75 protein-coding genes, 1 tRNA gene and 2 pseudogenes (1 of these 78 running past the window's edge) are annotated in these 115,343 nt (G+C 41.0%); 52 read left to right on the forward strand and 26 right to left on the reverse strand.

Going from position 1 to position 115,343, the window contains the following annotated elements; translation table 11 throughout:
* Positions 1-140: 140 nt before the first annotated feature.
* From N5O98_RS06365 to N5O98_RS06390, 6 genes and pseudogenes are all read right to left on the reverse strand, one after another.
* Positions 141-1,160: a DUF4973 domain-containing protein gene (locus N5O98_RS06365; RefSeq protein ID WP_004310847.1), complete on the reverse strand. Its 1,020-nt coding sequence runs from the start codon at positions 1,158-1,160 to the stop codon at positions 141-143.
* A gap of 20 nt (positions 1,161-1,180) precedes the next feature.
* Positions 1,181-3,229, reverse strand: coding sequence for a RagB/SusD family nutrient uptake outer membrane protein (locus N5O98_RS06370; RefSeq protein ID WP_004310848.1), 2,049 nt, complete (start codon positions 3,227-3,229; stop codon positions 1,181-1,183).
* 15 nt (positions 3,230-3,244) lie between these two features.
* Positions 3,245-6,334: a SusC/RagA family TonB-linked outer membrane protein gene (locus N5O98_RS06375; RefSeq protein ID WP_004310849.1), complete on the reverse strand. Its 3,090-nt coding sequence runs from the start codon at positions 6,332-6,334 to the stop codon at positions 3,245-3,247.
* Positions 6,335-6,346: 12 nt separating this feature from the next.
* On the reverse strand, positions 6,347-7,846 hold the full coding sequence (locus N5O98_RS06380) for an IPT/TIG domain-containing protein (RefSeq protein WP_022200102.1): 1,500 nt from the start codon (positions 7,844-7,846) through the stop codon (positions 6,347-6,349).
* Between the two features lie 17 nt (positions 7,847-7,863).
* Positions 7,864-8,472 (reverse strand): annotated as a pseudogene (locus N5O98_RS06385) (glutaminase domain-containing protein); the annotation flags it as partial.
* Positions 8,473-9,186: 714 nt separating this feature from the next.
* The gene (locus N5O98_RS06390; RefSeq protein WP_022200104.1) at positions 9,187-10,533 is read right to left on the reverse strand and encodes a site-specific integrase; all 1,347 of its coding nucleotides are present in this window, start codon (positions 10,531-10,533) and stop codon (positions 9,187-9,189) included.
* Between the two features lie 472 nt (positions 10,534-11,005).
* Between N5O98_RS06390 and N5O98_RS06395 the strand changes: the two genes are divergently transcribed.
* The 16 genes and pseudogenes from N5O98_RS06395 to N5O98_RS06470 all read left to right on the forward strand — a co-directional run bounded on the left by N5O98_RS06395 (position 11,006) and on the right by N5O98_RS06470 (position 40,986).
* Complete coding sequence (locus N5O98_RS06395) at positions 11,006-13,528, forward strand: glutaminase family protein (RefSeq protein WP_022200105.1); 2,523 nt, start codon at positions 11,006-11,008, stop codon at positions 13,526-13,528.
* A gap of 67 nt (positions 13,529-13,595) precedes the next feature.
* A complete protein-coding gene (locus N5O98_RS06400) occupies positions 13,596-15,398 on the forward strand; it encodes a family 43 glycosylhydrolase (protein ID WP_224262801.1) in 1,803 nt (600 codons plus the stop codon).
* A gap of 72 nt (positions 15,399-15,470) precedes the next feature.
* On the forward strand, positions 15,471-17,006 hold the full coding sequence (locus N5O98_RS06405; RefSeq protein ID WP_022200106.1) for an IPT/TIG domain-containing protein: 1,536 nt from the start codon (positions 15,471-15,473) through the stop codon (positions 17,004-17,006).
* Between the two features lie 13 nt (positions 17,007-17,019).
* Positions 17,020-20,145 (forward strand): SusC/RagA family TonB-linked outer membrane protein, encoded by a 3,126-nt coding sequence (locus N5O98_RS06410; protein ID WP_022200107.1) that lies wholly within the window; start codon positions 17,020-17,022, stop codon positions 20,143-20,145.
* Positions 20,146-20,157: 12 nt separating this feature from the next.
* A complete protein-coding gene (locus N5O98_RS06415; protein ID WP_022200108.1) occupies positions 20,158-22,209 on the forward strand; it encodes a RagB/SusD family nutrient uptake outer membrane protein in 2,052 nt (683 codons plus the stop codon).
* A 17-nt stretch (positions 22,210-22,226) separates the two neighbouring features.
* Positions 22,227-23,252 carry a DUF4973 domain-containing protein gene (locus tag N5O98_RS06420; RefSeq protein ID WP_004312319.1) on the forward strand — a complete coding sequence of 342 codons (1,026 nt, stop codon included), beginning with the start codon at positions 22,227-22,229 and terminating at the stop codon, positions 23,250-23,252.
* A 29-nt stretch (positions 23,253-23,281) separates the two neighbouring features.
* Entirely contained in the window at positions 23,282-24,823 is a 1,542-nt protein-coding gene (locus N5O98_RS06425) for a glycoside hydrolase family 76 protein (protein WP_004312318.1), read from the forward strand.
* Positions 24,824-25,175: 352 nt separating this feature from the next.
* Positions 25,176-26,333: an ATP-binding protein gene (locus N5O98_RS06430; protein WP_004312317.1), complete on the forward strand. Its 1,158-nt coding sequence runs from the start codon at positions 25,176-25,178 to the stop codon at positions 26,331-26,333.
* A gap of 274 nt (positions 26,334-26,607) precedes the next feature.
* Positions 26,608-27,216: pseudogene (locus N5O98_RS06435) on the forward strand (glutaminase domain-containing protein); the annotation flags it as partial.
* Between the two features lie 33 nt (positions 27,217-27,249).
* Complete coding sequence (locus tag N5O98_RS06440) at positions 27,250-30,057, forward strand: SusC/RagA family TonB-linked outer membrane protein (protein ID WP_004309537.1); 2,808 nt, start codon at positions 27,250-27,252, stop codon at positions 30,055-30,057.
* Between the two features lie 4 nt (positions 30,058-30,061).
* On the forward strand, positions 30,062-31,816 hold the full coding sequence (locus tag N5O98_RS06445; RefSeq protein WP_032855919.1) for a RagB/SusD family nutrient uptake outer membrane protein: 1,755 nt from the start codon (positions 30,062-30,064) through the stop codon (positions 31,814-31,816).
* 32 nt (positions 31,817-31,848) lie between these two features.
* Positions 31,849-34,965, forward strand: coding sequence for a SusC/RagA family TonB-linked outer membrane protein (locus N5O98_RS06450; RefSeq protein ID WP_118161304.1), 3,117 nt, complete (start codon positions 31,849-31,851; stop codon positions 34,963-34,965).
* Positions 34,966-34,984: 19 nt separating this feature from the next.
* Positions 34,985-36,694: a RagB/SusD family nutrient uptake outer membrane protein gene (locus tag N5O98_RS06455; protein ID WP_004309533.1), complete on the forward strand. Its 1,710-nt coding sequence runs from the start codon at positions 34,985-34,987 to the stop codon at positions 36,692-36,694.
* 34 nt (positions 36,695-36,728) lie between these two features.
* Entirely contained in the window at positions 36,729-37,670 is a 942-nt protein-coding gene (locus N5O98_RS06460; protein WP_004309532.1) for a hypothetical protein, read from the forward strand.
* Positions 37,671-37,910: 240 nt separating this feature from the next.
* Positions 37,911-39,263, forward strand: coding sequence for a sulfatase-like hydrolase/transferase (locus tag N5O98_RS06465; protein WP_004309531.1), 1,353 nt, complete (start codon positions 37,911-37,913; stop codon positions 39,261-39,263).
* Between the two features lie 37 nt (positions 39,264-39,300).
* Positions 39,301-40,986, forward strand: coding sequence for an arylsulfatase (locus tag N5O98_RS06470; RefSeq protein ID WP_118161305.1), 1,686 nt, complete (start codon positions 39,301-39,303; stop codon positions 40,984-40,986).
* Positions 40,987-41,107: 121 nt separating this feature from the next.
* On the opposite strand, the gene N5O98_RS06475 is transcribed toward N5O98_RS06470, so the two are convergent.
* The 12 genes from N5O98_RS06475 to N5O98_RS06530 form a co-directional block, all read right to left on the reverse strand.
* Positions 41,108-45,124: a hybrid sensor histidine kinase/response regulator transcription factor gene (locus N5O98_RS06475; protein WP_004309529.1), complete on the reverse strand. Its 4,017-nt coding sequence runs from the start codon at positions 45,122-45,124 to the stop codon at positions 41,108-41,110.
* A gap of 20 nt (positions 45,125-45,144) precedes the next feature.
* On the reverse strand, positions 45,145-46,446 hold the full coding sequence (locus N5O98_RS06480) for a murein hydrolase activator EnvC family protein (protein ID WP_004309528.1): 1,302 nt from the start codon (positions 46,444-46,446) through the stop codon (positions 45,145-45,147).
* Positions 46,443-47,021: a DUF4292 domain-containing protein gene (locus tag N5O98_RS06485; RefSeq protein ID WP_008776033.1), complete on the reverse strand. Its 579-nt coding sequence runs from the start codon at positions 47,019-47,021 to the stop codon at positions 46,443-46,445. The genes N5O98_RS06480 and N5O98_RS06485 overlap by 4 nt, the downstream gene beginning before the upstream one ends.
* Positions 47,018-48,790: a tetratricopeptide repeat protein gene (locus tag N5O98_RS06490; RefSeq protein ID WP_118161306.1), complete on the reverse strand. Its 1,773-nt coding sequence runs from the start codon at positions 48,788-48,790 to the stop codon at positions 47,018-47,020. The genes N5O98_RS06485 and N5O98_RS06490 overlap by 4 nt, the downstream gene beginning before the upstream one ends.
* Positions 48,791-48,814: 24 nt before the next feature.
* Positions 48,815-49,246 (reverse strand): dUTP diphosphatase, encoded by a 432-nt coding sequence (gene dut / locus N5O98_RS06495; protein ID WP_004309527.1) that lies wholly within the window; start codon positions 49,244-49,246, stop codon positions 48,815-48,817.
* A gap of 294 nt (positions 49,247-49,540) precedes the next feature.
* Complete coding sequence (bglX, locus tag N5O98_RS06500) at positions 49,541-51,820, reverse strand: beta-glucosidase BglX (RefSeq protein WP_004309526.1); 2,280 nt, start codon at positions 51,818-51,820, stop codon at positions 49,541-49,543.
* A 45-nt stretch (positions 51,821-51,865) separates the two neighbouring features.
* On the reverse strand, positions 51,866-53,434 hold the full coding sequence (locus N5O98_RS06505) for a hypothetical protein (RefSeq protein WP_004309525.1): 1,569 nt from the start codon (positions 53,432-53,434) through the stop codon (positions 51,866-51,868).
* Positions 53,435-53,453: 19 nt separating this feature from the next.
* Positions 53,454-55,376, reverse strand: a complete 1,923-nt coding sequence (locus N5O98_RS06510) for a sialate O-acetylesterase (RefSeq protein ID WP_118161307.1) — start codon at positions 55,374-55,376, stop codon at positions 53,454-53,456.
* A gap of 21 nt (positions 55,377-55,397) precedes the next feature.
* Positions 55,398-56,384: a DUF4973 domain-containing protein gene (locus N5O98_RS06515; RefSeq protein WP_032855924.1), complete on the reverse strand. Its 987-nt coding sequence runs from the start codon at positions 56,382-56,384 to the stop codon at positions 55,398-55,400.
* 19 nt (positions 56,385-56,403) lie between these two features.
* Positions 56,404-58,509: a RagB/SusD family nutrient uptake outer membrane protein gene (locus N5O98_RS06520; protein WP_004309521.1), complete on the reverse strand. Its 2,106-nt coding sequence runs from the start codon at positions 58,507-58,509 to the stop codon at positions 56,404-56,406.
* A 13-nt stretch (positions 58,510-58,522) separates the two neighbouring features.
* Positions 58,523-61,690, reverse strand: coding sequence for a SusC/RagA family TonB-linked outer membrane protein (locus N5O98_RS06525; protein ID WP_004309520.1), 3,168 nt, complete (start codon positions 61,688-61,690; stop codon positions 58,523-58,525).
* 18 nt (positions 61,691-61,708) lie between these two features.
* Entirely contained in the window at positions 61,709-63,103 is a 1,395-nt protein-coding gene (locus N5O98_RS06530; RefSeq protein ID WP_118161308.1) for an IPT/TIG domain-containing protein, read from the reverse strand.
* A gap of 187 nt (positions 63,104-63,290) precedes the next feature.
* Here N5O98_RS06530 and N5O98_RS06535 point away from each other — a divergent pair, with 187 nt between their 5' ends.
* Positions 63,291-64,394 (forward strand): glycoside hydrolase family 43 protein, encoded by a 1,104-nt coding sequence (locus tag N5O98_RS06535; RefSeq protein WP_061448377.1) that lies wholly within the window; start codon positions 63,291-63,293, stop codon positions 64,392-64,394.
* A gap of 3 nt (positions 64,395-64,397) precedes the next feature.
* Here the strand turns inward: N5O98_RS06535 and N5O98_RS06540 are convergent, their stop codons facing one another.
* Positions 64,398-68,381 carry a hybrid sensor histidine kinase/response regulator transcription factor gene (locus N5O98_RS06540; RefSeq protein ID WP_118161309.1) on the reverse strand — a complete coding sequence of 1,328 codons (3,984 nt, stop codon included), beginning with the start codon at positions 68,379-68,381 and terminating at the stop codon, positions 64,398-64,400.
* A gap of 259 nt (positions 68,382-68,640) precedes the next feature.
* Here N5O98_RS06540 and N5O98_RS06545 point away from each other — a divergent pair, with 259 nt between their 5' ends.
* Positions 68,641-69,987 carry a deoxyguanosinetriphosphate triphosphohydrolase gene (locus N5O98_RS06545; protein ID WP_032846546.1) on the forward strand — a complete coding sequence of 449 codons (1,347 nt, stop codon included), beginning with the start codon at positions 68,641-68,643 and terminating at the stop codon, positions 69,985-69,987.
* Here N5O98_RS06545 and N5O98_RS06550 read toward each other — a convergent pair.
* Positions 69,959-70,975 (reverse strand): GNAT family N-acetyltransferase, encoded by a 1,017-nt coding sequence (locus N5O98_RS06550; protein WP_004309515.1) that lies wholly within the window; start codon positions 70,973-70,975, stop codon positions 69,959-69,961. The two genes, N5O98_RS06545 and N5O98_RS06550, sit on opposite strands and share 29 nt — an antisense overlap.
* Before the next feature lie 26 nt (positions 70,976-71,001).
* The gene (locus N5O98_RS06555; protein WP_004324396.1) at positions 71,002-71,820 is read right to left on the reverse strand and encodes a 1-acyl-sn-glycerol-3-phosphate acyltransferase; all 819 of its coding nucleotides are present in this window, start codon (positions 71,818-71,820) and stop codon (positions 71,002-71,004) included.
* Between the two features lie 253 nt (positions 71,821-72,073).
* Between N5O98_RS06555 and N5O98_RS06560 the strand changes: the two genes are divergently transcribed.
* From N5O98_RS06560 to N5O98_RS06655, 20 genes are all read left to right on the forward strand, one after another.
* The gene (locus N5O98_RS06560; protein WP_004298201.1) at positions 72,074-72,577 is read left to right on the forward strand and encodes an RNA polymerase sigma factor; all 504 of its coding nucleotides are present in this window, start codon (positions 72,074-72,076) and stop codon (positions 72,575-72,577) included.
* A 510-nt stretch (positions 72,578-73,087) separates the two neighbouring features.
* The gene (gene mraZ, locus N5O98_RS06565; RefSeq protein WP_004307337.1) at positions 73,088-73,558 is read left to right on the forward strand and encodes a division/cell wall cluster transcriptional repressor MraZ; all 471 of its coding nucleotides are present in this window, start codon (positions 73,088-73,090) and stop codon (positions 73,556-73,558) included.
* Positions 73,545-74,459 carry a 16S rRNA (cytosine(1402)-N(4))-methyltransferase RsmH gene (rsmH, locus tag N5O98_RS06570; RefSeq protein WP_004309512.1) on the forward strand — a complete coding sequence of 305 codons (915 nt, stop codon included), beginning with the start codon at positions 73,545-73,547 and terminating at the stop codon, positions 74,457-74,459. Before mraZ ends, rsmH begins: the two co-directional genes overlap by 14 nt.
* A gap of 6 nt (positions 74,460-74,465) precedes the next feature.
* The gene (locus tag N5O98_RS06575; RefSeq protein WP_004298204.1) at positions 74,466-74,822 is read left to right on the forward strand and encodes an FtsL-like putative cell division protein; all 357 of its coding nucleotides are present in this window, start codon (positions 74,466-74,468) and stop codon (positions 74,820-74,822) included.
* Positions 74,823-74,898: 76 nt separating this feature from the next.
* Positions 74,899-77,025 (forward strand): penicillin-binding protein, encoded by a 2,127-nt coding sequence (locus N5O98_RS06580; protein ID WP_118161310.1) that lies wholly within the window; start codon positions 74,899-74,901, stop codon positions 77,023-77,025.
* Positions 77,026-77,054: 29 nt separating this feature from the next.
* The gene (locus N5O98_RS06585) at positions 77,055-78,503 is read left to right on the forward strand and encodes a UDP-N-acetylmuramoyl-L-alanyl-D-glutamate--2,6-diaminopimelate ligase (RefSeq protein WP_004309511.1); all 1,449 of its coding nucleotides are present in this window, start codon (positions 77,055-77,057) and stop codon (positions 78,501-78,503) included.
* A gap of 90 nt (positions 78,504-78,593) precedes the next feature.
* The gene (locus N5O98_RS06590) at positions 78,594-79,862 is read left to right on the forward strand and encodes a phospho-N-acetylmuramoyl-pentapeptide-transferase (RefSeq protein ID WP_118161311.1); all 1,269 of its coding nucleotides are present in this window, start codon (positions 78,594-78,596) and stop codon (positions 79,860-79,862) included.
* 141 nt (positions 79,863-80,003) lie between these two features.
* Positions 80,004-81,338 (forward strand): UDP-N-acetylmuramoyl-L-alanine--D-glutamate ligase, encoded by a 1,335-nt coding sequence (gene murD, locus N5O98_RS06595; RefSeq protein ID WP_118161312.1) that lies wholly within the window; start codon positions 80,004-80,006, stop codon positions 81,336-81,338.
* Between the two features lie 32 nt (positions 81,339-81,370).
* Complete coding sequence (locus N5O98_RS06600; RefSeq protein WP_022200124.1) at positions 81,371-82,699, forward strand: FtsW/RodA/SpoVE family cell cycle protein; 1,329 nt, start codon at positions 81,371-81,373, stop codon at positions 82,697-82,699.
* A gap of 31 nt (positions 82,700-82,730) precedes the next feature.
* Positions 82,731-83,861 carry an undecaprenyldiphospho-muramoylpentapeptide beta-N-acetylglucosaminyltransferase gene (murG, locus tag N5O98_RS06605; RefSeq protein ID WP_118161323.1) on the forward strand — a complete coding sequence of 377 codons (1,131 nt, stop codon included), beginning with the start codon at positions 82,731-82,733 and terminating at the stop codon, positions 83,859-83,861.
* Between the two features lie 31 nt (positions 83,862-83,892).
* A complete protein-coding gene (locus N5O98_RS06610) occupies positions 83,893-84,279 on the forward strand; it encodes a GxxExxY protein (protein ID WP_022200127.1) in 387 nt (128 codons plus the stop codon).
* 30 nt (positions 84,280-84,309) lie between these two features.
* Positions 84,310-85,686: a UDP-N-acetylmuramate--L-alanine ligase gene (gene murC, locus N5O98_RS06615; protein ID WP_118161313.1), complete on the forward strand. Its 1,377-nt coding sequence runs from the start codon at positions 84,310-84,312 to the stop codon at positions 85,684-85,686.
* 70 nt (positions 85,687-85,756) lie between these two features.
* Complete coding sequence (locus N5O98_RS06620) at positions 85,757-86,494, forward strand: cell division protein FtsQ/DivIB (protein WP_022200129.1); 738 nt, start codon at positions 85,757-85,759, stop codon at positions 86,492-86,494.
* An 80-nt stretch (positions 86,495-86,574) separates the two neighbouring features.
* A complete protein-coding gene (ftsA, locus tag N5O98_RS06625) occupies positions 86,575-88,026 on the forward strand; it encodes a cell division protein FtsA (RefSeq protein WP_118161314.1) in 1,452 nt (483 codons plus the stop codon).
* A gap of 57 nt (positions 88,027-88,083) precedes the next feature.
* Complete coding sequence (gene ftsZ / locus N5O98_RS06630; protein WP_004307359.1) at positions 88,084-89,394, forward strand: cell division protein FtsZ; 1,311 nt, start codon at positions 88,084-88,086, stop codon at positions 89,392-89,394.
* 85 nt (positions 89,395-89,479) lie between these two features.
* Positions 89,480-89,929 (forward strand): GatB/YqeY domain-containing protein, encoded by a 450-nt coding sequence (locus tag N5O98_RS06635; RefSeq protein ID WP_022200130.1) that lies wholly within the window; start codon positions 89,480-89,482, stop codon positions 89,927-89,929.
* Between the two features lie 750 nt (positions 89,930-90,679).
* On the forward strand, positions 90,680-92,377 hold the full coding sequence (locus N5O98_RS06640; RefSeq protein WP_004307361.1) for a tetratricopeptide repeat protein: 1,698 nt from the start codon (positions 90,680-90,682) through the stop codon (positions 92,375-92,377).
* Between the two features lie 376 nt (positions 92,378-92,753).
* The gene (locus tag N5O98_RS06645; RefSeq protein WP_004307363.1) at positions 92,754-93,341 is read left to right on the forward strand and encodes a hypothetical protein; all 588 of its coding nucleotides are present in this window, start codon (positions 92,754-92,756) and stop codon (positions 93,339-93,341) included.
* A gap of 30 nt (positions 93,342-93,371) precedes the next feature.
* Entirely contained in the window at positions 93,372-94,097 is a 726-nt protein-coding gene (locus tag N5O98_RS06650) for a DUF5036 family protein (RefSeq protein WP_022200131.1), read from the forward strand.
* Between the two features lie 80 nt (positions 94,098-94,177).
* A complete protein-coding gene (locus tag N5O98_RS06655; protein WP_022200132.1) occupies positions 94,178-94,933 on the forward strand; it encodes a hypothetical protein in 756 nt (251 codons plus the stop codon).
* Positions 94,934-94,977: 44 nt separating this feature from the next.
* Here N5O98_RS06655 and N5O98_RS06660 read toward each other — a convergent pair whose 3' ends face one another.
* The 3 genes from N5O98_RS06660 to recO form a co-directional block, all read right to left on the reverse strand.
* On the reverse strand, positions 94,978-96,204 hold the full coding sequence (locus N5O98_RS06660; RefSeq protein ID WP_117513765.1) for an acyloxyacyl hydrolase: 1,227 nt from the start codon (positions 96,202-96,204) through the stop codon (positions 94,978-94,980).
* 7 nt (positions 96,205-96,211) lie between these two features.
* Positions 96,212-97,165, reverse strand: a complete 954-nt coding sequence (locus tag N5O98_RS06665) for a hypothetical protein (protein WP_118161324.1) — start codon at positions 97,163-97,165, stop codon at positions 96,212-96,214.
* 269 nt (positions 97,166-97,434) lie between these two features.
* A complete protein-coding gene (gene recO / locus N5O98_RS06670; protein WP_022200135.1) occupies positions 97,435-98,163 on the reverse strand; it encodes a DNA repair protein RecO in 729 nt (242 codons plus the stop codon).
* Between the two features lie 141 nt (positions 98,164-98,304).
* Here recO and N5O98_RS06675 point away from each other — a divergent pair, with 141 nt between their 5' ends.
* The 12 genes from N5O98_RS06675 to N5O98_RS06730 all read left to right on the forward strand — a co-directional run bounded on the left by N5O98_RS06675 (position 98,305) and on the right by N5O98_RS06730 (position 109,590).
* Positions 98,305-99,264: a tyrosine-type DNA invertase cluster 3b gene (locus tag N5O98_RS06675; protein ID WP_118161315.1), complete on the forward strand. Its 960-nt coding sequence runs from the start codon at positions 98,305-98,307 to the stop codon at positions 99,262-99,264.
* Positions 99,265-99,614: 350 nt separating this feature from the next.
* On the forward strand, positions 99,615-100,286 hold the full coding sequence (locus N5O98_RS06680) for a DUF3575 domain-containing protein (RefSeq protein ID WP_004298228.1): 672 nt from the start codon (positions 99,615-99,617) through the stop codon (positions 100,284-100,286).
* 25 nt (positions 100,287-100,311) lie between these two features.
* Positions 100,312-101,343, forward strand: coding sequence for a DUF3868 domain-containing protein (locus tag N5O98_RS06685; protein ID WP_004298229.1), 1,032 nt, complete (start codon positions 100,312-100,314; stop codon positions 101,341-101,343).
* Positions 101,344-101,355: 12 nt separating this feature from the next.
* On the forward strand, positions 101,356-101,925 hold the full coding sequence (locus N5O98_RS06690; RefSeq protein ID WP_022200138.1) for a DUF3575 domain-containing protein: 570 nt from the start codon (positions 101,356-101,358) through the stop codon (positions 101,923-101,925).
* Between the two features lie 11 nt (positions 101,926-101,936).
* The gene (locus tag N5O98_RS06695; protein WP_074726671.1) at positions 101,937-102,128 is read left to right on the forward strand and encodes a hypothetical protein; all 192 of its coding nucleotides are present in this window, start codon (positions 101,937-101,939) and stop codon (positions 102,126-102,128) included.
* Between the two features lie 48 nt (positions 102,129-102,176).
* On the forward strand, positions 102,177-103,592 hold the full coding sequence (locus tag N5O98_RS06700) for a DUF3868 domain-containing protein (RefSeq protein ID WP_004322478.1): 1,416 nt from the start codon (positions 102,177-102,179) through the stop codon (positions 103,590-103,592).
* A gap of 24 nt (positions 103,593-103,616) precedes the next feature.
* The gene (locus N5O98_RS06705; RefSeq protein WP_061448383.1) at positions 103,617-105,110 is read left to right on the forward strand and encodes an Mfa1 family fimbria major subunit; all 1,494 of its coding nucleotides are present in this window, start codon (positions 103,617-103,619) and stop codon (positions 105,108-105,110) included.
* A 31-nt stretch (positions 105,111-105,141) separates the two neighbouring features.
* Positions 105,142-106,116: a FimB/Mfa2 family fimbrial subunit gene (locus N5O98_RS06710; RefSeq protein WP_004298233.1), complete on the forward strand. Its 975-nt coding sequence runs from the start codon at positions 105,142-105,144 to the stop codon at positions 106,114-106,116.
* 527 nt (positions 106,117-106,643) lie between these two features.
* Positions 106,644-106,715: transfer RNA gene (locus N5O98_RS06715), tRNA-Glu, on the forward strand.
* A gap of 42 nt (positions 106,716-106,757) precedes the next feature.
* A complete protein-coding gene (rpsT, locus tag N5O98_RS06720; RefSeq protein ID WP_004298235.1) occupies positions 106,758-107,012 on the forward strand; it encodes a 30S ribosomal protein S20 in 255 nt (84 codons plus the stop codon).
* 198 nt (positions 107,013-107,210) lie between these two features.
* Entirely contained in the window at positions 107,211-109,169 is a 1,959-nt protein-coding gene (gene gyrB / locus N5O98_RS06725) for a DNA topoisomerase (ATP-hydrolyzing) subunit B (RefSeq protein WP_004298236.1), read from the forward strand.
* Between the two features lie 211 nt (positions 109,170-109,380).
* Positions 109,381-109,590, forward strand: a complete 210-nt coding sequence (locus N5O98_RS06730; protein WP_061448385.1) for a hypothetical protein — start codon at positions 109,381-109,383, stop codon at positions 109,588-109,590.
* On the opposite strand, the gene N5O98_RS06735 is transcribed toward N5O98_RS06730, so the two are convergent.
* Positions 109,587-110,168, reverse strand: coding sequence for a DUF3109 family protein (locus tag N5O98_RS06735; protein ID WP_004298239.1), 582 nt, complete (start codon positions 110,166-110,168; stop codon positions 109,587-109,589). The genes N5O98_RS06730 and N5O98_RS06735 overlap by 4 nt on opposite strands.
* A gap of 66 nt (positions 110,169-110,234) precedes the next feature.
* Positions 110,235-111,749 carry a 2,3-bisphosphoglycerate-independent phosphoglycerate mutase gene (gpmI, locus tag N5O98_RS06740; RefSeq protein WP_032842877.1) on the reverse strand — a complete coding sequence of 505 codons (1,515 nt, stop codon included), beginning with the start codon at positions 111,747-111,749 and terminating at the stop codon, positions 110,235-110,237.
* Between the two features lie 172 nt (positions 111,750-111,921).
* Between gpmI and N5O98_RS06745 the strand changes: the two genes are divergently transcribed.
* Together N5O98_RS06745 and N5O98_RS06750 are read left to right on the forward strand one after the other, a co-directional pair.
* Positions 111,922-114,372, forward strand: coding sequence for a TlpA family protein disulfide reductase (locus tag N5O98_RS06745; protein WP_008776057.1), 2,451 nt, complete (start codon positions 111,922-111,924; stop codon positions 114,370-114,372).
* Between the two features lie 230 nt (positions 114,373-114,602).
* Positions 114,603-115,343: the 5' portion of a magnesium transporter CorA family protein gene (locus tag N5O98_RS06750; protein WP_008776058.1), read on the forward strand. It continues 189 nt past the right edge of the window; 741 of the gene's 930 nt are visible here — the first part of the coding sequence; it begins with the start codon at positions 114,603-114,605; its stop codon lies off the right edge, out of view.

Below are 115,343 nucleotides of genomic sequence, written 5' to 3' on the forward strand. Positions count from 1 at the left end.
ATAACGAAAAACTTTATACCTAAAGATACGAAAACTTTGGGTAATAACAAAGCCCGGGCTTGAGAAAGTCTGGGCTTTGCGCATAAAAAAAGGCTGTGTCAGCGTTTTGACACAACCTCTATCTCCACTCATTTATAAGATTACCATTCTATTTGCTGGTCTTCGTCCGGAATCTGTGTATTGATATTCCGTTGTAGCGTCATGCTTCCTTCCACTCTATATTTGATAGGGATAACTTCCGTATCACTTCCACCATAGGTAAAATCCTGGAAATCATATTCAAACATGATTTGAACATAACGACGTTCCAAATAAGGGCGTGTAGCATCCATAATCGATGTACTACTATAGATAGGTGTTCCTATTAATTCAAATTCCATTTCATTATTGGGATCGTCCGGCTTCATATCCAATGTTCCATCTTCTCTGAAGTGTACATTGATTTTGTACTTCTTACGTATGTCTTTATCCATATCCTCATTAATCAGACCGGCATAAAAGAATACGGAATTGTTATCTATCACATATCCTGTACGCTTGTTCGTCGTTCTTGCATTCGTATCAGGCTTACCATTTATATAAGTGTACACTTTCATGGAAGAAGCCGTGTACGAACCGGAATAATCATTAAAAGGTACTACCTTCAACAAAGCTTTTGCATAGTTCTTACGTGGATGACTTTGATAATCATAGGCTCCATCATCAACAATAGTTAACGGTAAAACCCATTTCTCCAACATATCAATGCCTTGTAGATTAAAATCAATATTTAATTGTTCTACGCACGAACCGGCAGGAATATGTACCGTTTCGGGAAATTCATATTTATCTTCCTCCATTTCCGTATACCACAATTCCGGACGATAAAGACTAAAGCGCTCGATATTCAACGTTTTCAATGTGTCCTTATCCACTGCTATATGTATATCTCGGTCTTGTCCATTCACTGTAGAGCCACTGATAATGACAGGCAGCTGATAAGTCACTTTTCCATTATCCTTATATCTGACGTAGATGGTAGTAACACCATCGCCTCCTGAAGCGATAGGTGCTTTGAAAGATACGTATTGTTCATACTGCTCATCTTCCCACTCATTATTACAAGCGGTTCCCAAGACGATGACAGCCAATAAACTTAAATAAATATATATATTCTTCATATCATATTCTTATTAGGAGATTAATCATTGTATGTCCATCCCGGGTTCTGCGTCAACCGTTTATTACGTTTCAGCTCATCGTGGCTGATAGGCCAGAAATAGAGCTTACGCGAGAAGGCAGTAGGTAAGTCTGCAATTTCAATCGGAGTATAGAATTGTTCTCTCTGCTCCTCCGTATCCGACATATAGAAATTACATCCGTAGTTTTTCTTGGACTCTTCCACTTCTGCATCTTTCCATCTACGTAAATCAAAATAACGCTGCCCTTCGGCCATGAGTTCAATTTGACGTTCACGTTTCAGCTTCTTGCGGAATACATCCCGATCTTGGTACTCCGACATGGTATAATCGGGTACACCCGCACGGCGACGTATCTGTCTGATACCTTTTTTCATTTCATCAATATCACGTTTGACGGAATAACTGGTAGAACCATCCCATGATGCTATGTCATATGAAGATCCATCCTCCAACTCATTCAAGGCTTCGGCATAGATCAATAAAATTTCGGCAAAACGAATGGCAGGTTCTGCTTTTGCTTTTATTTCCTTACGATTCGTATCATCCGGGTGTACATACTTCATGATACCGATGCCAGATCGTAAATAAACACCAGTACCGGAGAAACCGTCCGTATTGATACCGTAATAATAGTTGACTTGTTTCTCAACGTCATTCTTATAGTCCGTTGTCTCTGCATTTTTCAGTAAAGCCCACACACAGCCATTATAAGAAACCGAAGCATAAAAACGTGGTTCTCGGTTGGCATATTCCTTATACACCCCTTCTTTTAGTTGAGGGTATGTACCTGCCTCAACCTCCTCTTTAGTGACAAAACGTGTGCCGTAAGGGTACTCTTCTTTAAAATGTTCTCTGCTAAATTCGTCTCCATTTGCCATATAATAAGCGTCACACATCTTCTGTGTCATGCCATACGCATTACTTCCTCCACCCAAAGTTTTCGGCATTTGAAGTTTCACCATTTCAGCAATACTATTGGCTCCCTGATTACGCCCACGGCTGAAAATCAACTCCGGATTTTGGTACATCGCTAATGAACCATTAAAAACAGCACGATAAGACTCATAAGGGTCTATATCACTATATCCACCTTCATTCCATGTCTTTGTTGAAAAGTCCTTATCCTGATAAGGAGCAATGGTAGCAGGATATCCGGGTTCAGCAATATTAGTTGCTTTCTTATGGTAAAGTTCATAACGACGCCCGTTATTTTCTCCGGGAAGTTCCATCACATCTCTTGCCGCAGCTGCAGCTCTAGCCCATTTGTATTCATTATATTCCTGAGACATCAGACATCTTCCTTCATAATCTACCAAATCCGAAAATTTATCAGGATCTCCCGGACGTGGATTATTGATAGGGCTTGCCGAATATACCAATGCTCTGGCACGAGCTGCCAATGCTGCTCCTCGCGTGGGACGTGCCACCTGATTAATGGCCCGGGCCAGAGGCAGGTCTTTGGCTGCCAGGCACATCTCCGATTCGATGTATTCCACACATTCATCATACGAATTACGCTGAATTTCCAAATCATCATAATCGGCAGTATAGTCAAGTCCATCATCTGGCAATAAGGGTACAGGACCGTATTTACGTAGTAATAACCAATAATAATACGCACGCACGAAACGGGCTTGCGCTTTCAGATCGGCTCTCTCTTCTTCCGTATATTTCGTATTCATGTCAATATTCTGAATGAAGATAGACGCTTGACGAATACCTTTATAACTATCCCCCCACGAATGCCGGTAACCTTCATCATAAGTACCAGTCTTGAATGTCTTGTACGCATCAAGACTATTCCCACCGAAATAAATATCATCGGCGAAATTAGTGATTGTATTAAGCATGTTAGATACTTCCAGATTGTATCCACCTAAATAGGAATAGGCATTCGCCAACCATTCTTCCGTAGATTCCTTGTCAGTAAAAACATCCTCCAAAGACCGGCGGTCTTTGAAATATTTGTCAGAGTCGAGTTTATCCGAACAAGCGACGGCAATCGCACTCAACATAATACCAATATACAGTTTATATATCTTTCTCATTTTTCATGCATTTAATTAGATATTCACAGTTAATCCCAAAGTAAACGTCTTAGCAAGCGGATATTTCTCACCGTTAGAGACTCCCATTTCCGGATCCCATTCTTTAAATTTAGCAAACGTCAAGATATTGGTACCAATGAAAAATACACGTATCTTGTTAAACCGCATCTTGTTCACAATTGATTTCGGCAATGTATAACCTACTTCCAATGTTTTCAAGCGTAAATAAGATCCATCTCTGAGCCAATAGGTAGAAGCTCTATAATTATTATCATTCCCTCCATAACTAAGCCGAGGATACGAAGCATTAGGATTCTCATTAGCCGGAATACCCAATGTGGCAGCTGTCTCCGCATCGACATAGCGATCTTTCACTAAATTCGTCAGAATATTTCCCCACTGACTATCCTTAAAGGCATATACAGTAGAACCATTAATGAAGAATGAAGACTTGCCTGCTCCCTGGAAGTGAGCATTAAAATCAAAACCTTTCCACTGTGCAGAAATACCAAAACCATATATCAAGTTAGGCTTTGTTGTCGCACCAATGGCCACTTCATCACTAGCATTAATGATTCCATCCCCATTGACGTCTTTATATTTGATGTCACCCGGTTGTACCTTTCCCCAATTAGTCTGCTGCGGACTATTTCGTATATCATCGTAATCCTTAAACAATCCTAAAGCTATTAATCCCTTTGCCTGATTAACCCTGTAGCCAGCCTCTTTTTGATAAGGATAAACTGCGTTCATCTCATCTTTTTCCAGAATTTCATTTTTGCTGTAAGTAAAATTACCACGAACAGTCAAATTGACTTTTCCTATCTTCTGCTTGTAGGCAAAATTGCCGTCGAAACCTTTCGACCGGACACTTCCCACATTCGCTTTTGGATTACTATTCACCCCCACAATACCTGGTAGATATTTACGTTCCATATAGATGCCATCACGCTGTTCATGAAAATAATCTACAGTAGCCGTAAACTTATCATTGAATAAAGATAAGTCTACACCCGCATCATGCTTGGTTGCAATTTCCCAGGTGACATTGTTAGAGGCCAACTGTGTATACTGCATTCCTGTATATACATTATCCGTAGAACCATAATCACTCCAAGTCCAACCACTTCCATCATCCTTGATAGTATACAAATAAGGGAAACGTACATCCATCTTATCATTACCAACCTTACCATAAGAGTAACGTAACTTGAACATATTCATCCATTTCAGATGTTTTTTAACAAATTTCTCTTCTGCTATATTCCAAGCTAAAGAAAAGGCTGGAAAAAAACCGAAACGATGCCCGTCAGCAAAATTCTCCGAACCATTATAACCAAAATTAAAATCGGCAAAGTAGCGATAATTCCAGTTATAACTGGCACGCCCCGCCAATCCCATGTGACGTTTGGCAATACCATTTTTTACATCTGTTCCAATATCTACTGTGGTCCGATAAGCATCCTGGCTATATTTTAAAGTACCACCTACGTGATGTGCTTTGAATGCACGATTATATTGCAAATAGGCCTCTAAAAATTCACGGCGCTCACCAGTGGAAGAACTCGTCTGTTCCATTGGTTTCTCGGCACTTTGTTGCTTGAAAATCAGGTTCCCGTCATCGTCACGTTCTCTTTGGGCGCGCCATGTCTCCGGCATTCTTATCCGGTTTATTTCACTCTGATTATTCGTATCAAATCCGAAACGGCCTTCAAAGCGTAAGCCTTTGGTAATGAAGTCCAGCTTTTGCTCCAGAGAAATATTTGTCTGAATCTTATTATTCCAGATTTCTTTATATCCAGTCTGTGTAGCAAGTACCCAAGGATTTTTGCGATTATCTTCTACTCCATGTGCAGGAATGTAACCATTAGAGTACATAACAGGAATACTGACCGGATTCTGCCCCATTAATGAAGTCCAGACATTAGAGCCCTGTCCCGGTGCATTACGCTTCTTTAGCGAACCGGATACACCAACTTTTACAAGAGTAGTCTTTGTTACATCAATATCCGTATTCAAACGGTAATTCCAACGCTGACTGCTAGGATTGGTATTGTAATCCTTACGCATGGACTCGTCTGTTTTGTACATTCCCTCTTCATTCACATAACTAAGCGATACAAAATAACGTGCCGTACTACCACCACCACTCATATTCAGATTGGCACGATAGGTCATGGCTCCATCTTTTAACAACACATCCATCCAGTCAACATTCGGATATAAATCCGGATCAAGCCCCAATCGCAGAATTTCCATTTCATCCTCTTGATAAATTCTCTCTTGGTTACGAGTAATTCGCGCTTCATTCATCAACATGGCATAACTGTAACCATCCGCAAATTCCGGAGTAATAGTGCGGGCATTATAAGAAGTCTCTACTTTGGCATTAATCTTGATCTTGCCTTCCTTACCATGTTTAGTGGTGATCAGTACTACACCATTTGCACCACGAGGACCATAAATCGCCGTCGTAGAAGCATCTTTCAATACAGAAAAGGATTCGATATCTTCAATATTGATCTCATCCAAATCGCGTTCAAAACCATCAACCAGCACTAATGCAGAGCTATTGGCTCCAAAAGTGGAAATACCTCGAATCCAGAATTCAGAAGTATTTACACCCGGTTGTCCGGAAGTCTGCATGGCAAGAACACCTGACACATTTCCAGCCAATGCATTAGAAAGATTTGCTGAAGGATTTGACTTTAATACTTCTACATCTACATTCGTCACCGCACCAGTCACTGTTAATTTCTTCTGTGCTCCTGTACCAGTGATTACAACTTCATCAATTTCCCTAGCATCCGATTCTTTCATCGATACATTAACCAAACTCTGACGTTTCACTAATATCTCTTGCGTATCAAAACCAATATATGAAAATACCAAACGAGAAAATTCCTCAATATTTATTTTGTAACGTCCGTTGATATCCGTTATCGCTCCTAAACCAGGTTTATCCTTCACTGTCACATTGACACCAACCAATGGTTCTTTATTCGTGTCCGTCACGACTCCTGTTACCTCAATTGTCTTCTCTTGAGCAAAAAGGGAAACAGAGACTAATAACAGACAAATCGTAATAAATTCTTTTATTCTCATGTGTTCTTCTTTTTATTGATTTTCTTGGTTTTGATTGTCATTGGATTCTTCTCCGCCTAAATCATCAGGGGCCTGTTCTTTGGCAATCTTCCGAATCTTATAATTTCCCGAATCACCTACATAGAAAGTCTTTGTTGCCTCATTGTAAGCCAAAGCCACCGGTTGATTAAAGCGTGCTCTCTCACGTACTTCTCCATTTTGCTTACCCCATTTATAGCTACTTGCAGAAGCAGAACCGCGTCCGGCAAACGTAGAAACCACCCCATCCGGAGTCAAGATTCGAATACAATGATTTTCTTTATCTGCAAAATAGAAGTCATACCAATCATCTTTGTTGGCTGCCTTATACTCTTCATTGAGCACAAAGACACCTTGGCCAGGCTTATTGATACGCGCATTGATACCTACAAGATCCTTATAATCTGCCTGGCCGGATTGCCCACATACAATATACGGAGTTACCAACTTTTTAGTTTCTTCATCGTAATTGGAACGAAGTATATAATGCGATTCATGCATGATGATATAAACATATTTACCTGTTGGATGAGGAACCATACTAAAGTCAACCGTCTGATTAGGTACACTAAATGCCAAAAGTTCATTCAACCCTGCTCCACCAGGAACTTCCGGATTGTTATTATAGCCGTTTTCTTCAAAATTATATCTGTACACATTGCCTGTTGCACGATGATTGAAGTAAAGCTCTCCCGTTTGTGGAAGTACCATAGACCCATTGCAAGCATTACCACGCGCCAAAGCTACCCAACTGGACTCTTTGAAATCCTGCCCGTCTGTACTGCTTTCACGCTTTAAAATAATATTGTTTCTATTCTTAGCACCACCATTTTGGGGAGCCGCCAATATCATATCATCATCATTAGTCCATGTAATAGTAGTTGCGCGGTTAATATTATCTAGCTTCTTGGTATAGATCATTTCTTGTTCCAGATCCAGCACCCTCAAAAGCCCATTATTTTGAGACAAATAAAGGATATTAGAATGTTGAGGATCGAAAGAAAACCAAAAAGGATAATCTATCTTTCCACAATCGTCAAACGGACCTGTTTCTACAATATTTCCCTCACCCAATTCATCTACATCACCGCATAAGTCTGTTACTACCATTTGCGGTTCGTACTGATATTTTTCAGATGCTATCACAGTTTGCTCACCCACTTTTACTTCAATAGTTCCTTCGAAACAGCTTTCCGGCGTAGAACAGTAAATACTAGTACCTTTAGCACTAATAACAATAGCTTCTTTTCCACCTACCTTAACGGAAACAAGAGAAGGATCTGTGCCAAAATTACTGCCATAGATAATCATCTTCTTCTTTCCACCTCCCGACTTGGGTGTGAAATCAGTTACCTCTACTGGCTGATTCGGATCATAAGGTGCTGATGTCTCGTCTTTGCTATCTTTGCAGCCAGTAAAACAGACTGCAAAAACGAATGCCAACATCATACACTGTAACCCTATGCTCCCATGTTTCATAGTTTTACATTTCATAATACACTAGATTTAAATTATTGATTATTCTGAACTTTATCCATTAATACCTTCATCCAGTATCCTCCAATCACCGAACGAGCTCTAAAGCCAACCCATCGTCCGCTGTCTGTATGGTGCCAGTCACTGATAGGTACACGAGATACTGTTTCATTGATATATTTATAGACTGGATCAGAGAATCGTTGGAAAGTATCCTTATCCGGGGACATAGCCGCTGTCCACATGATCCAGTCAGATTTTGTGTATTCTTTACGCGAATCCAGAGGAAGTCCATAAGGATTCTGTTTGGTCAAATAATAGTTTATTTCTTTTCCGATTACATTGTTAGGAAATAAATTCAGGTTCCATAACTTATCCCAAACCATGTTATATTTTTGACTCCAGGTATCTTTACGGTCAAAAGCCAGACGGTAATGATCACCCTCATTCGCCATTTCTTCCCATTTCACCGCCATTTTCTTGGCTATAGCCGCATATTTGTCTGCTACATCATTTAATCCGAGCATCCGAGCCATTTCGCTGTATCCGGCCACTCCCATGATCGCTTTCACGGAAAGATTGGCATTATGAGCCCAATGTCCGGCGAAGTCATCCGTGCAAAGTTGGTTTTCCGGGTCCTGTCCAGACTAAATTGTTATTTGTTAACTAATTGAAATACAATAGAATACATTCATGCTGTATTGTCTTTGTGTTGTTGTGGCTATTAAATGAAATACAAAATTCTAATTTATGAGCAGACTTTTAATAAATAAAAAGTTAATGGATAAATGTAGTGGTAGTCTAAGATGAGAAATGGACTAATCTGAAAAAATGAATATTTTTCCTCTCTCTCTTTCCATTTATCTATGTAATTTCTTTTATGACATAAAAACTAGCAGCATTTTAAGATATTAAGAATCAAATAGATTGAATAATTACTCTTGTTGAATGAATTCGACGTAAATAAAGCTTTCTGGAATGATTTATCTATCTTTTTATGCTATTTTGCAGAGAAATGTTATTGTGTGATAGCTTAAGGTAATAAGGAAAGTAGATGTTAGAACCCCATTCAGGAGTCCATAGTGTGGTTTATTTTAAACCAATAAGTAGTTTCTTTTAAAGGTAAGAGATGTTCCTTTTAAACCAACGACTTGTTTCATTATATCAAAACATCTTTTCGATAGTAGGAAAAAGTACATATTTATAAAGAATTATGCTATATATTCAATAAAAAGAATATATATGATGTAAATGTGACTTTCTTTTTTCTATTTAGCAACTCAATAGAATCTTAATTCTTCTGCATATATGAAAAATAGAACATAATTTGAAATAACTAAGATGAAATATTTCAATCTTTACCTGGCAAGTTTAGCTCGAAGTTCTTTTAGTCTTTTTGCAGCCTGTAGATTATCCACCTTTATATATCTCATGAATGCAGATGGACTTTTATGCCCGGATATGCGCATAAGTTCTCCGGCAGGAAAGCCGGATAAATACATATTTGTGCAAAACGATCGTCGGCAAGTATGAGAAGAGATCATCTCCCATTTTTCATAGACTCTCTTTTCCCGTTCCTTTCCTTTTTTGCGAACAACTTCAATTTTTTGTTTTAATTTTGCTCTTCGCCCCAATTCTTTAACTCTTTCGTTGAATATATATCTAGGGATTTTAGGTAAATCATAGTTGTATTTCTTGAGTATTTCCGGTACATAATCAATCATAGGGATTATGACAGCTTTATGCACTTTTCTCTGTTTAAGATTTATAATCTCATTATCTAAGTCAATATGTTCGGGACTTAATGTTGAGAGATCACTATATCGTAGTCCTGTAAAACACCCAGTAATAAAAACATCTCTAATCTCTTCCAATTGCTTATCATCTGACAAGTCTAACTCGTGTATTGTTGAAAGCTCCTTTTCACTTAAATAAATAGCATCAGTTTCTTCTTCTACGACCTTAAAATGCTTCAAGTCAATTGGAGGAATAACTCCTTTATCTATTTGATAATTAACAAATCCCTTTAACAAACGTATAATTTTTCCTGCAGAATTAGTGAGCAAGCCAACACTCCCATCGGGCTTTATAACCTTATAAAATAAATAATCCATGAATTCATTATAAAATATAAGATTCAGGTTATGAAAAGTAATTGGTTGCGATGAATGTTCTTTGAAAGCGATCAGATGTTTACGAAGTGTTCGGTAGTCTTTTATTTGATCTGCAGAAACAACTGGAGCTTTTTCTGTAATATATCTTTCTAATGCGTCAAATATATCTACCCGATTAGGACGTAATTCATATTCTCTATTTTTTTTTAATTCAAGTAAAACAAAATCTACGGTTGGACTTATTCCGTTTATCTTAGCATATGTAAGAATTTCTCCAAGCTTGGACGTTATTCTAATCAGGCAGGCATCAATTTCATCATAGTTTGGACAAGCGCGCTTAATCCATCTCTTTTTAGAATCCCAGTGTTCCGGTTTAATACTGTATCCAGTAGAGATGAGCGTACGCTTAGTTCGATTGTAGTTATATCGAACATAGAGGACAGTAGTCCCCTCTCGAGTGACGTACTTTGGTTTAATATATGGAGTATATTTTGCGATAGTAAATCTGTATTGCTTTCGTATTGCAAAATTACAAAAGCTATTCGATATGAGCAATATCTCATCGTTAAAAGCTAGAACCTCCAAAAACATTGTACTATCTTAATAAAAGTGGATAAATATTGCTCAAAAAGGAAAAAAACTACTCAAAGCACACTGTAAGAGACTTATTTTGCACTTTAAAAACACTCAAAATTTGAAAAAAGAATAGATTTTGTCCTTTCTTGAACACAGATTTTCCTAATATTTAGCATTAATTCCATTATTTTGTAGCGTTACAAATAAAATGCTATGGAAAAACAAATGGATTTGTATGACTCCTGGGTCCTACCTGAAACACACAATTCTATATAAACTTTTCCTCTAGCATTTATAAATATTCGACAGTACTGATTTTAATATATTATTTAGGTATAGCGATAAGAAAGGTAAGATTGCATTTAAAAGGTAATAGTAAGAAGGTAAAAAGAGAAATAAAAGAAAACGTAGGGTTTGTTTTTCTTTTATAGGTAAACAAGATTGTAGATGGGTAACCTTAAAATTGTAGATTAATTAGAAAATATTTATGAAGAAACTACTAACAGTAATGGCCTTTTCGGTCGGTTTATTCGCAAATGCTCAAACCGGCAACTTATTTAAACCAGTAAAAGAGGTAGCGTTACGTACTCCATCGGTACCTATCGTTGTTTCAGATCCTCACTTCTCTATCTGGTCTCCCTATGATAAATTAATGGAAGGAAGTACAGAACACTGGACTACAGCTAAGAAACCATTAGTAGGGGCTTTACGCGTAGATGGTAAAGTGTATCGTTTCCTGGGTAAAGATCAAGTAGCTTTAATACCTATTGCTCCCATGACAAATGTGGAACGTTGGGAGGCTGCATATACTAATAGTCAACCAGCAAATGGATGGCAAGAATTCCAGTTTGATGATAGTAGTTGGAAAAAAGGTAAAGCAGCTTTCGGTAGCCGTGATATGCCACGTGTTCGCACAGAATGGAAAGGAGATAATACAGATATTTATATCCGCCGTACATTTGAAATAAATGATTTGGATTTAACAGAGAATATTTTTCTTATTTATTCTCATGACGATGTATTCGAATTATATTTAAATGGAGAAAAACTGGTTGCTACAGATCTCGTATGGAAGAATAATGTAAACCTAAAACTTTCAGATGAAGCCAAGAAAAAACTTCGTAATGGCAAAAATGTGATTGCAGCGCATTGTCATAACACAACTGGAGGATCTTATGTGGATTTTGGTTTATATCGTGAAAAGAAAAATGCAGTAACATTTGAAAATGAGGCTGTACAGAAATCGGTAGATGTACTAGCCACTTCCAGTTACTATACATTCACCTGCGGACCTGTCGAATTAGATGTTGTATTTACAGCGCCTCAATTGATAGATGACTTGGATTTGTTGTCAACTCCGATTAACTACATCTCCTATCGCGTGTGTCCTCTTGATAAAAAAGAGCATGATGTACAATTCTATATAGAAACGACTCCGGTATTAGCAGTGAATGAGACTACTCAGCCTACTATTGCACGTACATTATCGAAAAATGGCATTAGTTATGTAGAAGCTGGCACCATCAACCAGCCGATATGTGATCGTAAAGGTGATTTGATTTGTGCTGACTGGGGATATGTATATCTTGGTAGTGTAAATGGAGCAGGAAAATCTATAAGTTTGGGTGACTATAGCGGAATGAAGGAAGCTTTTGTTAAAAATGGGACTTTAGCTTCAAGTAAGACCAAATGGATTACTCGTCGGGAAGAAAATACTCCTGCAATGGCTTATGTACATAATTTTGGAACTGTTACCAAAGATGGTAAAGATGGTTTCTTGATGATCGGTTATGATGACATTTATTCCATTGAATATATGTATGAGAAACGTATGGGATATTGGAAGCATGATGGTAAAGTAACGATTTTTGAAGCTTTCGAAAAACTAAGAGATAACTATCAATCCATCATGGAGCGTTGTCGTGCACTTGATGAGCTTATTTATAACGATGCAGAAAAAGCAGGTGGTAAAAAATATGCAGAAATATGCTCTGCAGCCTATCGTCAAGTTATTTCTGCTCACAAACTATTTACAGACAAAGAAGGCAATCTGATGTGGTTCTCTAAAGAGAATAACAGTAATGGTTGTATCAATACAGTCGACCTGACCTATCCGTCTGCTCCCCTGTTTTTGGTCTATAATCCTGATTTACAAAAGGCAATGATGACTAGTATCTTTGAATATAGTGCTAGCGGTCGCTGGGATAAACCTTTCGCAGCACATGACCTTGGCACTTATCCAATAGCTAATGGACAAGTTTATGGTGGTGACATGCCGATTGAAGAAAGTGGTAATATGGTGATTCTAACTGCAGCTATTTCGAAAATTGAAGGTAATGCAGATTATGCTAAGAAATATTGGGACATTCTAACGACATGGACCAATTATTTAGTAGAGTATGGACAGGACCCGGAAAACCAACTTTGCACGGATGACTTCGCCGGACATTGGGCTCATAATGCCAATCTTTCCGTGAAAGCGATCATGGGAGTGGCCGGATACAGCGAAATGGCTCGTATGCTCGGATTGAATGATGTAGCAGACAAATATGCTTTAATAGCCCAAGAAATGGCGATGAAATGGGAAAAAATGGCAAACGAAGGCGATCACTACCGTTTGGCTTTTGAACGTAAGAACACTTGGAGCCAAAAGTATAATATGGTGTGGGATAAGTTGTGGAATTTGAACCTATTCCCTAACAATGTAATCGAAAAAGAGCTCAATTATTACCTGACTAAACAGAATCTTTACGGACTTCCTTTGGATTCCCGCAAAGAATACACCAAATCCGATTGGATCATGTGGACGGCAGCTATGTCATCAGACAAGGAAACTTTCCAGAAATTCTCTGATCCTGTTTATAAATATATTAACGAGACAGTATCTCGTGTACCTATCAGTGACTGGCATCATACTGATAGTGGTAAGTGGGTTGGCTTCAGAGCACGTTCCGTGATTGGAGGATACTGGATGCAAGTGTTAATGAATAAATTGAGTGGTAGCAAGTAATTTTCTATTAGGGAGTGATATTATGTGTAACTTATCTACTGTATCAATTCTTCGATGGAATCTAGTAATGCTATTGAGCACACTATTCTGGTTTTCCTGTTCGACAAGCGATAATAATGAAGAGTCGAATGGAAAAGAAGGAGATGAGACTAATGTATCTGTGTATTTACAACAGAATGGATTCCAGAATTTGAATCTAGTGCCCGACCAGAATTTCGTTTCATACAATGTGCTTGTTTGCAAGAGTACCCTTTTGAATGGAGAGATATCTGTTCGATTGAAAACTTGGAGTGACAGTGAATTGAAAGCTTATAATTCTAACAATGGAACAAACTTTCAACTGCTTCCAGAAGATCTTTATCAGCTAGAGGAAATGTTAACACTGAAAGCGAATGAGAAACAAAAAAGTATAGAAATTCAATTTCATTCCTCTGAAATCTTCTCAAGATGGAAGAGGGAAAAAACTAATTATGTACTCCCTCTTCGGTTAGAAAGTGCATCGGTTAGCGCTCAAGAAAACAAAAGAAATTTACTTCTTACGATAGATGTCCAAGCAGCTATTGTCAAGTTGGAGAGTATTAGCGGAGAAATACTATTAAACCAAGAAAAAGTAGAAGTAGACATTAAATCTTATTATGATTTTAGTGGCACAAACCAGAGTACATTTCATTGTACGTTAAGTGTTGCACCAGAGGCTGTACAGTTGGTAAATGATTATAATGCAGCTCATGGAACATCTTATGAGTTGCTACCTGATGACTCGTATACTCTTGGTGGGTTGACTTATTCTGCAGGGAATAATCAAGCTTCTACGAAATTAACTATTCAATCAACTAAACTACATCCTACGTACTATCTACTTCCTCTGTGTCTAACGAATGCCGATAGCGAAACAGTGTTAATAGATAAGTCTGTCCGGATATTGACATTAGTGCGTGGTTATTGCAATCCGATTATTGCTTTTAGCGCACCAGATCCTACAGTAATTCGTGCCCAAGATGGTTATTTCTATCTCTATGGAACAGAGAATACTCGAAATGTTCCTATTTATCGTTCCAAAAATTTGGTGAATTGGGAGTATAAGGGTACAGCTTTCACGGATGCTACTCGCCCCACTTGGGGTGGCGACCACAATATTTGGGCACCAGAGATACGTTATTTCAATAATCATTATGTGCTTTATTATTCATGGGCTATATGGGGAGATGAGTGGAGAAGTAATGTAGGAGTTGCTGTGTCAGACTCCCCTCTAGGACCATTTATAGACAAAGGGTGTTTGATCGACTCGAAAGTGATTGGGGTACAAAATTCCATTGACCAGTTCTTTTATGAAGACAATGGCAAAAAATATATGTTTTGGGGAAGTTTTCGGGGTATCTATGCTACAGAACTCACGGATAATGGTCTGGAAATAAAGAAAAACACGGATGGAACCCCAGTCCTGAAGAAGCGTATTTGTGGAAATCGTTTTGAAGGGACCAACATATACAAACGTGGAGAATATTATTACTTGTTTGCTTCCATAGGAACTTGTTGTAATGGAGCAACCAGTACATATCAAACTGTGGTAGGGCGTTCAAAGAATGTGCTTGGACCTTATTTAGATAAGACAGGAAGGGATATGTTGTATGATTATTGTGAAATCATTATGAGTGGCAATGAAACTTGGGCAGGACCTGGACATAACTCCATTCTGATTCAGGATGATGTAGGAACTGACTGGATCATCTACCACGGTTACAAGAAGAAAGAAGCCGAAAACGGAAGATATGTTTTAATGGATAAACTGATTTGGAGTAACGATGGATGGCCTTCCGTCAAGAGTAACGCACCTTCCATCTTGGAAGTGGCGCCCTACTTTCAGAAATAAATATCCTATACAGAAAAACAAGTAATACTTATTGCTTATGCGATTTTATTAACATATTTAATCTAATTTATTATGAAACAAAAAGTAATGAAAGCCTGTTTGGGCATTTTATGGGGAATGTTTACATTGACCACTTTTCTATTACAGAGTTGCGATAATGGAAAAGAAGTCACTCCGGCTCAAGGAAGTGGTGGCAGTCCCTTTAATCCGCAGCTTCCTATTAGTGTCAAGGAAATCAGTCCGACTAATGGTGCTGCAGGTCAGAAGGTTCTTATTTATGGAGAAAACTTCGGCAATGACCCGTCTCTGATAGAAGTCACTATCGGCGGACAGAAGGCGCCTGTGGTCAACGTACAATCAACTGTCATATATTGTATTGTACCAACGAAGGCTTATTCGGGTGAAATCCAGGTAACTATCAAACAAGGAGAAGAAATCTATTCAGCCGAGGTAGCCGAAGTTAAGTTTGAATATCAACGCCAAGTGGTGGTAAGTTCCTTGTGTGGTGCAACTAGTGAGCAAGGTTCCAATTCAGCAAAAGATGGTCCGTTTAATGATTGTGGCTCCATTACGAATCCCTGTTTTATGACTTGGGACCCGGAGGACCATAATTTGCTATATGATGCAGAAGACGCAGGAGACGCTGAAGGTGTAGGACAAGGTATTCGTTGTTTTGACTTCACAAACAAGCAGGTCTATACAATGATTCCCAAGAACTCATTTGTAGGCTCACAGCGTTGCCGAACCATTGATTTCTATAAAGATGACAATGGAAAATATCACATGATTGTAGGATTAGCGCAAGGAAATGTTAATAGTACGGCTGTTATGATGTTCGATCGAATTGAAGGAGGAACGAAGCCGTGTGGGTTCACGTGGGGCAATGGAAGGGTGATCGTACAGAACCAAGGATGCCAAGCTGCTGCAATACATCCTACTACTGGCGACCTCTACTTCTCCAATTACCAGAACAGTCTGCTTTATCGGGTAAAGAAATATGTTATAGAGGAATTTGCAACAGGAAAGAGAACAACCCCTGTCAGACCTGGTACAGCAGATGATGCCGCTCAGACAATATTAAAAGTGCAAGACAAAGAATGGGAGTTCAATATTATGATTCATCCAACTGGTAAATATGCTTATTTCATGGTCATCAATCGCAATTATATTCTTCGCTCAGATTTCAATGGGGAAACCTTTACCGCTCCCTATGTCATTGCAGGTGTTAATAGTAACAAAGACACTTATATTTATCAGGATGGGGTCGGTAATCAGGCTCGATTCGGTAATCCCTACTCTGGTGTATTTGTAAAGAACCCGGAATATGCCGGAAATTCGGATGAATATGACTTCTATTTGACAGACAGACATAATCATGCCATTCGTATCTTGTCTCCTTTGGGTCAAGTGACTACCTATGCCGGACGTGGTAGCGCTAGTTTGAATTCAAACCCATGGGGGTATGCAAATGGCCGCTTACGAGAAGATGCACGTTTTAATCGGCCTAAAGGAATTGCGTGGGATGAGCGTGATAATACGATATATGTGGGAGACGCCAACAACTATCGAATCAGAAAGATTGGCCTTGAAGAAGATATTAATGAATAAACACCGTATAAAAATGAAAAAAATAACAATTTTATGTATACTGTTGCTATGTGTAGTAACCGGCACAATGGCTCAGAAAACTGTTACTGTATCGGGTATTGTTTCTGACAGTAATAAGGAACCGCTTATTGGTGTGAATATTATCGTCAAGGATGTTCCCGGATTAGGAGCCATTACTGATATCAACGGGAAATATACCATTAAAGTAGAACCTTATAACCGACTGGTCTTCTCATATATTGGATATAAGACACAAGAAGTATTGATTAAGGAACAGCGTTCGGTCAATATAAAAATGGAAGAAGATGTAGCTACTACTATTGATGAGGTTGTAATCACAGGTACCGGTGCACAACGTAAATTGGTACAAACCGGTGCCATCACTACAGTAGACATGGAACATCTGATGGCTAATCCGTCGTCTAGTGTTGTTAATGCTTTGGCAGGTAACGTTGCAGGTGTATTAGCCCGCCAGACTTCCGGTCAACCAGGACAAAATGTTTCAGAATTCTGGATTCGCGGTATTTCCACATTTGGGGCTGGAACCGGTGCTTATATTTTGGTAGATGGATTCGAACGTAGCATGGATGAAATCAACATTGAGGATATTCAAGACTTTTCTATCTTGAAAGATGCTTCCGCTACTGCAATATACGGTTCTAAAGGAGCTAATGGCGTTGTATTGATTAACACTAAGCATGGTAAATCCGGAAAAATCAAGATTGACATAAAGGCACAAACCACCTACAACATGCGCACTATTACACCTGAATTTGAAGACGGGATTTCGTATGCAAACTTATTGAATGAGTCACGAATTACACGCAATTATGAACCTGTATATCAACCGGAGGAACTGGAGATTCTAAAAAACGGATTAGACCCAGATCTCTATCCGAATGTGGATTGGATGGATTTATTGTTGAGGAAAGGCTCATGGCAACACCGCGTTAACCTGAATTTAAGCGGTGGTGGTTCTACTGCACGGTATTACGCCTCTATTAGTTACCTTGATGAAGAAGGCATGTACAACACTGATAAAGCGTTGAAAGACGATTACAACACTAATGCAAACTATCGTCGTTACAACTATCGTCTGAATACAGATATTGATATCACGAAAACTACACTATTAAAGTTAGGTGTATCCGGTTGGTTATCTAAGAGAAACAGTCCGGGACTGGGTGATGCAGATGTATGGGGTGAACTTTTTGGCTATACCGCCATTCGTACTCCTTTACTTTATTCCAACGGTCGTGTTCCGGCAGTAGGTACAGGCAACAAAACAAACCCATGGGTAGCAGCTACACAGACTGGATTCAATGAAAACTGGGAAAATGTGATTCAGACAAATATTACGTTGGAACAGAATTTGAAGTTTATTACCAAAGGTCTGAAATTTGTTGGACGCTTCGGCTATGATACCTATAATAACAATCACATCAATCGTCGTAAATGGCCTGAGCAATGGAGTGCCGAACGTTCACGCGATGAAAATGGAAATTTGGTATTCAAGAAAATTTCGGATAGTAGCAATATGCATCAAGAAAGTGGTTCTAGCGGTAACCGTCGTGAATTTTTAGATATGATGCTTAATTGGGAACGCGGTTTTAAGGCACATCATCTCAATGCTACGTTGAAATACACACAGGACTCGTACATCAAAACACAAGACTTAGGTGATGATCTGAAAAATGGTGTCAACAGACGTAATCAAGGATTGGCAGGGCGAATTGCGTATAACTGGAACTATCGATATTTCGTAGATTTCAACTTCGGCTATAATGGTTCGGAGAATTTCGCAAAAGGGCATCGCTTCGGTTTCTTCCCGGCATACTCTTTAGCATGGAACATTGCAGAAGAATCATTTATCAAAAAGAATTGGAAATGGATGGGTATGTTCAAAGTGCGTTTCTCTTATGGTAAAGTAGGTAATGATAAGATTCGTCATAACAATGCAGATGTACGTTTCCCTTATCTGTACGCAATTGGCGAGGGCAATAGTTATGATTGGGCAAACTACGGTAGTTCTTATGGATTCACAGGATTAACTTACACAGGACTAGCTTCCGACCAAGTTACTTGGGAGGTGGCAACGAAGAAAGATTTGGGAGTAGATTTGGCTTTGTTTGATGACAAATTCAAATTGACAGTTGATTACTTTGATGAAAGCCGTAGCGGAATTTTCATGCAACGCCAGTATTTGCCAGGTATGATTGGTCTGCAAGGAAAGAGTCCTTTTGCAAATGTCGGTAAAGTAAATTCCAAGGGATTCGATGGCAATTTCTCTTTCAAACAGAAGTTCAATCAGGTAAGTTTGACAGTACGTGGTAATATGACTTACAGCAAAAATGAGATTATTGAAAGAGACGAAGCTAACAATGTATATCCCTATCAAATGCAAAAGGGCTATCGAGTGAACCAGAATAAAGGATTGATTGCATTAGGACTGTTCAAGGATTACGATGATATTCGCAATAGTCCTACTCAAAAGTATGGTCCTGTAATGCCCGGTGATATTAAATACAAAGATGTAAATGGTGATGGTGTAGTGGATGACAACGATATTGTAGCAGTAGGAGCTACTAATCGTCCGAATCTGATTTATGGTCTTGGGCTTTCTGTTAAATGGAAAGGACTTGATGTCAATTTGCATTTTCAAGGCGCGGGCAAGTCGCAGTTTTTCTTGTCCGGGAAATGTATCAGAGCTTTCAGCGAAGGGCAATGGGGTAATATTATTAAAGGAACTTTGGATAATCGCTGGGTAGATGCGGATACTGCCGAGAAATTAGGTATTGCAGCCAACGAGGATCCCAATGCTACTTTCCCCCGCCTAAGTTACACGGACCAAGGAAATGGAAATACAACGATTTATGCTTATACTAATAACTACCGCAACTCTACTTACTGGTTGCGTGACGGTTCCTACGTACGTCTGAAAACGGTTGATATCGGCTACACACTTCCCAAAGCACTGGTTAACAAAATACATTTTAATAATGTACGTATTTTCTTGACTGGAACCAATTTACTTACATGGTCTAGTTTCAAACTCTGGGACCCGGAAATGGGTAGCAATAATGGAGAGAAATATCCATTGTCCAAATCCGTAACGTTAGGTTTGAGCGTTAACTTATAAATGATTAATGATATGAAAAAAATATATATACTATTAATCGCAATTTTTGCGATCAGTTCCACTTCTTGTTCCGATTATTTGGATTCTGATTACATTTTTGAGGATAGAGAAACAATTGATAAAGTTTTTACCGACTATAAAAAAACAGAACAATGGTTGGCACAGGCGTATACCTATTTGTTGGGACAATGTTGTGATGTTGCAAGTAAACGTAATACACCTTTTGTGTTTGATGATTGCATGTATTATGGCGATGATGATGTTACAGTGGATGCAACCAAAGGCGGTGCTTTATCTTATAATAAATTCCGTGAAGGAGCATACGATGAAAACACTTTCCAAGATACTTGGAACCGTTGTTATAATGGTATTCGACAGGCTTCTATTTTCATCCAGTATGCAGATATGAGCATTGAGCATAGTGCGGAGGAAATCATTGACCTCAAAGCACAAGCCCGCTTTGTTCGTGCCTATTACTATTGGTTGTTACTCCGGAAGTATGGTCCTATTCCACTGGTTCCGGATGAGGGTTTTGATTACAATCAGTCATACGAAGATTTGGAACTTCCCCGCAATACATACGATGAATGTGTAGATTATATCGCTAAAGAGATGGTCTTGGCAGCACAGGGTTTACCTTTGAAAAGAGACCAGCTTTCCATTACCCGTCCTACTCGCGGTGCTGCCTTAGCTACCCGTGCTTTGGCAATGCTTTATGCTGCGAGTCCGCTAATGAATGGCAACGATGATGCGTATGCACAGCAAATGGCCAACCGTGACGGGAAACGTTTATTAAATCCTGTATACGACAACAGTAAATGGGCTAAAGCAGCAGCTGCTTGCAAAGATGTAATGGGACTAGGCGTTTACCATATTTATACAGCCGATTTCCGGTCGACTCATTCTATTGCTTTTCCTGCTACCATCGCTCCTCCGATTCACCCGGAATATAGTTATAAACATTTTCCCGAAGGTTGGCAGAATATTGATCCGTTCGAATCTTATCGTTCTCTATTCAACGGACAGGTAACTGCTATGGACAATCCGGAATTGATTTTTACTCGTGGAAAGAATATTTCCGGTGAACGCATCAAAGATATGGTCATTCATCAATTGCCTACTGTAGCTAAAGGATGGAATACGCACGGTGCCACCATGAAACAGGTAGATGCCTATTATATGAGCGATGGTACTGACTGTCCGGGAATGAACTCTGAATATGCAGGCACTCCAGCTTATCAAGGACGCATAGATACTCGCCCTCGCACAACTGGTTATACAACAAATAATACAGATCACAAACCGCTTCCAAATGGAGTATCTTTGCAATATGCTGAACGTGAACCACGTTTCTATGCGTCCATTGCTTATAACGGTATGTACTGGCATCTAGGTAATGAACCAGAAGTTCAGAATCAAGATCAACAAGTATTCTATTATCGCGGAGATGGAAATGGTTATGCAAATAGTATGTTCTGGTTGCGCACCGGCATTGGGGTAGCTAAGTATGTGCATCCTGATGACACCTATTATAATAGCGATGCAGCCAAGGTAAAAGATAAAGATGAACCAGCTATTCGATATGCTGATATCCTGCTGATGTATGCAGAAGCTTTGAATGAATTGACTACTAGTTATGAAGTTCCTTCTTGGGATGGCTCCATCACTTACACAATCAGCCGCAACGTAGAAGATATGCGTACAGGTATAAAACCAATACGCATGCGTGCCGGGGTCCCCGATTATGATGCAGATACATATAGTAACCCGATTAAATTTCGCATCAAACTAAAACGCGAACGTCAGATTGAGCTCTTTGCTGAAGGAAAACGCTACTATGATCTTCGACGCTGGAAAGATGCGGAAGTAGAGGAAGCAATGCCGGTTTACGGTTGTTATACATTTATGAGTAATGCCAATAAAGACCTGTTCCACACACCGGTTCCTATATCAAATCTTTCTGCTACTTTCTCACCGAAAATGTATTTTTGGCCCATCAAACACAGTGAACTGAAACGAAATAAACTTCTGACCCAAAACCCGGGATGGACCTACAATGATTAATCTAAAAAAACTAGAATATGAAACTGAAAAATATCTTATTATATCTGTTACCCATAGCCGGCTTATGTAGTTCGTGCAATGATGAATGGGAAAATGAACAGTTTACACATTATATATCATTTAAAGCTCCCATTAACAGTGATGGTGTATCTCGAATCAATGTACGCTATAGATCTGGTGATGAAAAGACGACATTTCAGTTACCAGTCATTGTGAGCGGATCTACTACCAATGAACGTAACATTACAGTACATGTTGGTTTGGATACGGATACCTTGGAAGTACTGAACCAAGAACGCTTCAATAATCGTACCGATTTATACTATCAAGTATTGCCAAAGAAATTCTACTCTCATTCAGAAACGGTGCAGATCAATGCCGGGCAAGATGTAGCATTAATGCCTATCGACTTTTCAATGGAGGGCATTGACTTATCAGACAAATGGGTATTACCATTGACTATCGAAGAATCACCTGATGGAAACTATACCCCAAACTATCGAAAGCACTATCGGAAGGCATTGCTTCGTGTGATGCCATTCAATGATTATTCAGGAAACTATAGTGCTGTAAATTACAAAACATATTTGAATGGTTCAGAAACAGATGCACCATACGTGAAGAATTATGTTATGATGTATGTAGTTGACGATGAAACGTTATTCTTCTATGCAGGTTTATTTGATGAAACTCGTCAAGACAGGAAAGGATATCGGATTAAAGCAAAATTCAACAATAATGGAATGGTTACGCTTTCTCCGGCAGACCCCAATAATAAAATGCAGTTTGCGCTCGGTAAAGATGATTTTAATAATGAGATCACTGCTTCTTACAGTATCACTGAGTCAATGGATGCTATCCGTCCTTACTTAATGCATCGAACCATTATTATCAATAATATCAACTATACGTTCAAAGACTATACAACGATTCCCGGTGTAGAAACTGAATTTCATGTAATGGGTTCGTTGACATTAGAACGTCAAATCAATACTCAAATTCCGGATGAGGACCAAGCTATCGAATGGGAAGAAGGAAACTAAAGGTTGACCGAAAAATAAATAAACTATAAATGGGGATTGTAAATGCTGTGGATATTTGTAAATATCCACAGCATTTCAATCGTTTATTACTAATCGCAATGAATAAATATGTATTGTTTTTAATTTTTATATTTTCATGTATTGGCTGTGGAGAAACAAATGAACAGGATGCCAATACAATAGAAGGTAACACCGATACTTCGCAAATAACAATTGCACCAGTGACGAATTTGAAGGCTAAGATTACACAAAATCCCAATGAACTTTATCTAACATGGACGAATCCGATTACTGTGACCAATATGCTAGGGGTAGAAATCTATTATAAACAGAAAGGTTCCAATGACGAAAAAAGAGTGAATACGATCCAGAAAGGAGAAGGGTATGTACTCCGGTTGACATCCGCAGAGCCTTATTTCATATCTGTTGTTGTGGTGGATAACTACGGAAGAAAATCAGAAAGAGTCACCATTACTGCTATTCCATCGAATAAGGGAGTGCCTTTGGCAAATAGTTGTACGTATGTGCTTATTGAACAGTTTATGGATAAAACGAAAGGAACGTTTTGGGTATCACCCCAAAATATATCTGGAAATTCGGCTAATACTTATATTTATTGGCAACAGGCTCATGCTATTGATGTGGTATTGTATTCTTATGAACGTATCAAAGATAATAATCCTATATTGGCTGCGACATATAAAGAATATTTTGAAAGATGGTTTCAAAATCATGGAAATAATTATCATCACGACAACAACGATCCTACAGGCTTTTCAAACCCATATACTGATGATATGTGTTGGATTGGTCTGACTTTGTTACGAATGTCAGAAGTGTTAGACGATAATAAGTTTGCCGATACAGCCAAGAGGTTGTATGACACTTACATTATTACACGAAAATGGACAGATGATAAAGGAACTGGACTTCCTTGGAATAATGAAAATAATTCTAATGGGCGAAGCCGGAATATATGTACCAATGCTCCCGGTGCTTTGATGGCTGCCAAATTGTATAAAAAATACAATGAAGATAAGTATTTATCAGATGCTAAAATACTTCATAAATTTGCCTACGACAATAATTACTTAACATTGGGAGATGGTAGAATAGAGGAACCTCCTTTAACCTATACGCAAGGTACGTATGGAGAAGCAAGTAGGCAATTGTATCATATTACAAATGAAAAATATTATCTGACATGTGCAGAAAAAGTAATTAGCTATGTCACAACCAGTGATAGGTGCTTAACTAATGGCATTTTGCGTAATGAAGGTCAGTCTATGGACCAAAGCATCTTTAAAGCTGTTTTGATTCCTTATATAGTCAATTTGGCATTGGATGAAGCTGCTAATAGTACACTTAGGCAGAATCTGATTCTTTTCCTGCGAAAAAATGCAGAAACATTGAGCGCAAACTTGATTCGTGGAACTTATCCGGAAATGTATTGTAACTATTATTGGGGATCCATATTTACTGGAAATATTGCTTCTATGGGCGCACAAGCAAGTGGAGCTTCTCTTTTGGAAGGTGTTCTCCGACTGAATACAGCACTAGGAAATAATTAGTCATAAGCATCACTGTTTAAAATGAAGCAATGCAACCTTAATTATTCATGCGAATCAGTTGTTGAATGTAAGTTCTTGTTTTTAAGAAATTCTTTGATGCTAAAATAGCTTTGATACGCTCCGTAGAACAGATAGAAGGTATATTATTGAATATAAGATAAATAATAAGCAGCTTGCCATTGTTTAAATCCAGCTCAATGACAGGCTGCTTAAATTATAATTACTTATAGTATGCTGCAGATATGATTATAAAAGATCTAATATAAATAGAGAACTTTAAATTAAAAAACAGAGTAGTTTTGCAAATTCACTTTTAAAGATTAAATTTGCAAATAATAAAATAAAAGCAGCAATGATAGAACGAATATTGAAATCCAAGCTAATTGAAATGGCAAATAAATATCCGATTGTCACATTGACAGGACCTAGACAATCTGGAAAATCAACATTATTGAGGAATTCCTTTCAGGACTATGAGTATGTATCTTTGGAAGATCCTGATATGAGATTATTTGCTACAGATGATCCGAGAGGATTTCTTTCCACCTATCCGGATAAAACAATTATCGACGAAGTTCAAAGAGTTCCGTCACTTTTCTCTTATATTCAAACGCATACCGATAAAGAGAATAAAGAAGGTATGTATATGCTGGCTGGATCTCATAACTTCTTATTAATGGAAAGTGTGAATCAATCATTAGCTGGACGTACGGCAGTACTCAAGCTACTACCGTTTTCGCATTATGAAATGGAAAAAGGAGAAATATTGCCATCCAGTGTAAATGAAGAAGTTTTTAAGGGAGCTTATCCACGTATTTATGATAAAGCTATAAATCCGAATGATTATTATCCTTTCTATATACAAACATATGTAGAGAGAGATGTGAGATTATTACGTAATATTGGGGATCTAAGTAAATTTATTAAATACCTCAAATTATGTGCAGGTCGCATAGGGCAATTATTAAATCTTTCATCATTAGCAAATGAATGTGGAATTTCTGTCACAGCAGCTACTAACTGGTTATCTATATTAGAAGCAAGTTATATCTGTTATTTACTGAAACCTGATTATAACAATTATGCCAAACGATTGGTAAAAACTCCTAAGTTATATTTTTATGATACAGGGCTAGCCTGTTCTTTACTTGACATACAAAATGCAGAACAAATAACTACTCATTTTTTACGTGGAGGATTGTTTGAAAATCTTGTCATCAATGAATTTGTAAAAGAATCCTATAATAGAGGTGTTGAACCGGGATTATCATTTTGGCGTGATAGTACTGGCAATGAGGTTGACTTATTAAGAATGGTTGGCGGGAAACAGTATGCCTATGAAATCAAATCAGGAGCAACTTATTCACCGGATTTCTTTAAAGGTATTTCAAAATGGGCTAAACTATCTAATACTCCAACGGAACAATGTTTCGCGATTTATAATGGAGATAAGGATATAAAAACATCTGTCGGTCAAGTGAATGGATGGAATCATTTTAGTCTGTTTTAAACTGCCACTAATATATCATGTCTTTATTCCATCTTATTTGATCCCTGAAACTACATTTGGGGATATATTATTTCTTTATCATGCATGAACTGTTGATATTTTATTCTAGAATTAGAATTTGTTGAAACAATCTGGGATACCCCAAATCCTAGAAATAAATCATTTTTATAGACTACAAAAACACTCGAAAAACCAACTAATTACAACACAGAAACAAGACATGTTAGCTATACATATCTGATAATAAACTAAATAACTAAAAAAAACTTAGTCTGGACAGGACCCGGAAAACCAACTTTGCACGGATGACTTCGCCGGACATTGGGCACACAATGCCAATCTTTCTGTAAAAGCTATCATGGGAGTGGCCGGATACAGCGAAATGGCTCGGATGCTCGGATTGAATGATGTAGCTGAAAAATATGCTGTTATAGCTAAGAAAATGGCAGTGAAATGGGAAGAAATGGCGAATGAGGGAGATCATTACCGTCTGGCTTTTGACCGTAAAGATACCTGGAGTCAAAAATATAACATGGTTTGGGATAAGTTGTGGAACCTGAATTTATTCCCTAATAATGTTATCAGAAAAGAGATTAACTATTACTTGACAAAGCAGAATCCTTACGGGCTTCCTCTGGACTCTCGTAAAGAATACACAAAATCCGACTGGATCATGTGGACGGCGGCTATGTCTTCAGATAAGGAAACCTTCCAGAAATTCTCTGATCCTGTCTATAAATATATCAATGAAACAGTATCACGTGTACCTATCAGCGACTGGCACCATACAGACAGCGGACGATGGGTTGGCTTTAGAGCTCGTTCGGTGATCGGAGGATACTGGATGAAGGTATTAATAGACAAAATTCAAAATAATCAATAAAATTACTATGACGTTAACTTAAAAATTGTACATATGAAGTTCTTAAAAAAAATGTTGTTGGTTGGGCTACTTCCTGGCTATTTGATATGCCAGGCACAAAATGTCCAAAACAAAGAAGATGTACCCTTGGATTTAGGATATCGTGTACTCCCTATGGGAGATTATAACGGTTCAGCCTACACAATCTCGGGTAAACAGTTACGCAATCTACCTGTTACAAATCTTTCGGCAGTATTAGCCGGACTGGTACCTGGTTATTTTGCCCGACAAGTGCAAGGTGGTGGATTAGTGAATGAACAGAATTCATTCTGGATAAGAGGGCAAAGGAGTAATTCGCCCGATGTATTAGTATTGGTTGATGGACAGGAACGGGATTTTGCTGTTTTGTCATCACACGAAGTAGAATCAATTACCGTATTGAAAGATGCTGCAGCAACAGCCTTATATGGAATGCGTGCAGGCAGTGGAGCTATTCTGGTTACAACTCGTAAGGGAGCAAAGGGAAAACCACAGGTTGAATTGACAGCTCAAATTATAGCTCAACAACCACTTAAAGAATTAAAGTCATTAAACGCAGCCGATTATGCAAGACAGCACAACATAGCCCGCCATAATGACAATCTGGATCCCTTGTATTCGAACTATGATATAATGAATTATGCTAAGAATGATCCTAATTCCATTTTATATCCCAATGTAGATTGGGCTGATAAATATTTAAAGGATATCCGATGGAGCCAACGCTATAATCTTAATATCCAAGGAGGAACAGAAAAAAGTACATATTTCGTGAATGCAATGTATACTCGTAACAATGGCTACTTCAATACAGATGATTCACATGATTATAATACCAATCACTCTGCCGAACGGTTTAATATCCGTTCCAATATCGATTTTGCCGTAACTCGCACTACCCAACTGGATGTAAATCTGTATGGCTGGTATCAAAGTCAGAATGGCCCTGGCAGCGGAGCCGAAAATATCTATAAAAATCTAGTCACATTACCGCAAGGAATCTTCCCAGAATGGTACAATGACCAAGGATATACAGATCAATACGGCAATGTTATCAATGCAGAAGATGGGAAAATTGTAGCAGGAAATGCATTCCGTGAAAATCCATGGGCAATGCTAAATCGCTCCGGCTACTTCCAGGACAAACAATTGTATGGTTCTTTCCGCACAAAACTCTCACAGGATCTTTCCTTCATAACAGAGGGATTAAAAGCTTCTGTTGCTCTATCCATGGATTCACGCACAATTTCTTCTATCAGACGTACAATAACTTTCGCATATTACGAAAAGGATGCGACGAATGAGAATGTTCTCCGCCGGACCCGCGAAGATGACTCGATGATAAACAAGGTAGATAATACCAGTTCTTTCCGCCGGACCGGTATCGTGGCTCAATTAGATTATAACCGTACCTTTGGAAAACATGGAGTTTCGGCTTTAGCTTTCTATGAACAATATGAAAGCAATGATGAAATGGTATTGCCAACCCGATTCCAAAGCGCAAATGGTTGGTTCGGCTATAATTATGATAAAAGATATGGCATCGATGTTATCGGAGCTTATCAGGGATCTCACAAATTTGGTCCAGGACACAAATTCGGTTTCTTCCCTACAGTATCTGCCGGATGGACTGTTTCTAACGAATCTTTCTGGAAAGATGCAAAAAAAATAGTGCCCTACCTGAAGCTAAAAGCATCTTATGGACAAGTCGGCAACTCATCCGGCGTAGACGCCTTTTATTACAGGGGACGTATGTGGCCGCAAAACGAAGTCTATATCACAGGGGTAAACATGGGAACAAAGCTTGGAGGATACATTCAGGATATACTTCCAAATCCCGGATTGACTTGGGAGAAAGCTAGAATTCTGAATATCGGAATAGATACCCGACTATTTTCAGACCGGTTATCTGTTACGGCAGAATTTTTTAAAGACAACCGTCATGATATGTATGTAGTAAATAACAAAATCAGTTCTCTTGTCGGCAATGTAAAGGAATTTAAGCAGAATATAGGCAAAATCAATAGTCATGGAGTAGACTTATCTGCCATGTGGAATTCAAATATTGCAGACTGGAGCTATTTCATAGGTGGTACATTCTCTTATTCTACGAATGAACTGATTGCAAACGGTGAAGTAGATCAGCCATACGAATGGTTGAAGAATCAGGGACGGCCTTTAGGAGAAAATCGAGGATACATTGCAAAAGGCTTTTTCAATTCTTGGGAAGAAATAGCAGCCTCCCCTGTACAAACATTCTCTGATGTCCAACCAGGTGATGTACGTTATGAAGATATAAACAAAGACGGACAGATTGATGTAAACGATATGGTACCTATCGGTTACGGAGACATTCCCAGAATCATGTATGGTATTAACTTAGGAGTCGGCTACAAAGGATTTTCGATCACCGCATTATTTCAGGGAGCCGCAAAAGTCTCTCGTCAATATTCGGACATTGTGATGAATCCTTTCACAGATAACGGAACCATATTTGAGCATCAACTTGATTACTGGACACCCGAACACCAGAATGCAACATTCCCACGTTTAACAACACTGGACAATGCCAATCTTAATAACAGGCAGATAAGTACATTAAATGTGAAAGATGCTGATTTCTTAAGATTAAAAACACTGGAAGTTGCCTATGACTTTCCTACAAAAATGATACAGAAAATCCATCTTAAGGGATTGAGGCTTTTCCTTAGCGGAACGAATCTGATTACCTGGACAAAATATAAATGGGTTGATCCTGAAGCTCCTTCACTGGCAGCTCCTTTGACGAGAAACATGAGTATAGGTTGTTCCTTAAAATTCTGATAGCATGAAAAAATCGATAATTTATTTGGCAATAAGCGCAACACTAACATTTTCCGGTTGTGATTATCTGGATGATATGCCCTATGACTGGGCCCAGCCTGATGATATTTTTACGAATGAACAGAACTATCTGAAACCGATTAATCAGGTGTATGCATATATTCCCGAAGGCTTCAACCACGTAGGAAATGCCTTTTTAGATGCAGCCACCAATGATGGAATAAGTACAATCATAGATTCGGATATTCATAAGTTGTCTCGTGGGTATGTCACTTCTTCAAATCCGATTGAAGAATGTTGGAATAAGTCATACAAGGGAATTCAACAAGCCATTTTTGCCCGCAAGTATTTGCGTGAGGCTGACTTGGTGTTACAAAATAAGACAGAAGAAGACATCCAGGCATTTAAAGATACCTATTGTGCGGAAACTGAATGTTTACAAGCCTTATTTGAGTTTAACCTGTTAAGACACTACGGAGGCTTTCCTATTGTCGATCGTATTTACAAAGTCGACGATCCTGAACTGCAGACAAAGGCAAGAGACTCTTTCAAAGACTGCGTCAATCACATCGTACAGTTATGTGAGAGTGCTGCCGCTGTATTGAAAGTTGATCCGGAAGGTGGAAATGGTTCTTATGGCCGTATGACTAGAGGAATGGCACTTGCTATTAAAGCCAAGACATTACTCTATGCTGCAAGCCCACTCTACAACAGAACAGATAATAACGATCCACTACTAGGCTATACTGACGGCTCGGATGTGACGGAACGTTGGAAACTTGCAGCCAAAGCTTGTGCAGATGTAATCAATCTAAATGCAGACGGAACAATATCTCCGAATGGAAATAAAAAATATAATCTGATAGCTCTTACTGCTGCTAAAACGTACGACAAGATCTTTATCAATGCCAATCCTAATCCGGAATATATCCTATTCTATACAGCTGCTAAGGACAATGGTCTGGAAAACAGACATTATCCCCCTACAATCTCAAAAGATCAGGGAGGAGGTACAGTACCTTCACAGCAATTGATCGATGCATTTACCATGAAAGATGGAAGCGATTATACCCATTCTTCTGACGGTGCAAGCATGTATACTAACAGAGACCCGCGTTTGGCAGCAATTATCGGATATGACGGTTCGGTTTATGGAAAGAATACCATTTATACGCGAATTAGTGATAACACAACCATAGACGGACTCAACCAAGTGAAGAACCGTTCGACCAATACGGGATATTACTTAGCTAAATTCCTGGACAAAACACTGAACTTCGGACAGGCCAATGTGGGTACCGTTTTCCACTTATTCCCGATGATTCGCTTATCTGATATCCTACTTTCCTACGCAGAAGCCATGCACCACGCTTACGGTATGAGTGCGGATCCAGAAGGCTATGGTTTGACAGCAATAGAAGCCGTACAAAAAATACGTACCAGAGCCGGATTCGGAACAAATGATAAATTTCTTAATGGGGTGACAGATAACAACTTTATGGAAAAAGTGAAGCAAGAACGCCGTATCGAACTCTGTTTTGAAGAACATCGTTACTTCGATTTGCGACGTTGGATGGATGGCAATCAACTTAAAGAACCTATTATCGGAATGAAAGTAGAAGAAAATGCTTCCGGGCTTCATTATACACGCATTACAGTAGATGAAGCACGCAATTTTAAAGATTACATGTATTATCATCCTATTCCTCTGAAAGTAATCAAGGAAAGCCCTTCCATCCAACAGAATCCAGGTTGGTAACGGGCATCAAAACTATTTAATAGATAGAAAACATGAAAAAGATAATAATATTATTCATATGCTTAACCAGCTCCATCTGGCATGTCTGTGCACAAACCAAAGTTAGCGGAATTGTTAAAGATGCCCAAGGAATGGAGATGATTGGCGCTACTGTCCTTCAGAAAGGGACTAATAATGGAATAGTGACTGGTTTGGATGGCAAATTTACTCTTACATTGTCCAACGAAGCAGAGCAAACACTTCTTATCTCAATGATCGGCTTTATAGAACAATCTATTGCCATAAAAAAGAATCATCCTTTTATCAATGTCACCTTGGAAGAAGACATTGCACAATTAGATGAAGTTGTTGTGGTGGGATATGGAACACAGAAAAAAGTATCTCTGACCGGTTCAATTTCTAATGTCGGAACTGAAGACTTGAAAAGCATGCCTGTATCAAGTGTCACAAACGCTTTAGGTGGCCGCATCCCGGGACTAGTAACCCGACAAGAGAGCGGACGTCCCGGCGGTGATCAGGCTACGATGTTTGTTCGTGGTCGTGCTTCATTGAACGACTCTAGCCCCTTAGTACTGATTGACGGGGTAGAACGACCTATGGCGCAAATCGACCCTGATGATATTGAAACTATCTCCGTGTTAAAGGATGCTTCTGCAACAGCCGTATACGGTGTACGAGGAGCCAATGGTGTGATATTGGTAACTACCCGGAGAGGTCGTGAAGGAGAAACTCAAATTTCTTTCTCATCTGAATTTGGTGTTACTTCCTTCAATCGCATATCCCAAACCCTAAATTCAGAATCCGTTTCAAGATTCATGCGTGAGGGTGCTATCAATGATGGCTTTGACCCTTCCGATACCGGTAATACTCGCGGCCTTTTCCTGTCAGAATATGACAACTATCTATATCGTACCCAGAAAAGTCCGTTTACACACCCGGACAATGACTTTGTAGATATGTTTACGAAAAATGGTCTCCAACAGAAATACAATGTAAACCTATCGGGCGGAAATAAAACAGTACGTTACTTCGTCTCTGTGGGATACTTCACTCAAACCGGTATGTTTGAGACAGACGTAGACAAAATTAAAGAGCATGAGACAATACAAACTCTTTTAGCAGCCTCGCCCGATGTAGCAAAAGGCTTATACAAAGAAGGTTATAATTCGGAATATAAGTACAGTAGGCTCACCACTCGTTCGAATATCGATATCAACCTAACTGAAGATTTCAAGGTATCCGTGAATCTTGCTTATCGTTTCGGAAGTCAGAACCGCCCCTATGGCTATGATGCTGACGGACAGGAAGCACTGCGTCTGTTCGGCATGTTCTACCGCAATTCTCCTCAAGCATTCCCAATCTTAAATGCGAATGGAACTTATGCCGCCGCCGATGGTATATGGAGACAGAATCCACTCGTGACATTATGCTATTCAGGATTTTTTCTTAATTTCAATAACAAACTTGAGACAGATTTTGCTTTTAAATATAACCTAAGAAAACTGTTAAAAGGATTAAGTATAGACGGAAAATTCTCTTACGATGCAGGCTGGAGCAATAACCGAAGCATACAGCAGCGTCCCAATATCTATCAATATAATCCTGTAAACGGGACTTATAAACAAGGACTTGAAATGGTGTTGCCAACAAAAGCCACCAATAAAACGGCAGCTACACATCGGAAGTATGCTGAAGCGGCAGTTCGTTATAAGCAATCCTTCTCCGGACATAATATATCTGGACTGGTACTTTATAATATGAGTTACACTTCCACTCCCGGTGGACGCTATTCTTATGTACCTCATATCTATCAGGCTTTAGTAGGACGTGTTAACTATGATTATGAGAATCGCTATCTATTCGAAGTTAACGCAGGCTATAACGGCTCAAACCGTTTTGCGGAAGGACACCGTTATCAGCTCTTTCCTGCAGCATCAGTGGGATGGGTACTGACTAACGAACCTTTCTTTAAAGAAAACCCTATCTTAAGTTTTACTAAACTACGCTTCTCTTATGGTGAAGTTGGTAATGACAAGCTGGGAGGTTTCTCTTACTATTATCGTTCAGGATACGATGAAGGACTAGGCTACACTTTTGGAGAGACACATAATCCTGCGATTAAAGGTCTGATTCAAGGAAAAAGTGCCAATGAGAATATCACATGGGAAGTTGCACGGAAATATAACTTAGGACTTGAGACCAAATGGTTGAAAGATAAAATATCTGCCAGTATCGACTTTTTTAAAGAACGTCGTAGTAATATCCTATGTGAACCGGAAAGATATTCTCAAGCAGCCGGTTCAAACGGATTGGCTCCCATAAACTATGGTGTCGTAACAAATCAGGGATACGATCTGGAAATAGGCTATCAAGATCAAAAAGGAGATTTCGGATATTCCATAAAAGGGATTTATGGGTATGCACACAATGAAATTGTAGAGAAAAGTGAATCTGTAAAGCCCTATGCTTATATGTCACAAACGGGAAATCCTATCGGACAGTTTATCGGCTATATTTCCGACGGTTTCTTTAGCTCTTATGAAGATGTAGCAAGTTCTCCCGTTCAATTCGGACAAGTAAGCCGACCTGGAGATATTAAATATAAAGACTTGAATCATGATGGAGTGATCGATTCTAACGACCAAGCTCCTATCGGCTATAATCCGGTCCCTGAAATGACTTTCTCTCTTGCTGCCGGTTTGAACTGGAAAGGAATTGATTTTAGTATATTGCTTCAGGGAGCTGCCCGTTCATCCATCTATCTGCAACAGGATATTGCATGGGATAATTTCTGGGGTAATTATTACGAAGAGCATATCGGAAGATGGACACCGGAAACAGCAGCAACAGCAACGTACCCACGTTTCACTAAGGCAGCTACTGCCGCGCATCCTAATTATTATAAATCTGACTATTGGTTGAAAGACTCCAAATACTTGCGTCTGAAAAACATTCAGTTAGGTTACACTATACCTCGCAAACTATTGAAAAAATTCGGAGTACGTTCACTTAGAGTATATGCGAATGCCTACAATCTCTTTACATGGGATAACGTAAAGAAGGTAGATCCTGAATCATCGAACAATAGTAATGGACAATTCTATCCACAACAAAAAGTAATAAATTTTGGTATCAACCTGAATTTCTAATGTTTGAAATGAATAATTTATGAGAAAACTATTTATATCCTTTGTAACGGCTGTTCTGCTTGCCAGTTGTAGTGCAGATAGCCTGATGAAAGAAACCGAACTGGATCTTACGGATACAGAGAAAGTTTATTCGGACATCACATTGACCCGCAAAGTTGCATACGACTTGTATGCACGTATGCGCATGGGAAGAGACCGCCTTGGCAGTTTTGGTTTTTTGGCAAACATTGGTGGTTCACCTTGCATGCTTGACAACGCAACAGACGATGGAGCCGGAAATACAACCCGTGCCGGAGGGGCAGTTATTCCCGAACTCGAGAAATTTATCAAAGGGGGAATTGATGCTTCCAAAGGTTTGATTGGCGGTGACCATCCATGGACATTTTACTATAAAGCCATCCGTTCTGCAAACACATTCCTGAACAACGTAGATCGTTCACCATTGGAGGATGCAGAGAAGATTTCCCTGAAAAACCAAGTACGCTTTCTGCGTGCATTGTATCACCACGAACTGTTTCGTTTCTACGGAGCATTAGTAATCGGAGACAAAGAACTCGATCCGTTACTTTATGACGAAATCAAACGTGAATCGTTAGAAACCACAGTCCGTTGGATTGCTAATGAATTCAAAGAACTTGCAGAGCCGGGAGTATTGCCCGACAAATACGATGCAGCAGATTACGGAAGAGCTACCCGGGGAGCAGCCCTAGGCTATCTGGCACGCACATTACTTTATGCAGCAAGTCCCTTACACAATGCGTCCGGAGTAACTTGGAGAGAAGCGGCTGATGCTGCCTACGATATGATTGAATATGCTGACAATGGAGATTTCTATCGTTTATATGAAGATCCGACCACTCCCGAAAAGAGCTACACACGATTATTCAATACCCGTGCCAATGGTGAGGTAATCATGGGATTTCTCCGTGCACCGGCAAATGACCTTTACGGAATGATGCCTGCCTTTGACCCCTGGAACGTAAATAAAGAACTACTGACTTGTCCGAACCAATGGCTGGTAGACTGTTATGATATGCTCGACGGCTCACAGCCCATTCTCGGTTATGAATCAAATACGAAAGCCATCATCAACCCAAACTCCGGTTACAATGTAAATTCTCCTTATGCTAACAGGGATCCTCGTTTGGCGCAGAGTATTCTATGTGATGGTGCTACCTGGCCTTTAGTCAACGGTAAGCCAGCTGCAATAGACCTGTCAAAATCATATAGATGGGGAAGCGGATACTTCCTGACAAAGTTCCTGGATGACCGTATCGATCATCGAAAAGGTGGTACCACTTACATGGACTTTCCAATGATGAGATATGCAGAAATCCTGCTCGATTATGCAGAAGCCGAGAATGAGGCTGAAGATACGAATACAGCCAGAGAAAAAGCAATAGCCCAGCTTAACAGGATACGTCGTCGTGCCGGTATCACGACAGACTTACTGGCCGCAGATTATAATCAGGCAACCCTTCGGGAACGCATACGTAAAGAACGCCGTGTAGAACTTTGTTTTGAAGATCATCGATTCTTTGATATAAGAAGATGGCTGATAGCAAAAAATGTAATGAGATTACCGGCTGTCGGAATAAAGAAAATTAACGGTGAATATCAACGGGTAACTTTAGATACACGAAACTATAACGAGCGCATGAACTTGGCTCCAATACCACAGGATGAAGTTAATAACTGCCCGAATATCTACCAGAATCCAGGATACTAATCTAAATAGAATGTTTACTTAAAAAAATAAAGTCATGAAAACAAATAGTATAATTGCATTAATTCTGTCAATCAGTTTATTTGGATTATTCGGTTGTGCAGATAAATATGAAGTTGATTATGAAGCACCTGTCAAAATCGAATTTGCGGGTGTCGATCAGAATAATAGAGTATCACTAACGAAAGGGATTGCTGAATACACGGCAACCGTCAAAGTACAGGGAGAAATCATGAGTTTTGAAATTTATCAGGCAGACTCCAAAACCGGAATGCAGGGAAGTCTGATAGAAGAAACTGCCCAGTCATTTGCAGACGGAACGACTAATTACGAAACAACTTACAAGTTTACTTCTTTAAAAGAGAATGCCTGTATTACAGTAGTCGTTTTAGGTACCGACGGCCATACGTACCAACGTAACTTATTGGTAGAGATTACTCCTTCTGTTTTATTCTCCGATCCGGATTACGGAAAAGATGGAGAAATAGTAGAGACAGCTTCAGCTTATTATGGTTGTTATTATGCAACATGGCTTCTTGGACGCACCTATATGGCTGCTGATGCCATGAAATATACAAACGAAGTCGATTTCTCACTCGGAGATATTATCTTGCCTTCAGGAAGCGAAGCTGTACCAGCTCTTGTTTCACCTGCTAAAAGAAGTGATTATGGCTTGATGACAATTACTGGTTTACAACACACATTATTTGCTGAAACCTCTTTATCACAAGCAGAATTTAATGCAATCTCCCAGGTAGATGCAACTCCGATAGAAAATCTGGCAGATCCAACCTCCGAAGTCTTAGCTATTCAGGCAGATAAAGTTTACCTGTTCAAAACTGCCAATGGAAAGAAAGGATTGATTTGCATACAAAAAATAACAGCAAAAACTGGTACTATCGAAGTCTCACCGGATAATTGGGTAGAAAACACTAAATACTCATGGGTACAATTACTGACTAAAACCGTGGCGAAGTAAAGCTCCCATGCAAGATACTTTCTCCAATGATCGTATCATAGAATAATTAGAAGAATAGAGAAGTTTTCGGTTTCTACGAGCTTCTCTATTCCTGTTTTCCCAATAGAAGAAAGAAGAAATCTATCATTCTACCATTTTTTTTCCTTTATTGATTAGTATTTTTCCTTCCTTCTCTGATATCTTCCCTACTTTTGCGAAAAGTCATCATGAAAAACTGAAGTTAATTAAATCACAATAATTATGAATCTGAAAAAACATCTACCCTGGCTGGGAGCCCTGCTCCCCATTGCTAACACACAAGCAGAAACAAAACCTAATGTAGTAATTATTTATATCGATGATATGGGTATCGGTGACATAGGTTGTTATGGAGGTAAATTCGTTCCTACTCCCAATATTGACAAGTTGGCACAAGACGGACTATTATTCAACCAATATTACTCTTCTGCGCCGGTTAGCTCTCCATCCCGCTGTGGATTAACCACAGGTCTCTTTCCTCTTGAAGTGGGAATCAACACTTTCCTGAACGACAAAGCTGCTAATAAGAGATGCGAACAACGTAATTTCCTGGATGATAAGTTGCCTTCCATGGCGCGTGCCTTCCAAAATGCAGGTTACTCAACAGGACACATCGGAAAATGGCACATGGGAGGCGGACGTGACGTACATAACGCTCCTTCTATTAAGAATTACGGTTTTGACGAATACATATCAACCTACGAAAGTCCGGATCCGGATCCAACAATCACTGCAACCAAGTGGATATGGTCGGATAAAGACAGTGTAAAACGTTGGAGACGTACCGAATACTTTGTAGATAAAAGTATTGAGTTTGTAAAAAAGCATAAAGGCGAACCTTTCTTCCTAAACCTATGGCCGGATGATATGCATACCCCTTGGGTACCGGAATTCAAACAAAAGGAAAGAAAAAGCTGGGAAACACAAGAAGCATTTGCTCCTGTACTTGCAGAAATGGACAAACAACTCGGACGTTTCATCAAAACCCTGGATGAGTTGGGAGTCGGAGAAAATACAATCATTATTTTCACTAGCGACAATGGTCCTGCACCCAGCTTTAAATCTGTACGTTCCGCTTATTTGAGAGGTACTAAAAATAGTCTTTATGAAGGGGGAATCCGTATGCCGTTCATCGTTAGATATCCAAAGAAAATTAAAGCCGGACAGGTAAATAACGAGTCTGTATTATGCGCAGTAGATTTATATCCGACTTTGTGTTCTATAGCCGGAATCAAAACAGAAAAAGGTTACAAAGGCGATGGACAGAACTATTCAAAAGTTCTTCTCGGTAAATCGGAAGCCAAACGCAAGACCGATTTAATGTGGGATTTCGGACGAAACAAACATTTTGGCTTTCCAGGAAACCCTTATGACAGAAGCCCCCATTTAGCTATACGCAGTGGAAAGTGGAAATTATTAGTGAACGGTGACGGAAGCGATGCGCAACTATATGATATGGAAAAGGATAAGTTCGAAAAGAATAATATCGCAAATGAGCATCCTGATTTGGTTGCCAAGTTGAGCAAGAAAGTATGTAAATGGTTTGAGGAAAACAAAAACAAAGGAAAAGAGTAATACAGTGAAAAACAAATTATAAACCAACATTAAACTTATGAATTCTAAATTTTTACTATTACCAACCGCTTTGATGGTTGCTGGACATTCTGCAGCAGAGGCCAAAGGAAAAAAGTCCGATCAAAGACCCAATATCCTGATAATTCTTGCAGATGACCTAGGCTATTCCGACCTGGGATGCTACGGTAGTGAAATCCACACACCTAATCTGGACAAACTGGCAAAACAAGGAGTACGTTTCAATCATTTCTATAACACCAGCCGTAGTTGTCCGACGCGTGCTTCCCTGTTGACAGGACTTTATCAACATCAGGCGGGAATCGGACGTATGACCTTCGATGACCACCTGCCGGGATACCGGGGGACACTCTCACGCAATGCCGTTACTATCGCCGAAGTATTGAAAGAATCAGGATATGCTACCAGCATGGTAGGTAAATGGCACATCGCAGAAACTCCACTACGCAAAGACCAACGCGAATGGCTCGCACATCACGTATACCACGAAACCTATTCTGATCTTTGTCATTATCCGGTGAATCGCGGATTTGATACCCACTATGGTACTATCTACGGAGTAGTAGACTATTTTGACCCATTCAGTCTGGTAGAAGGTGAAGTACCCGTGAAAGAAGTACCCGACGGATATTACATCACACAGGCGCTTTCAGACCGTGCAGTGAAAGAAGTGAAAGAGTATGCCAAAGACGATAAACCATTCTTTATGTACCTGGCTTACACAGCACCACACTGGCCATTGCATGCACTGCCGGAAGATATTGAAAAATATAAGGATACCTATAAAGTAGGCTGGGAAGCTATCCGTAACGCCCGTTACGAACGTCAGAAACAGCTTGGTATATTCCCTAACATGGATAATTTCCTGTCTGATAGACAGTTCAAAGATAAATGGGAAGATAACCCACATGCTGAATGGGATGCTCGTGCCATGGCTGTTCATGCTGCCATGATCGACCGTATGGACCAGGGAATAGGACAAGTTATCGACGCCCTGGAAAAGACAGGACAACTTGAAAATACGCTGATTCTATTTCTTTCCGATAACGGATGCAGCAATGAAGATTGCCAGAACTACTCTCCAGGAGAAAATGACCGTCCTGATATGACACGTAAAGGAGAGAAAATGGTTTACCCTCATAACAAAGAAGTACTGCCTGGACCGGAAACAACTTATGCTTCATTGGGAGCACGCTGGGCAAACGTAGCCAACACACCGTTCCGTTTTTGGAAAGCCAAATCTTATGAAGGAGGTATCTGTACTCCGATGATTGCTCATTGGCCGAAAGGTATCAAGAAGAATGTCGGCAAGATGACCCCTGAAATCGGACATGTGATGGACATCATGGCTACTTGTATCGATATGGCAGGCGCCACTTATCCTACCAAATATAAAGGAAATGACATCATTCCATTGGAAGGCAAGAGTCTGGTTCCTATCTTCAAGACCGGACATCGTGAAGGACATAACTACCTTGGATTCGAACATTATAATGAACGTGCATTCCTCTCTAATGACGGTTGGAAACTGGTTCGTCCGGGAGAAAACGCTAAATGGGAATTATACAACCTGAATGAAGACCGGAGCGAAATGCATAATCTGGCAGCACAATACCCTGAAAAAGTAGCTGAAATGACAAAGGCTTATGAAGCATGGGCTAAACGTTGCATGGTAGAGCCTTACCCGGGACAAAAAAAGAAATAAAGCCTACTCAATTAATTAGAAAGAGTACTCGATTAATTATTTTATATTTGACTCCTGTCGGAAAATATCCAATGATATTGCACGACAGGAGTTTTTTTTATATGCTTTTATCCATTCTTTATCAGGCCTCACCTGAAATCGGAGGCTGACCTGTATACTCCTTAGGCAGTACACCATATTGCGCTTTAAAACATTTCGCAAAATAAGAGGAAGAGGTAAACCCTACCTGCGCTGCCACTTCAGAAATCCGGGTACCGCTCATTATCAGTTCAGCAGCTCTATTCATACGAAGTGTCTTCAAATAATCATTAGGAGACATTCCGGACAAAGCCTTTATCTTCCGATAGAAATTAGAACGGCTCATATTCATCTGTTCAGACAGGGTATCTATCGAGAAGTTCTCATCCGCCAACTGTTCGGCTATTACTCCCTGTATCTTCGCTATAAATTCACAGTCTTTTTGAGACATCGCAAAATCCGTTGTCGAAACAGCAACCGTATCTCCTGCCAAGCTCACCATCAATTTATGGAAAGACTGTCTCAACTTCAACAGATTCTCGATCTGCATATGGAGCTGTTTAACAGAGAATGGTTTCTCAACATATACATCCGCCCCACATTCAAATCCTTCGACTTTAGACTCCAAAGTGGTTTTCGCAGTCAACAATATGACCGGAATATGTGAATAAGAGATTTCAGACTTCACCTTGCTGCAAAGTTCCAGCCCATCCATCTCCGGCATCATAACGTCACTCACTATTACATCCACGTTTTCCTGCGCAAGCACTTCAAGCGCTTCACGACCGTTGGAAGCCCTCAACACACGGAACCACTCTGCCAATGACTCACGAGTCAGATTCAGCAAATCAACATTATCCTCAACCAACAGAACTGTAAACTTCTTCCCTGAATACTCCGAAGAAATCGTTTCAGAAGCATCCGCATGCTCCGGGGATATTTCTACAATATCACTCGTTTTTTCCGTCTCCCACTCTTTGACCGGAAGAGACAGTATAAACGAAGAACCACCTCCAATATTATCTTCCAGACGCAAATCTCCCTGATGAGCTTCTGCCAAAGATTTCGCAAAAGCCAATCCGATGCCAGTGCCTACTGCTGTGGCCACCTTATCGTCAGGCAGTTGATAGAAAGCCTCAAATATCTTTTGTTTCTGTTCATTTGGTATTCCGGGACCATCATCGTTCACTTGTATCTCATATCCCCCATCAGTAACAAGCAGCCTCAAGTCAATATGCGCATGCGCATATTTGATGGCATTTCCCATCAGATTGACAAGAATCTTACTTAATTTGTCCCTATCCACCGTAGACACCAGCTCTTGTTCAGGCACAGTCAGTTGCAAATCAATTCCTTTTAATTCAGCAGGACTTGTAAACTGATTATAAACGTCACTGACAAGCTCTTTAATATCACTCTTTTTCAGATTCAGATGCAGCGTACCACTCTCCATTTTCTGAAAATCAAGCAATTCATTAGTAATCCCCAGCAGATAATTTACATTCTTATCTATCACTGACAAATACTTGAGATCTTTTCCTTCACGTTCTTTCTCCAATAATTTTTCCAAAGGAAGCCGTATCAAACTAAGCGGAGTACGTATTTCATGCACCAAATTGATGAAGAAGCTAATTTTCGACTTGTAAACTTCCTGTTCCTTGGCAATCTGATATTTTTCCATCCGCCGCTTATATTTGCGTTTAACACGGAGATTCCATCGCCAAGCCATCCAACCGATCCATCCCAACAGCATGAGGACATAAACGAAGTAAGCAAAGGTACTACGCCACCAGGGAGGAGTAATCACCACCTTTAAAGTGGTAGTATTCTCATTCCACTGGCGATCATTATTAGAGCCTCTGACTTCGAACAAATACTCACCGGGAGGCAAATTGGTGTAAGAAGCCATATTGTTATCGGTATTCAGAATCCATTCCTTGTCCACTCCCCGAAGTATGTAAGAATACCGGTTCTTCCCCGGATCTTCAAAACTAAGAGCGACAAAACGAATAGAGAAGCTATTGTTTTCGTAAGATAAAGTCACCTTATCAGCCATATAAAGCGGCTTATCCAACTGAAGCAGTTTCTTCACCTCCTGCTCATCGGTTTGATAAGGCAACCGGATATCGGTCACATAAACCGGAGGAATATATTTGTTATCTACAAACTGTTCCGGCTGGAATACATTAAAGCCATTGATCCCACCAAAATACAATTTTCCTTCGGATGATTTCAATGAAGATCGAGCTATAAACTGATTTCCTTGCAAGCCGTCATTAATCGTAAACTGGCGGAAATGATCTTTGGTAACAGGATTAATCTTAAAAATTCCGGCATTGCTGGATACCCAGAAATCACCTCCCTGATCTTGCTCAATCGCATAAATAACCTTGTTAGGTAATAAAGTATTATGCGGGTCAAATTCAATGAATCTTTTCTCCTTAGCATCAAAAGAACACAGTCCTCCCCCATTCGTTCCAAACCACATGGTTCCTTTCACATCTTCAAATAAAGTAATGATCGAATTACTGGTGATCGTAGTTGAGTCTTCCCGTTCGTGCTGATAATTTTTATAATGACCATTTATCGTGTTGTAAGTGAACACGCCACTACTGGAAGTAGCGATCCAGAGATGATTGTACATATCTTCATGCATATCGGTAATAGAGATCATAGAACCAATATTTATGATGGGCATAAAGTTATCTTTAGCGGCATCATAACGACATAAACCCCAGCTCGTTCCTACGTAAATTTCTCCGTTCCTCCCTCTATAAAAGCATAATACGTCGTTACTACAAATCGTATAGGGAATCCCGCGAGAATGAGTATAAACTTTCACAGCTCCGGTACGCAAATTGACAACCCGTATCCCTTTCGCATAAGTACCGATCCATAAATGGTCTCCATCCAACAATAAGGAACGAATGTCATACTTTTGATTATCATGTCCTCCGATTGGATAAGGAGAAAGTTCGCGGGTAGCAGCATGGAAGAAATATAAACCGCTTTGAGTTCCAATCCAGATATTCCCATCTTTATTCTCACAGAAAGGAGCAACAACCTTTCCCGCTCCGGACACTCCGGCCAGATAGGCAGGCGAATAATAATCAAAATGTTTGGTCTGCTTGGACATATAGTTGACTCCCCCCAAATTGGTCAACACCCAGAGAGCTCCTTCTGCATCCCACATCATGCCATTGATAGTCTGATCGCTCAAGCTTCTCGGATCGGTCGGATTATCCGTCCGCTGGAATGTATTTGTATTTTGATTGAACAGATAAAGCCCGTTATCCGTACCTACCAACAGCTCTTTATCCGTATACTTCAGCAAACAATGAACAGCTCCGAAATTAAACGCCGAACCACTGTAATTATCCATAGCATCGGTTCGTTCGTCCAAACGACTCAGCAGATTGTTTCCCGCACCAATCCAAATATCTCCATCGATATTCTGAATACAGTTTACTTTATAACTATCAGAAGCATTTATATCTAATGAAATTTCATACGTCCGGAGAAACTTGCCGTTTTCGTCAAAGCACAAAAGTCCTTCCTGTAAGGAAGATATATAGACCCTCTTCCGATCAGCACTCTGACAGAGGTCCCATACAAAAGATGTCTGAACACTATTTTGAGTCAGCACCTCTGTTTTCGGATCATAAATAAAAAATCCCTGTCCCAAAGTCGCAATCCAGATAAGACCATTTTCCGTCTTAATAATCTTTTTTATCTCACTGCTGATATACACATTATACTGCGTCGTTTTATCAAAGCAAGAGAAACGATCGGTATCCCGGTCATAAATATAAAGTCCGGAGTTTGTTCCAACCCAAATATTCTTGTCCACCTCTATCAAGGCTTCTACGAAATTATTTTCTAATGAAAATTTGTCGTTGAGAACATTCCGGTACACTTTATTGCCCCGCCCGTCATAACGGTTCAATCCGTCACTCGTACCCAGCCAGATAAAACCATAACTATCTTGAAGGGCGCACCACACGGTATTATGAGACAATCCATCTTCTACCTGATATTTCTTGAACGAAAAATAAGGAGACGCGGATAGTGTTCCGGTCCAGAAGATCAGCAAGCATATTAGTATTTTAGTTAACTTCATTCTACGTGTTTTTTATTCAATTATCGGTTCAGCCAAGGTTCAGGATTCAACTTTTCTTTCTCCCTACGCAACTGGAAGTGCAATACCGTCCGTCCATTATCCGTGCCGTCAGAAAAAACCTGACCGATAGATTGCTTCGTCTTCACCGTATCACCGGCTTTGACGGATGCAGAAGAAAGATTGCAATAAACAGAAATATAATTGCCATGACGAATGAGGACATTAAATAATCCGTTCAATTGGAACACAGCCGCCACCTTCCCATCAAAAATGGCACGCGCCTGTGCACCCGGTTTTCCCTGAATATCAATACCCTTGTTATCCAGTTTCACGTTGCGCAACCCCTCTACGGCATATTGTCCGTAACGGCTGGTGATAATATAAGCACCGGATATAGGCATTGGCAATTTCCCGCGATTCGCGGCAAAGTTACCTGATAATTCCCGATCCGCCTTACTCATGGTATAAGCCTCAAGAGGTTTCGATTTAGCGGCCGTTTCCGTTGCAGCAGATTTTCCCTCCTTGCTTTCCTCTTTCTTACGGGCAGCCGCTTCACGACGAGCTTCTTCCTGCGCACGCTTACGGGCACGCTCTATTTCTTCCGCAATTAATTTATCGATGCGGGCATTCAGCAGATTGGCTTCCCTGCGTTTTTTATTTATCTCATTCTGCAATCCTTTCTGCTTCTTTTGCAGATTAGTCACTAACGTACGTTTCTCTTTTTCCTGCTCTTCCAACTTCACCTTTTCGCTCTCACGTTCTTGCAGCAGGTTCTCTTTGGCGGCTTTCACTTGCTGACGTTCCGCTTTCTTCTTGCGTATCTGCTCCTGTTTCTTTAGGATTTCTTCCCCTTGCAGACGTTGATAAGTGGCATATTCACGAACATATCGCATACGCCGATAAGTCTGCCCCAGATTTTTTGCCGAAAAAATAAACATGAGCTTCTCCTCTATCGACTTATTCTTATACAAGTACTGGACAGAAGCTTCATATTTCTTCTTTTTATCTTTCAAATCCTTCTCCAGCCCGTGCAACTGGCGCTCCAATGAAGCCAACTCACGCTGGATAGCCTCCACATCATTGTTGATAGCCATGATATAGCGTTTCCGCTCTTCAATCTGTCCGGTCAACACAGCCAGACTATTCAACTGGCTTCCCACATCTTTCTTTGTATCCTTCAATATAGATTCCGATTCGGCAATCTGCTTTTGCAGCGCACCGCGTTTACTTTCCAGCTCACGAATCAACTTGTTCGATTGAGCGAAAAGAGGAACTGCCAACCAAAGGCAACTGATTAGAATAACAAAGAAACGTTTCATCATAATAAAGCTACCAGCATTTTTACTAATTCTTCCAAGGGAATCTGGTTGTATTTGGACGTCAGTTCCGTCGGAGTCATCGAAAACTCTTGTGTGGAGAACTCATAAAGTTGGACTTTAGCCTTTTCTAATGAAGGAATTCCTATATCTTTTCCTGTCAGTTCTGTCTTTCCACCAGGAAGAGAGGCATCCATCAATATCTTTTCCAAACGGGAAAACTCCACATTCTTCGACAATACATTTTTCAATTCAGCTTTAGTGGCACGAACAAAGCGTTTATTCATCCTGTCTACCAATAAAACTTCGTCGGGAGTAACTTCTATACGCGCCACTTCCGTACGCAGAATAGGCATCAATAAGGAGATTTGTACCCGCTCATGAGTTTTCATCTTCATGGTTCCCCCTACAGACATGCTTCCCTTCTTGCCGGGAATAGTCAACTGAAGCTTGGAAGCCAGGTAACTGGATGTCGGAGCCTTTGTTGAAGTCTTAGTTTCCGAAGTTGCCAAGTGTTTCGAACTCTTACAACCGGCCAACACCACTACCACCAACAACAGTAGATAAACGATTCTTTTCATTCCGCAATATATTTCTTCTTCTCTATTTTCTGTTTCAACGTTTTCGACTCGCTACCCATTTCCAGTGCCTTCTTCCAATATTTCAACGCACTTTCCACATCGCCGGTCATAAAATAAATATCTCCGCAATGCTCCACAATCACATCGCTCTTCTCGCCGTCGTTCTTCATTGCATTATCAATATAGATACGGGCTTCGGCATAGTTTCCCTTTTCAAAAAGAATCCATGCATAAGTATCGAGATAGGTAGAATTATTAGGTTCGGCTTTCACCGTTTTATAACTCATCTCCTCCGCCTTGTCCAAATCACGACGTTCCACAGACAGATAATAAGCATAATTGTTCAATGCGCCAATATTGGAAGGATTGTACACCAAAGACGAATCGTAAGCAGCGTATGCCTCCGCCATCTGTTTCTTGGTATGATAAATGTCTCCCATGATTGAATAGAAATCCGAAATGACTTCTTTTCTGGTATCGGCAGTTATATGTTCCAATGCTCTATTACAAACACTCAATACACTATCTCCCTGTTCTGCCTGATGATAAGCGATAGCCAGATAATAATAAAGTTCCAACGCATCCGGAGTAGCTTCAATGCCCGGTTCGCAGACCTTGATAATTTGCTTGTAATCTTCCTTTTTCACCGCCGCGCTAACCAGCATCAGACGGGCAGCCTTATTGGTAGGATCCAGATCAACCACCTGCTCCAATACCGGCACAGCCTCCTGTTCCATATTCTTCGACAACAGGTATTGAGAATAAAGCATCGGTATCTGCGGATCATCCATATCCTGCTTCATCATCCGGTCAAATAAGGCAATCACCTGAGTGCTATCTTTAGCGGACGACTGTTCATTTTCCGCAATCACCTGTCTCATGACACTGATTTTAGTATCAGAAGTCACCTTTTTGTTCAATAACAACGTATCCAGTTGCTGTTGATACAATTCTTTCTGCCCGGTCTGTTCATAGTAAGAAGCCATCGAGAAGAGAGCCATCGGATTATCAGGCTCTACAGCCAGTACCTTCTGGTATGCATCATAAGCTTCCTGCTTTTTCCCGTTCTGAAGATATACATCTCCCAGTATCACCTGATAACGCATATCCATCGGATATTCCTGTACCAGACTTTCTATTTCCTGAAATGCCTTCTTATCATCTTTCATCTGAAGATAAATCCGGAATTTCTCCATAGACAGCTGCTCATTCTTACCCAAACGTTTCTCTAAACGATTCAATGTAGAAATGACATCATTATACTTCTCCTGGCGACTGTAAATATCAAGAAGGCTGAACAAAGGGTCCTGTTTCGACGGGAAACGGGTCACCATCTTCTCAAGCAAAGCCGCAGCCTTATCCAATTCATTTTGTTGCTGGTACAAACTGACCAATCCCTGACTATACCAATAGTTATCAGGCGCAAAAGCCACTGCCTGCTCCAAAGCAACCTGACCTTGCGGCACCTGGCGAAGGAACATATAATATTGCGATATTTCATAAAGCGCAGAAGAAGCAGTGGGGTTGATATCCAGACAATGCTGTAGCAATCCAAATGCCGCATCATACTCATTCTTTCCTTTCATCCGCATGGCTTCTAAAAAGAAGTAGTCATATTTACGCTGTTGTTCAGCAGAAAGCAATGTTTCCTTCATCAAAGAAGCTCCATCTGCTTTCGCTGTTGTTTTTGCTGTACGCACAGACCGGATTCCCCCACATGAAGTGAGCATCAATACCGTCACGAACAGCCATCCTATTTTTATCTTCATTCTATTTTCTCCATTAAGCATTCATCATACTCCGGTATGTCCGAAACCACCGGCTCCCCGTTCTGTTTCATCCAGCACCTCCACTTCCTGCCATACAGGCTGTTCGTGCTTTGCTATCACCATCTGCGCGATACGTTCGCCATCTTCAATAACAAAAGCCTCGGACGAGAGATTAACCAAAATGACACAAACTTCTCCACGATAATCCGCATCAATCGTACCCGGAGAATTAAGTACCGTGATACCTTTCTTTATCGCCAGCCCGCTACGTGGACGAACTTGCGCCTCAAATCCCTTCGGCAGAGCGATATACAATCCTGTCGGCACCAGACAACGTTGCAACGGTTCCAATGTGATAGGTTCAGAAAGATTAGCACGGATATCCATTCCTGCGGACAATTCGGTGGCATAAGCCGGAAGCGGATGCTTCGATTTATTGATAACTTGAATATTCATAAATGCATGTTTACTATTTAACGGGCGAAAATACACATTTTGAACTGAAAAATAGTTAAGTTTGCAGTTAAATAATGTACCTGCAACCAAATTGCGAATGGTAAACAACTAAATCCTAAATAAAAAGATAAGTCAAGCATCTTTAAGTTCAAATGATAAACGGAACTTCCAATCACAACGTTGCCGCCTTTAGCTACAACCGAAAGTTTCTGTTTTGTAGTCCAAAGCGGCAACCATAATTTAGTTATAATCAAAAGAATATTTACATCTTAGAAAAAGAAAGTTTATATACGATCAATCTGCCCTAAAACGTTCAGTCTGCACATCACGAGAGTTTGCTCCTACCATGACATCAAATTCTCCCGGTTCATAAACGTATTGTAATCCTGAATTATAAAATCTCAAATCGTCTTCCGTGATAACAAACTTAACTTCACGACTCTCTCCTTTTTTCAAGAAGATACGTTCAAAGCCTTTCAGCTCTTTCACTGGACGAGATATTTCAGCGTAAATATCATGCAGATACATTTGTACGATCTCATATCCGTCAAAATCTCCGTCATTGGTTACAGTCACAGACACTGTCAACTCCCCATTTCTGGACAGTACATCCGAACTAAGTTGTAAATTCCCATAAGAGAAATTTGTATAACTCAAACCGTACCCAAAAGGATAAAGAGGTTCGTTACTCATATCCAGATAGTTACTGGAGTAACGGTTAAAAGAATGACTGTCAGGATCGGGACGACCTGTATTCAAATGATTATAGTACAGAGGAAGCTGTCCCACTGAACGGGGAAAAGTCGTAGTCAGCTTGCCGCCCGGAGTCACTTTACCGAACAATACATCAGCAATAGCATCGCCTGTTTCACTTCCACCGAACCAGACATTCAAGATAGAATGAACATTGGCATCCTCCCAGTTCAGAACTAACGGACGCCCTGTAAAAAGAAGCAACACTACGGGTTTACCCGTCTTTACCAGCGCCTTCAACAAATCCTGTTGAGCATCAGGAATCCCTAGTTCCGTACGTGAAGCCGATTCACCACTCATTTCAGCACATTCTCCCAAAGCCGCAACAATCACATCTGCACGGGCAGCCGTATGCAAAGCTTCATCCAACAATTGCAGTTCATTGCCGCGTTCTAACGGACGGATACCAGCTCCTCCTTTTTCAAGTTCCGCATCATGATATATATTACTACCTCTCGCATACAGTATTTCAGCCTTATCACCTGCTGCCGAACGAATTCCCTCCAATAATGTCCCGTGACAGGAAGGAGTACACGTCATACTCCACATCCCACACATATTATTACGGGCATCAGCCATAGGACCAATTAAAGCAATCTTACCTTTCCGTTCGAGCGGAAGCAGATGATCCTCATTCTTCAACAGAACAAATGTTTCAGCTGCGATTTCACGCGCCACCGCGCGATGAGCAGTCGTATAAAGTTCTTTTTCCACACGCAGGGTATCACAGTATTTATACGGGTCAGAGAACAAGCCCAATTTATATTTTGCTTCCAATACACGGCGACAAGCGGCATTAATCTGTTCTTCCGTAACTTTCCCTTCTTTCAGAGATTCTTCCAATGTATTCAGAAAACCGCAAGAAACCATATCCATATCCGTACCCGCCTGTAAAGCACGTACAGAAGCCTCTTTCAAAGGAGCAACCCCATGTGAGGACATTTCGGCGATAGAATTATAATCCGTCACTAACAACCCACAAAAGCCCCATTCATTCCGGAGCAAATCGGTCAGTAACCATTTATTAGCCGTAGCCGGAATGCCGTCCACCAAATTGAAAGAACTCATCACACTACCCACACCTGCCTCAACAGCTGCCTTGTATGGGGCAAGATATTCATTATACATACGTTGGCGACTCATATCAACCACATTATAGTCCTTCCCTGATTCGGATGCGCCATATAATGCAAAGTGTTTTACACAGGAAAGAATTTCGTTTTTTCCCTGCATATTATTTCCCTGATAACCGCGTACATAGGCTTTTGCTAACAGGGAACCCAAATAAGGGTCTTCACCACTACCTTCTGCAATACGCCCCCAACGACTGTCACGACAAATGTCAACCATCGGGCTGAATGTCCAGCAAATACCATCCGCACTGGCTTCTACAGCAGAAATGCGTGCCATACGTTCAACAGCTAGTGTGTCCCAGCTACAAGAAAGCGCTAAAGGAATCGGGAAAATGGTTTCATAACCGTGGATAACATCAGCTCCTACCAGCAAAGGAATTCCCAAACGGGTAGAATCAATGGCTATACGCTGCAAATCAACAATTTTTCTTATTCCTTTCACATTAAAAAAACCTCCAATCTCCTGGTTACGAACCATTTTCGTAAGTTCGGCACTATTTACATTACCAGTAACCAAATCACCCCCGGAAGGAAGATTCAATTGGCCCAACTTCTCGTGCAGTGTCATCTTTCCCATCAGATTGGCAATATATCGATCCATCTCTTTATCTCCTTCTTCAGCCGACAATGAACAGGAAGACAATAACAACCCATATAGAACGCCTAATAACAAGTATTGATATTTCATGTTTATTACTTATTATATAATCACTTCATTATTTAGATACTTACATTAATGAGATAAAATCTTAATATCCGAATCACTTAACCCATAATCAACAAGTGTATATTTTTTGCCTTTATACGGAGTCGGCATAAACCGCCCGGAACCTAATGTATCGTAAATGATCGGATTGAAAGAAGCATTCCTTTTTGCCCTGAACAGCAACACACAGAACTGACCGGAAACAGCATATCCAAATTCAATATCCTCTACTCCCTCTCCCAGCACTTCATAACCTTGCAAGAGAGGTTCAACACCTTTAAACATAAAATTAAGTTTTACAGTCAAATTATCGGCTAAATCTATCTCAAGGGTATTCCGCATTGGAGAAGAAATGACAGCCCCTAATACATTCCAATTCATATCATAATTAGCTAAAGTTGTCCATATTATCCCGTCAGAACTTACCCCTCTAAGCTTCTGCATCAAAGTCGTTTCGTAAGGATACAAACGCTGTGAATTAGCAACTGCACAATTCAGGAAAGAAAACTTATCCGCAATATCCCATCCCACCAAATCAACAGGACAATCTAGAATCTTAAAATTATCATTTAATACAGTAAAAGTAGAATTGGACAACTTCACTTTCAAATTGGGGTTATTCCCTTCTGCCTGAATAAAGCTGGTTCCAAAATTATTCAAATATGAAAAAGAAATCTGTTGGTCCAGCATCAAATCCGGACTATAACCCTCATTCACGACGATTCCTCTATCAATCGTATCATAATAGACTTGATTGAAAACAAAAAATCCGCCACTAGCTATACGTATTCCGACTGTTGAACGGTAATTCTTACCATCCTCAAGATGGGTCCCTCCGGTAGTATCCCAAGAAAGAATATGTACATTGTTCAATATATGACCGGCAGATTTCGTAACTAAAGCTTCCTTTGTACAATAAATAAAAGTGTCAGATATCTTACAATCACAACAAGATTCATCTATATAGATACCGTATACATTATCATTCGAAGAGATGCCTTGAATTGTTACATTATCTATCTTTGTATCCGAGCTACCCGTTCCACCAGTTCCAATACCTTCAGGAACGTGTATGCGGATATGTGTATTACGTCCTCGCACCAGACTCATCGTACGTATCTGCACCAACTGCTTCCTTCCGTTTACTAGAATTCCATTATCTGCATTATAACAGTCTAGTATTCCTCCTTCGATATAAGAGAATCGCCGATGTGAAACATCGGTAAAATAGGTTTCTGAATAACCTACTTTAATCAATGCTTCCAAATGGACATCACTTTTAACCGTTGCATTCTTATCAAAAATAAGGTTTACATTTTTGGTATATTCCAATGGCAGAACGATAGGCTCCGTCAAGTTATAAGTTCCGGCAGGAAAATAAAGCGTTTTCCCATAAGACTGACCGACCAAATTATTAAGTTGAGAACCAATCAGTGTTCCATCATTCTTAATATCATAATCAATGACTGATACAATATCTTCATTATGCCCTTCCTTGACTTCAACAACAGCCTCCGGTAATGAATCATCATCGTTACATCCCCAGATTGGCATAAAAGATAATAAGCCTAAAAATAAAAAGTTAAGTTTCTTCATTTTTCTTGTTTTTTTAAGTTTAACGTAAAGTTTGAAATGAAGAGGCCGGTAATCCTGCACCGTTAATTAAGTTACATGTAGGATTATCTCCCCATCCATAGCGAACAGTCAAAGGATGTTTTACCATTTCCGATGATACAATGATTTCATTTCCACAGATTTCAGCTTCCGCCCAATGATATTTTCCGTCTATCCCTGCTATGGCAAACCCTGTCATTTTTTTTCCATCAGACGTTTTTAATCCTCCGTCTGCACACTCAAAAGAGAGAATAACCCTGTCTCCTTTCACACGGTAAGTCTGATAAACCGGACCACTACAAACAATCCGCTCACCATAGGTATCGGCACGTGCTAATAAGGCAAGTCTACGCCCTACTTCCTGTTTGTTTTTGGGATGAATATCATTCATATCGCCGATGTCTATGGTAACGGCCATACCCACATTGTCATAATACAAAGCTGTCTGGCGCTGCGCTTCTCGTAATTCAGCCCACTGTGAGTCTCCCGGTTCATCTGCTCTCTCTAAATAATTAGCCAATTGCACAAGGTAGAAAGGAAAATCATTCCCCCATTCCTCACGCCAGCTCTGAATAAGTAATGGAAGCAATATCCTATATTGTGTAGCACGCCCTACATTATTCTCTCCCTGATACCAAATAACCCCACGAAATTTGTAAGGTGCCAATGGATGAATCATCCCATTATAAAGCACAGTTTGCACATTCGGATTCATCTCAAACACTGGGTCAATATGAGATTGAGCGGCAACTTTACACTTCCATTCACCAGATATAAGAATCCAGTCTCCGACATCTTTGCTTAACTTCATTTCACCTCCGATGCCACACCCTCCTCCAGTATCCACGATACGAACAGTAATTACAGCTTTGCCCGCTTTTACTAAATTACCCGGTATTTCATAAGTACGGGAACGAGTATATCCTTTCGTGCTCCCTATCTCGATTCCGTTAAAATAAGTAATATCCTCGTCATCCACATACCCCATGTGTAAACTCAACGTTTTTCCCTCCCATTGTTCTGGAATATCCACCGTCTTTCGCCCCCAAACAATACCATCAAAATCAGGAAAAGTCTTTTCGATATTTCCGGGGAAAGAATGAGATATCCATCCTTCATCATTATAAGAAAGAGTATTCCAAAAAGGCTTTCCATTTCTCATTCCTTTATCTAACGACAAAATCTTTGCCTGCCTTTGTTCTTCCTCCGCCTGTAAATCACAATCCTTGTTTCCCAACCTTCGGATAAGCTTCAATTGCTCAACAAAATCGGGAACTTCGCCCAATGCTTGAGCACTTATCCACGGCTCTATATTAGTACCGCCCCAATGAGCACAGATAAGTCCTACCGGTACCTGCTGCGTGCGTGCTATTTCCCTACCGAAAAAATAGGCTGTTGCTGAAAACTCCCGGATAGTAACCGATGAACACACTTGCCATCCTCCTCCGACAGCAGTAAACTCCTGCGACGGACTTAGACTAATAGTATTACTCACAGTCATCAAGCGTATATCCGGGTAATTGGCCTGTGCCACCTCTTGTTGATAGTTTTTCACTTTGCCCCATCCTTCTACTGGCATTTGCATATTCGACTGACCGGAACAAAGCCATACTTCACCAATCATTACATTCTCCAATCTTACTTTTTCTCCATCCGTTATTTCTAAATGATAAGGTCCCCCGGCTTTTGGGGTTTTGATGTTTACTTTCCAATTACCCGTCCTGTCAGCTATATTCTCATATTTCTCCCCACTCCATGAAGGAATCACTATAACTCGCATTTCTGGAGATGCTTTTCCCCAAACAGGTACTTCAGCCTCTTGCTGAAGTACCATATTATCGGAAAATAAAGGAGACAACTTAACTTTGGCACAAGCGGTCAGTGACGCAAATAATCCCGACATTAATATAATCCATTTATACATATCACTCCGACTTACAAATTATTACCATTCGATTGCTTGATCTTCATCCGGAATCTGAATATTAATTTTACGTTCCATATTCACAGTCCCTTCAACTACATATCTTATAGGAGTACCAGGAACAGATGTGACATCATCAAATTCATATTTAAATCCTTCTATAGTAATCGTTTTATGTTTTAGATATGGCAACGAAACGTCCATTTTTTCCGCCAATTTCCAAGTTGGATTTTTTATCGGATTGAAATGAATGTCCGGATCAGGTGCAGAAAGCGTAACCGTCCCGTCATCGTTAAACCTGAAGATTATCTTATACTTTCCACGTTCCAGTTCTTCTTCATTCATCAAGCCTGCATAGAAGAAAACAGAATGTTCGTCCACTACAAATGCCGTACGCGTATTAGTAGTCATTTTAGTCCCCGAATCAGTAAAACCGACTTCCATTGTGGTTGTTGAATAAATACCGGAATAATCATTAAAAGGAACAACACGCAACAATGCTTTCTTGTAGTTCTTTCTAGGATGAGGAGTATAACTGCCGATAGGACTTTCTCTAATCGTAAGCGGCAATACCCACTTATCTACCAAGTCTATCCCACCTAATTTAAAATTGACATTCAACAATCCCACACAATCATCTGCCGGAATTACCACATTCATGTTCTCCACCTCATAATAATCGGAGGTAAGCTCCTTATAATATAGATCTGTCCGATTGTGAAAATACTCCCAATTGATACTTTTCAACGTGTCCGAGTCTATCGCTATCTGCACTTCTGTATCGTGCCCGGGCAATGTAGAGCCACTCATAATAACCGGCAGTTGATAAGTCACCGCACCATTCAGCTTGTATTTCACATAAATATCAGTTACACCTCTCGCATAATCCATCGGTGCCTTAAACGAAACATAATGCTCATATTGTTCATCGGTCCATTCTTCATTACAAGCCGTGCAAAACAAAGCCATCAACACGGCAAATAACAGATAATATATTTTTTCTTTCATATTCATTGTCATATAAAGATTAATCATAATAAGTCCATCCCGGGTTTTGCGTCAGACGCTTGTTACGTTGCAACTGTTCATGACTAAATGGCCAGAAATAGCTTTTCTCCACAAAGCGAACAGGCAATGACATAATAGCCACAGGTGTATGGAATAGAGCTTTATGACCGTCATCCATCAGCATATTACATCCGTAAATCAACGTTTCTTCCTCTAAAGGAGCGTCTATCTTCCAGCGTCTCAAATCATAATAACGATGATTCTCGCCCATCAACTCAATCTGACGTTCGCGTTTCAGCTTCTTTCGGAAAACATCCTGATTCTGATATTCTGTAGGTGAATAATCAGGAACACCGGCCCGAATACGAACAGGCTGAATACCTTTCTTCATCTCTTCCACATCACGTCTAACTGTATAGGTGATACTTCCATCCCAAGAAGGGATGTCGTAGCTTGCTCCCTCTCCCAATTCATTCAACGCTTCGGCATAAATCAATAAAATTTCTGCATAACGAATAGCCGGTTCTGCTTTTTGTCTGTACAAAAGCTCATTCTGATATTTGGCATCATAAGGATTCACATATTTCTTGATGCCGATACCTGTAAATATACGATTACCACCATTATATCCTTCTGAAGTCCCTCGATAGTACCAAACTTGCTGATTAGGCTGGGTAGCTCCTTGCTTGTTACCTAATGAAGTCATATTCCATACACTGCCATTAAAACCAACTGACGCATAGAAACGAGGCTCACGGTTAGCATATTGCAAAGACACACCTGCACGCAGCGGTTTGTAACGACCGGCATCCACATCATCAGAAGTCACGTAACCGGTTAGCCGGCTGCTTCCATCTCCTCTTCCAATCTCTTTATCCTTACCCGGACAATCCGTACCATCATTCATATAATACGCGTCACACTGCTTTTGAGTCATTCCGTGAACACCCCAACCTCCGGCCAGTGTAGGCAATTGGTGAAGCACCATATTTGCAATAGCATCCGGTGAAGTGATTCCTCCTGATGAATTATCAACAGTTATATTATCCACACGCGAAAAAATCAACTCCGGATTTTCATAAGCAGAGAGTTCGCCATTGAAGACGGAACGATATGACTCAAACGGATCAATGTCCGCATATCCGTATGGCCAGTTGTTTTCCGAGAAATTTCTATCCTTAAACGGTTCTATTGTTTCCGGATAATCTTCGGTTCCGCTTGTAATGCGGCTCTTTACATACAATTGGTAGCGATGACCATCATTATTTCCCGGTAATTCCATTACGTCTCGGGCGGCAGCGGCAGCTTTAGCCCATTTCGATTCATCGTATTCAGCAGCAAGAAGTCTGTTACCTTTGTCGTCTACCATTTGCTGCGCATAAGAGTCAGTATTGCCATTCATTAGCGGACTGGCGGCATACAAGAGGACTTTAGCACGAGCAGCCAAAGCAGCGCCCCGGGTGGGACGTGCGATGTTGTTGGTTCCACGTTCCAACGGAAGATCTTGTGCCGCTTTCACCAATTCGGAAGTGATGTATTCCACACACTCATCGTAGGTGTTGCGCGGACGAGCCAAGCCATCATAGTCCTGCATATAGTCTTCACCTTCATCAGGAATCAAAGGGATTGGACCGTATTTGCGTAACAGCAACCAATAGTAATAAGCGCGGACAAAACGTGCCTGTGCCGCATAATCAGCCCGTTCTTCGTCTGTGAGTTGTTGGTTCATGTGGATATTATTCAAGAAAACACAGGCCTTGTTGATTCCTAAATAACTCGCTTTATAAGAATCCTGATACCAATTTTCATTGTATTCCACATTTCTGAAAAAAGAATAATAACTACCATTGGTATATTTACCATTTCCCTCATTATTCCAATCCGCCCAATAAATGTCATCGGCAAAATTCGTAGGCACGCTCTCTTTTCCACCCACATCTTGATTTTGGCCTCGCAGATAAGAATAAGTATTGGAAAGCCACGCATCCGTATAATCCTTATCAGTAAATACTTTTTCAATTGTCAAGCGGTCTTTGAAATTGGAATCTACCTCCAAATAATCACTACATGCCGTCAAACAGCCAGCAGCAAAAAACGTGATAACCATATTATATAACCATTTCATATCTTTCATTTTGTTATAAGTTAACATTTAATCCCACAGTGACAGACTTGGCCAACGGATAGGTTGCACCATTACTGCTGTTCATTTCCGGATCCCACATCTTGAACTTCGACCACGTAATCAGGTTGGTGCCAATCATGTAGATACGAATGTTGTTGAAGTGGATTCTATTTACGATCTTTTTGGGCAGTGTGTAGCCCACTTCCAGCGTTTTCAAACGCAGATAAGACCCATTGCGCAACCAGTAAGATGAGTTGCGGTTGTTGTTGTCGTTGTAGCCATAGCTCAAGCGAGGATATTTGGCATGCGGATTTTCCGTAGCTATTGTGCCCGATTCTTCTTTTGAAATCCAACGTCCGTCTATTACTTCCTGATAGAAATTACCCCGGTTGCCACTAGCAAAAGGACGCACCCCCTCTCCATCAATAAAGAAAGAAGACTTCCCGGCTCCTTGGAAATGGACATTCACATCCAAACCTTTCCACTGTGCGGAGACACCTATACCATATACCAAGTTGGGTACGGTAGTAGCCCCCACAGCCACTTGATCTTGGTCGTCGATGATACCATCGCCATTGACATCCTTATACTTGATGTCGCCCGGCATATAATTGCCAAAAGTCTGTTTGGGGCTATTACGGATGTCATCGTAATCCTTGAACAAGCCCAATGCAATAAGTCCCTTAGCCTGGTTGACACGGTAGCCACGCTCCATCCTATAAGGATAAATGTTCTCTTGTTCATCTTTTTCCTTCACTTCGTTCTTTGAGAGCGTGGCATTAGCACGTGCAGTCAAAAGCACTTTGCCAATCTGTTGCTTGTAGGTCATGTTACCGTCGACACCTTTAGAGAATACTGCGCCCACATTAGCTCTCGGATTGGTCATCCCGCCCTCAATACCGGCGGTAGCAGGCAAGAAATTACGATACATAAAGATGCCTTTACGCTTTTCCTGGAAATAATCCACAGTCAGCATGAATTTGTCATCAAAGATGCTCATGTCCAAACCTACATCATGTTTGGTGGCGATCTCCCAAGTCACACCCGGGTTAGCATACGATGTATAGCGCAAACCTTGAAAAAGAGTAGTACCAAGACTTCCATAGCCATAATCCGCCCAGTTATATCCTCCAAACGCAGAATAATATCCGTTATTATCTCCCCAAATATTAGCAGGGGCACCGCCATAACCTATTGTGTAGAGATAAGGGAAACGTATCTGTACACCATTGGGCTCATACATTTTATCGTTGCCTACTTTACCCCACGAATAGCGCACTTTAAACATATTCATCCACTTCAGGTTCTTCTTGACAAAGGGTTCTTCGGCGATGTTCCAGGCAGTCGAATAGGCGGGAAAGAAACCAAACTGATGACCAGAAGCAAAGTTTTCTGAACCAGTATAGCCAAAGTTAAAGTTCAAGAAATAACGATAGTTCCAGTTGTAGGCAATACGACCGGCCAACCCTTGATGACGGAAAGGAAGCGAATTGACGATTTCTTTACCGATTTCCTGTGTTCTCACTTTGGAGTCTTGCGAGTATTTCAATGTTCCGTTCAGCATATGTCCCTTGAAATTGCGGGCATACTGAAGTTCCGCTTCAAAATATTCTTTGCGCTCTCCACTATTGCCTGAAGTCTGATCCATCACCTGCTCTTTCTTTTGGCGGGTGAAGTTGATGGAACCGTCATCCTTTCTATAACGGTCAGCACTCCATAACTCAGGACATTTGAAACGGCGGATATAATTGTAGTTATCTGTATCAAAGCCGAAACGTCCCACAAAATTCAATCCTTTGGTGATGAAGTCCAATTTTTGATTCAAAGTGACGTTGGTCTGAATATTGTTCCACCACTGTTCGTTGTATCCACATTGAGTAGATGCCACCCAAGGATTAAGGTTACCATCCGCATCAGTTGGCACGTAACCGTTGGAATACATTTTGGGCATACTAGTGGGAGTCTGAAACAACAGACTGGTCCAAATTTGATCCGAAGTCAAGCCCGATTCGTTCATCTTCTTCAACGCACCACCGATACCCACCTGCAAAAGGGTAGTCTTGGTAATATTGATATCCGCATTCATACGATAGTTCCAACGTTTGGCGTTACTGTTGGTGTTATAGTCTTTCAAAGACTTGTCCACCTTATACATACCGCCTTCATCGAGATAACTGGCAGAAACGAAATAGCGTGCATTCTCTCCACCACCACTCAAATTCAACGAGGCACGATAACTCATAGCACCTTTCTTCAGCAATTCGTCCATCCAGTCTACATTGGGTAGCAAGTCGGGGTCGAGACCCTGTTTCAAGATTTTCAGCTCGTTGCCGGTGTAGATAGGATCGAGATTGCGCGTACGGCGTGCCTCGTTCGCCATATAGGCGTAGGTAATGCCATCCACAAAGTCAGGCGTAAAAGTACGGGTGTTGTACATGGTCTCTACCTTGGCATCAATGGTAATCTTGTCTACCTTACCACGGCGAGTGGTAATCAATACCACACCGTTAGCACCGCGCGAACCGTAAATGGCAGTTTCGGAAGCATCTTTCAACACGGTGAACGATTCAATATCTTCGTAGTTCAGTTCATTCATGTCACGTTCAAATCCGTCCACCAAAACTAATGCACCTGCCCCGGCCCCAAAGGTAGAGATACCGCGAATCCAAAATTCAGAAACATTCTTTCCCGGCTGGCCAGTAGTCTGACGGGCTATCACACCCGCTACGTTTCCTGCCAGTGAGTTGGAAATGCTACCCGAAGGTGACGCCTTCAACCGGTCTACATTGACGGTAGTAACTGCACCCGTCACTGTCAACTTCTTCTGCGCACCGGTAGCAGTGATGACTACCTCATCCAAGGCTGTCTCCTTATTCTCTTTCATCACCACATTGACAGTATGTTCCTCTTTCACTAAAATCTCTTGAGTCTCATAACCGATGTAGGAGAACACCAAGCGGTTGTAGGGTTGCATCTTAATGGTATATTTTCCATCAATATTAGTGATAGCACCTAATCCCGGCACATTCTTCACCGTCACATTAGCACCAATCAACGGTTCATTATTGGCATCGGTCACTACACCGGACACCACAATTTGTTTTTGGTTATTCTGCTGGGCAGTTATTCCTAACATAAAACAATATAGAAAAGCTATGATAGCCCATAGTTTTTGTTTCATAATTTACAGGATATTTTATTATTCAACAATAATCTGACGAATACGGTGGTTATACTGATCACCTATATAAAAGATTTTATTTTCTTCATCGAATGCAATACTGTGCGGACCATTGAACCGAACTTCCTTAAGCAAATCACCGTCCACATAGCCCCAATGGTTACCATCCATGGCCGTGCTTCCACGACCGGCATAGCGGATAACTTCAGCTGTAGGAGTGACCCGCCATATCAAATCACCCGGATGTGTGCCCCATAACTCTCCGTCAGCTACATAAAAGTCATATATGTCCTCCTTATGTTGATTCGCATATTCCTCATTTTTCACAAAAGCTCCTTGCCACAAAACTCCCATATTAGCATTGGTTCCTACCCCTTCTCTATGCCCCCAATTCCAGTTTCCCGCAAAAACAGAGGGAGCTTCCAACTGATTGGTTTCTTTATCAAACTTAGATTTAAAAATAGTACCTTCACGCGGCCGAAGGATATAGGCAAAGTCGCCCGACGGATGAAAATAAGGATATACCCATATCCAAGATCCTCCTATCGTAAACATTTGTTCCACCTCTCCCGTTGATATACTATACTGATAAACGCCACCACCAGATTCTTGAGTAAAGTATATATCACCAGTTTTTGGATGGGTAATTGCCGCAATAATATGATTACGACCAGAAAGAAGTACATGTGGCTTCTTAAATTCTTCTTTTCTCAAAAGCATAACAATAGAAATCGGAGCTGCTTCCCAATCTGCCCAGTTATTCACAAATAGAGTATCACCGGTCAGACTCCAACTCAAAGTACGCGGACTCGTTATATTCATCTGCCCCACCGTTATAACAGTAGACATTTTTTTCGCTTCCACATCTATCAAACGGATACTATTCGCCTCTTCAATCATATAAATATGGTTCGGATTTTGAGGATCAATACTTAACCAAGCCGGGCAATTCAAGCCACATTCGTCGAACGAACCGTCTTTTACTTCATAACGTCCAGTCTCGTCTACATAGCCACACAATGTAGTAACCTGTGTATTCGAGATATAAGTAAATCGATCGTTAGCCATAGCGGTCTGATCACCAATAGAAATCTCGATAGTTCCCTTATTCGAATTACGAGGAACCATACAATATAGACATTCATTGTTACAACCCACCACTTTTGTATCCACACCTCCTAATTTCAAGTGAATCAAAGAGGGGTCATCTCCGAAATTTTTTCCATAGATAAGGAGTTGCGTGCGCGAAGTAACTTCTTGAGGTTCAAAACCCACAATTTCAATAGGCAAATCGTTATTAAAAGATTGCTCTTTCTTCTTTTCATCGTCTTTACAGCCAATGAAGCACCCAAGCAAAGTAAATAAACAAAATGCCTTAACAACATTCATTCTTTTTCCTTTCCTGTTCATCATAATAATAAATTTAGTTAATATAAGATTTAATAGCCAATGGATCCAAAGGTTTATTAATTGCAAATATAGAAAGGAGGGTATTAATTATAGGCTAATTCCTAACTAACAAACAATAAAAACTAATCAAACAGCTCCAGAATTAAATAATTTGTGCTTTCTTTGCAAGTATCTTAGCAAAGAAAGCACTATGAAATTTCAAAATTGCTTATTTTTAATATTGCTTATCGTTTGTCTATCATGCCAAAGCAAAAAGACTGATAAACAAACAGGCATTGACTCTACACTTTTCTACACAAATCCTGTCATAGGTGGAGGATCCGAGCCATGGGCCATCTTTCATGAAGGAAAATATTACTATACTCAAAGTTTAGCAGACTGTATCATATTATGGGAAACTGACGATATTACACAACTGGCAGAAGCAGCAAAAAAAAACGTATATTCGCCCCAAAATGCCTCGGGTATATCTCATCTTTGGGGACCAGAGATACACTATATGGACAATAAATGGTATATCTATTGCGCTGCTGATGATGGTAATATAGACAATCGTCAGATATATGTGCTAGAAAATGAATCTCCCGATCCCATGAAAGGAGAGTTTGTCATGAAAGGAAGAATATCGACCGATAAAAATAATAACTTGGCTATTCATGCTAATCCTTTCGAGCATAATGGCAAACGTTATCTAATCTGGTGCGGATGGGAAACCAGAAGAATTTATCAAGAAACCCAATGTATCTATATCGCTGAAATGAAAAATCCATGGACACTAGCCTCAGACCGTATATTAATATCCAAACCTGAATACGAATGGGAATGTCAATGGATCAGTGTAGATGGCAATAAAACCGGTTATCCTATTCATGTGAATGAAGCTCCACAATTTTTCCGTTCCAAAAACAAAGACAAATTATTAATATATTACTCTGCAAGCGGTAACTGGACACCTTATTATTGTGTAGGGTTATTAACAGCTGATGCTAACAGCGATCTTCTCAACCCGAATTCATGGAAGAAATCTCTGGAACCTGTATTCAAACAAGCACCAGAGAATCATGTGTATGGCCCCGGTAGCCTGTGTTTCATACCTTCACCCGACAAGAAAGAATGGTATATACTTTACCACGCTCGAAATGCCCTTCGTGACATGTTCGTTTTGGACGGTCGGACAACACGCATACAAAAGATAGAATGGGATGAAAATGGAATTCCCATTTTAGGAATCCCCCAAAAGGAAAGCACCCTGCTTCAAAAGCCGTCTGGCACCCCCACGAGTGATAGGAACTAGCTGTTATCCTTTATAATCTTTCGGTAATACCCCAAACTTTTCTTTAAAACACTTTGCAAAATACGAAGAAGTAGTAAACCCTAACTGTTCGGCAACTTCAGCTATTCGTATACCACTCATGATTAGTTCAGTCGACTTATTCAACCGAAAGTTCTTTATATAATCATGAGGCGGCATACCAGACAGAGCCTTTATCTTCCGGGAAAAATTAGAACGACTCATATTCATCTGCTCTGCTAACAAATCTATCGAGCAACTCTCATCAGCAAGCAGTTCCGACAAAATCGTATTTACCCTCTCTATAAATTCTACATCTTTTTGTGAAAGAGCAAAATCCGCCAATGAAGAAGTCGGACTTCCAGAAAGATTAATCATCAACTTATGGAAGTCCAGTCGCAGTTTTAATAAGTTTTCGATTTGTTTATGGAGCTGCTTAATAGAGAATGGTTTCTCAATATATGCATCAGCACCATTTTCAAAACCTTCCGCTTTTGAGTCTAACGTTGTCTTCGCTGTCAACAAGATAACGGGAATATGAGAGTAAACTAGATCTGATTTTATATAGTTGCATAGTTCAAGACCATTCATTTCGGGCATCATAATATCACTTACAATGACATCAATACTCTCACGTGAAAGTATTTCCAGTGCTTCTTTTCCATTGCAGGCAGAAAAAACTTTAAACCAATCACTTAGAAATTCTCTGGTCAAATTTAATAACTCGACATTATCTTCCACCAATAAAACAATGAATCTCTTATTTCCAAACTCCGAATCCGGCATTTTTTTTCCTTCCACATCTATCATCTGCATTTCAGCAAATTCATTCGGAATACTTTCCATTACTACTGTTTCCAACGGCAAAGACAATATAAATGAGGAACCACCTTCCATCCTATTTTCTAATGATAAAGTTCCATGATGAGCTTCTGCCAAAGATTTGGCAAATACCAAACCAATCCCTGTACCTGTAGACGTTGCCACCGGATCATCCGGCAATTGATAGAAAGCCTGAAATATCTTATTTTGCTGACCTTCAGGGACTCCGGGGCCATCATCACTCACTATTATATTTACCCTATCGCCCAATAATATTAGCCGCATCTCGACTTGAGATTTTGCATATTTAATAGCATTTCCTACCAAGTTTACCAAAATTTTACTAACTTTCTCCGAATCAATCATCACACTAATTTCTTCAGGAGGTAAACTAAGACAGATTGTTAACCCTTGCAAATCTACAGAACCATTGAACAGATTGAATATATCACTCACCAACGCATTAATACTACACTCCTTCATGCTAAGTTGCAATGCTCCACTCTCCATCTTCTGAAAATCAAGTAACTGATTCGTTATTCCCAACAGATAATTTACATTCTTATCCATCACCGAAAGGTATTTTTCTTTTCTTTCTTCTTTTTCCTCTTCCCTCAACTTTTCCAGAGGGAGCCGAATCAGACTAAGAGGAGTACGTATTTCATGTACCAGATTGATAAAAAAATTGATTTTCGATTTATACACCTCTTTTTCCTTGGCAACCTGATAATCCTCCATACGACGTTTATATTTACGCTTGACATAGAGATTCCAACGCCAACCAATATAGCAAGCTGTACACAGAAATAATAGTATATACATAAAATAAGCGACACTAGTCCGCCACCAGGGCGGAGTTATCACAATCCATAAGGAAGCCGCTTTCTCATTCCAGTGATGGTCATTGTTAGAGCCACAAACTAAAAACTCATATTCCCCAGCTGGAAGATTAGTGTATGAGGCCGTATTATTAGATGAATGTATCCACTCCTTATCAATACCTTTCAACATATAAGTATAACGATTTCTGTGTGGATCTTCATAACTAAGTGCTACAAAACGTACTGTAAAACTATTATTTGTATAGGGTAATTGGATCTTATCCGCTTTATAGAAGGGCTTATCTAAACGAAGCAGCCGTTTCACTTCTTGTTCATCTGCCAAATAAGGGAAACTAATATCAGTAACATAAACAGGGGGAAGATAGGTATTATCCGTAAACTGCCCCGGTTCAAATACATTGAAACCATTGATTCCTCCAAAATAGAACTTCCCTGTGGACGATCTCAATGAAGACTGTGCAGTAAACTGATTACCTTGCAAACCATCATTTACGGTAAATAAATGAAAGTTCTTTTGAGACACGGGATTAATGCGGCATAATCCGGCATTACAGGAAATCCAAAAATCACCGGTCCGATCCTGTTCTATAGAGAAAATTACCTTATTAGGCAACAATGTATTTTCCGGGTCGAAGTCAATGAAAGTCTCCGTATCTTTGGAGAATGAGCATAATCCTCCTCCATTGGTTCCAAACCACATTGTTCCTTTCATATCTTCAAACAATGTAATCACAGAATTACTGGTAATAGTTGTTGTATCTTCACGTATATGTTCAAAATGTTCCCAACGATCGTTCACTGTATTATAACGAAAGACACCACTATTTGAGGTCGCAACCCAAAGATTATTGTACATATCCTCATAAATATCAGTTACAGAAGCCATAGAGCCGACATGAATGATTGTCACAAAATTATCCAATTGCGAATTGTAACGACATAAGCCCCAACTTGTTCCTACAAAAACATCTCCTTTTCGGTCTTTAAAGAGACTCAAGACATCATTACTACAAATTGTATAGGGAATATCGCGAGAATGGACATAACTCTTTACTGCTCCAGTTTTCAGGTTTAGCACATGCAACCCTTCCGCATAGGTTCCTATCCAAAGGCGGTCGCCATCTAGCAGCAAGCTACGAATGTTATATCTCGCATCCACATTCTTTAAAGTATACTCCGAAAGTGAATGAATTTGTGTATTGAAAAAACATAACCCGTTCCGGGTTCCCACCCAGATATTTCCATTCTGGTCTTCACAAAGAGGGCCGATCTCCCTGCCAAGCTCTAATGTACCTGATAATGAGATAAGGGAATAGTAATCAAAACGCTTCAATTGCTTAGTCATGTAACTCACTCCGCCGGAGTTAGTCATCACCCAAAGTGTACCTTCGGCATCCCACATCATTGCATTAACAGTTGGATCGCCCAATGCCCGCAAGCCAAAGGGAGAATCGCCTCTACGAAATGTTTTAAGGTCGCGATTGAACAGATACAGTCCATTATCCGTACCAACTAACAATTCTTTTTCGTTATAATCCAGCAAACAGAGAATAGCACCGAAATTCTGTGCAGACGCATCATAAATTTTCAAATCCGGGCTTCCTTCCTGATAACAACCTAATAAATTAGTACCTACGCCAAACCATATTTCATTCTTAATACTATAGAGACAATTGATTCTCTGACTGCCTATGTTTGAATCTGACAGAACCGGATAATTTTGCAGAAAGGTTCCCTTCTCATCAAAACAAAATAGTCCTTCCTGCATTGAAGAAACATAAATACGGGAATCTGCACTCTGACAGATATCCCAAACAAAAGAAGTATGAATACTATTCTGTGTCAGCACACCTGTCACTGGTTCATAAATAAACACACCTTGCCCCAACGTAGCAATCCAAATCAAACCGCTTTGAGTTTTTATGATTTTCTTCACCTCACTACTGACAAATACGCCATACCGTGTTGTTTCATTAAAATAAGAAAAGCGGTCAGTAGAACGGTCATAGATATAAAGTCCCGAATTTGTTCCTACCCAGATATTTTCCCCTTCTTCCAAAAGGGAACTGACGAAATTATTACCCAAAGAATATTTATTATTCAAAGCATTCCGATACACCCTGTTGCCACAACCATCATAACAATTCATTCCATCACTTGTGCCAATCCACAAAAAGCCATAGCTATCTTGAATCGAACACCAAGTCGTATTGTGCGAAAGTCCGTCTTCCACCTGATACCTTTTAAAAGAGAAATCAGTAGAAGCGAATATGGCTTCAAAATTGAAAACGATTATACAGATAAAGGCTGTAACCTGTTTTTTCATATAAATAAGAAGTAAAAAGATTAATCCAGATCAAGTCTACCGCCGATTCAGTCAAAACCCCGAACCTATTTTATCTTTAACGACAAATATCTCGGACAGCAGATTTAACAAGCGAAAATACACATTTTGAACTGAAAAATAGTTAAGTTTGCAGTTAAATAATAAATAATGTGCTAATAAGGCGAGGTGCTAATGTACCAACTGTCAATTGACACATTCATCAATCATCAAATCGCAAATCGTTAAATCGTAAATAAAAATGATGAATTGGAAACAACTAATATCAGCGAAACGTTTCGGGATGGAAGAATTCCATGAAGAACGACAGGAAAACCGATCCGAATTCCAGCGGGACTATGACCGTCTCATTTTTTCGGCTCCTTTCCGCAGATTACAGAACAAGACGCAAGTATTCCCTCTTCCGGGCAGCGTTTTTGTACACAACCGACTTACGCACAGTCTCGAAGTAGCCAGCGTTGGCCGTTCACTCGGGGACGATGTTGCCAAAGCACTTCTGGAACGTCATCCGGAACTTCAAGATTCTTTTCTGCCGGAGATTGGTTCTATCGTCTCGGCCGCTTGCCTGGCACACGATTTGGGTAATCCGCCCTTCGGTCATTCAGGTGAAAAGGCTATTTCTACCTTTTTCTCTGAAGGAAAAGGAGTTCGTCTGAAAGAAAAGCAGCCGAACGGCGAGCAACTGTCTCCGATGGAATGGGAAGATTTGACACATTTTGAAGGAAATGCAAATGCGTTCCGAATACTGACACATCAGTTTGAAGGACGTCGCAAAGGCGGATTCGTCCTGACATACACCACTCTGGCTTCTATCGTAAAATATCCCTTTTCATCGAGCCTTGCAAGAACCAAATCGAAGTTTGGATTCTTCGTCAGCGAAGAAGAAAGTTTCCAAAAAATAGCAACTGAATTAGGACTGACCTTGCTCAACGAGCATCCTTTGAAGTATGCACGCCACCCACTAGTCTATTTAGTGGAAGCGGCAGACGATATTTGCTATCAGATGATGGATATTGAGGATGCATATAAACTGAAGATTCTCACCACTGAAGAAACCAAAGAACTATTAATGACCTATTTCAGCGAAGAGCGACAAGAACATCTCCGGAAAACATTCCTGATTGTCAATGATGTCAACGAGCAAATCGCCTACCTGCGTTCTTCCGTCATCGGTTTATTGATCCGGGAGTGTACCCGTGTCTTTTTAGATCATGAACAAGAAATACTGTCCGGCACGTTCGAAGGATCACTAATCAAGCGCATAGCCGAGCGTCCGGCAGCAGCCTATAAACACAGCGTCGAAGTATCTATCAATAAAATCTACCGTTCACGGGACGTACTGGATGTTGAACTGGCGGGATTCCGCATCATCAGCACCCTGCTCGAATTGATGATAGATGCCGTAACCTCACCCGAAAAGACTTATTCCAAACTCCTGATCGACCGGGTTTCCAGTCAATACAATATAAAAGCGCCCGTACTCTATGAAAGAATACAGGCGGTACTTGACTATATATCGGGAATGACCGACGTCTTTGCTCTTGATCTTTATCGTAAAATTAACGGGAACAGTCTGCCTGCGGTGTAACCACTTTAGGAGTAAACACTTCTTCCCCTTCACAAGAAGACAATCTCAACGCATCCGGATGGCTTTCAATAAACGTCTGGATGTGTCGAATTCGTTTATCTTCAAGAATTTCGTCTACAGCAATCAGGATACCGGTTTCTTCCACATCACCGAACTCGTAATTGACAGCTGTTCCGAACATACGCATCGTAGGGCTTAAGCTCATATACGCATTTACCAACGGAGGAATATTATAGCCCAACTTACGGATTTCACAATTCAATATCTTATAGTCCTCTTTAAAAGTATTCTTGCAGAACAATGCGTTCAACTCTTCTTCGGAAGTCTCAAGTTGCAGAGGTTCAATCGGAGTAACAAGCTTCTCTTGGTCATAAAAATGTTTCTTGAGGAAATGAAGAATCATATCACGGCCACGACGATGGTAGCTAGGATACATGGTCACCTTGCCAAAGAAATACTTCACATTCGGCATAACCACGGTCAACGCTCCCAACCCATCCCACAGATTATCCAAAGCGAACAATCCTTTGCTTCCGGCACGGGTAGACTGATATTCAAGCGTAACAAACGAACGCCCCAGCTCAATTGTCTGCGGCAGGTATTCTTTAATAAAAGCATCAGAAAAATGAAACATGTGGGAAGTAGCCAGAATTGGCGCGCCTTTTTCATCAAAACGCACGTCCGTACCAAGCAGATACCGGTAACCGCCCAGAATTTCTTCCGCTTCCGGATTCCATACGATCAACTGCTTGTAGGGGTGTTCCATTGTGTCGTATTCATCAATATCCATTGACAGACCTGTACCTCCACCAGCAGCACGGAAAGCTATTTCACGCAAACGACCAATCTCTCTCATTACATTAGGAGCATTCTGATGAGTAATAATATAAATCTGATTATTACTCTTATTCGTCATTCGTAAGCGTCTGTCTTCCGTCAATTCTGCCTTTAGCAGTTCTTTGCTTACCGGTTTAATAATCTCTTCCATATTCCTTGTTATAGTTGTTCTATCAGTTACAGTTTATAAACAATATCCTTTACGTATTCAGCCCACTGCGCAGGAGTTTTCGATTTATCAAAAGTCTGCCAGGGTATAGGTTTGCCAAAAGTGACAGTAAAAGTTTTGTGGCGATTCTTAAACATTTCATCCGCAAGATACAACATAGCAATGTTAAACTTAATGCCCAGTGCCTTGCAAACATTTGCCAGATTGTAAAAGAAGTCAGAATTCCTGCCCCCAAAATGCACGGGTATTACATCACGTTTTGCTTGTATGCTCTTTACTACAAATGTCTTTTTCCATTCCAGGTCGCGAATCACTCCATTCTGACGGCGCGAGCACAGTCCGGCAGGAAACATAATCAGCTGATCGTCGGACTGAAATCCGGCTTCCACCATCTTCGGGAAGTCCTTTGCCTGCTTGCCGGTTTTATTAATAGGTATGCAAAGGGGAGCCAACCCGCGTAGATTCATCAATAAATCATTCACCAGGTATTTCACCTTCCCCTCATAGTGCTTACCTAACACATAACCAAGCGCAACACCATCCTGTCCACCTAACGGATGATTGGACACAAAAGTATACAATCCATCCTTAGGCAAATTCTCAATGCCTTTTATGTCCACTTTCGCATCCAAAAAGCCCATACATGCCTCCAGAAAGTCCACACCCAATCTATCCTTCGACTCATTCAGGAATACATTAATTTCATCCTGATGAACAATTTTCTTCAGATAAGAAACCACGAATTTAGGGATGTACTTATAATGCTTCGGAGCCTTTGTCCGAAGTATCTTATCGACATCAATCAAAAATAAAGAGTCATCAGTCATTCTTTTCAAATAAAAATGATGGCACAAAATTAACGGTTCTTTTTTATTAATCGCAATAATTTGGTAGAAAATGCAGGATTTAAGTTCAGAACATAAAAAAACACCACCCAAAAACTATCAAAAATGACCTAAAAACTATCCGCGGATAGTTTTCGGGTAAAAAAACGTCAGTTTTTCCCCTACCGGGTTTCAAAAATTCATGTAAACTTGCAACAATAACAAACGAATATTCACCTTTAAAAAGCAACACATTATGAAAAGTTTAAGCTTCAGAAAAGACTTAGTAGGAGTACAAGATGAATTACTACGCTTCGCTTATAAACTGACAACTGACCGTGAAGAAGCAAACGATTTGTTGCAGGAGACATCATTAAAAGCATTAGATAATGAAGATAAATATACCCCTGATACAAATTTCAAAGGATGGATGTATACCATCATGCGCAATATATTCATAAACAACTACCGCAAGGTAGTCCGCGACCAGACATTCATCGACCAGACTGATAATCTTTATCATCTGAATTTGCCACAGGATGGAAGTTCTGAAAATACAGAAAGAGCATACGACCTGAAAGAGATGCACCGTGTAGTTAACAAACTCCCCAAAGAATACAGAGTTCCGTTTGCGATGCACGTTTCAGGATTCAAATACCGTGAAATTGCGGAAAAACTGAACCTCCCGTTGGGTACAGTGAAAAGCCGTATTTTCTTCACGCGCCAGAAATTACAGGAAGAGTTGAAAGACTTCCGCTAAACCTTAACTATATAAAACTTAGTGATTTTGAATCACATATTTCTTTAATGCAGATTTTTAGTTTTGATAATGATTAAAAGGCAGAAATACTCCGGTATATTCTGCCTTTTCTTTTATTGCGAAGATTAGTTGTCCGACACCCGGGTGTCAGCACATACAACACCCGGGTCTCAACCTATCTGACACCCGGGTGTCGGGTGCACTGAGACCCGGGTCTCAACCTATCTGACACCCGGGTGTCGGGTGCACTGAGACCCGGGTGTCAGATAAACCTCTATTGCATGAAAAAGAATCTCTCCCACCACATTATTTAAATTTTACCTATACAGACATTTTTTCCGTTCTACGCCCACGGGCTCCCCACCAGTAAAGCATTCTCGAAGGCATATCATTTTCAAGCAAATAGACATTTAACATTCTGTTGAAAACTTCTCTGAAAGTTTTTTATGGAAAGTTGTGGGGAATTGTGGGGAATTTCATACTTTTACGGTCGCTTATTATAATAAGGTAATGATACGTTTTTTAGGAAATATTGAAGCCAGGGCGGACGCCAAAGGAAGGGTGTTCATACCCGCCACCTTCAGGAAGCAATTACAAGCCGCTTCCGAAGAGAGGCTTATTATGCGTAAAGACGTATTTCAAGACTGTTTAACCCTATACCCCGAGAGCGTGTGGAACGAGGAGTTGAACGAGCTACGTAGTAGACTTAACAAATGGAATAGCAAACACCAACTTATTTTCAGGCAATTCGTGAGCGACGTTGAAATAGTGACACCTGATAGCAACGGGCGCATATTAATTCCGAAACGGTATTTACAGATTTGCAGTATCCATGGGGATATTCGCTTTATCGGCATCGATAACAAGATAGAGATCTGGGCGAAAGAACGGGCAGAACAGCCTTTCATGTCACCCGAAGAGTTCGGTGCAGCATTAGAAGAAATTATGAACGATGATAATAGACAAGATGGAGAAAGATGAATTGACATATCACGTACCTGTATTGCTGAAAGAAAGCGTTGACGGTATGAATATCCAACCGGATGGAACGTATGTAGACGTTACATTCGGAGGAGCGGGACATTCGCGCGAGATCCTTTCACGGCTCGGAGAAGGCGGACGTTTGCTAGGATTCGACCAGGACGAGGACGCTGAACGGAACATTGTCAACGATACTCATTTCATCTTCGTGCGCAGTAACTTCCGCTATCTGCACAACTTCCTGCGTTATCACGACATCGAACAGGTAGACGCGATCCTGGCCGACCTCGGCGTATCTTCCCATCATTTCGATGATAGCGAACGTGGCTTCTCCTTCCGTTTTGACGGGGCACTGGATATGCGTATGAACAAGCGTGCCGGTATGACAGCAGCAGATATCGTGAATACTTATGATGAAGAACGTCTTGCAAACATCCTCTACCTGTACGGGGAACTAAAGAATAGCCGCAAACTGGCTTCTGTCATCGTTAAAGCCAGAAGCGGACAGAATATCCGGACCATCGGTGAGTTTTTGGAAATCATCAAACCGCTTTTCGGTCGTGAACGCGAAAAGAAAGAGCTGGCAAAGGTGTTCCAGGCACTACGAATTGAAGTAAACCAAGAGATGGAGGCGTTGAAGGAGATGTTGCTGGCTGCTACGGAGGCATTAAAGCCGGGCGGCAGACTGGTAGTTATCACCTATCATTCGCTGGAAGACCGAATGGTGAAAAACATCATGAAGACAGGCAATGTAGAAGGAAAAGCGGAAACCGACTTCTTCGGCAATCTGCAAACGCCTTTCCGCCTTGTCAACAATAAGGTAATCGTTCCCGACGAGGCAGAAATAGAACGAAACCCGCGGTCGAGAAGCGCCAAATTACGAATTGCAGAAAAGAAATAAAAAGATATGGAAGAAGAAGTAGTAAACAAGAAAGCAGAAGAGGACAAGAAGAAAAAACGCACCTCTCTGAAGAGTATTCTGGGTGGAGACATTCTGGCTACCGATTTTTTCCGCCGTCAAACGAAGTTGCTGGTACTTATCATGGTATTCATCATCTTCTACATTCACAATCGTTATGCCAGTCAACAGCAACAGATCGAAATAGACCGGCTGAAAAAGGAATTGACAGACATTAAATACGATGCACTGACTCGCAGCTCAGAGCTGATGGAAAAGAGCCGCCAGTCACGCATTGAAGATTATATATCGAGTAAGGAAAGCGATTTGCAAACATCAACCAATCCTCCTTACCTTATTAAATAGATGATAGTGGATAGTTGATAAATGATAGTTAAGCGTTTAAAAGACAAATACTGTGGCAGTTAATAAAAAGAACATAATGACCCGTTACTTCTTCGTCATCCTATTGATGGCGTTGATAGGAGTAGCTATTGTTGTAAAAGCAGGCATCACCATGTTTGCCGAACGACAATACTGGCAGGATGTGGCTGACCGTTTCGTAAAAGAGAATGTGACGGTAAAACCTAATCGTGGAAACATTATTTCTTCTGACGGTAAACTGATGGCCAGCTCTCTGCCCGAGTACAGAATATATATGGACTTTATGTCCGGTGAAAAGGATGAAAAACGCAGGCAGAAAGATCAGGCACGCCGGGATTCCATCCTCAATGCCAATATGGATTCAATCTGTATCGGACTTCACAAGATATTCCCGGACAAGAGTGCGGCTCAATTCAAGGCACACCTCAAGAAAGGACGCCAGGCAAAAAGCCGCAATTATCTGATTTATCCGAAACGTATCTCCTATATACAATATAAAGAGGTAAAGAGACTACCTGTATTCTGCTTGAACCGGTATAAAGGCGGATTCAAGGAACAAGCTTACAATCAGCGTAAGAAACCGTTCGGTTCACTGGCTGCCCGTACACTGGGAGATGTGTATGCAGACACAGCCAAAGGAGCGAGAAATGGTATCGAACTTGCTTTCGACACCATCCTGAAAGGGCGGGACGGATTGACACACCGTCAGAAGGTGATGAACAAATACCTGAACATTGTCGATGTGCCACCAGTTGATGGTTGCGATCTGATTAGTACTATCGATGTAGGTATGCAGGATATTTGCGAGAAGGCGTTGGTGGATAAGCTGAAAGAGCTGAATGCGAGCGTGGGTGTGGTGGTATTGATGGAGGTAAGTACCGGAGAAGTGAAAGCCATCGTCAACATGATGCAAGGCAAAGACGGTGAGTACTACGAAATGCGCAACAATGCTATTAGTGATATGCTCGAGCCGGGGTCTACTTTCAAAACGGCCTCTATCATGGTAGCTCTTGAAGACGGAAAGATCACGCCGGACTATGTGGTAGATACCGGCAACGGCCAGATGCCGATGTATGGACGTGTCATGAAAGACCATAACTGGCATCGCGGAGGATATGGAAAGCTGACTGTTACGGAAATTCTAGGGGTTTCGTCCAATGTGGGTACCTCTTATATTATAGACCATTTCTACGGCAGCAACCCGCAGAAATTTGTAGACGGGTTGAAACGGATGAGCATCGACCAGCCGTTACACCTGCAGATTGCGGGAGAAGGAAAACCGAATATACGCGGCCCGAAAGAACGTTATTTTGCAAAGACAACATTGCCGTGGATGAGTATCGGCTACGAGACACAGGTTCCACCGATCAATATTCTCACATTCTATAATGGGATAGCCAACAACGGAGTCACCGTGCGTCCGAAGTTTGTCAAAGCTGCCATGAAGGACGGGGAAGTAGTGAAAGAATATCCGACAGAGGTAATCAATCCCAAGATTTGTTCGGATAAGACTTTGGTACAGATCCGTGAGATTCTCCGGAAAGTGGTTGGTGAAGGACTTGCCAAACCTGCGGGAAGCAAGCAGTTCCACGTTTCAGGAAAAACAGGAACGGCGCAGATTTCACAGGGAGCAGCCGGATACAAAACGGGAAGAACAAATTATCTGGTTAGTTTCTGCGGGTATTTCCCGTCAGAAGCACCTAAATATAGCATGATTGTCTCTATCCAGAAACCAGGATTACCGGCTTCGGGAGGTTTAATGGCAGGTAGTGTGTTCAGCAAGATTGCAGAAAGGGTGTATGCCAAAGACTTGCGGTTACCGCTGACCAATGCGATTGATACTAATTCCGTAGTCATTCCGAATGTAAAAGCCGGAGAGATGCGCGAAGCGCAACGAGTATTGGAAGAGCTGCAGATTAACGTACAAGGCAAAATCGCTGATTCGGGCAAAGAGGTTTGGGGAAATACCCATTCTGCCCCACAAGCTGTGGTTCTTGAGAGCCGGAGCAATATGCAGAATTTTGTACCGAGTGTGATAGGTATGGGAGCGAAAGACGCTGTGTACTTGTTGGAAAGCAAAGGATTGAAAGTCAATCTGGTCGGCGTAGGCAAAGTAAAAAGCCAGTCGATAGCCAACGGAACGATTGTTAAGAAGGGACAGACAGTGACGCTTACGCTTAATTAAAAATTAAAGATTAAAAATTGAATAGAGTGATGTTATTAAATGAGTTACTGAAAGCAATCCAACCGGTAGAGGTAGCCGGAGATTCAAACATAGAAATCACCGGTGTCAACATAGACTCCCGTCTAGTGGAAGCCGGACAGCTATTCATGGCAATGCGTGGCACACAAGCCGACGGCCATGCTTATATACCTGCTGCCATCGCAAAAGGAGCAATCGCCATCCTTTGCGAGGATATGCCGGAAGAACCTGTAGCGGGGATCACCTATGTACGAGTAAAAGACAGCGAAGATGCGGTAGGAAAGATTGCCACTACCTTCTACGGAGACCCGACTTCCAAGTTGAAACTGGTCGGCGTTACCGGGACGAACGGAAAAACAACGATCGCTACCTTATTATATAATACATTCCGTTATTTCGGCTATAAGGTGGGATTGATTTCTACCGTTTGCAATTACATCGATGATGAATCGATTCCGACAGAACATACTACTCCTGATCCAATCACGTTGAACTGTTTGTTGGGACGGATGGCAGATGAAGGATGCAAATATGTTTTCATGGAAGTCAGCTCCCACTCGATTGCACAGAAACGTATCAGTGGACTAAAGTTTGCAGGAGGGATCTTTACCAATCTGACCCGCGACCATCTCGACTATCATAAAACAGTAGAGAACTATCTGAAAGCGAAGAAGAAATTCTTTGACGATCTGCCGAAAAATGCATTCAGCCTGACCAATCTGGACGATAAAAACGGACTGGTAATGACGCAGAACACACGTTCGAAGGTCTATACTTATTCATTGAGAAGTCTTAGCGACTTTAAAGGACGGGTATTAGAGTCTCATTTCGAAGGGATGCTGCTCGACTTCAACAATCATGAACTGGCAGTTCAGTTTATCGGAAAGTTCAATGCTTCCAATTTATTGGCGGTATTCGGGGCGGCAGTTCTGTTAGGCAAGAAAGAGGAAGAGGTGCTTGTAGCTCTTAGCACACTTCATCCGGTAGCCGGACGCTTCGATGCGGTCCGCTCACCGCAGGGAATTACGGCGATTGTTGATTATGCACATACCCCGGATGCTCTCATTAATGTACTGAACGCTATTCATGGAGTGCTTGAAGGAAAAGGAAAAGTGATTACCGTGGTAGGCGCCGGCGGTAACCGCGACAAGGGCAAACGCCCCATCATGGCAAAGGAAGCTGCCAAAGCGAGTGACCGCGTCATCATCACTTCCGACAATCCGCGCTTTGAAGAGCCGCAAGACATCATCAATGACATGCTTGCCGGACTGGATGCGGAAGATATGAAGAAAACACTAAGCATTGCCGACCGTAAAGAAGCAATTCGCACGGCTTGCATGCTGGCAGAGAAAGGAGATGTAATTCTCGTTGCCGGAAAAGGACATGAGAATTACCAGGAGATAAAAGGAGTGAAACATCATTTTGATGACAAAGAAGTACTCAAAGAAATTTTTAAATAATGAATAGACTGTGCTAATATGCCGACCGGCTTCGTTATCTATCCGACAGCAACCGGCATAACAACACATCAATAAATTGGCAAATTATTTATGTTATACTATCTATTTGAATGGCTACATAAGCTCAATTTTCCAGGAGCGGGAATGTTCGGATATACTTCATTCCGTGCTTTGATGGCGGTTATCCTCGCATTACTTATTTCAAGTATCTGGGGAGATAAGTTCATCAACCTACTCAAAAGGAAACAAATCACAGAAACGCAGCGTGATGCTAAAACCGACCCGTTTGGCGTCAATAAAGTAGGCGTGTCGAGCATGGGAGGTGTCATCATCATTGTAGCCATCCTGATCCCTTGTTTATTGTTAGGTAAACTGCATAACATATACATGATACTGATGCTGATCACTACCGTATGGTTGGGATCGCTCGGATTCGCAGACGACTATATCAAAATCTTCAAAAGAGACAAAGAGGGTTTGCATGGCAAGTTCAAGATTATCGGTCAGGTCGGTTTAGGTTTAATTGTCGGAATGACCTTGTATTTAAGTCCGGACGTAGTGATCCGTGAGAATATCGAAGTTCATAATCCGGGACGGGAGATGGAAGTGATACACGGAACGAATGACCTGAAATCTACCCAGACAACGATTCCTTTTTTCAAGAGCAACAACCTTGATTATGCTGATCTGGTTTCGTTCATGGGAGAACATGCGCAAACAGCCGGATGGATATTGTTCGTCATTGTCACAATCATTGTGGTTACCGCCGTATCAAACGGCGCCAATCTGAATGACGGTATGGACGGAATGGCAGCCGGGAACTCGGCAATTATCGGTGCAACGTTGGGGGTACTGGCCTATGTATCATCGCATATCGAATTTGCAGGCTACCTGAACATCATGTATATTCCGGGCTCGGAAGAACTCGTAATCTATATCTGCGCCTTTATCGGTGCACTGATAGGTTTCTTATGGTACAACGCCTATCCGGCACAAGTATTTATGGGAGATACAGGCAGTCTTACTATTGGCGGTATTATCGCAGTGTTTGCCATCATCATCCACAAAGAGTTGCTGATACCGATTCTTTGCGGTGTATTCCTGGTAGAAAACCTGTCGGTAATCCTGCAACGGGCTTATTATAAGGCGGGAAAACGAAAAGGTGTGAAACAGCGATTGTTCAAGCGTACACCGATTCACGATCACTTCCGCACTTCGATGAGCCTGATTGAACCGGGATGCACGGTGAAATTCACCAAACCCGACCAACTGTTTCATGAATCAAAGATTACCGTCCGGTTCTGGATTGTAACGATTGTATTGGCAGCAATAACGATTATAACGCTTAAAATAAGATAACCGGCAAGGTGCCGGAGCCAAGTTTCCATACGGGAAACAAGTTTTATAGATAGAGAGTATTAACCCGATTATTAACTTTTAAAGATGTGCACAGCTAATAGATAAATCAATCAATTAGAAAATAAGGGCACATTATTGTAGATGAAAAGAATAGTAATTTTAGGAGCTGGCGAAAGCGGCGCAGGTGCAGCCGTACTCGCTAAAGTCAAAGGATTTGAGACGTTTGTTTCGGACATGTCCGCTATCAAGGACAAGTATAAGGAACTTCTCGACAGCCATCAGATTGCCTGGGAAGAAGGACACCATACCGAAGAACTCATTCTGAATGCCGACGAGGTAATCAAAAGCCCCGGTATCCCGAATGATGCCCCGATCATCCTGAAACTGAAAGCTCAAGGCACACCGGTGATCTCCGAGATTGAGTTTGCCGGACGCTATACTGATGCCAAAATGATCTGTATTACAGGTTCTAACGGGAAGACCACAACGACTTCCCTGATCTACCATATTTTCAAAAGCGCAGGTCTGAACGTAGGTTTGGCAGGCAACATCGGCAAAAGCCTTGCTTTGCAGGTAGCCGAAGATTACCACGATTACTATATTATCGAACTTAGCTCTTTCCAGCTGGATAATATGTATAACTTCCGTGCGAACATCGCCGTATTGATGAACATCACTCCGGACCATCTTGATCGCTACGACCATTGTATGCAGAATTACATCGACGCTAAATTCCGCATCACCCAAAACCAAACACCGGACGATGCTTTCATCTTCTGGAACGATGACCCTATCATCAGACAGGAACTGGCAAAACATGGTCTGAAAGCTCACTTGTATCCTTTTGCCACTGTAAAAGAGGATGGAGCGATTGCATACGTAGAAGATCACGAAGTGAAAATCACCGAACCGATTGCCTTCAACATGGAGCAAGAGGAACTGGCCCTGACAGGACAACACAACCTGTACAACTCTTTAGCCGCCGGTATCTCGGCAAACCTTGCCGGCATCGCCAAAGAAAACATCCGGAAAGCCCTCTCCGATTTCAAGGGAGTGGAACATCGGTTGGAAAAGGTGGCACGTGTGCGCGGAATTGATTTTATTAACGACTCTAAAGCCACGAATGTCAACTCCTGCTGGTATGCCCTGCAAAGCATGACTACCAAAACGGTATTGATTCTCGGTGGTAAAGATAAAGGAAACGACTATACTGAAATTGAAGACCTGGTACGCGAAAAGTGTTCAGCACTGGTATATCTGGGACTTCATAACGAAAAGCTTCACGAATTCTTCGACCGTTTCGGTCTGCCGGTAGCCGATGTGCAAACCGGCATGAAAGATGCCGTAGAAGCAGCATATAAACTGGCAAAGAAAGGTGAAACGGTATTATTAAGTCCTTGCTGCGCTTCTTTCGACCTCTTCAAGAGTTACGAAGACCGTGGCGACCAATTTAAAGAATGTGTCCGTGCCCTTTAATTTCTAATTATTTATTTTTAAATTCTGCAAGATTGGATTTATTAAAGAACATATTCAAAGGTGACAAGGTAATCTGGATTATCTTCCTCTGTCTCTGCCTCATCTCGATCATCGAGGTGTTTTCGGCAGCGTCGACGCTGACTTACAAAAGTGGCGACCATTGGGGGCCGATTACGCAACACTCCATCATCCTGATGGTGGGAGCTGTGGTAGTCGTATTTCTACATAATGTTCCCTACAAATGGTTCCAGGTATTTCCGGTCTTTCTATATCCGGTATCTCTGGTTCTACTGGCATTTGTCACGCTGATGGGCATTATCACAGGCGACCGTGTCAACGGGGCCGCCCGTTGGATGACCTTTATGGGATTGCAATTCCAGCCATCGGAATTGGCAAAGATGGCGGTAATCATTGCCGTCTCATTCATCCTGTCCAAAAGGCAGGACGAATATGGGGCCAATCCGAATGCCTTTAAATATATCATGATCCTCACCGGACTGGTATTCCTGCTCATCGCACCGGAAAACCTTTCGACAGCAATGCTGCTGTTCGGAGTGGTATGTATGATGATGTTCATCGGACGGGTATCTTCCAAGAAACTGTTCGGGATGTTGGGGATATTGGGGCTTGTAGGCGGTGTTGCCGTAGGCATACTGATGGCTATTCCCGCCAAAACACTGCACAACACTCCGGGACTTCACCGTTTCGAAACGTGGCAGAATCGTGTTTCCGGTTTCTTTGAGAAAGAAGAAGTGCCGGCAGCCAAATTTGATATTGACAAAGACGCACAGATTGCACACGCGCGAATCGCTATTGCTACCAGCCATGTAGTAGGCAAAGGTCCGGGAAACTCGATACAACGCGACTTCCTTAGCCAGGCATTCTCCGATTTTATCTTCGCGATTGTGATTGAAGAAATGGGACTGGTAGGAGGAATATTTGTGGTGTTCCTCTATTTATGGTTGCTGATGCGAGCCGGACGAATCGCCCAAAAGTGCGAGCGAACCTTCCCCGCCTTTCTCGTCATGGGTATTGCGCTGCTGCTGGTATCGCAGGCAATACTGAATATGATGGTTGCCGTCGGGTTATTCCCCGTCACAGGACAACCCCTGCCTCTGGTCAGCAAAGGAGGTACAAGTACGTTAATCAACTGCGCTTATATCGGAATGATATTAAGCGTAAGCCGATATACCGCTCATCTGGAAGAACAGAAAGCGCACGATGCACAGATCCAACTGCAAATAGAGGCGGATGCCGCAGCCAATTCGGAAGCACAGACCGCAGCCGAACCGACAGCGCAGATTCTGAACAGCGATGCCAAATTTGAAGATGAGCATGATAGCAGAAACAATGAACGGTAAATGTTGAGAAAGGACAGAAGAAAACAGAATGATGGAAAAAGAACTTAGAATTATCATCAGCGGTGGAGGAACAGGAGGACATATCTTTCCTGCCGTCTCTATCGCAAACGCTATAATAGAGCTACGCCCCGACGCAGAGATTCTCTTTGTAGGCGCTGAAGGACGAATGGAAATGCAACGGGTTCCCGATGCAGGCTACCGGATTATCGGACTTCCGATAGCCGGATTCGACCGCAAACATTTATGGAAAAATGTATCCGTATTGATTAAACTGATGCGCAGCCAATGGAAAGCGCGCAAAGTAATCAAAAACTTTCGCCCGCAAGTGGCGGTAGGTGTAGGCGGATATGCAAGCGGGCCAACACTAAAGACTGCCGGAATGATGGGAGTCCCCACATTAATCCAGGAGCAAAATTCGTATGCCGGAGTAACCAATAAACTCCTGGCACAGAAAGCTCGTAAGATTTGTGTAGCTTATGACGGAATGGAAAAGTTCTTCCCTGCCGACAAGATTATCATGACGGGTAATCCCGTCCGCCAGAACCTGACAAAGGATATGCCGTCAAAAGAAGAAGCGTTACGTTCTTTCCACTTACAGCCCGGCAAAAAGACAATCCTGATTGTAGGTGGCAGCTTGGGTGCACGCACCATCAACAACACGCTGACAGCCAGTCTGGCAACCATCAAGGAAAACACGGACGTGCAGTTTATCTGGCAAACGGGCAAATACTATTACCCGCAAGTAACAGAAGCCGTAAAAGCGGCAGGAGCACTTCCGAATTTATATGTAACGGATTTCATCAAAGATATGGCAGCCGCTTATGCAGCAGCCGATCTGGTTATCTCCCGTGCGGGAGCAGGTTCCATTTCTGAATTCTGCCTGCTGCACAAACCTGTTATCTTAGTGCCCTCGCCCAACGTAGCGGAAGATCACCAAACGAAGAACGCCTTGGCGTTGGTGAACAAGCAGGCAGCTATCTACGTCAAAGACAGTGAAGCGGCAACCACTTTGATGGACGTAGCCCTGTCCACTGTCAACGACGAGCAGAAATTGAAAGAACTAACAGAGAATATCGCCAAACTGGCTTTACCCGATTCAGCGAGAATCATCGCACAAGAGGTCATTAAGCTGGCGGAAGCAGAAAACAATAATAACAATTAGGCACGGATTACGCGGATTACACGGTTTAAGAATGATACACGAGAAATTGACAAAAGAGATTATAAGTGCTTTTTATGAAGTACACAGCACATTAGGATTCGGATTCCTAGAGCAGGTCTACCAAAATGCACTTTATAAGGAACTCTTAAAAAGAGGACTCTTCTGCCAAACTCAAAAAGAGATGAAAGTATATTATAAAAGTGAAATTGTAGGAAGGTATATTGCAGATATGATAGTAAATAATGAAATCATTCTTGAATTAAAAGCAGCAACAACTCTTCGTCCAGAACATGAATGGCAATTAGTAAATTATCTAAAAGCAACAGGAATAGAAGTTGGATTACTACTAAATTTTGGTGTAACAGCAGAGATTAAACGTAAAATATTGACACATCATGAAACCGTGAAATCCGTGTAATCCATGCCTAAAATAAAAAAATAAAAAGAAATGAATATAGAAACGATAAAATCAGTCTATTTCGTAGGTGCCGGCGGCATCGGTATGAGCGCACTTGTACGCTACTTCCTTTTCAAAGGAAAGGTAGTGGCAGGATATGACCGTACTCCTACTCCATTGACTGAAACGCTAATCTCCGAAGGCGCACAAATACATTATGAAGAAAACGTCGACCTGATTCCCGAAGCCTGCAAAGACAAGGAAAGTACGTTAGTCATATACACTCCGGCCGTTCCGCAGGAACACGAAGAACTCGTTTATTTCCGCAACAACGGATTCGAAATACAGAAACGCGCCCAAGTATTGGGAACGATTACCCATTCGAGCAAAGGTCTGTGCGTAGCAGGTACTCACGGGAAAACAACCACATCGACTATGACAGCTCATCTGTTCCACCAGTCGCACGTGGAATGTACCGCTTTTCTCGGAGGAATCTCAAAGAATTACGGCACCAACCTGCTGCTTTCTCAAGCAAGCCCTTACACAGTGATTGAAGCGGATGAATTTGACCGTTCTTTCCATTGGCTGTCACCCTATATGACCGTAATCACGTCTACCGACCCCGATCATCTGGACATCTACGGAACAGAGCAAGCCTACCTGGAAAGTTTCGAACATTACACCACGCTAATCCAACCGGGTGGCGCACTGATTATCCGCAAAGGCATCTCTCTGCAACCCAAAGTGCAGCCGGGCGTTCGTGTCTACACTTACTCACGTGACGAAGGCGACTTCCATGCAGAAAACATCCGTATCGGAAACGGAGAGATATTCATCGACTTTGTTGCTCCGGACACCCGTATCAACGACATCCAACTGGGAGTTCCGGTTAGCATCAACATAGAGAACGGCGTAGCCGCCATGGCATTGGCACACCTCAACGGGGTGACCGATGAAGAGATAAAAAGAGGCATGGCAAGTTTCCGCGGAGTAGACCGCCGGTTCGACTTCAAACTCAAGAACGACCGGATTGTCTTTCTAAGTGACTACGCACACCATCCCTCTGAAATCAAACAGAGCGTGTTGTCTATGCGCGAACTTTACAAGGACAAGAAGATTACAGCCATCTTCCAGCCTCATCTCTATACCCGCACCCGCGACTTCTATCAGGATTTTGCCGATAGCCTGTCGTTACTCGACGAAGTGATTCTGGTAGACATCTACCCGGCACGTGAAGCACCAATTCCGGGCGTTACCAGCAAACTGATTTATGATAATCTCCGTCCGGGTATCGAAAAAAGTATGTGCAAAAAGGAAGAGATACTGAACATTCTGAAAGATAAAAACATTGAAGTATTAATTACTTTGGGAGCCGGAGACATCGACAACTATGTCCCCGAAATAAAGGAACTATTAGAAAAAAGATAAATGAATAATCATCCGGCAGCCTGTCCGAAACAGTGCAAGCATTTTAATTTTTAATCTTTAATTTTTGATTATGATTAAAAGAATCCTTCTATCCATCGTCATGCTGGTGCTCATAGCTTACCTTGCCGTAGCTATCACCGCTTTCAACCGCAAGCCTGCCGACCAGACCTGCCGTGACATGGAATTGGTTATCAAGGATACCGCATACGCCGGCTTCATCACCAAAGAAGAGCTGAAAGGTATCCTTCAACACAAAGGGATCTACCCCATCGGGAAGAAGATGGAACGCATCTCCACCAAGTCACTGGAACGGGAACTAAGCAAACATCCGTTGATTGACGAAGCCGAATGCTACAAAACACCCAGCGGCAAAGTGTGCGTGGAAGTGACACAACGTATTCCTATCCTCCGGGTCATGAGCGCCAACGGCCAAAACTACTACCTTGACAACAAAGGAACTATCATGCCACCGGAAGCAAAATGCGTCGCTCACCGGGTAATTGTCACCGGAAACGTAGAAAAGTCGTTTGCAATGAAGGATTTATATAAGTTTGGTGTATTTTTGCATAATAATAAATTCTGGGACGCCCAGATAGAGCAGATCCATGTGTTGCCCGACCAGAACATCGAATTGGTGCCGCGTGTGGGAGACCATCTGGTCTATCTCGGAAAACTGGAGAACTTTGAAGATAAACTGGCACGTTTGAAGGAGTTCTACAAAAAAGGACTCAACCGGGTAGGCTGGAACAAATATTCACGTATCAATCTCGAATTCAGCAACCAGATTATCTGTACAAAACGAGAGTAGTTGATAAGTGATAGATGATAAGTAAACAGTCTCTCTATATAGTAAATTGTAAATAGTAAAATAGTAAATAAAATAACCCTATGGCAACAACAGAATTTATCGCCGCTATTGAACTTGGTTCATCGAAGATAACCGGTGTGGCCGGAAAAAAGAACAGTGACGGAAGCATGCAGGTATTAGCGTATGCCCAGGAAGACTCTTCTACGTTCATTCGTAAAGGAGTGATCTTTAACCTGGACAAGACAGCGCAAAGCCTGACTTCAATCATCAACAGACTGGAAGGTGAGTTGAAAAACTCAATTGCCAAGGTATATGTAGGCATCGGCGGACAATCACTCCGCACCGTCCGCAATGTAGTAAGCCGCGACCTAGAGGAAGAAGCTATCATATCCGAAGAGCTTGTAAGCGCTATCGGTGATGAGAACATTACCATCCCGGTGGTCGATATGGATATATTGGACGTAGCTCCACAAGAATATAAGGTAGGTAATAACCTGCAAGCCAATCCGGTAGGTCTGGTAGGAAGCCACATCGAAGGACGTTTCCTCAATATCGTTGCCCGTGCTTCCGTACGTAAGAACTTGGAGCACTGTTTCCAACAGGCTAAAATTGATATTGCCGACCAACTGATCGCTCCGTTAGTAACCGCAAATGCCGTACTGACAGAAAGCGAACGCCGTTCGGGTTGTGCACTGATCGACTTCGGAGCAGACACAACTACCATCTCTGTATATAAGAATAACATTCTCCGTTTCCTGACTGTATTGCCTTTGGGAGGCAACAGCATCACGCGTGACATCACCACCCTGCAAATGGAGGAGGAAGAAGCCGAACGCCTGAAAAAAGCCTACGGTGACGCCCTCTATGAAGAGGACCCCGAACAGGAAGAAGCAACCTGCAAACTGGATGATGACAACCGTATCATCAAAGTGGCGGATCTTAACAATATCATCGAAGCCCGTGCCGAGGAAATCGTTGCCAACGTATGGAACCAGATACAACTATCGAGCTACGAGGACAAATTGCTGGCAGGAATCATCTTGACAGGAGGGGCCGCCAACCTGAAGAATCTGGACGAAACCTTGCGCAAACGCAGCAAGATAGAAAAGATACGGATGGCGAAACTCCCACGCAATACGGTTCATGCGCCCAACAACATACTGAAGAAAGACGGTTCGCAGAACACTTTGTTCGGGCTCCTGTTTGAAGGTAACCAGAACTGCTGCCTGACGGAAACTGCTCCGCAAGCTGCTCCTGCACCATCAGTCTCCAAACCGGAGCCGGAAGTGCATAAGACAGTGGATATGTTTGAGGACGATCAGGAACTGAAAGAACAGGCCCGCATCGCCCGTCTCAAGAAAGAAGAAGAAGAGCGGGAAGCCAAGCTAGCCGCCAAAGAAGCGGAAAAACTTCGCAAGCAAAAGGAAAAGGAAGAGAAAGAAAGACGGAAAAGAGAAGCAGGTCCGAGTTGGATTCAACGCAAGATCGATTCGTTGACGAAAGAAATCTTTTCCGACGACGATATGAAGTAACCTTCAGCAGCTTGTTAATCAATATTCATAATTCGTAATTCATAATTCAATCAAGATATGGACGAGATAGTACAATTCGATTTCCCGACAGATTCACCGAAGATCATCAAAGTGATTGGTGTAGGTGGTGGTGGTGGTAACGCTGTAAACCACATGTACCGGGAAGGCATCCATGATGTAACGTTCGTTCTTTGTAACACGGACAACCAGGCATTAGCCGAATCACCTGTCCCGGTGAAACTGCAACTGGGCCGTAGCATCACGCAAGGGCTTGGAGCCGGCAACCGTCCCGAACGGGCACGCGACGCCGCCGAAGAAAGTATAGAAGATATCAGAAACCAGCTGAACGACGGCACCAAGATGGTATTCATCACCGCCGGAATGGGAGGAGGAACCGGAACAGGAGCTGCACCGGTCATCGCCCGCATTGCGAAGGAAATGGATATTCTGACTGTCGGTATCGTCACCATCCCCTTTATCTTCGAAGGAGAAAAGAAAATTATCCAGGCACTGGACGGCGTAGAGCGCATCGCCCAGCATGTTGACGCCTTGCTGGTTATCAACAACGAACGCCTGCGCGAAATATACGCCGACCTTACTTTTATGAACGCCTTCGGCAAAGCCGATGATACTCTTTCCATTGCTGCCAAGAGCATTGCCGAGATTATTACCATGCGGGGTACAGTCAATCTTGACTTTGCCGATGTGAAAACCATCCTGAAAGATGGTGGAGTAGCAATCATGAGTACCGGATTCGGCGAAGGAGAAAATCGTGTGACGAAAGCAATCGACGATGCCCTGCATTCTCCGTTGCTCAACAACAATGATATCTTCAATGCCAAGAAAGTAATGTTGAACGTATCTTTCTGCCCATCGTCGGAACTGATGATGGAGGAAATGAACGAGATACACGAGTTCATGAGCAAATTCCGCGAAGGGGTGGAAGTGATTTGGGGTGTTGCCATCGACAACTCACTGGAAACAAGAGTAAAAATCACCGTATTGGCAACCGGATTCGGTGTGGAAGACGTTCCCGGAATGGACAGCTTGCATGCTGCACGCAGCCAGGAAGAGGAAGAACGTCAACTGCAACTGGAAGAAGAGAAAGAGAAGAACAAAGAACGTATCCGCAAGGCATACGGCGAAAGCGCCAGCAATATCGGAAGCAAGAGCCTCCGCAAACGCCGCCACATCTATCTTTTCAATACGGAAGATCTGGACAACGACGACATCATCGCCATGGTAGAAGATTCTCCCACTTATATGCGTGATAAGACTACTCTTACCAAAATCCGGACGAAAGCCGCTCTGGAAGAGGAAGTAGCCACGGAAGAAGCTACAGATGACAACGGCGTGATTACGTTCTAAACAAAGAACTAAGAACGAAAATTATAAACTCGCAAAATCAGGCTTCAGATCTAATTTTTAATCTTTAATTTTTAACTATAATAGTATGGATTTATTCGATCAAGTCAGCGAAGACATTAAAACCGCAATGAAGGCGAAAGACAAAGTAGCCCTTGAAACTTTGAGAAATATAAAGAAGTTCTTCCTGGAAGCTAAGACTGCCCCGGGAGCTAACGATATATTGACAGATGATGCTGCTCTGAAGATTATCCAGAAACTTGTGAAACAAGGAAAAGATTCTGCTGAAATCTATATCGGACAGGGTCGTCAGGATTTGGCTGACGTAGAATTAGGCCAGGTAGCCGTTATGGAGAAATACCTGCCGAAACAAATGACCGCCGAAGAACTGGAAGCTGCATTGAAGGAAATTATCACTGAAACAGGTGCTACAAGCGGTAAAGATATGGGTAAAGTAATGGGAGTTGCCTCCAAGAAATTAGCAGGACTTGCAGAAGGACGTGCCATTTCTGCAAAAGTGAAAGAACTTTTGGGATAATCCTCCGGGACTTCCACAGAAGTTTTATTTCGATTTTATCTTGCACCCTACACTAACCAGAGTTTATCTATTTGATTAATAGCAGTATAAACCTGTGCAAGATACCGTTGCAGATGCGTGCAAGATGTTTTATCTTACACACATCTGCAACTTTTCTTTAAACATAACATTCACCTCCTTCACCACTCTGAAACATCGATGAATAAAGGGATTTCGGGTGAAGAGCTACCTTTCACATAGGTTTCACCCGATTCACTATACCTTTCTGCCGAATTTTGATTAATAGACTGATTCCAATCTATTAGATATAAACTTATTCTCTATTAATGCCAAACTTCCTTTTCACTAATGGAAAAGATTACTTACATTAAAGGTAATCTATAAATGAAGCTTTTGTTTTTATAAACAAAGCTTTCATTTATAAAATCAAAAGCTTCATTTATATAATTACAACTTGCAATTATAGATTACGATTAATGAAAAACAAGTTTAGAATTATAGTAAAGTAATTTAGGTATTAATAGAAAGGAACTTTTCTCACTATAAATAAGAAAGAGTCTATTAATAGCTGGGAAATAATCAAATTAGATCACATGAACTTAATAAAATAAAAGCACATTTGAAATTAATATGATGTATGATATAGACAGTACTAATATTATTTCCCGAACTAAAATAATCTCCCTATAAAAGAGCATAATATAGAAAATAAAGATTACTTTTACAACGAAACTAAACCACGACAGACAAATGAGAAAGAGTATTGCTATAATTATAACATCTATATTAGTGCTATCAGGATGCAACAAACAACAATCCGTATCTGACAGACTGCTAAATGAAGTAGAAAAAGCCATTGCCATAAATCCTGACAGCGCATCCAACCTACTAAAAAGTATATCATCTCCTGAAAAACTAGACGACAAAGCTTTTGCACGCTGGTGTATGTTATCAGGTAAGATTACAGACGAAATTTTTAATAGCATCCTACCAACTTACCAATTAGAAAGAGCTTATGACTGGTATTCCTCACATGGTAGCCCTGACGAGCAAGTGCAAATTTTGATTTATTTAGGTCGTTCCTATTTTGCTGATGGAGATTATGATAAAGCAATGTCTATTTATACTAATGCGCTGGACATTGCAGGAAAAAACAAGCTCAATAACCTCATTGGATATACCTATGACTATATAGGCGATCTATATCGAGAAAAATTCATGCGAACAGAGGCTATCAAAAGATATGAGATTGCTGCCGAATACTTCAAAAAAGAAAAGAATACAGATAGTTATGCTTGTGCATTAAGAGATATTGGACGTGAATATGCACAAATGGATTCATTATCACATGCTTTAAATATTCTAATTATAGCCGATTCTGTAGCAGCCAATACTAGTAATATTAATGTTACTGCATCAATAAATAACGCCTTAGGCAATATCTATTCTATGCAGAACAAATACGATAAAGCTGAAGAATACCTCCTCAAAGCATTGTTGACGGGAAGAGAAAAAATGCCCGATTATGTAGCATTGATTGACTTATATACGGCATCAAATTCCATTAATAAAGCTAAAGAGTTATTATCCAAGATACCACAGGATACCCCCCAATATACATGTAGCATTAAATATCTATATTATCAAATTTATAACGCAGAAAAAAACTATAAAGAAGCTCTTGCTAATTTAGAAGAATATGTTAACATGTTAGATTCTATCATATATGCGGACAACCAATCCAAAATACTAAATATAGAGTCTAAATATAACCACCTAAAAATCAGCAAAGAAGTAGACAGGTTAAAGATTAAACAACAAAGCTACATTATAATTTCAATTATCAGCATTGTAACGTTACTGTTTATAACGGTAGGATACCTATTATATCGCAAAAAAGCAAAAGAAAAAATTCAAAGACAACGGGATGAATTAAACCAGATAAAAGAAAATTTGCTCTATGTGTCATTAGAATTGGAAAAGAAAAAAAGATTGTCAAACACACTCAAAGAGAAAAATGAGAACTATAATAAAATGCAGGAAGAAATAAATCTTCTAAGTGCCAATTACAAGGAATTACAAAATAAATCTCTAGAGAACTCACCACTATTCAAGGAGCTAACATACCTGGCAAATAAAAATAAACCAAGAAATGATAAGCCATTAATAACAGAAAAACAATGGAAACTTATCACAGATGAAATAACACAGATCTATCCAAGTCTTTATAAATACATATATAGTCTATGTCCGGATTTATCAGAACAAGACTTTCAATATTGCTGTCTTTACATGTATGGGTTCGACACTAACACTGAAGCAAAATTATTAAATATAACAGTTGATTCAGTAAGAAAAAGACGCCTTAGACTTAGAAGAAAACTAGATATCACATTACCGGATAATAATGCTACATTATATGAATACTTAATCGAAAATATACATTAATAATCATGTTTTCAGTAGAAACAATCTATAGCATAAGATAATGTCCACGTAAAAAGCCATAAACAACTGATTATCAAAGTCTGTTTGTCCACGTTCAAAAACGTACTTTACTTGCTTCCCCCCTCATCTCTCCGTAAATTTGCAAAAAACAATTAAAGATATGAGAAAACTAAGTATTACACTATTATTAATTAGTATTTCATTCATGACAATGAAAGCTTACAATCTATCAGAGTATAGATCTAAAGGAAGTATAACTTTTACATCTATATTTGTTAAGGTTGATAATATAGCCTCACGACTAAATGCTAATTTTAAATAATATTTACCAATGGATTGGACAAGCAACCTATCTAATCCATTTCATATTTAACTTATGCTCAAATTAATATCTATTTTGATAACCAATGGAATCGTTTTATTCATGTTAATCAGTTGTCATAATAAAACAAGTAATTCAAGAAATACTGTGAACCTTGATTATGAGAATAGTATCGACTCTCTTAATTCATATAAAATGGATATATCACATTTCATTAATTCCATCGAGCCAGGAGAAACGATTGTAGAAGAAAAACAAATGCAAGGGAAAGAATTTATTACAAGAGAAAATGAGCATATAAAAGTGTGCTTTTTATTAAAAGCCCCCTGCTCAAAAGACGGATTCTTGAAAACAGAAATTACTAATAATACAAACGATACAATTACCTATATTAGTAATACTTTCTTGCGCTATAGAGAAAGTAATAATTCATGGATTCCTTTAGTTTATCCGGATAATTATGTAAAAAATGATCTAGGATATTTAATACCTCCTCATGAAAGCGTCAAAATAAGATTCTTTTTACCTTCTCAAGAAGAATATCCTAAAGGGAAATACAAGCTTCAACTATTATTCCGCAATGCTTCAAAGAGTATTGACTATTATATCGATAAAATATTTGTAAGCACCAAGTCAAACTAAGTTCCTGATAAATCAAAAAATTAAAAAGAAATGAATACAAAAAAAATAGTTGGGATTTTCTTGTTATCCCTTTGTACTATGTGTTTCGTTAATTGTAGTGATGATGACACGCCAGATGATCCGGCAGATACCATCACACTCAATATGCTTAATGAGCATAATGGAAAAACCTATTTAGGTGAATCAAAAACTTATATCAATGAAGCTAATAACTTCGTCACATCTTCTAATTTTATTTCTGACGTAGGAAATGGCGCAGGAGTTGGAGCAGATATTCTACCCTCATTAACCAACCTCACACACGAAGTAGCGGTTACGCCCGGACATATTTATCAAATTTTTGATAAAAATACACTTATAGATTTCCCGTCAGGCAATCACGCTATTCAAGTAGAAGCAAGTTATTATCAAGCCTATGTTGTATCTAAAATAGTAAATAGTGACATGACTATCGGTGCAATTGTAAAATATATATCTGTTTTCCCTAACAATAATGGGTTGCCTGCATATAGGTATGGTATTGGAAGTCTTCACCGTATAGGTGAAACGGTTGAATTAGCATTACCCCAAAATATTGAGTTTTTCTTGAAAGAACATAGCGCAGGGAAAAAAGGATTAAATGTAACATCTGCCAATAACAAATTAAGAATAACCCTAACTAAAGCACCTGACATAGTCAACGGACCTTATGGAACATTTGACCTTTATATCCGTTCAAACAATATCTTTACGGTCGTAGAAGTCTACGTGGAATAAGCAATAAAGACTTTATTATCCGGTAAAACAAAGGGATTATCTCCCATATTACCATATATTTGTAAAAAACATTTAAAAGTATGAGAATCAGTAGACTTTTGCTAATTGTATTATTACTGGCATCTTCGTATGGTTGCTCTGAAGAGGAACCATACGAAGTTGAAAAGAAATCAGTTTCTATATGGGCAGGAGACACATGGCATGTCATTATAGAAACAGACTTAACAGAGTACAACTATAGGTTAGAATCAGAAAATCAAGAAATTGCGACTGCTATTCTTGACGAAATGAGCGTATGCATCACTACCTACAAAAGTGGAAGCACCATGATACGACTTATCGATACTGACAATAATAAGATAGCATGTGAAATCTCCGTATATGTCAAATACTTCAACAGTCCGGAAATTGTCAATTGGGGAATTCCGCTAAAAGGTAACCCTGATTATCCGGGAGTAATAATAAAAGCAGTGGATCTAAGAATCCCCCCAGAAATAGAAATTGAGTTACGAGAAAAAGATAAACCATTCATTGGTGCTACTTATACATTCAATCAGGAAACCAAAAAGTTTACAATGAAAACTGATTCGGGAATATTCAGAGAAGGCACATACGAATGGAATATTACCTTTTTAACCTTAATGTATGACGATAAAGCAGAGAAGTTCGGTTTTAAATTTGCTACAGGAATATCATTGGGATACGGATATATCCTACAGAGTGATAAAACAGCAGAATATCAGCAACGATATCCTGACGCCGGTATCACAGAAGTAAAAGTTAATTATATTTGGAAAGATAATGGAATAATCCAATTAGGAGGACTTACATTTTAATTAAATTGAGAAAAGGAGGTTATTAACAAACGAAGATTGCCCTTTCATCGTTTATCATGAAATCTATATCCAAGCCCCAGCATTAGATTGTTGGGGTCTTTAAATTTGCTCAACTGATACCCCACGTGCAAAAACAAATGGCGTGTGACGTAAGTCTTGAGAGCCAGAATTTGGTAGAACCCTTTCATATCACCACCGCTGTATATCAGGTTCCGACCGACGCCGACATTGATAGAGAAAACAGGCATCACCAGTTCTGCCCGAAGAGATAACCCCATGGCAAATTGCTTACGGAAAGGAGGACGATGAAACTTCAAATCGCCCGAGTAAAACTTGCCCACTCTATACTCCTTAAGATTGGCACTCTCATCATATTGCGCATCCGCAGAAAGCCCTGCCCGAAAATAGTTGTTGAAATTATACATCGGGGCGAAATTGATGCCCGCCACACCGAACAAACCGGGAATCATACTCGACACATCGTCTCCAACCAGTCCCCTTTTGCGGGTAGCTCCGTAGATCACCAGGTCATAGCTGACGTGAGGCTTTATAAAGAGCCGTCTAGGAGTGATGGGACCGGGCGCCTCATCCGCGTCCAAAGTGCGTACGATGCCGATTCTTCCTCCAATAACATTAAGACCGCCATTAGGATAATGCGTGTTTCCATTGGAAAAATGGGTGAGATCTACACCTGCCGCCAATTTCCAGTACTTGTGAACTTGCCAGTTCAGCAAAAAGCCGAGATTGATGTACGCATTGATCTTGGAGCCAATCAGTACGTTTTGCGGATTGGATAGTTCGTCATATTTTTTCCAGCCAAAAGAAGCTCCAAAGTTCCATTCGTAATCGAGCGACAGACGGGGCGACAGTTGCGCGATACGTGACCCTTGAAAAGCGTATACCGACACCGGATTTCCCAATTCAACGGGACTAAAGAAGGTATGGTAGGAAACGCCAATGCCCTGATAGGTATGAGGAAAGAGCCTGCCGAGATTGGATTCTTTGCTAAATCTGAAAGCGTACTTGAGATGGAAAGAAAGCGATTGGTCGATTTTCTTTTGCTGCATATTGTCTCCTTGCAGAAAACTATGGGTGGAGACGATATAGCCCGGACGAATGTCAAAGCCAAGCTGATGGCGGATCAGGGAATGGCTGACGCTGTCGTTCCGTTGTCCGATGATTGTCTGGGCTTCCAGATTTGCGTTGATTGCCGGATATACCAGAAGGCAAAAGAGGCACAGCAACCGTATGGCGTTCCTATTTCTAATCATTGATATGCTAGTTGTTGAAAGGTATATCCTTGTGTGTTATATAATATTTTACAGGCATTTCGCTATGCAACGTGCCGGTTACGATTCGTTGTTTCTTGGTTTTGGAGTGAGAAACATAGAGGGTATATCTCGTTTCCAACCAATCATACATCATCGATAAGGTGTAGTATCGAGAAGTCCGAGGAGGAATTATGTCTTTGTTCTGTTCCGTACTAGGGTAAGGCAACATTTGTTGCTCAGAAATGAATGGCGCGCGTTTGCCGTTCATCACTAAATATCCGTCTTTCATACTTGGTATTTCCACTGTCAGACCGGCTTCGCCCAGTAATTGAAAAGCTTCGGGCACATCGCTTTTGAACCTCATAAAATGGTAAAAAGACTCGAAAGGAAAAAACGTGTATGTAGACGAAAAATCTGTTAAGTTATGAAAGGAGACGCCTTCTTTTTTCTCTATCTTGTTTTCCGGATCGTAAGAATATGCATTCAAAGAATAAATGATACTATCCATCACATATCTGTCTCCCGGAGAAATCTCGACGTGTATCTCCTGCCACTCATATTCGTTGCTTGCCGTGAGCAGGAATTGAAAAGGAGCGGAAAGGGCATTCTCGCCCACCGTTATCTTCACTTCTTCGGGATGAACACGTTCAATGGTGAAATCAATCATCTCTCCGGTGCACACAATCTTTCCCAATCCGTTCAGCGATGGACCTTGGTCATTTGTTACCAAGCGATTGTCCGCATCATATACTTTATATTGAACGGGAAGACTAGAAGCTGTATACATTGCTAACCAATCCCAATTGGCAGCTGCAAATTGAATAGTGGCAACATCCCCGTTCCCGTCCAGCGCCAGTTCGGAATCGGAAGGACGGAAGTCGTCGACAAATACGTCTCCGTTACAACCATAAAACTCCCCCAGGATGAGAAGACAGACCGTCAGGTATAGGAATCTTTTCATATTGTTTTCTCTCTTGTTCATTCTCTTTTGTTCTCTACGGACAAAAGTAACATATATTTTCAGGAACAGCATACAAACCCGCATTAAGAAGTGTTATTATCACCTGATTAATTGCCGCATACAGTGGCGGACGCTAAAACACTGCTAAAACAATATATGGCAAGTAAATGGACTCGACACGACAAGGGAACGACAGAATTGAAAAGCACCGCACTCGTGTTTCAAGAATGAAAACTAGCTAGAGCAGTTGAATGGAGAAAAGTTACTAATTAATCAAACAGTTCTTTCAATACCTCCAGTGATTTCAATGCCGGGAAGTCAGGCAGATGCAAACGATAATAATCATTCATAATCGTCAGGCAACGAGTACGCTCCGCACGGCTCATACCAAAAAGATGCATGGTCTCATAGTTCATGCGCATCAACTGACGGAGACGGACGGCCTCTTCAGGATTGATATAAGAAGAATGTAATTGGGGACGAATGGAAGTGAAACAGGCATTCAATAAATCGAAGTAATCGCCGGTATGATAATCTTCCAGGTTCGGGTAAAGCCCCAGAAAACGCGAAAGACGCATCAGAAAAACCAGATGAAAATTGGCAAATCCCTCTCCACACTCGTCCAGCCAAATGATAGAATGTTGCAGATAGGCAAACAACGGACGGTTCTCTGCCTCCTCCCGGATAGCCCTGTAAAGAAACTCCGACAGGAAAAGTGCCATCGAAGACTTATACGGATCATAAGGTATGGAAGAAAATGGATAAAAGGATTTCGCTTCCTTCACACGATAAAGTGTCGCATTAGGCCGATAATCAGCCTCGAACTCGATAAAAGATAACGGCTGGAAAAGTACGGATTTCACAGCCGCTTTTCGCGAACGAGGCACTGTTACAAGAAAAGAAGCTCTGCCGGACAACTCCGTATACATATCTACAATGATAGAAGTATCATTGTATTTCAACGTATGAAGAACTATTCCTTTCGTTTTCTGCAGCATAACTGAATAACCTCATTTCCAAATCCGAAGCAAAGCTACAAAAAATATAAGGTAATCGGAGAGATTTTAAAGGCATTAACAACAAAAAAGATAACTACTTTTGTTATAGTCCCTGAATAACAAGTAAAGATAAACAAGCTTATGAAACGAAAAAGTAATAAAAACGGATTTACCGGATGCGCCAAAGCATACATCCGGAATTTACAGGAAGAAGGTCGTTATTCGACAGCACATGTGTATAAGAATGCAATTCTGTCATTCACAAGGTTCTGTGGTACTCCCAGCATAACTTTCGGGCAGATCACTCGCGATAGTTTGAGACGATACGGACAGTACCTCCACGAACATGGGTTGAAGCCAAACACAGTTTCGACCTATATGCGTATGTTGCGCAGCATCTATAATCGTGGTGTAGAAGCAGGGGTAGCCCGCTTTATCCCCCGGCTGTTTCGTGACGTATACACTGGCGTAGATGTACGACAGAAAAAGGCGCTCCCGGTCAGCGAACTGCATACACTTCTCTACAAAGCCCCTCAATCCCAACACTTAATCCGTACGCAAGCTATCGCACGGTTGATGTTCCAATTCTGCGGTATGCCGTTCTCTGATTTCGCACATTTAGAGAAATCGGCATTGGAAGACGGAATCCTTAGATACAATCGTATAAAAACAGGCACACCAATAAGTCTTGAAATCCTGGACACCTCCAAGAAAGAGATAAACAAGCTGCGTAACAGCAATCCACCGAGAGAAGATTGCCCAGACTACCTATTTAATATAATGAGAGGAGATAAGAGACGAAAAGAAGAAGGCATATATAAGGAATATCAGTCAGCCCTCCGCCGATTCAACAATCAATTAAAAAGCCTGTCAAGAGAACTAAACCTAAAATCACCTGTCAGTTCATATACCATCCGGCATTCTTGGGCAACAAATGCCAAATACCAGGGAATCCCTATTGAAATGATCAGTGAATCACTAGGACATAAATCTATAAAAACCACACAAACTTATCTGAAAGGTTTTGGTTTGAAGAAAAGAACAGAAGCCAATCAATTGAATTGTTTTTACGTAGAATCTTACAACACAAGTCATCAATAATACATAAACAACTATCTATCAGCAATCTGCCTTATCCATTACTTCTTAGGTAACGGATATAAATACTGCACAAAGATATATAAAAAGAGTATTACATTCCAAATTAATTATACATTATTTTATTCAACTTCTTTCGAAGAATAAAATAAGATATGAGAACACGAATCACTTTTAGTTCATGTTCCAACTATCTATTGCCAATCATCGGACCACTTTTTTCTGTCCGAAAGCTTCCAGAGACATATATCAATAAAAGACCACCGTCTTTTTTACTTTTCCCCCATGTGTTCCTGTCATTAAACAGGAGTTCCGTTACCTAAGAAGTAACAGATACACATAAACAAATAATTATGACACACAAACCCAATATCAGCAAAAATGAAAGGTCTGCTGCCAGCAACAGGTGGAGACATGCAGCAAACATTAAACATGGGCTAGCCATCATTGCCTTTGTTGCATGTATTCTGCCTGCTTCGAACCTTTGCGGACAAAATATAGCCATTAAAAGCAATCTGCTTTACGATCTAACCACTACTCTCAATATGGGAGGAGAAGTGCGATGTGACGATACGCATACCATCAGCCTTTCCCTCAATTACAACCCCTGGAACTTCGGAGGGAACAAAAAGATGAAGCATTTCCTGTTGCAGCCAGAATACCGTAAATGGTTTAATGAAGTATTCACAGGAAGTTTTATCGGCTTTCAGCTACACTATGCTTTGTTCAATTTTGGAGGAATGCTCCCCTGGGGATTCAACAATGGGAAAATGCTGGGTATTGAGAACAGGCAGATTGCTCACAACAGATATCAAGGCAATCTGGCGGGTTTCGGCATTTCCTACGGTTATCAATGGATAATCAGCCCTCAATGGAATCTGGAAGCAGGAATCTCACTCGGATATGCACACCTTAATTATAAACGCTACGGACAGTCTGAAGGTGCAGCCCTATTGGAAAAATCAAGCTGCAACTACTGGGGACCTACACAAGCAGGGATATCAATCATATATTTCATCCGATAAATCAACCTAATAATAACCACATAAAATGAAAACGAAAGCATTCATATTTTTCAGCTTATTGATATGCAATCTACTCCCGGCACAAAACATTAAACTGGATATTACTCCACACTTTCTCGGAGTGCGGGCAGATTCATTACTTCTCTCCATGGATGTATCGGTAGAGATAGAAAATATGGAGTCTAAAAATGCCGTCAGACTAACGCCCGTCTTAACCGGACAGGAAAGAAAAATCTTACTACCTTCCATCTTATTAAACGGCAAACAAAAACAAAAATTATATCTGCGTAACCAGATATTACGAAAAAAAAGCGAGCATAAGGAAGAGAACGCAACCTACCTCGTTGCCGGTATCGACGAAAGTCATTCCCGCACCATCGCTTACCGAACTTCGTTGCCCGCAGAAGATTGGATGAACCACGCAACTCTCCTCCTTCGGAGAACAATCATCCGTCCTGAAGGTGAACAAGCGTTGAAAGATACTTTACTCATTACATCTCAACCTGCTGCACTCCCATCCTCCCAAAAGAATCCGGACGAGGTTACGTCAACAGCAGAAAACACGTCTCCAGCTGATATGACAACCACAAAAATGAAATATAAAGGTTCGTATGTTTCCCCGGCTACGGATGATGTAGATATACGAAACCAGAAAGAGTTGAATTTTAATCTTGAAGAAGCTAAGATTATGGCTGATGTCAATCCACAAATGTTGTCGCTCCGCGAACTCTATACCGTAGCTCTGTCGTATGCAGATAACAAAGCTAAGTTTTACCAAATTATTAACATCAGTGTCAAACTGTATCCTGTACACCCCATCGCCAACCTAAACGCTGCCGCTGCTGCCATCGAACAAGGAGACACTCAATCAATAAGCAAGTTTTTATCGATGGCTCCTCATGACAGCCTTGCTTACAAGAATTGTCGGGGTGTATATGAGCTGATGACTGGAAACACATACGAAGGTATTCGCATGTTAAAGGCTGCTAAGACAGAAGGTTCCGAAGAAGCTTCTTACAATCTGAATGTATTTTTTGAAAATAATAAACGTCCTTAACAAACAGACACAATGAAATATTTCTTACTCTTATTCCTATTCTTATCAGTTGGTTGGCTCCACTGTCGCTCACAGAGAGTAGCAGTCAGCGTGAATGCGCTTCCGGCAATAGATGGGGCTTTCGAAGCCGGAGTCTCCTATGCCATAGGAAATAAAAGTACAGTTGAACTGACCGGCAGTCTGCGACCATGGAAACGGGAAGAGAAATATGTGAACCGCTATTGGCTGATACAGCCAGAATATAAATATTGGACTTGCCAGAAGTTTAACGGCTTTTTCTGGGGTGCTTACCTCAATGGGGCACAATTCAATATCGGAGGGAAAAAACTGCCTTTCGGTATATTCGCCGGGTTGAAAAAATACAGATATGAAGGATGGCTGGCAGGTGGAGGTATCAGTGCCGGATATCACTGGATGCTGGATAATCATTGGAATATAGAAACAAGTCTGGGAGTAGGATACGATTTTATCCGCTACAAGCAGTACAACTGCGTCAAGGAATGCGCCGGATTACGAGACAAAGGTGATTATCATTACATAGGGCCTAGTAAGGCTTCAATAAGTTTAGTTTATCTATTTTAAAATAAAACAGGATGAAAAGTTTATGGAAAGTCTGGTTCTCCAGAAGAAGAAGTATCTACATACGAATAGCACGTCAATGCCATTCTACCCCATGGAGAGTATATTATCTAGGGCATGGAGGCATCAGCAGATCAATAAAGGACATAAAGATATTGAAAGCATTGCAACAGCAAGGAATCATCTCACGAATTTATCCATGGTGAGTTATGATTGCTTTTGTTACAGATAAGAAGTCATTTAGTTATAAAATTATGAAAACAGGAGGAACTTTTATCATTGCAGCCATCTTATTTCTTTCTCTTCAGGCACAGACACCTGTAACAGGAGATGATGGCACTGTTCGAGCCACTTCCTCCAGCCTGCACAAGGCCGGGAAAGAATTACTGGTTTCTATTGAAATAGAAATCACCCGTGACTTCCTGCCCAATGAATCAATGACATTGGTACCTGTTGTCAGTGACAGTTTGGAACACCGGTTGGAATTACCAGCTATCTATATCAACAGCCGAAAACAACACATCATATTTTTGCGCGAAGCTGGCAAGAAGGAAAAAGAAGCCGAAGCATTGCAAAGAAAAAACGGAAGTCGGCAGACAATGCATTATCTGCAATCTGTACCTTTCGAAAGTTGGATGAATCATGCCACTCTCTCACTCGTTGAGAAAAGCTGTGGCTGTGGGATTCCGGGTGAAGAAAATCTCACTTGTATCGCCCGTTTACACCCACAGCCAACCCCTATTCCACAACTCGTATTCTTGACTCCCCAAGTGGAAACCTCGAAAATCAGAGAAGAAAAAGGGTGCGCGTTTATTGATTTTCCTGTCAATGTGACTGCTATATACGAAACGTACAGCAACAATACAGTAGAACTGAATAAAATTATTGAAACAATCAACACCATTAAAAATGACACCAACGTTACCATCACACACATCAGCATTCACGGCTACGCTTCACCCGACGGACCTTACCGACTCAATGAGAAGTTGGCCCGTGAACGTACTCAATCTGTGAAAGAGTATGTAAATCAGCTATATGCATTCGACGGAGCGCATATCCAGACAGACTATACTCCTGAAGATTGGGAAGGATTTGAAGCTCTTCTCTGTGATACGACTTTTCAAGAGAAAGAAGCGATAATAAAAACCATAACAAGCGACATTCACCCCGATAGCAAGGAGAGAAAGCTAAAAAAGCACTTCCCTGCATTCTACGATTTTGTCCTGAAGCATTGGTTTACTCTACTTAGACATTCCGACTACACTATTGAGTATCGTGTACGCCCGTTTACTCTTGCAGAATCCCGGAAAGTCTTTACTACAAACCCTAAAAATTTGAGTCTTGAAGAAATGTTTCGTCTCGCACTTGCCAGTACACCTGGAAGCGAAACTTATAATCAGATTTTCATGACTGCCGTACAACTATTTCCCGATAATCCCACAGCCAACCTGAATGCCGCCTGCATAGCCTTGATGCAAAGAGACGTCCAAACAGCTGCCACTTATTTGGAAAAAGCTCCGAAAGTACCGGAAACAATATTAGCAAAAGGAGTTCTATGCTTTCTTAAAAACAACTATGAAGAAGCAGAGTACTTATTCAGACAAGCTCAAAAAGCAGGACTATCACAAGCGGATAATAATCTGCAATTAGTCCGTGCACTAAAATAAACACTCATTAAAACCAAATGTAAAATGAAAAGATTCAGTAAATTAATGTCACTGCTTTTATTCGCAGCAGTCACACAGTACAGTTGCATCAATGATGCAGATGTTGTCATCGCCGATGATACTCATTCAGAGTCAAATGGCAATCTCGCCTTGTTCTTCGAGATTCCAAACGTTGCTACCAGTCGAAGTGCCGAATCGTCCGGCGTTACCACCGAAGGTTCTAAAGAAGAATATGCAGTAAAGAGTCTCACTGTTTATCTATTTGACTCGACCACAAAAACGCTCAAAGATCAACAGGAACTGAAGAACATCAACCGGACAGTTACGAGCGGTCAAAACATACAGTACACCGCCGACAAAATCACTGTAAATCCGGGAACTTATAACATCTTTGCCATAGCTAACGGAAAAGCAATCACAGGAAATATCAGCACACAAGAGGCTTTTCTGAATGCAGTTGATGCCGTAACTTACAGTGCAGGAAAAATTCCAAGCGTACCCGAAAACGGTTTCGTTATGACCAATCGTGGAGCTGCCAATCTGAACGTTGAAGTGAAAAAACCTACAGACTCCGATAAAGTGACTAGTGTATCCATCGGTCTTGAACGCGTGGTTGCCAAAGTTGAACTGACTCAAACACAAGAAACTTTCCCACTAACAGACCCATCCGGAAAGACCTACTGTACAATCAAACTGAACAATTTTAGAATGTTGAACTTGGCAACCCAGTTTTATACTTTCCGCCATACAGCAGTACTGAACAGTTTTCAGGAACCAGACTCATATACTGATGAAAACTTCGGTGATATCAACGACAACAATGGTTATGTTATCGATCCTTATTTCTTCAAGAAAACAGTGGAGAACGCCGGGGACTTTACAAACGCCGACGGTTTCTTTGCACAAGCTCTAGTACAGTTGGATATCAACGACGGCAACTGGGCAGGCATGGCTCAAGCTAACAGCTGGTCACATATCTACTGCCTGGAAAACTGTATGTTCCTTGACGCCCAACTGAATGCATACAGCACGGGAGTTATGTTCAAAGCCAACATGGATATTGCCCCCGACCACGTTTTCAATGAAAATGGCGATGTAGTTAGCAATCAGTCCAACTGGCCGACTAATATGTTCTACTTCAATTACAACTTTTATACCAGCGTAGATGCAATCCGTAAACTAGTCCTTAATAATTTGCCGGACGATGTCACTGACAACTCGACAACAGAAGAGCTAGCTCGATATAGTATCAAACGTTTCAAGAAAACGGAAAACTACTCTTGTTATTACAATTACTGGATCAAACACCTTGATAATAATTCTCCGGAAATGGGTGTCATGGAATTCGGTATCGTACGCAACAATATATACAGATTGTCAGTCAACAAAATTGCAGGACTCGGTAGCGGCGAACCTTTCATCGACCCGGATCAGCCGGATGAATATAAAGCCGAACTAGACATCAATTTCAATGTTTTTCCGTGGGCCGTACGTAATCAAGATGTAGAACTTGAATAAGTATTGGCCACCCGAACTAAATTTATTATAAATGCGTCCATTTTTACTCTATATTATCAGTGCCATCGCCTTGTTCTCATCCTGCAACTGGGTGAACGACGACTTGTCAGACTGCCCTTCCGGGACTTGGCTGAAAATCTCGTATACCTATAATATACTAGATGTGGACGCTGCCTCCACACAAGTAAGCGACATTACCATCCTTGCTTTCGACAAGGATGATAAATATGTGGATCGAGTGGACGTAGACAGCATTACATTACATCAAGGCTACTGTATGGTAAGAGTACCGTTTCCCGAAGGAACTTATCGTTTGCTTATATGGGGAGGGACATCCAACCACATGTACCAGCTCCCTAATCTCAAAGCTGGACAAACGGAACGAAGGTCCCTGAATATATCATTGGCATGCGATAATAAGAATCAGTCGAACAAGAAACTGAATGCACTCTTTTACAGTAGCCTTGAAAATATTACTATTAGTCAAAAATATCAGGTTATTACCGCCAATTTAGTGAAAGATACTAATTATTTCTCATGCATTCTTCAAGATGAAGCAAATGCCCCTCTAAGCCAAGAGGACTTTTCCTTTACTCTGGAATCTGCCAACGGAATAATAGACTACACAAACACACCGGTCGGTACAACTCCAGTCTACTATCTTCCATACCAGAAGGAAGTGGCTGTAATGTCCGAGCAAACTCCGGTCATCCATGCGAGATTAAATACATTACGTATCATGAAAGGAGATCAGACAACCTTATCGATCAAACATATACCAAGCGGCCAGAACATTCTTCGTCTCCCACTCACTCAATATCTGTTGTTATCCAAAATCTACAATGATATAGGTGAAATGAGTGACCAGGAGTATCTCGACCGTCAGGACTCATATACGCTTTTGTTCTTTATCCAGCCATCAGATACCGGAATTCCGCATATATGCCCAAGAATGCAAGTTAACGGATGGATTATACGCCTGAACAACTCCGAACTGGAGTCTTAAAAACGTGTGACGAAATAGTATGTGAACAATATTTAGGTGAGATGTATTTACAAAGGCTACTGCGAAGTACCCTAGTGGGCTCTTTTGCCCTCTGCTCATGTAATGTTTCCCACTACATGTAGCGTCTTAATAAAACGGTTTTTCAAAGAAAATATCGTTTTATTAAAATTGTTTGTTTTGTTTGTGTTTAGTGCATTCTGTCCAAGCGAGGAGAGAATGCACTTTTTTTGTTACAAGAGAAATCACAAAAATAAGCAGCCTTTTTATTCCACTATAATATAATAAGGTATATGGAAGAGAACACCTTCCAGTTTTTTTTCACTGATAAGATTTTTTTATAAAAACTGAAACCGTCTATTTTATTGAATATCAGCATAAAAGAATGGTCACTTTGAAAAAAACACATATTCAATGAAAAAATTCCTATAAATCATTTGCCAGTTTCAAAAAAGTTCCTACCTTTGCATCCGCAATCGAGAAACAAACACAGATTCGAGAAAGCAAAATGCAGAAATGCAACAAAGGATGGCCCGTTCGTCTATCGGTTAGGACGCAAGATTTTCATTCTTGAAAGGGGGGTTCGATTCCCCCACGGGCTACAAGTTAAAAGAATAAAGAACTAAAAAAATAGATTAGTCGAGATGGCAAATCATAAATCATCACTGAAAAGAATCAGACAAGAAGAGACAAGAAGACTTCACAACAGATATTATGGCAAAACCATGAGAAATGCTGTTAGAAAGCTTCGTGCAACTACTGATAAAGCAGAAGCAGTTGCAATGTACCCAGGCATTACAAAGATGTTGGATAAGTTGGCTAAAGTGAACATCATTCACAAAAACAAAGCTAGCAATCTGAAATCTAAGTTGGCTCTTTACATCAACAAGCTCGCTTAATAATAAGAATTTAACAATTCTATATAGCATCCAGGCTGAACTTTTAAGTTCGGCCTTTCTTGTTTATAACCAACTGAATATCAAACTTATCAAGAAAGCGGAGAATCAACCCGCATTCTTTATTTTTCACTGATTATTCTTCGCCAAGTCGACAATTTTCACTATATTTGCTCTGTTATTAAAGTTAGAAAGGCAATTATGAGCGAAGAACAAATCACTCCCAATAACGGGTCTTATTCTGCGGATAGCATCCAGGTATTGGAAGGTCTTGAAGCAGTAAGAAAACGCCCTGCGATGTACATTGGTGACATCAGCGTCAAGGGACTTCACCATTTGGTATACGAAATCGTTGACAACTCTATCGACGAAGCATTGGCCGGTTATTGCGACCACATCGAAGTAACAATCAACGAAGACAATTCAATCACAGTACAGGACAACGGACGCGGTATTCCGGTGGACTATCACGAGAAAGAAAAGAAGTCGGCACTGGAAGTTGCCATGACCGTACTGCATGCCGGAGGTAAATTCGACAAGGGTTCTTACAAGGTATCCGGAGGTTTGCACGGTGTAGGTATGTCTTGCGTAAACGCGCTGTCTACCCACATGACTACGCAAGTATTCCGCGATGGTAAAATCTATCAGCAGGAGTATGAGATCGGTAAACCGCTTTACTCTGTAAAAGAAGTCGGTACAGCCGACATCACTGGAACCCGCCAACAATTCTGGCCGGATAATACCATCTTTACAGAAACGGTATACGATTACAAGATTCTGGCTTCACGTCTGCGCGAATTGGCTTATCTGAACGCTGGTCTCCGCATCACCCTGACGGACCGTCGGGTTGTGAACGAGGACGGAAGCTTCAAGGGTGAGCAGTTTTATTCAGAAGAAGGTTTGAGAGAGTTTGTACGTTTTATCGAGTCTTCACGCGAGCACTTGATTAACGACGTTATCTATCTGAACTCGGAAAAACAGGGAATTCCTATTGAAGTGGCTATCATGTACAATACCGGATTCTCCGAAAACGTTCACTCATACGTTAACAATATCAACACTATCGAAGGTGGTACACACTTGGCAGGTTTCCGCCGTGCGCTGACCCGTACGTTGAAGAAATACGCCGAAGACAGCAAGATGCTGGAAAAGGTGAAGGTTGAAATCTCGGGAGATGACTTCCGTGAAGGTTTGACTGCCGTTATTTCTGTAAAAGTAGCTGAACCACAGTTTGAAGGACAGACTAAAACGAAGTTGGGTAACAACGAAGTGATGGGTGCTGTTGACCAAGCAGTGGGTGAAGTATTGGCATATTATCTGGAAGAACATCCGAAGGAAGCAAAAACGATTGTAGACAAGGTGATTCTCGCGGCTACCGCACGTCACGCAGCAAGAAAAGCCCGTGAAATGGTACAACGCAAATCGCCGATGTCGGGTGGTGGTCTGCCGGGTAAATTAGCCGACTGTTCGGATAAGGATCCTTCAAAATGTGAATTATTCCTTGTCGAGGGAGATTCGGCAGGTGGTACTGCCAAGCAGGGACGTAACCGTATGTTCCAGGCTATCCTCCCATTACGCGGTAAGATTCTGAATGTGGAAAAAGCCATGTATCACAAGGCTTTGGAAAGTGATGAAATCCGCAATATCTACACAGCTCTCGGTGTAACTATCGGAACTGACGAAGACAGCAAGGAAGCCAACATACAGAAGCTGCGCTATCATAAGATTATCATCATGACCGATGCCGACGTCGATGGTTCTCACATCGACACACTGATTATGACATTCTTCTTCCGCTATATGCCACAGATTATCCAGAATGGCTATTTGTACATCGCTACTCCCCCGCTCTACCTCTGCAAAAAAGGTAAAGTAGAAGAGTATTGCTGGACAGATGCACAGCGCCAGAAGTTTATTGACACTTACGGTGGCGGTTCGGAAAATGCAATTCATACACAGCGCTACAAAGGTTTGGGTGAAATGAACGCCCAGCAATTGTGGGAAACAACCATGGACCCCGAAAACCGTATGCTGAAACAAGTAAATATTGACAACGCCGCAGAAGCTGATTATATCTTCTCTATGTTGATGGGTGAAGATGTAGGGCCACGCCGCGAGTTTATTGAAGAGAATGCAACGTATGCAAATATCGATACATAATTAAATAATTACGTTTTATAAACCAACCTCACATCTTACAACGAGGAAACGCCGATGGCGAAGGAACATCCTTCGATCGGTGTTTTTCTTTTGCCCAAAGGGGCTTTCATATTCAAATCGATCAACCGTCCATCTCTTAATAAAACCTAACAGCAGAAACGTTTTCCATACAAAATCACTATCTTGCATAAAAAGCAAAGAAAACATAACTATGAAAATGAAAACTACTGTTCCTAATCCGTTATTTGCAAAGATCAGGTTGTTTCTTATTGTATTGACTTCCTGCGTAATCGCCACTTGTATTTTCTTGATTATTATTCATCCGGAAGTATGGATGATACCGGCATGCGGAATTATTATCGCATTGTGTATTTTACTATATCAGGTATATTGCATACGCAAGAACCGGAAGAGAATTTAAATGTACTGTTGCTTTTTCAGTTCTTCGGCAACAGTGACCAGCTCTTTGTACCATTCTTCACCGAACTTACGGATTAAAGGCTCTTTCAAAAACTGATATACGGGAAGATTCTCTTTTTTTCCCAGCAAAACCGCTGCTTTGCATACGTCCCAACGATTATAATTCACCGCTTTATAAGGTCCGTAATCTCCAATCCGGATAGGATAAAGATGGCAGGACACCGGTTTATAGAAGGCAGTCTTTCCCTCTCGATAGGCCTTTTCGATCGCGCAATAGCAGCAACCATTCTCATCATAACAAGTAAACACACAGTCCTTATTATTGACAATAGAAGTCACCAAATCACCTTCCTGATCCGTATATACCACCCCTTGCTTTTCAATCACCGCACGTGCTTCCGAAGCCAGTTCGTCCCAGATAACCGGCAAAACCTCTTCCAGCTCCATCACCTCATCCAGCTCTACCGGAGCACCGGCATCACCTTCAATGCAACAAGCGCCCTTGCAGGCACCCAGATCGCAAAGAAACTTCTCCTGAAATACATCAAGAGACACTACTACATCACCTATTTGTATCATTTTAAACCTTATGTGAGACAAAAAGGGCGGAGTTCTACTCCGCCCTCCCAATTATAGAAATTTAAATTACTTAATCAAAACGTTTCCGTCCATTTCAGCCGGAGCAGCCAGACCCATAATCTTGAGAATAGTCGGAGCAACATCTGCCAGACGACCGTTTTCTACTTTCGCAGTTTTGTTCTCTGTTACATAAACACAAGGAACAGGGTTCAAAGAGTGAGCAGTGTTCGGAGTACCGTCTTCGTTCAAAGCGTGGTCAGCATTACCATGATCGGCAATGATAATTGCTTCGTAATCCTGTGCTTTGGCAGCTTCGATTACATCTTTCACGCAAGCATCTACAGCAATAACAGCTTTCTCGATTGCTTCATAAATACCGGTATGACCTACCATGTCACCATTAGCGAAGTTCACTACGATGAAATCATATTTGTTCTCGTTGATGGCAGCCACCAATTTGTCTTTTACTTCGAAAGCACTCATTTCCGGCTTCAAGTCGTAAGTAGCCACTTTGGGAGAAGGAACAAGGATACGATCTTCTTTATCAAACGGAGTTTCACGTCCACCATTGAAGAAGAATGTTACGTGCGCATACTTTTCTGTTTCAGCGATATGAAGTTGGCTCAAGCCTTTAGAAGCAAGATATTCGCCTAATGTATTAGATACATTATCTTTGTCGAACAGGATATGAACGCCCTTGAAAGAAGCATCGTACGGAGTCATACAGTAATATTGCAGCCCTGGGATGGTGTGCATACCTGCTTCCGGCATATCTTGTTGAGTCAATACAACAGTCAACTCTTTGGCACGGTCATTACGGTAATTGAAGAAGATAACTACATCACCTTCTTTGATTGTTCCGTCGCAGTTGGCATTCACAATCGGTTTGATGAATTCATCTGTAACACCTGCATTATAAGACTCCTGCATAGCCTGAACCATATCGGTAGCTTTCTCACCTATGCCGTTTACAAGCAGGTCATAAGCTTCTTTTACACGTTCCCAACGTTTGTCACGGTCCATAGCGTAATAACGGCCGATGATAGAAGCAATCTTGCCTGCTGATTTCTCACAGTGTGCAGAAAGTTCTTCGATAAAGCCTTTACCACTCTTCGGGTCAGTGTCACGACCATCCATGAAGCAATGGATAAATGTATTGTCAATATTATATTCTTTAGCGATATCGCAAAGTTTGAAGAGATGAACGAGTGAGCTGTGTACGCCACCGTTAGAAGTCAGCCCCATAAAGTGAACACTCTTTCCGTTTTCTTTTGCATAAGAGAAAGCAGAAACGACTTCAGGATTTTTCAGGATGCTATTGTCAGCACATGCACGATTGATTTTTACCAAATCCTGATAAACTACGCGTCCGGCACCGATATTCAAGTGACCTACTTCCGAGTTACCCATCTGCCCGTCGGGCAAACCTACGTTTTCACCGCTTGCCTGAAGTTGAGAGTGAGGATAAGTAGTCATCAGATAATCCCAGTAAGGAGTGGGAGTGTTGAAGATTACGTCATCTTTCTTTTGGTCACCTAATCCCCAACCATCGAGGATCATTAAAAGGGCTTTCTTACTCATAATATTTCAATATTTAAATTATCACTCTGATTTTCGGGCGCAAAGGTACAAAAAAGATGGTTACGTAAACGTTTAATCTATGTTAAGTTACAGGGCAGAAGTGCACCAGGCTATGAATATTTTTCTTACTTTGTAAAATTACTTTCAATATGTTGATCGAAAAACTATTATTATGAAAACAACTTTATTTTGTATCTTACTTTTGTTATCGGGTATAGTATCCGCACAAACAATCGACCATCCTCCTTTCAAAGCCCGATCAGGAAGTATTTCCAACATCACCCGCATAGAGCGCACTCCCGAGAACACAAGAGTATATATTCATGCTATCTTCCGCCCGCACTGGTGGATCATGGAGGATGGAGATACCTATCTGGAAGATGCCGCAACCGGCAAGAAATATCTGTTCAAAAGTGCTGAAGGTATCGAACTCAAAAAAGAAGTCTATATGCCGGATTCAGGAACAATGGATTATGTGCTGGTTTTCGAGCCGTTACCGTCAGAAACACAGACCATTCATTTTCTCAATCCTACTGATCCCGAAGGCAATATTTATGACATATCGCTAGTCCTGCAAAAGAAGAAAGATTCTTCTCCACTAGCCACCATCAAATGCAATTGGTTCAAGACAGACGGTTCCGGTTCATGGGAATATGGAGTTTACGACTCCATCAGCATTCTGAATAACCGGATATACATCAATGAAAATATCCGAAAAAAGGGAAAGCGGATTGAAATGACTTTAAAAGATAGAGAGAGTCAGGAGGAAATGACTTTATCATTCACCCCGCAAAAAGACGGCACGTGTAAGATTCAGCAGAAAGGAGCGGAAGAATTAGTGTACAGCAAGGAGAGAACTCCGATTACACAGGTTGCTGCAGAACCTGATTTTAAGCAATTCTTCCGCCAGGATTCAACTTATCTGCAAGGGTATATAAACGGATACGATCCTCGTTTAGGATTTGACACCGGTCTTATTTATCTGTCAAATGAACTGACCCGTGAAGATTATCCGACCGTCATCCAGATAGCCCCGAACGGTAGTTTTAGCTGTCGATTTATCATTAATCATCCGATAGAATCATCGGTAGTACTAGGACACAACTGGATTCCATTCTATATTGAACCCGGACAAACTCTCACCATGTATATCGACTGGGAAGCTGTAATGGCACGCAGCCGTGCACGCGATCATTACTTCCCTATCAGGAACACAGCATATATGGGTCCATCCGCCTCTCTCTCCTACCTGCTGAAAGACTTTGATAACCTGATAACCTATCGCTATGAGGACTTATCGAAATCACAAAAGACATTAACTCCCGACCAATACAAGGAGCACATGAAGCCTATCATTGCACAATGGAAACAGGTTGCAGACTCTGTAAGCCAAATCTATCAGCCCTCTCTCAAGGCAGTTCATCTGATAAAGAACAAGGTAGATTTGCAAGCCGGAAGTATGCTTTTTGATTTCTTGATGAGCAGAGATTATTACGCAAAGCAAGATAGCACCAATCAGGCGCTGAAAGTAAAGGAAGACGATTCCTATTACAGTTTCTTGAAAGATATGCCACTCAATGATGTAACCGTACTTGCAAACACAAACGCAAGTACATTTATCAACCGTTTCGAATATATGGACCTGTTCCGGAAAGCATATTCCGACCAGTCTTTTTCTCCATCAGACAGCATTGATTATACTTATCCGAAGAAACCTCTATTGACTTTCCTTAAAGAAAAAGGTGTGAAACTAAATAAGGAGCAGGAAGCAATAAGACTTAGACAGGAGAAGTTGGCCGGAACTACTGCCAAAATTATAATGAGGCAGTTAATTGCAGAGAACGAGAAGATGGCATCGCTCTATGAAAAAGAACAAAAACTCATACAAGAATATGTGGCATTATATTCCGAGAAAAAGGAAGAATCCCAGCAGGATAAGGATAAAATCTTTATAAAAATGAACCAGAAATATGATTTCAAGAAAGATTCCATCATTGCACAATTATATCCTACTCCCAACCCTTTGCTCTGGCAAATAGCCAAAGTGCGGAGCCTTAATTTTAATTTAGGAAATATCAAAGACAGCCAAATAGCTCATGAATATGTGGATAGCATCAAACAAATATTCACCGAACCGTTTCTCGCATCAGAAGCTGAACGAGTGCTGGAAAAGACACACCCGAAAGATAGGGCAAGATCTTATCAGTTGCCTGATGGAAAAGCGACTGAAGTATTCCGCAACATCATAAAGAATCATTCAGGTAAGGTTCTGTTTGTCGATTTCTGGGCAACGACTTGTGGCCCTTGTCGTGCAGGAATAGAGGCAACTGCCGATTTACGCAAAAAATATAAAGATCATCCGGAGTTTCAATTCATCTATATCACAAGTCAGAAAGATTCGCCCGAGAAAGACTACAAAAAATATATAGAGAAGAATCTAAAAGGAGAAGCCTGTTATTATGTTTCGGAGGCAGAGTTCAATTATCTGCGTCAACTATTCCAGTTCAATGGTATTCCACACTATGAACTTGTTGAAAAAGATGGCAGCATATCCAAAGAGCGTTTAAGCAGTTACAATATCAGGAAATATCTGGATAATCATTTCGAAGGAAAAGCAGAATAGGATCGGAGCCTCTAAATAAAGGGCACAAATAAAAGAATATCAAAAAAAGCGATACAAAGGGCGGAACCCTCTTCATTTTTCCGTACCTTTGCATCGCTTTTAAATTAAAATCATAGAAATATGGACGATTCAAACCCGCGAACGTGCACAACTAGTATTAATTAAAGCGAACAGAGTCATTGAAACCTGATGCCTCTGCTCGTGTAAAACAAACGAAAGGAGGCAATAAGATGAGAACGTATCTTTATTGTGAAGCCGGCTTTGTGGAAAAAGCTCAATGGCTTCCTAACAGCTGGGTAAATGTAGTATGCCCAAATAATGATGACTTTGAATTTCTAACTCAAACTCTCAACGTACCCGAATCATTTCTTAATGACATAGCCGATACGGACGAACGTCCGCGTACGGATACGGAAGGTAACTGGTTATTGACCATTCTTCGTATCCCTGTGCAGAACAAGCAGAACGGCAGCCTGCCCTTCGACACTGTACCGATTGGAATAATCACCAATAACGAGATTATTGTGTCCGTCTGTTATCACAACACCGATTTGCTACCGGATTTCATAGAGCATACCCGTCGAAAAGGGATTGTTGTACGCAACAAGCTGGATCTGATTTTTCGGATCATCTATTCTTCTGCCGTATGGTTCCTGAAATACCTAAAGCAGATAAACATAGACATCAGCGCCGCAGAAAAGGAACTGGAACGAAGCATCCGCAACGAGGACCTACTCCGGCTGATGAGACTGCAGAAAACATTGGTCTACTTCAATACTTCCATCCGTGGAAATGAAGTAATGATAGGAAAATTAAGGACTATTTTCCAGGATACGGATTATCTGGACACTGAACTAGTGGAAGATGTGATTATCGAATTGAAACAGGCACTTAACACGGTGAATATTTACAGTGACATTCTCACGGGAACGATGGATGCTTTTGCCTCCATTATCTCCAATAACGTGAAT

It is taken from the genome of Bacteroides sp. LFL-34, from assembly GCF_027257075.1.
GTDB classification, from domain to species: domain Bacteria; phylum Bacteroidota; class Bacteroidia; order Bacteroidales; family Bacteroidaceae; genus Bacteroides; species Bacteroides ovatus.

Coding starts and splice junctions, on each gene's coding strand:
- N5O98_RS06365 (WP_004310847.1), bottom strand. CDS start 1,160: ATGAAGAATATATATATTTATTTAAGTTTATTGGCTGTCATCGTCTTG.
- N5O98_RS06370 (WP_004310848.1), bottom strand. CDS start 3,229: ATGAGAAAGATATATAAACTGTATATTGGTATTATGTTGAGTGCGATT.
- N5O98_RS06375 (WP_004310849.1), bottom strand. CDS start 6,334: ATGAGAATAAAAGAATTTATTACGATTTGTCTGTTATTAGTCTCTGTT.
- N5O98_RS06380 (WP_022200102.1), bottom strand. CDS start 7,846: ATGAAATGTAAAACTATGAAACATGGGAGCATAGGGTTACAGTGTATG.
- N5O98_RS06390 (WP_022200104.1), bottom strand. CDS start 10,533: ATGTTTTTGGAGGTTCTAGCTTTTAACGATGAGATATTGCTCATATCG.
- N5O98_RS06395 (WP_022200105.1), top strand. CDS start 11,006: ATGAAGAAACTACTAACAGTAATGGCCTTTTCGGTCGGTTTATTCGCA.
- N5O98_RS06400 (WP_224262801.1), top strand. CDS start 13,596: ATGCTATTGAGCACACTATTCTGGTTTTCCTGTTCGACAAGCGATAAT.
- N5O98_RS06405 (WP_022200106.1), top strand. CDS start 15,471: ATGAAACAAAAAGTAATGAAAGCCTGTTTGGGCATTTTATGGGGAATG.
- N5O98_RS06410 (WP_022200107.1), top strand. CDS start 17,020: ATGAAAAAAATAACAATTTTATGTATACTGTTGCTATGTGTAGTAACC.
- N5O98_RS06415 (WP_022200108.1), top strand. CDS start 20,158: ATGAAAAAAATATATATACTATTAATCGCAATTTTTGCGATCAGTTCC.
- N5O98_RS06420 (WP_004312319.1), top strand. CDS start 22,227: ATGAAACTGAAAAATATCTTATTATATCTGTTACCCATAGCCGGCTTA.
- N5O98_RS06425 (WP_004312318.1), top strand. CDS start 23,282: ATGGGGATTGTAAATGCTGTGGATATTTGTAAATATCCACAGCATTTC.
- N5O98_RS06430 (WP_004312317.1), top strand. CDS start 25,176: ATGATAGAACGAATATTGAAATCCAAGCTAATTGAAATGGCAAATAAA.
- N5O98_RS06440 (WP_004309537.1), top strand. CDS start 27,250: ATGAAGTTCTTAAAAAAAATGTTGTTGGTTGGGCTACTTCCTGGCTAT.
- N5O98_RS06445 (WP_032855919.1), top strand. CDS start 30,062: ATGAAAAAATCGATAATTTATTTGGCAATAAGCGCAACACTAACATTT.
- N5O98_RS06450 (WP_118161304.1), top strand. CDS start 31,849: ATGAAAAAGATAATAATATTATTCATATGCTTAACCAGCTCCATCTGG.
- N5O98_RS06455 (WP_004309533.1), top strand. CDS start 34,985: ATGAGAAAACTATTTATATCCTTTGTAACGGCTGTTCTGCTTGCCAGT.
- N5O98_RS06460 (WP_004309532.1), top strand. CDS start 36,729: ATGAAAACAAATAGTATAATTGCATTAATTCTGTCAATCAGTTTATTT.
- N5O98_RS06465 (WP_004309531.1), top strand. CDS start 37,911: ATGAATCTGAAAAAACATCTACCCTGGCTGGGAGCCCTGCTCCCCATT.
- N5O98_RS06470 (WP_118161305.1), top strand. CDS start 39,301: ATGAATTCTAAATTTTTACTATTACCAACCGCTTTGATGGTTGCTGGA.
- N5O98_RS06475 (WP_004309529.1), bottom strand. CDS start 45,124: ATGAAGTTAACTAAAATACTAATATGCTTGCTGATCTTCTGGACCGGA.
- N5O98_RS06480 (WP_004309528.1), bottom strand. CDS start 46,446: ATGATGAAACGTTTCTTTGTTATTCTAATCAGTTGCCTTTGGTTGGCA.
- N5O98_RS06485 (WP_008776033.1), bottom strand. CDS start 47,021: ATGAAAAGAATCGTTTATCTACTGTTGTTGGTGGTAGTGGTGTTGGCC.
- N5O98_RS06490 (WP_118161306.1), bottom strand. CDS start 48,790: ATGAAGATAAAAATAGGATGGCTGTTCGTGACGGTATTGATGCTCACT.
- dut (WP_004309527.1), bottom strand. CDS start 49,246: ATGAATATTCAAGTTATCAATAAATCGAAGCATCCGCTTCCGGCTTAT.
- bglX (WP_004309526.1), bottom strand. CDS start 51,820: ATGAAATATCAATACTTGTTATTAGGCGTTCTATATGGGTTGTTATTG.
- N5O98_RS06505 (WP_004309525.1), bottom strand. CDS start 53,434: ATGAAGAAACTTAACTTTTTATTTTTAGGCTTATTATCTTTTATGCCA.
- N5O98_RS06510 (WP_118161307.1), bottom strand. CDS start 55,376: ATGTATAAATGGATTATATTAATGTCGGGATTATTTGCGTCACTGACC.
- N5O98_RS06515 (WP_032855924.1), bottom strand. CDS start 56,384: ATGAAAGAAAAAATATATTATCTGTTATTTGCCGTGTTGATGGCTTTG.
- N5O98_RS06520 (WP_004309521.1), bottom strand. CDS start 58,509: ATGAAATGGTTATATAATATGGTTATCACGTTTTTTGCTGCTGGCTGT.
- N5O98_RS06525 (WP_004309520.1), bottom strand. CDS start 61,690: ATGAAACAAAAACTATGGGCTATCATAGCTTTTCTATATTGTTTTATG.
- N5O98_RS06530 (WP_118161308.1), bottom strand. CDS start 63,103: ATGATGAACAGGAAAGGAAAAAGAATGAATGTTGTTAAGGCATTTTGT.
- N5O98_RS06535 (WP_061448377.1), top strand. CDS start 63,291: ATGAAATTTCAAAATTGCTTATTTTTAATATTGCTTATCGTTTGTCTA.
- N5O98_RS06540 (WP_118161309.1), bottom strand. CDS start 68,381: ATGAAAAAACAGGTTACAGCCTTTATCTGTATAATCGTTTTCAATTTT.
- N5O98_RS06545 (WP_032846546.1), top strand. CDS start 68,641: ATGATGAATTGGAAACAACTAATATCAGCGAAACGTTTCGGGATGGAA.
- N5O98_RS06550 (WP_004309515.1), bottom strand. CDS start 70,975: ATGGAAGAGATTATTAAACCGGTAAGCAAAGAACTGCTAAAGGCAGAA.
- N5O98_RS06555 (WP_004324396.1), bottom strand. CDS start 71,820: ATGACTGATGACTCTTTATTTTTGATTGATGTCGATAAGATACTTCGG.
- N5O98_RS06560 (WP_004298201.1), top strand. CDS start 72,074: ATGAAAAGTTTAAGCTTCAGAAAAGACTTAGTAGGAGTACAAGATGAA.
- mraZ (WP_004307337.1), top strand. CDS start 73,088: ATGATACGTTTTTTAGGAAATATTGAAGCCAGGGCGGACGCCAAAGGA.
- rsmH (WP_004309512.1), top strand. CDS start 73,545: ATGGAGAAAGATGAATTGACATATCACGTACCTGTATTGCTGAAAGAA.
- N5O98_RS06575 (WP_004298204.1), top strand. CDS start 74,466: ATGGAAGAAGAAGTAGTAAACAAGAAAGCAGAAGAGGACAAGAAGAAA.
- N5O98_RS06580 (WP_118161310.1), top strand. CDS start 74,899: ATGACCCGTTACTTCTTCGTCATCCTATTGATGGCGTTGATAGGAGTA.
- N5O98_RS06585 (WP_004309511.1), top strand. CDS start 77,055: ATGTTATTAAATGAGTTACTGAAAGCAATCCAACCGGTAGAGGTAGCC.
- N5O98_RS06590 (WP_118161311.1), top strand. CDS start 78,594: ATGTTATACTATCTATTTGAATGGCTACATAAGCTCAATTTTCCAGGA.
- murD (WP_118161312.1), top strand. CDS start 80,004: ATGAAAAGAATAGTAATTTTAGGAGCTGGCGAAAGCGGCGCAGGTGCA.
- murG (WP_118161323.1), top strand. CDS start 82,731: ATGGAAAAAGAACTTAGAATTATCATCAGCGGTGGAGGAACAGGAGGA.
- N5O98_RS06610 (WP_022200127.1), top strand. CDS start 83,893: ATGATACACGAGAAATTGACAAAAGAGATTATAAGTGCTTTTTATGAA.
- murC (WP_118161313.1), top strand. CDS start 84,310: ATGAATATAGAAACGATAAAATCAGTCTATTTCGTAGGTGCCGGCGGC.
- N5O98_RS06620 (WP_022200129.1), top strand. CDS start 85,757: ATGATTAAAAGAATCCTTCTATCCATCGTCATGCTGGTGCTCATAGCT.
- ftsA (WP_118161314.1), top strand. CDS start 86,575: ATGGCAACAACAGAATTTATCGCCGCTATTGAACTTGGTTCATCGAAG.
- ftsZ (WP_004307359.1), top strand. CDS start 88,084: ATGGACGAGATAGTACAATTCGATTTCCCGACAGATTCACCGAAGATC.
- N5O98_RS06635 (WP_022200130.1), top strand. CDS start 89,480: ATGGATTTATTCGATCAAGTCAGCGAAGACATTAAAACCGCAATGAAG.
- N5O98_RS06640 (WP_004307361.1), top strand. CDS start 90,680: ATGAGAAAGAGTATTGCTATAATTATAACATCTATATTAGTGCTATCA.
- N5O98_RS06645 (WP_004307363.1), top strand. CDS start 92,754: ATGCTCAAATTAATATCTATTTTGATAACCAATGGAATCGTTTTATTC.
- N5O98_RS06650 (WP_022200131.1), top strand. CDS start 93,372: ATGAATACAAAAAAAATAGTTGGGATTTTCTTGTTATCCCTTTGTACT.
- N5O98_RS06655 (WP_022200132.1), top strand. CDS start 94,178: ATGAGAATCAGTAGACTTTTGCTAATTGTATTATTACTGGCATCTTCG.
- N5O98_RS06660 (WP_117513765.1), bottom strand. CDS start 96,204: ATGATTAGAAATAGGAACGCCATACGGTTGCTGTGCCTCTTTTGCCTT.
- N5O98_RS06665 (WP_118161324.1), bottom strand. CDS start 97,165: ATGAAAAGATTCCTATACCTGACGGTCTGTCTTCTCATCCTGGGGGAG.
- recO (WP_022200135.1), bottom strand. CDS start 98,163: ATGCTGCAGAAAACGAAAGGAATAGTTCTTCATACGTTGAAATACAAT.
- N5O98_RS06675 (WP_118161315.1), top strand. CDS start 98,305: ATGAAACGAAAAAGTAATAAAAACGGATTTACCGGATGCGCCAAAGCA.
- N5O98_RS06680 (WP_004298228.1), top strand. CDS start 99,615: ATGACACACAAACCCAATATCAGCAAAAATGAAAGGTCTGCTGCCAGC.
- N5O98_RS06685 (WP_004298229.1), top strand. CDS start 100,312: ATGAAAACGAAAGCATTCATATTTTTCAGCTTATTGATATGCAATCTA.
- N5O98_RS06690 (WP_022200138.1), top strand. CDS start 101,356: ATGAAATATTTCTTACTCTTATTCCTATTCTTATCAGTTGGTTGGCTC.
- N5O98_RS06695 (WP_074726671.1), top strand. CDS start 101,937: ATGAAAAGTTTATGGAAAGTCTGGTTCTCCAGAAGAAGAAGTATCTAC.
- N5O98_RS06700 (WP_004322478.1), top strand. CDS start 102,177: ATGAAAACAGGAGGAACTTTTATCATTGCAGCCATCTTATTTCTTTCT.
- N5O98_RS06705 (WP_061448383.1), top strand. CDS start 103,617: ATGAAAAGATTCAGTAAATTAATGTCACTGCTTTTATTCGCAGCAGTC.
- N5O98_RS06710 (WP_004298233.1), top strand. CDS start 105,142: ATGCGTCCATTTTTACTCTATATTATCAGTGCCATCGCCTTGTTCTCA.
- rpsT (WP_004298235.1), top strand. CDS start 106,758: ATGGCAAATCATAAATCATCACTGAAAAGAATCAGACAAGAAGAGACA.
- gyrB (WP_004298236.1), top strand. CDS start 107,211: ATGAGCGAAGAACAAATCACTCCCAATAACGGGTCTTATTCTGCGGAT.
- N5O98_RS06730 (WP_061448385.1), top strand. CDS start 109,381: ATGAAAATGAAAACTACTGTTCCTAATCCGTTATTTGCAAAGATCAGG.
- N5O98_RS06735 (WP_004298239.1), bottom strand. CDS start 110,168: ATGATACAAATAGGTGATGTAGTAGTGTCTCTTGATGTATTTCAGGAG.
- gpmI (WP_032842877.1), bottom strand. CDS start 111,749: ATGAGTAAGAAAGCCCTTTTAATGATCCTCGATGGTTGGGGATTAGGT.
- N5O98_RS06745 (WP_008776057.1), top strand. CDS start 111,922: ATGAAAACAACTTTATTTTGTATCTTACTTTTGTTATCGGGTATAGTA.